The organism is Pseudomonas sp. CC11G (assembly GCF_056174845.1).
Window position 1 is genome coordinate 714,531 of the sequence record NZ_JBWBZC010000001.1, and the last position, 115,343, is coordinate 829,873.

Below are 115,343 nucleotides of genomic sequence, written 5' to 3' on the forward strand. Positions count from 1 at the left end.
CCCAGAAAAAGCTTGTTGCCACGCTTCCATAAAGGCAGCACACGGTGTTGGCGCACTAGTTTTTCGGCAACCAGATCCTTAGGCTGACTTTCTTTGTCCAGGCTACCGAGGTCGAGAAAGGCGATACCAAACTGTTCTGCCGCGACTTCAGCAAGCTGGCGGCTTTTAACCAGTTTGTTCTGGACCAGATAAGTGACGAGCGAAGTCTTATTGCGCTGGGCCTGGGTCTGAGCCAGTTTGGCGCTTTTCTCGTCCAGCAGCTCTGCCACAACGAGTTGTTTGGCCAGGCCGGTCAGGTTCACGATGTCATTCATGGTGTGTGCGGCTCACGGAAATCATCCTGCCTTATAGCCTAGTCGCCCGCTTGTGCCAAATGGTGGAATATGAAGTGCCAAAAAGCGTCACTTTTGAGTTTTTTAGGCTATTTGAAAACTTTAAGTCCGCGCAGGGCGAGGCAGTCAGAGCCTGTAATCGGCTGCTGCGATGGGAACTTGAAAAGCTGGCACGCAATCTGCTTTTACTCCTGGCAGACGTAGGACGTTAACCAATTTCGTCGTAGGTCACTTCAACTACCCAGGGGATACACATGAAAGCTCAAATGCAGAAGGGTTTTACCCTTATCGAATTGATGATCGTGGTTGCGATCATCGGTATTCTGGCCGCCATCGCTCTGCCGGCTTACCAGGACTACATGGGCCGTTCGCAAATGACCGAAGCCATGACTCTGGCTAGCGGTGCTAAGACTTCGATCGCTGAATTCTACTCCACCAATGGCAGATTCCCGTCTTCCGAGCAGTCCGCTGGTATGGCATCTTCCATTACTGGTAAGTATGTTGCCTCGGTTACCCAAACAACTGGCAAGATCATCGCAACTATGAAGGCCTCCGGCGTTGCTGCTGGCGTCGGCTCGTTGACTCTGACCCTGAGCCCGACCACTTCTTCTGGTTCGTTGAACTGGAAATGTTCCGGTAGCGGTGCCACTAACGCAGCTTCTGCTAAGTACTACCCAAGCTCCTGCCGCGGCTAAGCTCGGTTGTTTTGTAAATTGCCCGCTTCGGCGGGCAATTTTTATTTCACGGATAAAATTAGGGTTCGCATGTTCAAGGCTTCGTCGCTAAACCCTGTCATTTTTTTTTGGTCTGCGCTGTTGCTGTGCTTTCTGATTTATGTGCCGGGCCTGCAAGGCGGATTTTTATTTGACGACTTTCCTAACCTTCAAGAGTTGGGCACATACGGCGGCGTCGTAGATATCAATTCGTTGAAGGCATTTGTATTCAGTGGTTTCTCCGGCCCGACAGGCCGTCCTCTCTCTCTACTGAGTTTCCTGCTTAACGACAACACGTGGCCTAGCCAACCCTTCAGTTTCAAACTAACTAATCTCTGGATTCATTTACTGGTTGGCACGTTGTTGTGCTGGAGCACACTGTTGCTGCTGCGCTTTTATCGGGTTGCTGAAAAACAGGCTGTCTGGGCGGCTCTGTTAAGCGCCGCTATTTGGCTTTTACATCCCTATTTCGTTTCGACCACTTTGTATGTCGTGCAACGCATGACGGAATTGGCGGCGCTCTTCATGTTTGCGGGCCTTGCCGGCTATCTCCAAGGACGAATGCTCTTGCTGTCAAAGCCTAGAGCAAGTTACGCGTGGATGACGCTATCAGTAGGTTTAGGAACGTTGTTGGCTGTTCTTAGCAAGGAAAATGGCGCGCTCCTGCCGTTGTTAATTGTTGTGGTCGAGTTTTGTCGGCCAGCAGTATCGCCTGTGGACCGTCCTGTCAGGTGGTGGAGCTTCTTTATTTTATGGTTGCCATCCCTGATTTTAGTTGGCGCGCTGGCGAAAATGATCGACTTTTCCCCAGACGTTTGGCCGATTCGCACATTTGATCAGCCCGAGCGATTGCTTAGCGAAGGGCGAATTATCTGGGAATACCTTTTTCATCTCTATATTCCACGTATTGAGGGGCGAGGGCTTTTTCAAGATGGATATGAAGTGTCTCGTGGTTTGTTTTCCCCAATAACCACATTTTATTCATTGATTGGCCTTCTTATGTTGGGCATCGCCAGCCTGCTCCTGCGAAAGCGTTTCCCGTTTTTCTCGCTGGCAATATTGTTCTTTTTTGTTGGTCAACTGATGGAGTCCACGGTCGTTGGCCTGGAACTCTACTTTGAGCACCGAAATTACGCAGCCGCCGCATTTTTGTTTTTGCCCATTGCCATTGGGATAGTTCGTTTAAGCGAAAAATTTCAACCAAAAGTAGCCATTTCAGTCGCTTGCGCCGTGCTTGGTGTGGTCACGCTAATGACAGCTCAACGCGTAGGCCTCTGGAAAAATACAGATAACCTGCAGATGTACTGGGCTGTCTCGACCCCTGAGTCCCCTCGTGCGCAAAACGCGATCGCTAATTTCTTGATAAACAATGGCCGGGGTAGCGAAGTTAATGCATATGTCGAGAAAGCGATAGAAAGGCTTCCGGATAGCGCATTACTCACCCTTCGCTTGTTGTTGCAAAAAGTTTACGCCGGTGACGCAGTAACAATAGACTTTTCCACGGCTGCCAATAAACTTGCAGTGCAGCCCTTTGACACTCAAGGCGTCCAGGGCTTGCGCTCGTTGGTGGATAAAGTCGTAGAGCCTGGCGGCAACCCTGCTTATCTTGAGTACACCCAAGATCTAATTGACGTTATGAGTACTAACATAAAGTACCAGCGCCTCAGTGTGTTCCAGCGTTTGGCGCCGTATTTGAAGGCCAGGCTTTATACGGTTCAAGGCAAACCAGATTCTGCATTTGAGGAATATTCGCTGTCGATGACACGCTACGCGGACACCGAAGCTGCGCTTATGATGGTTGCCGATTTGGCTCGCGGTGGCTACCAGGAGCACGCCTTGAAATTGCTACCCCAAGCGAAAGAAATTTACCGTGAACAGCCTCGGAGGAATCTACGGCGTACGGCAGAAGAATATGACGATGAGTTCTCACGTCTCGAATCAGATCTACACGCGGACATCGCCGCGAAAGTCTCGGTTACTACTCAGCATGAATAGATCACCTTTAGCCGATAAGACGGAGACCGACTCTATGCCGTTGGGCGATGTAAACACTGACGTTACAGTCTCACTTAGCATCGTACTGCCCGCAAAGAATGAAGCGTTGGCGCTGAGCCCGGTTGTTGCCGGCTTACGAAAGGCGTTCCCGCTCGCCGAAATCATTGTCGTGGATGATGGCTCTGCTGACGGTACCGGTGACATCGCGAAGTCTGCGGGGGCGCTTGTGGTTACCCACCCCTACAGCAAAGGCAACGGCGCCGCCATCAAGTCTGGCGCGCGCGCTGCTACCGGCGAGTTCATCGTGTTCATGGACGCCGACGGCCAGCACGATCCAAGTGATATCGCCCGTTTGCTCGCCCGCCTTGAAACCGGTTATGACATGGTTGTCGGTGCCCGCCAGCGTGGCTCCCAAGCCAGCATGGGCCGCGGCCTGGCCAATAAGTTCTACAACCGTCTGGCTACTTTTATGACTGGCCAGGTGGTCGAAGACCTTACTTCGGGCTTTCGCATTGTGCGGGCCAGCAAGTTTCGTGAATTCCTCTATCTGTTGCCCAACGGATTTTCATATCCAACCACCAGCACCATGGCCTTTTTCCGTGCAGGCTATTCGGTTGCGTATGAGCCAATTCATGCTGCCAAGCGTATTGGCAACAGCCATCTGAAACCGTTGAAGGACGGTCTGCGTTTTCTGCTGATTATCTTCAAGATCGGTACGTTGTATTCGCCGTTGAAGCTTTTCGCGCCGGTGGCGGGCTTGCTGTTTTTGGCTGCGTCCATCTGGTACGGGTACACGCTTTCGACCGCTGGCCGGTTCACCAATATGAGCGCTCTGCTCTACACCGGGTCGGTAATGGTGTTTTTGATGGGGCTTATTTCCGAGCAGATTACCGCCTTGATGTATAAGGACGACGGTGGCAAATAGTCTGCCGGCGCCTGGCGAGCTCGCCGGGCTGGCGATCATCACCGTCACCTTTCACCCAGACCTGACGGTGCTCGAGCGGCAGATGGCGGCATTGCCGGCACAGTCGCTATGGGTGGTCGTCGACAACGCCTCGCGGCCGGAAGAAGTGAAGGCGCTGAAAGCGCTGCTTGCCACTCGAGGCAATACTCAACTACTGGAGTGCGCGAGCAATATTGGGTTGTCCGCCGCTCTGAACGCCGGTGCGGCCATCGCCAGTGATGCTGAGTTCTATCTGCTGATGGACCAGGACAGTGAGCCGCAGGGCGCTGCCATCGAGCTGTTACTCCAAGGTTTTCGGCGCTTGGAGCAGCAGGGTGTTGCTGTCGGCTGCGTGGGGCCGCGTTTACTTGACGATACAACCGGACTTCAGCATGGCTTTCATTGCATTGATGGCTGGCGCTGGGTGCGGCGCTATCCCCAGGCCGGTGATCCGCCGGTTGCCTGCGCCAATGTGAATGGGAGCGGCACCTTGCTGCGCCGCACTCTGTACGAGGCGCTTGGCGGCTTGGATGCAGGATTTTTTATCGACCATATCGATACCGACTGGGCCTTTCGCGTCACTGACGCAGGGTTGGGCCTTTTCGGCATTGCCGATGCTGTTTTCACTCATCGGATGGGCGACAGCAGCCTGAGATTCTGGCTGTTTGGTTGGAAGGTTTGGCCGCAACGGTCGCCGCTTCGTCACTATTATCTGTTTCGCAACGCCCTGCGTTTGCTTCGTCGTCCCTATGTGCCTGTCGTTTGGAAGGGGTGGGCGGTGGTCAAGTTACTGCTGACGTTTGGTGTGCACCTGATCGCCGATCCGCAGCGTTTTGCCCAGGCCCGAGCGATGCTCCGGGGTCTGAAAGACGGGCTCACTACCGACTCCAAGCGTTAAGGCCCACCTGATGCCTGCACCTATCGGATTGTTGCTCAACTACCGCGATGCTACGCGCAGCATCAGCTGCATCAACTCGTTGCTCGCGCAGGGAGTTGAGGCGGTATTGGTGGTGGATAACTCGGCGGACAATGGTGTCGCTGCGGCTGAGATTGAGCGGCACTTTTCACAGGAGCCGAAGGTGATAGTGGACGTCAGTCCGCACAACCTTGGTTTCGCCGCAGGGGTTAACCGTGGCATCGCCCGCTGCCGAGAGCTGGTTGCCGACTGCCGAGTTCTGCTCATCAACAACGATGCCGTATTACTGGGCGGCGGCCTGCAAAAGCTCGTCACTTCGTTGGATCGCTCGCCCTTGAGTGTTCTGGCGTTTGCCAATATCGACCAGCATGGCCGCGTGAGCGGCCCCGCCTATTATCAGCGGCTGACTGGCTTGCTGACGCTCAAGCCTACCCCCGGTAGTTTTATGCATGCCAGCGGCTGTTGTCTGCTGATCGATTGTTCTCGCGTAGAGGGACCTCTTTTCGATGAGGACTTCTTTATGTACGGCGAAGACTGCGAGCTCGGCTGGCGGCTGAGTGCGCAGCCGCAGTCGGTGGTGTATGTCGAGCAAACTCTGGTTTATCACGAAGGCACTGCCAGCAGCGGTTTGGGCTCGGAGTTCTATGAGCAGCGCATGGTCGCTGCGCATTGGATCCTGGCCAGTAAGTTAGCAACCAGCCGTCTGGACAAGGCGCTGCTGTATGGCTGTCGTGCCGGGATGCTGAGTGCGCGGGCTTTGCTGCGAGCCTCGCGCTTTCGCTCGATGGTGCCGATCAAGGCGCTGTGGGCAGGTTGGCGGCTCGCGTTTATCGACGACCCGATGTTGGGTCGAGCGGCGGTGCGGGCTTAGTCCATCGCCGCCACATGATGCTCAGCGTTGGCCCTTCAGGTTCTGGTTAACAGCCTTGCCGAAATTGCTCCAGCAAAAGTCCGCCGCAAATTTGATGCTCGAGGCCCTGTGGTCGGAGGGCTGCGCGATTTGCTCGAGGGTGGCCTGGGCAAAGGCGTCATAGTCATTGATCGTTACCAGTTGTCCCGAGCGCCCGGGAGCCACCGCATCAACTACTCCGCCATTAGCAAAGGCCACTGTCGGCAGACCATGGGCAGCGGCCTCGATTGCCACCATGCCAAAGCCTTCGGGATCGCCGACGATTTTGCGGATGGGAAAGACGTGGACCGTCGATGATCGATAGGCGTCGGCCAACGGCTCGCCATCGGGCAATAGGCCAAGAAATCGGATATTGCCACCCAGCCCCAAGGTATCGGCTGCTTGTTGCAGGCTTGCTTTGCTTTGAACGGTGGCATGCAGGGAGTCGCTGGGCGCATCTCCAACCACCGCCAGGACCACATCTGGATGTCTTGTCGCAATTGCGGGTAGGGCATCGCGCACGAATTCGAGCAAGCCTTTGCGAGTGGTAAGGCGGCCTACGGAAAGAAGGATAGGTCCGTTTCCCAGATCGTACTTCTGGCGGAAACTGCTCGGCTGTTGTGGCTCTGCGGGAAGGCTAACGCCGGGGTAGACAATGCCGATACGCTCGCTTTTCACCCCAGCCTCCAACGCCAACTCCCGCGTCGGATTGCTATTGGCAATCACCCGATCCAACCGCCGAATCGCTGGCAGCCACAGCCAGCGATACACGGGATGATTCACCGAAATATCCAACCCATGCACATACGCCACCGCCTTAGCGCCGCACAACCGCGCGGCGATCAGGGCGATGGGGGCGGTCAGTCCGCTGCCAGCCAGAATCACGTCAGGCCTCCACTTCCTGGCCTGGCGAATGGTTTCCCAACCAGCCTGTAGTAAAAAGCGCCAAAGCGGGCGCAGCGAAGCGGAGGAAAAGCCTACGTTGGCGGGCTTCTGTGATTCGGATTCGGCGGGGCCAACCACGTGCACATCGGCATAGCGCGACAGCTCGTCGGCCATATGCCAGTTCAGTCGCTCCATGCCGCCCACCAGAGGCGGCAGGTTGCGGGTGACGATCAGGATGCGCTGGCGGGCGGCCTCAGGCTGCGACAATGTTTGCCCCCTCCGGCAAACGTCCGCGGGTGTCCACGAGCAGTTTCGCGGCGCGGGTCAGGAGCGGGTAGTCGAACAGGTCGTGGTCGGTGGTCAGCACAATGCAGTCGTATTGGCTGATGCTGTTCTCGGTCAGTTCCACCGACTTCAAATCAAAACTGTACTCCCGCATCTTCGGAAAGCTCGGCACATGCGGGTCGGAGTAGGCGATGTCGGCGCCTTTGTCTTGTAGCAGTTTCATGATTTCTACCGCCGGGGATTCGCGGCTGTCGTCGATGTTCTTTTTATAGGCCAGCCCCAGTACCAGAATGCGGCTGCCTTTGATGGCTTTGCTGCGGTCGTTCAGGGCGTCGGCCACTTTCTGTACGACCCACTGTGGCATGTAGTGGTTGATCTCGCCGGCCAGCTCAATGAAACGGGTGTTGATGCCGTACTCCTTGGCTTTCCAGGTGAGGTAGAAGGGGTCGATGGGGATGCAGTGGCCGCCCAGGCCTGGGCCGGGGGTGTAGGCCACGAAACCGAAGGGTTTGGTGGCGGCGGCGCGGATGACTTCGTGGATGTTGATGCCCATTTTGTCGGCGACGATTTTCATCTCGTTCACCAAGCCGATGTTTACGGCGCGGTGGATGTTTTCCAGCAGTTTGCTCATCTCGGCTACTTTCGGGCTGCTGACCGGCACCATGGTTTTGATGGCGCGTTGGTACAGCGCTACGCCCAGGTTCAGGCAGGTGGGGGTCATGCCGCCAATGACTTTGGGGATGTCCTGGGTGCCGTAAATCGGGTTGCCGGGGTCTTCGCGTTCGGGCGAAAACACCAACGCGCAGTTGCTGCCGGGGGTAAAGCCCCGGGCTTCGAGGCGCGGCGCCAGTTGTTCGTCGGTGGTGCCGGGCCAGGTGGTGCTTTCCAGGCTTAGCAGCTGGCCGGCGCGGAAGTAGGGCAGCAGGCTTTCGACGGTATTGATGACGAAGCTCAGGTCTGGTTCGCGGTGGGCGTTCAGCGGGGTGGGCACGCAAATGATCAGCGCATCGGCTTCGCCGGTGCGCGAGAAGTCGCTGGTGGCTTCCAGGCCTTGCTGCGCTGCCGTTTGAATCTGCTCGGGTTGGATGCGCTCGATGTAGCTGCGGCCGCTGTTGAGGCTGTCGACTTTGTGTTGGTCGATATCAAAGCCGATGACCTTGACGCCCACCTCGGCAAAACGCAGTGCCAGCGGCAGGCCGACGTAGCCCAGGCCGTAGATGCCGACCACGGCCTTGCCCGCTGCAATTTTTTCCCCAAGCAGTTCCAACTCGTTCATTTACTAGGCTCTTTTTTGCCGCGGCGGATGACGCGGCAGCATGCCAGATCGGATCGGCCTTCTACCACTCAAGGTCGCGGTTTTGTGCGGTATGTGGCGCTTGCCGGAGCGGCGCGGTTCAGAGGCTCAGGCGCATGGACAAATCCACGGCTTTTACGTCCTTGGTCAGGGTGCCGATGGAGATGTAGTCCACGCCCGTTTCGGCAATCACCCGCAGGGTGCTGTCGTTGATGCCGCCGGAGGCTTCGAGTTTGGCTTTTCCGGCGGTCATCGCCACCGCTGTACGCATTTCATCCAGGCTCAATTCATCAAGCATGATGATGTCTGCGCCTGAATCCAGCGCTTCCTGCAGCTCGTCCAGGCTCTCTACTTCAACCTCTACCGGCTTGCCGGGCGCGATGCCGTGGGCGGCCTGAATCGCCTGGGCGATGCCGCCGCATGCAGCGATATGGTTTTCTTTGATCAAGAAAGCGTCGTACAGGCCGATGCGATGGTTATGGCAGCCACCTTGGGTAACGGCGTACTTCTGCGCCAGACGCAGCCCGGGCAGGGTTTTGCGTGTGTCGAGCAGTTTTACCTGGGTGCCGGCCACGATGTCGGCGTAGTGGCGGCAGCGGGTGGCGACGGCGGAGAGGGTTTGCAGGAAGTTAAGGGCGGTGCGTTCGCCGCTCAACAGCGCGCGGGCCGGGCCTTCTAGATGAAACAAAGCCTGGTTAGGCTGCACGCGGTCGCCGTCTTGTACTTGCCAGTGCACAGCGACGCGGGGATCTATTTGGGTGAATACGTTGTCAACCCATGCGCTGCCGGCTATGACGGCGGCGTCGCGGGTAATGATGGTGGCGTGGGCCAGGCGTTCGCCGGGGATCAGTTGGGCGGTGATATCGCCGTTGCCGACGTCTTCTCGCAGGGCACGGCGTACGTTGGCTTGAATTTCGGCGCCAAGGTCGGCGAGCAACAGGTTCGGCATTGGGAACTCCCCATTTTCGGATGGGGGCAATTATAAAGAGGAGCAAGCCGCTGTGCAGTGCCCATTTTTGTAGGGTGCAACTGTGCGGTATTGCTCGCGTTGGTCGTCCGTTAGTAGCCGTTTGGAATCAGATGCGGTACATGTGTGATGTAGGTCATATCTGGGCAAGAAGTAGGGTTTCATCTTGCGCGGCCTCTCTATAATCGCTTTTACTGCTTATTATTGACGCCATGCCATTGACGTAACGGATGACGCTCAGTTGATCGTTATGCAGATGTGAGAGCCAGAAGGCCGGTCTGCGGGAGAGTTGCAATGACTGATGCGAAAGTGGTGCACCTGACCAAGGTTGCTCCCGAGCACTCGCCAACATCACCGGCGGGGAGGCTGCCCGTGGCACTCATTCACGTGCGCGACAAAGCTGCCCAGCAGCTGAAACAAGCCTTGCAGGCGTTGTTCGACAACGCGGACGACACTCTCTTCGAGATGGCTGACCGCGCGACCAGCAACTCCGAGCAAAACGCCTTTTTCGAGGCCATGCGTGACCTGCGTCTGAAGCGCAAGGGCATCGAACGCGGCTTCCTGCAAAAAGTCTTCGAAACCTTCGCCAATCTCAACCAGTACGAAATAGGCCGCGCGCCGGTGTTGGATGCTGTGTCGTTCGACACCCTGGCGCTGATTCAGAACGATGAGTTGGAAGAAACCGTAGCGCTGGATTCCATGGTCGCCAAGGTAATGAGCCGCGACGCGGTCTCCCTCGGCCACTTGACCACTCGCATCAACGCGATGGTCAGCAAGAAAATCGACGACAAGACCAACCCTCTGGGCCCGACCGTGCTCTGCGAGTTTTTCCTGGAGGCGTGCAGCCGTCTGGGCGTTGAAATCAAGGTCAAGCTGATCATCCTCAAGCTGTTCGAGAAATACGTACTTAGCGACCTCGACCAGCTGTATGCCGACACCAACCAGCAACTGATTCAGGAAGGCGTACTGCCGGAACTGAAAACCGCGCCCCTGCGCCGCAAAGCCGGCCCGAGTGCCAGCGGTGCTCGTACGGCGGGCACCAGCGGCGCGCCTGGCGTGCAACTGGAAGGCGGGCAGGGCGGTGGTTACGCCAATGAAGATGTGCAGGAAGTGTTTGGCGTGTTGCAGGAGCTGCTGTCGCAGGTCCGTGGCAGCGGTGTGCCGCGCCGCGAAATGCCGGCCGATGCGCTGCCGATTTCCAGCAATGACCTGATGCGCCTGCTCTCTCATATGCAGCAGCGCCCGGTGTACACCAACGCCGCGCAAGACGATTTCGACCTGCGCAACCAGCTCGAGCAACTGCTCGTGCGTGCCAGCGCCAAAAGCGGCAAGTCGCGCGTGGTGGGCGAGGTTGATGAAGACGTCATCAATCTGGTGTCGATGCTGTTCGAATTTATTCTCGACGACCGAACCCTGTCGGACTCGCTCAAGGCCCTGATCGGCCGCTTGCAGATTCCAATGCTGAAAGTGGCGGTGCTCGACAAAACCTTCTTTAGCCGCGGCAGCCACCCGGCGCGCCGTCTGCTGAACGAAATTGCCGCCGCCGCTCTGGGCTGGGCAGAGCAGGATGACGCCCAACGCGACAGCCTGTACCAGAAAATCGAAAGCATCGTGCAGCGCCTGCTGAACGATTTTGTTGACGACCCGGCGATCTTTTCCGAGCTGTTGGCCGACTTCCTCGCCTTTACCGGTGACGAGCGCCGCCGCAGCGAGCTGCTGGAACAACGCACCCGCGATGCCGAAGAAGGCAGCGCCAAGGCCGAACTGGCCCGCCGCGAAGTGGAACACGCGCTGAACGAGCGCCTGCTGGGCAAAACCCTGCCAGAAGTGGTGGTGCGTTTGCTGCAGGAGGCGTGGAGCAAGGTGATGATGCTCACCTGCCTCAAGCACGGCGTGAACTCCTCCGAGTGGGAAGCGGCACTTAGCACCATGGATGATCTGGTGTGGAGCGTGGCGCCGCACGAAGACCCGGAAGCGCGTCTGCGTCTGCTGGAACTGGTGCCTGGTTTGCTCAAGGCCCTGCGCGAAGGGATGGCCAGCGCCGCGTTCGACCCGTTCTCCACCAGCGAATTTTTCAGCCAGCTGGAAAACCTGCATGTGCAGGCATTCCAGCGCTTCAAGCGTCCACTGCCGGAAGCGGTTGAAGAAACCCACGCCGAAGTCGTTCCAAGCCTGGATGGCGAAGCCCCGTTGCTGGAGCTGCCGCCGGAAGAGGAAATCGAAGCCGTTTCCGTGCCGACGATGATCGAAGTGGTTGAGGAAATCGTGCTGCTGGCGCCGGGCGAAAACCACGCGCAGGAGCCCGAAGTTTCGCTGCCAGATGACGACGAGTCGTTGGCTCGCGTGGATAGCCTGGTAGTGGGCAGCTGGGTTGAGTTCCAGGAAGACGAAGAACACAAACTGCGTTGCAAGTTGGCGGCGGTGATCAACCGACCGGCAAGTACATTTTCGTTAACCGCACCGGCATGAAAGTGCTGGAAAAAACCCGGATGGGCCTGGCCGTTGAATTCCGTCGCAATGCGATTCGGTTGCTGGACGATGCGCTGTTGTTCGACCGCGCGCTGGAGTCGGTAATCGGCAACCTGCGTCGCTTGAAAAACGCCTGACCGTTCTATGTGTTACCCACAACGCCCGGCCTCAAGCCGGGCGTTGTCGTTTCTGGGTCTGGACCGGTAGAGTGGTCGGCACCTCAAGGAGCACTTATGCAGCTGGACCCCCTCACTGGCTGGTGCGAAGGCATCCGCCACTGCCCATCACCCAATTTCAACGCCCGCCCCAATGGCGAGATTTCCCTGTTGGTGGTCCACAACATCAGCCTGCCGCCAGGGCAGTTTGGTACGGGTAAGGTGGTGGAGCTGTTTCAGAATGAGCTGCAGGCCGAGGAGCACCCCTATTTCGCCGAGATTTGTCATCTGCGGGTGTCGGCGCATTTTCTGATCGAGCGCGATGGGGCGGTGACGCAGTTTGTGTCCTGCCTGGAGCGGGCCTGGCATGCCGGGGTGTCGCTGTTCGAGGGGCGCGACAACTGTAATGATTTTTCCCTGGGTATCGAGCTGGAAGGGACGGACGATCAGCCTTTTACCGACGCGCAGTACGCCGTGCTGGCGCAGTTGAGTGGCCAGCTGTGCCGGGCGTATTCAGCGATTACTACCGGACGAATTTGCGGACACAGCGACGTTGCTCCGGGGCGCAAGACCGACCCTGGTGATTTTTTCGAATGGCCACGCTTTTTGGCGGGGTTGGCAGAAGAAGGAGTGACGGGCCCACGCTCGTCATCAAAGGGAGAGATGCAATGAGTTTTCTAGTGCTGCTCCTGGTGTTGTGGGTCGAGAAGTTCTCGTCCTGGCGCGCCAGAATCCAGCAAGACGGCGCCTGGCTACGGCTGCTGGCCTGGGCCGAGCGTCAGAGCGCGTTTCGCCATAACCCCTGGTTGCAACTGGCGGTGCTGGTGCTGCTGCCGTTGGCGGCGCTGGCGTTGCTGCTGGCGGTAATCGGGGTGCCGCTGCATGGCTGGTTGGCTTTGCCGGTGCACTTGTGGGTGCTGGTGTACAGCCTGGGCCGTGGCGATCCGCTGGTGGCGCTCGGGCCGTTCCGTGATGCGTGGCGGCGCGAAGACGTTGAGGCGGCGTACTTGGTCGCGCAGCGCGACCTGGGTGTGGAGGCCGCCGATAGCGACAGCCTGCTGCACCAAGCGCAGGGCTTCTTGCTGTGGCAGGGCTATCAAAGCTTCTTCGCGGTGATCTTCTGGTATGCCTTGCTGGGCCCGCTGGCCGCCTTGGCGTATCGGCTGCTGGCGTTGACCGATGAACATGCCCAAGACCCTGCCTTGCGCAGCCGTGCCGCACAGTGGCGACATGCCTTCGACTGGCTGCCGGTGCGTCTGTTGGCCGGTAGTTTTGCCCTGGTGGGCAGCTTTGTGGCGGTTAGCCGGGTACTGCTCCACGAGCTGCTCAACTGGAATATTTCCGCCGCGCAGCTGATCGCCAACAGTGGACGCGCTGCAGAAGATTTCGGTAACCCCACGCTCGGCGAGAGTGGCGTTTCGAGCCTCGATGATTTGTGGCAGTTGCTGGTGCGTGCCGGGGTGTTCTGGTACGCCGGTTTTGCTGTCTGGACGCTTTTGTTTTAACGGATTGTGGTGGCCGTTGGTCGGGCTGAGAGGCCCGATTTAGCAGGGCCCGCGGGGCTTTGGGTGTGAAGTGCCATCACTCAGGTAAATGTCCCCGTCAACTTATAGACGTCACTTTAACCTTAAGTTACAAAGGTGCTGGCCGATATCGGGTATACAGAATGCCGCGCCCGGCAGTCTGTGACTCGCGTCACGTTCGAACTGCCCGTTGACGTCGCCAACGACGCACAAGGGCCGGCAGGGATAAAGCGACTGACCTCCGCTGTCTCCACCGCTCTACCCTGTGACGATCCATAACAATAATGTGAACAGGAGACGTCTTGTGAAGACCGTGCTGTATCCGGCCATCGCGCTGATGAATCGCCTTAGTTTTGGTATGAAATTCAGCTTAATCAGCATCCTGTTTTTCCTGCCGATGCTGGTTACCAACTACTACCTGGTGCAAGACTCTTACAACGAGTTCGTGGGCACCCGGGCCGAGCTGCAAAGCCTCGACCTGATGGGCGCCAGCCTCAAGCTGCGTGGCGACCTGGAAAACCTCAATGACATGGTCGAGATCAACGCTGCCGTCGGTCAATCCGGCAAGGCGGGCGATCTTGAGGCGCGTATTGGCGCGCTGACCAAACGTATCGAAGCCGATTTGCTCAAGCTTGAGCCGGTGGTGACTGATGCCGACCAGATCGAGCTGTTCACCAGCAAGCGCGACGAACTGGAAAAAGCCCTGAAAGCTGCGGATGCCGAGACCTCGCTGCAAAGCAAGGCGCCGATGATCGAGAAGCTGCAGGGCAATATGCAGGTACTGATCAAGATCATCGCCAACCAGGCTGGTCTCAGCCAGGACAGTCAAACCACCGTGCGGCAGATGATCGAACTGGTCACCAACGGCACTACCTCGGTGACGGCGGCATTGAGCACCGGGCGTTCGCTGGGTTCGGCATCCCTGGCGCAGGGTTTCCTCAATTCCTCGGCCAGCGGCAAGTTCGATGAACTGTTGCTGCTTCTGGAAAAACTGCACGCTGAGTACGGCCTGACCATCAACGACGCCCTCGACGGCAGCCCGGCTGCGCAAGAAGCGCTCAAAAGCCTGGCCGAGGCCAGCCGCGCCACCCTGAAAGAGAGCAGCACGCTATTCGAAGACCAGGTGGTAATGGCCGACGCCCTAGACGCACCTTGGCAAGATTTCTACGCCCAAGTGTCAGTGGCGATGGACAAGACTTACCAGCTGAATGACGCGGCGCTGGTTTTCCTCAAGCAGCAATTGCAGAAGCGTCTGGAGCGTAAACAAACCCAGATGGTGCTGCTGGTGGTGGCGCTGTTGGTGGTGTTTATCCTGATTGGCTACCTGTACGGCGGCTTCTACGTCTCGACCCGCACCACGCTGAAAAGCCTGGGCAAGGTGATGGACCAGGTGGCGGCCGGCGATATGACCGTCAGCTTCCATGCACAAAGCCGCGACGAATTGGGCGAGCTCGGTGAAGTGTTCAACGGCACCGTGCAGAAGATTCACCACCTCATCGAGCGCGTTGGCCATACCGTCAGCGCGGTGGGTGTGCAGGCTGATCGCGTGGAAAACGTGTCGGCGCAGAGCAACCTGGCGGTCGCCGGTCAGCGCAGTCAAATCGAGCAAGTGGCTACGGCCATGAACGAGATGTCCGCCACGGCCCAGGAAGTGGCCCGCAGCGCGGCTGCCGCGGTGGACAGCGCGCAGAGCGTCAACCACGAAACCGTCAGCGGCCGTGCCCTGGTGGAATTGCAGGTGGGCAGCATCCAGCGCCTCGCCGATGAAATCGACCAGTCGGTAAGTGTGATCAACCAACTGGCCAGCGACAGCGCGTCCATCAGCCAGGTGCTTGATGTGATCAAGGGCATTGCTGAGCAGACCAACCTGTTGGCGCTTAACGCCGCTATCGAAGCGGCACGTGCCGGTGAGCAGGGTCGCGGGTTTGCCGTGGTGGCCGACGAGGTGCGTAACCTCGCCAAGCGTACGCAGCAGTCCACCGAAGAAATCGAGAAGATGATCGCCAAGCTGCAAGGCGGTGTGGGTGCGGCGGTGAAAACTATGCACAGCAGCCACACCATGGCCGACAACACGGTGAACGAGTCCGGCAAGGTGCAAGTTGCCCTGGAGAATATCCTTGGCGCGGTGGGCATGATCGTCGATCAGAACCAGCAGATTGCCGCGGCGGCTGAGCAGCAGACTGCGGTGGCGCACGATATTGATCAGAACATTGTCGAGATCAATCTGGCCGGCGAGCGCACAGCTGAGGGCGCGAGTCAGACGGAGCAGGCGAGCCGTGAGCTGTCTGGGGAAGTGGCGCATCTGAAGCAGTTGATCAGTGCGTTCCGTGTTTGATGGTTAGTGGGTAAGTGACAAGGCCGCCTTTGGGCGGCCTTGTTGTTTTAGCGGGGTATCACCAGCCAAACACTGCCTTCGCATTATCCGAACTAACCCGCGCCAACACCTCGCCGTCCACACCGCGAAGCTCTGCCAGCGCCACACAAATCTCCGGCAAATGCTCCGGGCTATTTCGCTGCTCGGGAAACATCGCCGGCGCCATATCCGGCGAATCGGTCTCCAGCACAATCGCCTCCAGTGGCAACTGCGCCACCACCTTGCGCAGGCGCAACGCCTGCGGCCAGGTGGCCGCGCCGCCCAGGCCGAGCTTGAAGCCCAACTTGATGTACTCCCTGGCTTCCTCATAACTGCCGCCAAAGGCGTGAATGATGCCGGCGCGTTTGAGCTTGAAACGCTTGAGGGTAGCGATCACCTGCGCGTGGCTGCGGCGCACGTGCAGCAGCGGCGGCAGTTCGAACTCGGCGGCGAGCTGCAGTTGGGCTTCGAAGAGCGCCTGTTGCCGGTCGCGGTCCAGCTCCGGCAGGTAGTAATCCAGTCCGAACTCACCGAGCGCGCAGAGTTTGTCGTGGCCGGCGAGGCGCTCCAGCCACGTGCGCAGTGCTTGCAGGTGCTCAGGCTGGTGCTGCTCCAGATAGACCGGGTGCAGGCCGAGGGCGGCGTAGAGGCTGTCTTCTTGCTGGGCCAGGTCCCATACCCGTTGCCAGTTGGTCTGATAGACGCCGAGCACTACCAGGCGCTCAACTCCTTTTTGCCGGGCGTTGGCCAGGAGCTGGCTGCGATCGGAATCGAAGTCGGGGAAGTCGAGGTGGGTGTGGGTGTCTATCAGGCGCATGGAGGACAGGGTAAATGGATTTGCGTGGGTGTGCCAAAGGGTTGCGTAACGGGGCGACTGAGGCGGAGCGGGCGATGTGGTATCAGTTGCGCGCCAAGCGTTTTATGGGGCTGAAATTCAAGCGCCAGAAACCGATGGGCCATTACATCGTGGACTTTGTTTGTATGGAGCTGGGTTTGATCGTGGAGCTGGACGGCGGTCAGCACGCTGAGCAGGTTGCTTATGACCGGCGCCGTGACGCTTGGTTGGAAGCGCAGGGGTTTACGGTTTTGCGCTTCTGGAATAACCAAGTGTTAGGGGAAATGGAGGCAGTGTTGGAGAGTTTGCGGTTGTGGGTCGAAGGGCAAAAGCGACCCTCTCCCCCGGCCCCTCTCCCGCAGGCGGGCGAGGGGAGACAAGCAAATCGCGGTCGTTCCTGATACCGCGATTGGAACCCCTCTCCCGTTTACGGGAGAGGGGCAGGGGAGAGGGGCTTTTAAGATTAGTGATGCTCACGAGTAGCCCGGAATTTAATCTCCGGCCACCGCTCCTCCATCAAACTCAAATTCACCCGAGTCGGCGCCAAGTAGGTCAAATGCCCGCCACCATCAATGGCCAGGTTTTCCACCGCCTTCACCTTGAATTCCTCAAGCTTCTTCTTATCGCTGCTATCGATCCAACGCGCCGACCACACGGTAATCGGCTCGTACTGGCACTCCACCTTGTATTCGCCCTTCAAACGGCTGGCGACCACATCGAACTGCAGCACACCCACGGCGCCGAGAATGATGTCGTTGCTGCGCTCGGGGAAGAACACCTGGGTGGCGCCTTCTTCGGCCAGCTCTTGCAGGCCTTGGCGCAGTTGCTTGGACTTCAGCGGGTCTTTCAGGCGTACGCGGCGGAACAGTTCCGGGGCGAAATGCGGAATACCGGTAAAACCGAGGTTTTCGCTTTCGGTGAACGTGTCGCCGATCTGAATGGTGCCGTGGTTGTGCAAACCAATAATGTCGCCGGCAAACGCTTCTTCCAACTGCTCACGCTCGGAGGAGAAGAAGGTCAGCGCATCGCCGATCCGCACTTCCTTGCCCAAGCGTACGTGGCGCATTTTCATGCCCTTCTCGTACTTGCCCGAGCAGATGCGCATAAAGGCAATACGGTCGCGGTGCTTGGGGTCCATGTTCGCTTGAATCTTGAACACGAAGCCGGTGAATTTCTCTTCTTCCGGCTCCACGGTGCGCTCGTTGGCAACCCGGGCCAGCGGCTGGGGAGCCCAGTTGACGACCGCGTCCAGCACATGGTCGACGCCGAAGTTGCCGAGCGCGGTCCCGAAGAACACCGGGGTCAGTTTGCCGTCGAGGAATTCCTGCTGGTCGAACTCGTGGCAGGCGCCCTGCACCAGTTCCAGCTGATCGACAAAGCGTTGGTATTCGTCACCCAGGTGGGCGCGGGCTTCATCGGAGTCGAGCTTCTCGATGATTTTTACGTCGGTGCGTTCATGCCCGTGGCCGGCGGTGTACACGATGATGTAGTCGTCGGCCAGGTGATAAACACCCTTGAAATCGCGGTAGCAGCCAATCGGCCAGGTGATCGGCGCGGCTTTGATTTTCAGAACAGCTTCGATCTCGTCGAGCAGTTCAATCGGGTCACGAATGTCGCGGTCGAGCTTGTTGATAAAGCTCACGATGGGGGTGTCGCGCAGGCGGCACACGTCCATCAGGGCGATGGTGCGTGGCTCAACGCCTTTACCGCCGTCGAGCACCATCAGCGCCGAGTCCACCGCGGTCAGGGTGCGGTAGGTGTCTTCGGAGAAGTCTTCGTGGCCGGGGGTGTCGAGCAGGTTGATCATATGCTCGCGGTAGGGGAACTGCATCACCGAGGTGGTGATGGAAATACCGCGTTGCTTCTCCATTTCCATCCAGTCGGACGTCGCATGCCGGTCGGATTTACGCGACTTCACCGTACCAGCCACAGCAATGGCTTTACCCATCAGCAAGAGCTTTTCGGTAATGGTGGTTTTACCGGCGTCGGGGTGGGAGATGATGGCGAACGTGCGGCGTTTCGCGACTTCGGCGGCCTGAGTGGTCATGCGGGAACCTGGTCGTGGAGCTGGAAATTGGCCGCGAAGTATACACAGATGCCCGCCGCGTTTGGTGGCGGCGAGCCCAATGGCTTAGCCCGCTTGGGCTTTCAAGGCCGCCTCGATGCTGAAGCACACCATCAACGACCACGGGGTTTGCGCCACGCCCGTATTCACCGGGCAGAACACTCGCACCAGGTCGCCGCTCTGCACATAGCGCAAGGCTTTGCCGCTCTTGATGGCCTGGCGGGCTTCGGCGCTCAGGTCGCTGGCCGGTTTGCCCATCCAGGCCGGGTCCGGGTGAGTGACGTAGTTGCCCGCCGTGGAGATCAACGCCAGGTAACCGACGCCCAACGGTTTACGTTCCGACAGCTCTTTTTGCATCGCATCCACGGCAAAGTCGGCGCCGAGAATGCCGGCGAACCGCTCGTTGAATTTCACCAGCACCATTAGGGAAGTCATACGGATGTTGCGGCCATTCACCGGGTAGTCGTAGGGCTCCATCATCACGTCGTGGTTGCTACGGCGGGGGATTTCGTACCAGTCGTTGAGGCCGGGTTTGTCGTGGTCAGCCAGTGGCTCCATGGCGACGTTGCCCTGGCCACGGTTCCAGTACGGAATAAACCGGCCATCCGGCGCATGGCCGGGGGCGCCGCGAAACTCGCTGTTGCGACCATCCAGCAAGTCGCCTTCCAGGCAGCAGGAGTAGGCCAGCACATCTTTATCAGCCTTGAGGTTGGCGGCCATCACGGCGCTGATCGCATCGCGCCCGGGGCCGAGCTTGGCGTGCCACAGGCCTTCAATAAAGCGTTTCACCCCATGCAGGCTGGCCGCCAGTTTGGCAAAGCGGGTTTCCAGGCGCGCCGCTTCCTGCGATGCCAATAGATGGGCAGTTTCCTGCAACGCATCGCGTTCGGCCGCCTCCACGCCTTTTACGGCATTGCGGGTGTCGACGCCGATGCTCGCTACCTTTTGGGCGATGTCGCTGGTGGCCGTGGCGGTGCGTTGTGCCAGGGCGCGCACCTCATCCGCTACCACGGCAAACCCACGACCCACTTCACCGGCGCGGGCCGCTTCAATGGCGGCGTTCAGCGCCAGCAAATTGGTGTGCTTGGCCACGTCGCGGATGACGTTGACGATGCCGTTGATCTCGTTGGCGTTGTGTTCCAGATCGCTGACCAGCTTCTTGATCTGGCCCATGGTGTTGTCGAGTGCATCCTGCTTGGCGACGGGTTTTGCGGCGGTGCTGGTTGGGCGTGCGGACAGGGTTTGCACGGTGCGCTCTCTTAGGCAAAGGCCTGGACTGCGATGGGAGCGTGGGGCTGTGCAGTGAGCATGCCAGGACGGGATAGCCGCGTGGATTAGCAGTTTTACGGGCCTGGGTTGGCTATGGGCAACGAGACGTGGTGCGTGAAGGTGCATCAGAGCGCCGCAGGGTGTGCTGCGCGCACCAAGGCGTACCGCCGATTACGGTCTTGTGTGGGCTTGGCAGAAACGACAAAGTAGCGATTTTCCATCGGCATCCAACGAGGCAGTACCGCCATGATTCGTTTGGCAGTGGTAGAGGACGACCCGCGGTTTCGTGACTCGGTGCAGGCCGCTGTTGCGCTTGCCGACGATGTAACCCTGAGCGCTGTGGCCATGACTCGTCGCGAAGGTTTGGCGTTGTTGGACGGCCCGGCCGCCGATGTGTTGTTGGTGGATTTGGGCCTGCCCGATGGTTCGGGTATCGATGTGATTGCGGCGGCTCAGCACGCCTGGCCCGACTGCGCCGTGATGGTCGCGACCCTGTTTGGCGACGAGGAACGGGTACTGGCCAGTATCAGCGCCGGGGCGGCCGGGTATCTGCTCAAGGATGAATTGGCGCCCGGCATCGTCGAGGCCATTCGCACCCTGCATGCCGGCGGCAGCCCCATCAGCCCCATCATTGCCCGGCGCTTGCTGCGTCAGTTTCGCCCCGTCGCTGTCGCCAGCAACCCGACACTCCCACCTGAGTCGGTACAGGAACCGCTGGCGGAATTGTCTGAGCGTGAGCGAGCGGTGCTCGATCAGATTGCCCAAGGGTTCGTCAGCAATGAAATCGCCGAAACGCTCGGTGTTTCGCCCTGGACCGTGCAGACCTATATCCGCCGTATCTACCGCAAGCTGGGCGTGCGTTCGCGCGCAGCGGTGGTGGTGGAAGCCCATCGCCGTGGCCTGCTCAATGACGAGGGCCGTACGTGAGGGCAGGGTTGCTGGCGCTTTGGCTGGGCCTGCTGGCGATCCTGCCGGTAGATGCCAGCGAGCCACCGCCCGCCGTGCATTTCACGGCCGTGCAAGCGCTGACGTTACCGCCCACCACCGAAGCATTTGCGCCACCGCCTGGCCGGCTCCTGCGCCCGCTGCCAGACAGCGGTTGGCAAACGGTGCAATTGCCCCATGTGAGCATGCCGCGCACCTTGGGTAGCGCGCGTGAAGGCCAGGTGCAAACCACCTGGTACAGCGTGCATCTGGCTAAACCGTTGCTGGCCAGCAAGGCGCCGCTATATCTGTATCTCCCGCGCTGGCAAACCGTGGGGCAAGTGGCGCTGTACGGCGATGGCCGTTTGCTCTGGCGCTCCGAGGGCGACCCGGTGTGGAACGGTTTCAACCAGCCGCTATGGGTGGCCCTGGATGCGTTGGATGAACGCACGCGGCCCAGCGAACTGTTGCTGCGTATGGACAGCACCGTGGGTCAGGGCGCCGGCATTTCCAGTTTATGGGTGGGCCCGCAAGCCGAGTTGCAGGGGCGTTATCGCTGGCGTCAGGCCTTGCAGGTGTACTTGCCGCCGGCCATCGGCGTGGCGTTTTTGGCCCTGGGGGTGTTTGCCGTGGCGGTGTGGTATGCGCGTCGCGAGCCCTTGTATGGGTTGTTTGCCGTGGCGTCGCTGCTGTTTGCGCTGCGCTGCCTGCATTACGTCGGGCCCCTGGATACGCAGCTGTTTCCCTCCGCCTGGTTCGGTTGGCTGACCGTCAACGCGATGAACCTGATGGGCATGATCTGCCTGATTTTCAACTTCCACCTCAGCGGCACGCGGCGGCCGTGGCTGGAGCGCAGCTTGCTGGCGGCTGCGTTGCTGGCGGGTGTGTTGACCCTGCCCTGGTTGGTGTCCTCGCAACATATCGCCGCATTGGCCGCCGTGGGCCACGGCGTGTTGTTGGTGCTGGTGCTGGCGGCGACGGTGGTGCTGGTGCGGCAAACCTGGCGGCGGCCCGGTGTGGCGCAGTGGTTGGCGTGGCTCAACGTCATTTCTCTGCCGGTAGCCACCCACGACCTGTTGTTGCAGAACTACCTGCTCAGCCTCGAGCAGCCGTACCTGATGCCCTATTGGGAAATCGGGTTCTGCCTGCTGTTTTCCTATGTATTGCTGCGCCGCTACCTGGACAGCATTCATGGCCTGGAGCGCAGCCAGGAGTTGCTGGCCTCCACCCTGGTGCAGCGTGAAGCCGAGCTGGCGGCCAGTTATCAACAGCTGCACGCCATCGAGCAGCGGCAAACCCTGGCCCGCGAACGGCAGCGGCTGATGCAGGACATGCACGACGGCCTGGGCTCCTCGCTCACCGGCGCGCTGCGCATGGCCGAGCACGGCAGCGCGGTGGCCGATATCGAGCAGGTGCTGCGCGAATGCATGGATGAGCTGAAGCTGACCATCGACTCGCTCGAACCCATGGAAGCCGACCTCACCCTGCTGCTGGCGACCCTGCGGTATCGCCTGCAACCGCGTTTGCTGGCCGCCGGCGTGCAATTGCAGTGGCAGGTGCAGGCCTTGCCTAGCCTGGACTGGCTGACGCCGGGCAACGCCTTGCATGTGCTGCGCATTGTTCAGGAGGTGGTGAGCAATATCCTCAAGCACGCCGGAGCCCAGCGCATCACCTTTAGTACCGAGGCCAGCGAGGCGGGCGTGGCGGTGCGCGTGGCGGACGATGGCAACGGGTTTGTGCCGCCTGAGCAGGTGGCCGGCAGCGGGCGCGGGGTGGGTAATATTCGTAGTCGGGCGGCAGCGTTGAGTAGTGAGGTGCAGTGGCGGGTGAGTGAGCAGGGGAGAGGTACGGTGTTTACGTTGTGGTTGCCGGTGGCGGGGCCGAATGGGGGCTGAGCGGCCTGTCTCGGTCAGCTCCCTCTGCCCGCTTGCGGGAGAGGGCGGGGGAGAGGGCTTTGCTCTTAAGCGTCAGCTGATCAAACCTCACAATCAAAACCCTCTCCCTAGCCCTCTCCCGCAAGCGGGCAGAGGGGACCGATGGGTGGTGGGGCGGGAAGAATAATTACCTGCCCCAACGGTCAGCCCAACTGAACCCTCACCCCGATAGTCGGTCTGTCAAAAAAGACCCGGACACTTACCTAGGCACCTACGCTGCAACCCTTGATTGGCAACGGTTTGTGCAGCATTTCGGACGTTTTGTTTGTTATCCAAAACGAGGCGGCAAATAGGTGCAAAACAGCGGCATTTTTTGATTGATTCTGCCCCCACATGCTCCTAAAGTTCGCGCCCGAACGTCCATGCTGGAAACGATCCATGCGGCTCAAGTACTGACGACGAGAGATCGAATTCGATACTCGGCGACAAGCCTTGGGAAGTAGGCGAACCAAAGTGGGGAAACGGATTAGACGTTCGCGGCTTTGTCACAAAGCCACCCCTAACTACCTTTGTTTGTTTTGCCCATGGAGTCCCGAGTATGTCGATCAAGGTCGAAGACTATTACGCGCGTGAAACCTTCCAGAAGATGAAGGCGTTCGCCGACGAGAAAGAAACCCCATTCGTGGTGATCGATACCCAGATCATCAGCCAGGCCTACGACGACCTGCGCGCCGGTTTTGAATTTGCCAAGGTGTACTACGCCGTCAAGGCCAACCCGGCCATCGAGATCATCGAGCTGTTGCGCGACAAGGGCTCGAACTTCGACATCGCCTCGATCTATGAACTGGACAAGGTGCTGTCCGCCGGTGTCGGCCCGGAGCGCATGAGCTACGGCAACACCATCAAAAAATCCAAAGACATTCGTTACTTCTACGAAAAAGGCGTGCGCCTGTACGCCACCGACTCCGAGGCCGACCTGCGCAATATCGCCAAGGCCGCGCCGGGTTCGAAAGTCTACGTACGCATTCTCACCGAAGGCTCGACCACCGCTGACTGGCCACTGTCGCGCAAATTCGGCTGCCAGACCGACATGGCCATGGACCTGCTGATTCTAGCCCGTGACCTGGGCCTGGTGCCGTACGGCCTGTCATTCCACGTGGGTTCGCAGCAGCGCGATATCTCGGTATGGGATGCGGCGATTGCCAAAGTGAAAGTGATTTTCGAGCGCCTGAAAGAAGAAGACGGCATCGAGCTGAAACTGATCAACATGGGTGGCGGCTTCCCGGCCAACTACATCACCCGCACCAACAGCCTGGAAACCTACGCCGAAGAAATCATCCGTTTCCTCAAGGAAGACTTCGGTGACGACCTGCCGGAAATCATTCTGGAGCCAGGCCGCTCGCTGATCGCCAACGCCGGCATTCTAGTCAGCGAAGTGGTGCTGGTGGCGCGTAAATCGCGTACCGCGGTGGAGCGCTGGGTGTATGTGGACGTGGGCAAGTTCTCCGGCCTGATCGAAACCATGGACGAGTCCATCAAGTTCCCGATCTGGACCGAGAAGAAAGGCGAAGTGGAAGAAGTGGTGATCGCGGGCCCAACCTGCGACAGCGCCGACATCATGTACGAGAACTACAAGTACGGCCTGCCGCTGAACCTGGCCATTGGTGACCGCCTGTACTGGCTGTCCACCGGTGCCTACACCACCAGCTACAGCGCAGTGGAATTCAACGGCTTCCCGCCGCTGAAGGCGTTCTACCTGTAAGGCTTGTGGAATGAAAAAGCCCCGCCATGTGCGGGGCTTTTTTGTGTCTTTCTTTCCTAGGATGGGTAGAGCTGTTTCGTAGGATGGGTGGGGCCGCCCAGGCGAGCGCAGCGAAACCCATCGATTCGCGTAACGATGGGTTTCGCTGCGCTCTACCCATCCTACGAAGATCAAGTGCGTAGCGCGGCGTACGCCTGGCGGTCGGCGTCGTCGCCAAGCTCGGCGGCGCGGCGGAAGTAGTCGGTGGCGACGGCGCGAATTTCGGGCTGCTCGGCTTGCTGTAGAGAGTGACGGGCCACGCGCAGGAAGTTGAGGTTGCCGTGCTGCAGCGCTGTCCGCAGCCAGCCTATTGCCGCCTCGATCTCACCTTGTTCAACCAGCACCGCCGCGTGGCTGAACTGCCCACGAAAATCTCCAGCTTCGGCAGAGCGGCGATACCACTGATGAGCCAGCGTGGTATCGCGCAACACCGCCTGACCCTCTTCGTAGAACCGCCCGACCAAGTTCATCGACTTGGCATGTCCCTGCGCGGCCGCACGCAGGTACAACGCGAAGGCTTGCGGCGGGTCACGCAGTACGCCGCGTCCGGTGGCGAGCAGGTTGGCCAGGTTGTATTGGCCCCAGTCCAGCCCTGCGTCAGCGGCGTATTGATAATGCTCGGCGGCGGCCGGCAGGTTGGCTTCCGAGCCCCAGCCGTGTTCCAGGCAACGCCCGAGCATGTTGTGCGCCATGGCGTGGCCCTGGCGGGCGGCGATGCGGAACCAGGTGACGGCCAAGGCTGGGTCGCGCTCGATACCGCGCCCGTCGAGCAGCAGTTGGCCGAGCATGGTTTGCGCGTCCAGCAGGCCTTGCTTGGCGGCAGCCAGAATGGCTTTGGCGGCGCGGCCGGGGTCCACCGACAGCAGCGCAACCAGCTCTTCGGCGTTCAGGTGTTCTTCGCGGCGCAGGCTGGCGTTGGGCACGTTAAACGTCCGCCCAGCGGCGCAGCAGGTTGTGGTAATTGCCGGTCAGTTGCAGCAGGGCAGGGTGGTCGGGTACGTCGCGGGTCAGGTGCTGAATGGCCTGGTCCATCTCGAACAGCAGCGCGCGCTGGCTGTCTTCACGCACCAGGCTCTGGGTCCAGAAAAACGAGGCAAAGCGCGCGCCGCGGGTGACGGCTTCCACCTTGTGCAAGCTGGTGCCGGGGTACAGCACCATATCGCCGGCCGGCAGTTTTACCCGCTGGTTGCCGTAGGTGTCCTGAATCACCAATTCGCCGCCGTCGTACTCTTCCGGATCGCTGAAAAACACGGTGGCGGACAGGTCGGTGCGCACCCGCTCCACGCTGTTTTTCACCTGGCGAATGGCGTTGTCGATATGGAAGCCGAATTCGCCGCCGCCGGTGTAGCAATTGATCAGTGGCGGAAAGACTTTATGCGGCAACGCGGCCGACATGAATAACGGGTTTTGCCACAAGCGCGTGAGCATTTGCGTGCTGATTTCGCGCACCAGCGGATGGTCTTCCGGCAGCTGCAAATTGTGTTTGGCTTTGGCCGACTGGTGGCCCGCCGTCACTTTGCCGTCGGCCCATTCGGCCTGTTCCAGCGCGACGCGAATCTGCTTGATTTCATCGCGGGTGAAAACGCCGGGAATGTGCAACAGCATGGCGAAACCGTGTGTAGTTGAAAGTAAGTCTCAAATGATAATTCATTGCTTAGCACGCTTACAACCTCTGAAGCTCAAGTAGTACGCGGGTTTCGGCCGTTTTAAAGAGTGTAAGCAATTTGTAAATATTTCTACATGCGAATTAATTTCAATTGATAACACTTAGCTGTTGCTCTAAATTCCGCGGCCTTTGTCATTCCTCGGGAGGGAAACCGCATGTCCGCCACGCCGTCAGAATCGACTGTTTTTTCGCCACGTTTGCTCGCCACTGCGGTGGGTGTTGCCATGTCTGCTACCCCGTTGGCGCACGCCGCTGAGCCGGTGGCTCTGGACGCTTCCAGCGTGGTCGGTGAACAAGACCAGGTCGATAACTACAAGGTCGATCAGTCCGCCTCCAGCAAGTACACCGCGCCGCTGCGCGAGACGCCGAAAAGCGTCACCGTCATCAGCGACCAAGTGATCAAGGACACCGGTTCCCTGTCCCTGGCCGACGCCCTGCGCACCACCTCGGGCATCACCTTTGGTGCTGGTGAAGGCGGCAACCCGGCTGGCGATCGCCCGATCATTCGTGGCTTCAACGCCGAGAGCGACGTGTTTGTCGACGGCCTGCGCGACGTGGCCTCGCAAACCCGTGAAGTGTTCAACATCGAGCAAGTGGAAGTGAGCAAAGGCCCAGGCTCGGCCTTCACTGGCGCCGGCTCCACCGGTGGCAGCCTCAACCTGATCAGCAAAACCGCCAAGCAGCAGGATTTTGCCGACGCCGGCTTCACCTACGGCTCCGACCAGACCCGCCGCTACACCCTGGACGTGAACCGCGTGCTCACCGACACCATCGCCGCGCGTATCAACCTGATGCAGCACGACGCCAATGTCGCCGGCCGTGCTGGTGTGGACGTTAGCCGTTGGGGCGTGGCACCGACCGTGACCTTTGGCTTCAACACGCCAACCCGCGCCACGGTTTCGTACTACCACGTGGAAGGCGAAGATACGCCAGACCTGGGCAACCCGCTGCAAAGCACCGTCGGCGCCGATGGTGTGCGCACGCCCGCTGGCGACAAAGACAAGTTCTACGGCTTCAGCTCGCGTGACTACCGCGACAGCACCACCGACACCGGCACCATCAAGCTCGAACACGATTTGAACGACAACATCACCGTCTCCAACTCGGCACGCGTGGTGCGCACCACCCTGGATTACATCGCCACCAACCCGGATGACTCGCGTGGCAACGTTGCCAACGGCTATGTGTCGCGCTCGGCCAAAAGCCGTAACTCGACTTCCGAGGGCCTGATCAACCAGACCGACCTCAGCGCGCGTTTCAGCACCGGCTTTATCGAGCACGCGGTGAATACTGGCGTCGAGTTCAGCAACGAAGGTGTGCATAACCGTGGCTACTTCGTCACCCAGGGCGCCGGCGGCAACGCTTGCAACGCCACCACCCTGGCGTCGAACGATTGCACCACGCTGGCTAACCCGAGCTACAACGACACCTTCCACGGCACCATTGCCGACAGCAACGCCTACACCGACACCGACACCAAAACTCTGTCGGCCTACGTGTTCGACACGCTGAAGTTCAACGAGCAGTGGTCGTTGAACGCCGGCCTGCGCTATGACGACTATGAAACCGAGTCGCAAGGCCTGAGCGTTACCCGCGGCACCAACAACGTCAGCGGCGCGTTCGACTACGAAAACAAATCGCATTTCTGGAACTACCAGTTGGGCCTGGTCTTCAATCCGCTGCCCAACGGCAGTGTGTATGTGGCCTGGTCGACCTCCAGCAACCCGGTCGGCGAAACCAGCGGCGAAGGTTCCGACGGTATTGCCGTGGGTACCCAAGCGCTTGAGCCAGAGCGCAACCGCAACTACGAAGTGGGCACCAAGTGGGACTTCTTCGACGAGCGCCTGGGCCTGAACGCCGCCGTGTTCCGCACCGAGAAAACCAATGCCCGGGTGACCGATGAAGATGGCCTGACGCAGAACATCGGCGAAACCCGCGTGGACGGTTTCGAGTTGGGTGCCAGCGGCAAAATCACCAACAAATGGCAGGTGTTCGCCAACTACACCTACCTGCACGGTGAGCTGACCAAGAGCGGTACTGTGAACGTTGCGGCGAGTGGCGCTCCGGCTCGTTATGTCGATGGCGTTTACGACGGCAACGACATCCCGAGCGTGCCGGAAAACAGCGCCAGCTTCTGGACCACCTATCAGGTGCTGCCAGCGTTGACCGTGGGCGCCGGTGCGTACTACGTCGACTCGCGTTTCGGCAACGCCGCCAACACCGTGGAAGTGCCGGACTACTGGCGCTACGACGCCATGGCCAAGTACGTGGTGAGCAAAAACCTCGACCTGCAATTGAACGTGCAGAACCTGACCGACGAGCGTTATTACGATCAGGTTTACTCGACGCATATGGCTCACGTGGCGGCAGGCCGCACAGCGCTGCTCAGCACCAACTTCCATTTCTAGTGTTTGGCGGCCGGTCTTCTGGCCGTCGGCCAGAAGACCTGTATCAGAAACAGCAAAAGAACTATCCGAGCAAAAAAACAGCGGCGTTGCATCCGCCGCTGCGCAAGCCCTGAGCGATTCATCGCTCGGGGCTTTTTTGTCAGGTGAGGTAAGGGCGCGCGGCACACGTGTTAGTAAACGATACGTAAAGGTTGCTCGGTTGGTAGCTATTCTCAAATAGAATTCGCCGCTATTAACGATTTGCAGCGCTCCAGGGCGCCGGTTCAGATGAGGTTGTTGTGTTCAAGAACGTGTTATTTCAACTGCATTGGTTCTTCGGCATCACCGGCGGGCTGGTGCTGTCCCTGATGGGTATTACCGGCGCGCTGTATTCGTTTCAGGACGAAATCTCCATCGCGCTGAACCCCGACATCCTCCAGGTGCAAATCCGCGAAAGCGGCGTGCTGCCGCCAGCGCAATTGGTTGAAAAAGCCCAGACCGCCGCCGGCATGGGCGTCGCGGGCTTGCGGGTATTCACCCACGAGAACAAAGCCTCGCAAGTGTTCTTTATGCCCAAACCGGGCGAGCGCCGTGGGCCGATGCGTTACCTGGACCCCTACACCGGCGAGCTGCTGGGTGAGCCGTCCGGCAAAGCGTTCTTCGACCTGATGTTCCAACTGCACCGCTTTCTGGCCATGGGCGAATTCGGTAAAAACATCACCGGTGCCTGCACCCTGATGTTGCTGTTTTTCTGCCTGTCGGGCCTGTACCTGCGCTGGCCGCGCAAGGCGCTGAACTGGCGCGCCTGGCTGACGTTGGACTGGGCCAAGAAAGGCCGCGCGTTCAACTGGGATCTGCACGCCGTGGCCGGCACCTGGTGCCTGGTGTTTTACCTCATGGCATCGCTCACCGGCCTGACCTGGTCGTACCAATGGTTTAACCAGGGCGCCTATGCGCTGCTGGGCAGCGCGCCGGCCGGCGAGCGCGGCGGCAAGCCAGGCGGTGGTCGTGGTGAAGGCGGCCGTGGCGACCGCAAAGGCCCGCCACCACAAGCCGCCGCGCCGGTGCCGATCAACTACGAAGCGCTGTGGGCCAGCGTTACCCAAACCGCCGGCCCAGCGCTTGCGATGTACAACATCCGTTCGCCGCAGGACGCCAAGCAACCGGTGCAGGTGGTTTATCTGCTCGATGACGCGGCCCACGAACGGGCGATGAACGAAATCCAGATCGACGCGCAAACCGGCAAGGTGCGGCGCCACACGCTGTACACCGAACAACCCTTCGGCCAGCAATTGCTGACCAGCATCTATGCGCTGCACGTCGGCAGTTACTTCGGCATTGTCGGGCGGATTCTGATCACCGCCGCCGCGCTGACCATGCCGCTGTTCTTTATCACCGGCTGGCTGCTCTACCTCGACCGCCGCCGCAAAAAACGCCAGGTGCGCGCAGCCCGTGGTGGGGTGAATGCGGCTTCGGCCGGCGGTGACAGCTGGCTGATCGGCTTCGCCAGCCAAAGTGGTTTTGCCGAACAAATGGCTTGGCAGAGCGCCGGCCAATTGCAGGCCGCAGGCTTTGCCGTCAACGTGCAGCCGCTGGCCAGCCTGAGCCCGCAGCAACTGCGCGAAACCCGTAACGCATTGTTCGTGGTCAGCACTTTCGGCGACGGCGAAGCGCCGGACAGCGCCCGTGGTTTTGAACGCAAACTGCTCGGCCAGAACCTGGGCCTCAGCGAACTTAAATACGCCGTGCTCGCGTTGGGCGACCGCCAGTACCAACACTTCTGCGGCTTTGCCCATCGCTTGCAAGGCTGGCTGAGCCAGGAAGGCGGCAATCACCTGTTCGCCACCGTGGAAGTCGACAACGGCGACAGCGCCGCCCTGCAGCAGTGGCAACAGCAACTGGCCCAGGTATCCGGCAGCGCCGCGCCCACCACCTGGCAGGCACCGACTTACGGCAACTGGACCCTCAGCGCCCGTGAGCTGCTTAACCCCGGCAGCGCCGGTTCGCCGACCTACCTGCTCGACCTCACGCCGCCTGAAGTCAGCTACAGCTGGCAAGCCGGTGATTTGGTGGAAGTGCTGCCGCGCAACAGCAGCGCCGCTGTGGATAACTTCCTCGCCGGGCTGGGCATTGCCGCGAGCACTCCAGTGCAGGTTGCGGGTTTGCAGGAAACCCTGGCGCAAGCCCTGGCCAACCGTCAGTTGCCGGCCAGCCGCGAGCATCTGGTGGGCCTGCATGCGCAAGCCCTGGTGGATGCGCTGGTGCCGATCAACGCCCGCGAATATTCGATTGCGTCGGTGCAGGAAGACGGTGTGCTGCAACTGCTGGTGCGGGTCGAAACCCATGCCGACCGCAGTTTTGGCCTCGGCTCCGGCTGGTTGTGTGTGCATGCGAACGTGGGCGAGGGCATCAGCCTGCGTCTGCGCCGCAACAGTGGTTTCCATCTGCCGAGCGAGCCACGGCCGCTGATTCTGCTGGGCAACGGCACAGGGCTGGCGGGATTGCGCAGCTTGTTGAAGGCACAGATCAACCAGGGCTTGAACCGCAATTGGCTGTTGTTCGGAGAGCGCAATGCGGCCCATGACTTCTTCTGCCAGAACGAGTTGTTGGGCTGGTTGGACGGCGGCCAGTTGGCGCGTCTGGACCTGGCGTTTTCCCGTGATCAGGCCGAGAAAGTCTACGTGCAGCATCGCTTGCTGGCGGCAGATGAGCTCAAGGCTTGGGTGAACGATGGCGCGGCGATTTATGTCTGCGGCAGTTTGCTTGGCATGGCCGACGGCGTGGACCAGGCGTTGCGCCAGGTGCTGGGGGATGAGGTGGTTACGCAGCTCACCGAAGAGGGGCGGTATCGCAGGGATGTGTATTGAGGTGTTGATGCGTTCGGGCTGCAATTCTGGATCCCGAATCGTCGGACCGCCGCCTGCGCGGGAATGACGGAGATCTTCCGAATTACACCGTCATCCCCGCGAAGGCGGGGATCCAGAATCTGTCAGGTATCACAACCCGTTAATCACCTCCGCGTGGTGACACGCCACCTGCCGCGCATCAAGCAACCGCAGCTGCGGCTCCTCGCTGCTGCACCGCTCCGTCGCATGCGGGCAGCGCTTGTGGAAGGCGCAACCGCTCGGCGGGTTCAGCGGGTTGGGCAGCTCACCGACGATCTTGATTTTCGGCTTGTCCGGGTCCGGGTGAATAGTCGGGGTCGCCGACAATAGCGCCTGGGTGTAAGGGTGCAGCGGCTTGGCGTAGATCTTCTCTTTGGGCCCCATCTCCGCCGGCCGGCCGAGGTACATCACCAGCACGTCATCGGCCACATGCTGCACCACCGCCAGGTTGTGGCTGATAAACACATAGGCGGTGTTGAACTCGGCCTGCAGGTCCATAAACAGGTTGAGCACCTGGGCCTGAATCGACACATCCAGCGCCGAGGTCGGCTCGTCCGCCACCAGCACTTTGGGGTTCAACATCATGGCGCGCGCCAGGGCGATACGCTGGCGCTGGCCGCCGGAAAACATATGCGGGTAGCGCTGGTAATGCTCGGGGCGCAGGCCCACTTGCTGCATCATCGCCTGTACTTTTTCGCGGCGTTCGCTGCGCGACAGGTTGGTGTTGATCACCAGTGGCTCAGCCAGTTGATCGCCGATTTTCTGCCGTGGGTTCAGCGAGGCATACGGGCTCTGAAACACCATCTGCACGTCGCGGCGCAGTTGTTTGCGTTCGGCCTTGCTGGCGCCGGTCACTTCCTGGCCGCCAATCTGCAGCGAGCCGGAGGAGGGTTCTTCAATCAGGGTCAGGGCGCGGGCCAGGGTCGATTACCGCACCCCGATTCACCCACCACCGCCAGGGTTTTGCCGGCTTCCAGGTCAAACGAAACACCGTTCAACGCGCGCACCGTAGCGTGCGGTTTGAACAGGCCACGGGAGACCTCGTAGTGGCGCGTAAGGTCGCGAGCCGTCAGTACTACGCTCATCGTGCGGGCTCCTGGTTGGCGTGGCTGGGCTGGTTCAGCGGGAAGAAGCAGCGCACTTCACCCAGGGCGCTGGGGTCCAGACTCGGCCGCACATCGCGGCATTTCTGCTGCACGTACGGGCAGCGCGGCGACAGCAGGCAACCCTGCGGCCGGTCGTAACGGCCGGGCACGATACCGGGCAAGGTGGCCAGGCGTTTGGCGCCCTGGCTGTGCTCGGGAATCGCCGCCAGCAGCGCTTCGGTATAGGGGTGCGCCGGGGCGTCGAACAGCGCCGGCACCTGGCCCACTTCCACGGCCTGGCCGGCATACATCACACACACGCGGTTGGCGGTTTCGGCTACCACGGCGAGGTCGTGGGTGATCAGCACCAGGGCCATGTCGCGGTCGCGTTGCAGGTCCAGCAGCAGGTCCATGATCTGCGCCTGAATGGTTACATCCAGCGCGGTGGTTGGCTCGTCGGCGATCAACAGCTTCGGCTCGCCGGCAATAGCCATGGCAATCGCCACCCGTTGGCTCATGCCACCGGACAGCTGATGCGGGTAGGCATTCAGGCGGCTGGCCGCGCCGGGGATTTCCACCCGTTCCAGCAATTCCAGCGCCCGTTGGCGGGCGGCTTTGCCGGACAGGCCGAGGTGCTGGCGAATCACTTCTTCAATTTGAAAGCCCACGGTGTAGCTGGGGTTCAGGGCGGTCATCGGGTCTTGGAAGACCATGGCCAGGTCTTTGCCGACGATCTTGCGTCGCGCGCGGCCCTTGAGGGTCAGCATGTCGCTGCCATCGAAGGTCAGGGCGTCGGCCTTGATGATGCCGGGGGCGTCGATCAGGCCCATCAGCGCCATCATGGTCACCGACTTGCCCGAGCCAGACTCGCCGACAATCGCCAGCACCTCGCCCTTGTTCACGCTCAGGTCGAGGCCATCGACCACGGGTACTGCATTGGCGTCGCCGAAGCGCACGCTCAGGTTCTTGATATTCAACAGACTCATGGCGGGCTCCTCAGACGGCATTCTTGAGTTTCGGGTCGAGCGCATCGCGCAACCCATCGCCCATCAGGTTGATTGCCAGCACGCTGAGCAAAATGGTCAGCCCCGGCAGGCTCACCACCCACCAGGCGCGCTCGATGTAATCGCGCGCCGAGGCCAGCATGGTGCCCCACTCGGGTGTAGGCGGTTGCACGCCCAAACCGAGGAAGCCCAAGGCCGCCGCGTCGAGAATGGCCGAGGAAAAACTCAAGGTCGCCTGCACAATCAGCGGCGCCATGCAGTTGGGCAGCACGGTGACAAACATCAGGCGGAACAGCCCGGCACCGGCCAGGCGTGCGGCCGTCACGTAGTCACGGTTGAGCTCGCCCATCACCGCCGCACGGGTCAGGCGCACATAGGAAGGCAGCGACACCACGGCAATCGCGATCACCGTATTGATCAGGCCTGGGCCGAGGATGGCGACAATCGCCACGGCCAGCAGCAAGGAGGGCAGGGCGAGCATCACGTCCATCACACGCATGATGGTCGGGCCCAGCAGGCGCGGGAAAAAGCCGCCCAGCAGGCCCAGGAAGATGCCCGGAATCAGCGACATCACCACCGAGGCCAAACCGATCAGCAAGGAGAGCCGCGCGCCATGAATCAGGCGCGAGAGCAGGTCACGGCCCAGCTCATCGGTGCCCAGCAGAAACTGGCTTTGGCCACCTGCCAGCCAGGCCGGCGGAGTGAGGAGAAAATCGCGGAATTGTTCGCTCGGGTGATGCGGTGCCACCCAGGGGGCGAACAGCGCGCAGAACACAATCACGATCATAAACAGCAGGCCGGCAACGGCGCCCTTGTTGCGGGCGAAGTGTTGCCAGAATTCTTTGAGTGGCGACGGGTAGAGCGTGCTCGGGTCGGCCACTGGCGTTGTAGTAGTCATGGTCAGGCCTCCCTTAACGTTGATGGCGAATGCGTGGGTTGGCCAGGCCGTAGAGGATATCCACCACGAAGTTGACCAGAATCACCAGGCAGGCAATCAGCAGAATGCCGTTCTGCACCACCGGGTAGTCACGCGCGCCAATCGACTCGATCAGCCACTTGCCGATACCCGGCCAGGAAAAGATGGTTTCAGTCAGCACGGCACCGGCCAGCAGCGCGCCGATTTGCAGGCCGAACACGGTGAGCACGGGAATCATGGCGTTGCGCAGGCCATGCACAAAAATTACCCGTGCCGGCGACAGGCCCTTGGCCCTGGCGGTGCGCACATAGTCTTCGCGCAGCACTTCGAGCATGGCCGAGCGGGTCATACGGGCGATAACCGCCAGCGGAATGGTGCCGAGCACAATGGCCGGCAGAATCAGGTGACGCAGGGCGTCGACGAACGCGCCTTCTTCGTCGCTGAGCAGGGTGTCGATCAGCATAAAGCCGGTTTTCGGTTCGATGTCGTAGAGCAGATCGATGCGCCCGGACACCGGCGTCCAGCCCAGCCCCACGGAGAAGAACATGATCAGCAGCAGGCCCCACCAGAAAATCGGCATGGAATAGCCCGCCAGCGATATGCCCATTACGCCGTGGTCGAATAACGAGCCGCGCTTGAGCGCCGCAATCACCCCGGCCAGCAGCCCCAGCGTGCCGGCGAACAGCAGGGCCGCCAGCGACAGTTCCAGGGTGGCGGGGAACAGGGTGAGGAATTCATGCCACACGCTTTCGCGGGTGCGCAGCGACTCGCCGAGGTTGCCCTGGGCCAGATCGCCGATGTAGTTGAGGTATTGCTCATAGAGCGGCTTGTTGAGGCCCAGGCGCTCCAGGGCTTCGGCGTGCATCTGCGGGTCGACGCGGCGCTCGCCCATCATCACTTCCACCGGGTCACCGGGGATCAGGCGAATCAGCGAGAAGGTCAGCAAGGTGATGCCGAAGAACGTCGGGATCAGTAGCCCCAGACGTCGGGCAATAAAAGTGAACATCGTGGAAGGTAACTCCTCATCAGCCGGTTAGGCGTACCTGGCGCTGCACAGAGTCAGCGGCGCCGGGCGTTTCTTATGGCTTCGCGTGGGTGTGCGCGAGCCTGTTATGAGTCGACGGGTGAAGGGTGGTGCCCGCGACGATGGTGCTTTGTTGCACTTATTACTTCGTTGGGGCTGATAGCCAACCCCCTCTCCCCAGCCCTCTCCCCGCTGGGGCGAGGGGGCCGAATGGTGGTGTTGCGTACTACTCGGTCGGTCCCCTCTCCCGCGTGCGGGAGAGGGTTAGGGAGAGGGCAAGTTGCCGCCATCTCCAATTATTGACGTTTGAATCCAGCCAAGCGCAGCGGTTCAAGTCCGTTGCCTCGACTAAAAGGGCGCGCATTTTTCGCGTATTCGCCAGCCCATGCAACACAGCATAGGCGTTGCCTGACGGCCGGCCCCAATGACCATCCTGCAATTTTTGTAGGCTAATCCTGCGGCGCCACGCGCTGCACCTTGGCGAAATTGTTCGACCCCATGGGGCTCAGCACAAAGCCCTGCACATCGTTACGAATCACGCTGAACTGCTTGGGATGGGCCAGTGGAATCCACGGCGCCTGCTCATGAAAAATGCCCAGGGCGCGGCGATACAGCTCGGCGCGCTGGTTCTGATCGCTGATGCCACGGGCCTGGGTAATCAGCCCATCGAACTCGCTATTGCACCAACCGGCCTGGTTTTCCCCGGAGCGCGCGGCGGCGCAGGACAGGTTGGGCGTCAGGAAATTATCCGGGTCACCGTTGTCACCGGCCCAGCCCATAAAGATCAGATCGTGCTCGCCATTCTTGGCGCGCTTGAGCAGCTCGCCCCATTCGTACACACGAATGGTCGCCTTGATGCCCAGCTTGCCCAGGTCGTCCTGCAGCAGTTGCGCGCCGATGCCGGGATTGGGGTTGGTCGGGCCGCCGCCGGGGCGGGTCCAAATGGTCAGCTCAAAGCCCTTGTCCTGGCCGGCGTCTTTAAGCAGTTGCCGGCACGGTCCAGATCATGGGGCCAGTCGGCAAGGCTTGGGTCGCTGCCCCACAAGGTCGGCGGGTAGGGCGCCACGGCCGGGCTGGCACCGCCTTCACCAAACTGCGCACGCACATACACGGCCTTGTCGAACGCCATATTGATCGCCTGGCGCACGCGCACATCGTCCAACGGGGGGTGGCGGGTGTTGATGCCAAGGTAGGCGATCAGCAGCGAATCCAGTTCCAGCACCTTCAGGTTCGGCTCGTTGCGCAGCTCTGGAATATCGGTGGGGCGCGGGTACACCGCCACCTGGCAGTCATTGGCCTTCAGGCGTTGCAGGCGCACGTTCGGGTCGGGCGTGATGGCGAAAATCAGCTGTTTGAGTGTGGGGGCGCCGTCCCAGTACTCTGAATTGCCGCGAAAGCGCACCTGGGCGTCCTTGCTGTAGCGCTCGAACACAAACGGCCCGGTGCCAATCGGCTGTTGATTGAGCTGATCGGTTTTGCCGCTGGCCAGCAATTGGCCGGCGTATTCGGCGCTGTAGATCGAGGTAAAACCCATGGCCAGGTCGGCCAGAAACGGCGCTTCCGGGTGGGTGAGCGTAAACACCACCGTGTGCGCGTCCGGCGTTTCGATTCGGGCGATCAGCGAGGCGATGCCCATCGATTCGGCATAGGGGAAGCCGGCTCTGGCCAGGGCGTGCCACGGGTGTTTGGGGTCGAGCTGGCGCTGGAAACTCCAGATCACATCTTCGGCATTGAATTCTCGGCTCGGCGTAAACGCTTTGCTGTGGTGAAACTTCACCCCGTGGCGCAGGTGAAAGGTGTAGGTCAGCCCGTCTTCGGAAATTTCCCAGCTTTCAGCCAGCCCCGGAATCAGCTCAGTGCTGCCGGGGGCGAAATTTACCAAGCGATCAAACACCGTTTCCGACGATGCATCGGCGGTGGTGGCAGCGGTGTACTGCACGATATCGAAGCCTTCAGGGCTGGCTTCGGTGCAGACCACCAGAGATTGTTCGGGGGCGGCGGCAAACGCCGTGAAGGGGCAAAAGCTGAGGGACAGCAGAACAGCGCGAAGCACACAGCGCGTTTTCCTAGCCGGCATACCGTCTCCCTAAAAAAGAAAACCGCCTGGTGTGAACCAGGCGGTTGTCGGTTACTTACTTATCGACGCTCACGCCGTAGAACGAGTTGAGCGCGAAGGGGCTGATCTTGAAGTCTTTAACCGACTTGCGCATCGGCTGATAAACAGTCGAGTGAGCAATCGGCGTGATCGGCACCTGAGCCTTGAGAATCTGTTGCGCCTGTTTGTACAGCTCGGTGCGTTTGGCTTGGTCGGTGGTGCGTTTGGCAGCCTGAATCAGCTTGTCGTAGTCCTTGTCGCACCACTTCGAGAAGTTGTTGCCGTCTACCGCATCGCAGCCGTACAGAGTGCCCAGCCAGTTGTCCGGGTCACCGTTGTCGCCGCTCCAGCCAATCAACATGATGTCGTGCTCGCCACCTTTGGCGCGCTTCATGTACTCGCCCCATTCGTAGCTGACGATCTTGGCTTTGATGCCGATCTTGGCCCAGTCCGACTGCAACATCTCAGCCATCAGCTTGGCATTGGGGTTGTACGGGCGCTGTACCGGCATGGCCCACAGGGTGAACTCGGTGCCTTCAGCGACGCCGGCTTCCTTGAGCAGAGCCTTGGCTTTTTCCGGGTCGAAGGCCGGGTCTTTGATGGTGTCGTCGTAAGACCATTGGGTCGGCGGCATGCCGTTAACGGCCAACTGACCGGCGCTCTGGTACACCGCGTCGATAATGGCTTTCTTGTTCACCGCCATATCCAGCGCCTGGCGCACTTTCAGCTGTTCCAGCGGCTTGTGCGTGACGTTGTAGGCGATGTAGCCATCGTTGAAACCAGCCTGCTCAGGCAGCAGCAGATTCGGGTCTTTTTTCAGCGACTCGAGGTCAGCCGGGCGCGGGTTGAGGGTGATCTGGCATTCGTTGGCCTTGAGCTTCTGCATACGTACCGACGCGTCGGTGACGATGGAGAAGATCAGGTTGTCGATCTTCACGTCCTCAGGCTTCCAGTAATCCTTGTTGCCGATGTAACGGATCTGCGCGTCTTTCTGATAGCGCTTGAACACGAACGGGCCAGTGCCGATCGGTTTCTGATTGATGTCGGCAGCTTTGCCTTCCTTCAACAACTTGTCGGCGTACTCGGCGGACTGAATGTCGGCAAAGCTCATCGCCAGGTTCTGGATAAACGCGGCATCGACGGCGGCCAGGGTGAACTTGACGGTCTTGTCGTCGACCTTCTCCACCTTGGTGATGTTGGTGTCCATGCCCATATCGGTGAAATAGGGGAACTCGGTCGGGTAGGCCTTACGGAACGGGTGGTCCTTGTTGAGCATGCGCTCGAAGGTGAACAACACGTCGTCGGCGTTGAAATTACGCGTTGGCTTGAAGTACTCGGTGGTGTGGAACTTCACCCCTTCGCGCAGGTGGAAGGTGTAGGTGAGGCCGTCTTCGGACACGTCCCAGCTGGTGGCCAGGCCCGGTACTACAGCGGTACCGCCACGCTCGAACTGCGAGAGGCGGTTGAACATGGTTTCGGCAGCGGCATCGAACTCGGTGCCGGTGGTGTACTGCGCGGCGTCGAAGCCGGCGGGGCTGCCTTCAGAACAAAACACCAGGGTGCTGGCGGCGTGGGCGAATGGAGCGCTGACGAGCAATCCGCTTGCTAATACAAAGGGAAGGGCAACTTTCTTATGCATGGTGGCCTCAAGTTGTTGTCGTTGTTTGCATTCGGCCTTTTAAGCCGAGACGGACGGAAACTATGCAGGGCGTGTGCCCACTACAAGGTGCATAAGTCAAAGAGTGTAGAAGCTGTGACGGGATCGTCCGAGGATGTCGCGTTTTTGTAAGTGTGGGCGGGGTGACTAGTTAGTCGGGGAAAAGACCGGGAGACGTGTGCGGGGAAAGTGCTTCCGATCGGAGCACTGTAGGAGCGAGCTTGCTCGCGAACGGCGTTGCGCGGTAACCCTGGAGAACTGCGTTCCAGGGTTCGCCAGCAAGCTGGCTCCTACAGAGGGTTAAGCCGTTACGGCATCTGCACTTCAATCACACCATCAGCCGCCACGGTCACTTCACTGGTACCTGCTTCGACTTCCTGTGGCGCCGCCGATTTGCTCATCGACATCGACGCCATGGCATCCATGCGCATCGGGCGAATCGGTTGGAAGCCGGCGCTGTTGAGGTTCAGGCTCACCAACTTGTAGCTCTTGCCACCCACAGCAGCGGTGGCGATATCGGCGCGGGCCTTGAAGGCGGCGACCGCTTCTTTAAGCAGTTCATCTTCAGCTTTCTTGCGCGTCGGGTTGGCGATGGCGAAGTCCATGCTGCCCATTTTCAGGTCTTTCAACAGGTCGGCAGTGAGCTTGGACAGGGTGGCGAAGTCAGCGCTTTCCAGGCGGATTTCGCCGCGCTCGCGCCAGCCGGTGATCTGCTGGCCGTTGTTGTCGTAGATCGGGTAGCTGTTACGGCTGCCAAGCTTCACGGTAACGCCCTTGGTCTGGCGAGCGCGCTCGACGGCGATATTCAGGGTTTCAGTGGTATCGGCGGCGAGCTTGGCCGGGTCGTTGTTCTGTGCCTCGGTGTAGAGGGTGACATTCATCAGGTCGTGGGCCACGTCCTGGCTCACTTCGGCGCGCAGCGCCACCTGGTTGTAGCGGGCCTCATCGGCATGGCTGGGCAGGGCGGCCAGGGTGGCGGCACTGAGGGCGATGGCAGCGGTAAGACGGCTGAGGGAAGACATGCAAACTCCTTGTTGGCGCGAGGCAGGATTACGCGCATCAGACTGTAGCGGTGGGGGCGGGTTCCGTCACGGGCGGATCAAGATCAACGGCCCCTCTCCCCAGCCCTCTCCCGCAAGCGGGAGAGGGGGCTGAAGTGGCCTAATGATTCTGGACACCTCGATAGGGCGTTAAGATTCGCCCACAGCAGAGGTGGATATGAACAGAAGAGTGTTTAGTTCGGAATTCAAACTGGAAGCAGCGGGTCTGGTTGTGGACCAGGGCTACTCAGTACCGGCAGCCTGCAAGGCGATGGGTGTGGGAGAAACGGCCATGCGCCGTTGGGTCGAACAATTAACGCTTGAGCGCAACGGCCGAACACCTGAGCGCAGCAAGGCTCTGACGCCTGAGCAGCGGCGCATTCAGGATCTGGAAAAGCAGGTTCGCCGCTTGGAGCAGGAGAAAGAGATTCTAAAAAAGGCTACCGCTCTCTTGATGTCGGGCGCGCTCGACTAGTTCACCTGGTCGAGGCATTGGGCGAGCAATACCCTTGTGCACTGCTTTGTCGCTTGTTCGAAGTGAACCGCAGCAGCCTCTATGCTGAGCGTCAGAGCCGCAAAAAGGAGTCGTTGCAGCGTGATCTTTTGCGCCAGCGTGCAATGACATTGCATGCTCAAAGCCGGCGATCTGCGGGCGCGAGGAGTCTTTCGGCGGCCTTGCGCAAAGAGGGATTTAAGGTTGGGCGTTTTCTCGCTGGGCGTTTGATGCAGGAAGCCGGTTTGTTCAGTACTCAACATCGCCGCCATAAGTACCGTCAAGCAGACGGTGAAAGCGTTATTGCCACCAATGAACTGAATCGCCAGTTCACCACCAGCAAGCCAAACCAAGTGTGGTGCGGCGACGTGACTTACCTCTGGGCTGGCGCGCGCTGGATCTATCTGGCGGTTGTAATGGATCTACATGCACGACGAATTGTCGGCTGGGCCATCTCTGATCGGGCGGACTCGCAGCTTACGAAACGCGCTTTGCGCGTCGCCTTTGAGGCTCGCGGATGCCCTCAAGGACTGCTTTTTCACTCTGACCAGGGCAGCCATTACAGCAGCCTGGCGTTTCGCCAATTGCTTTGGAGTTATCAGATTCGCCAGAGCATGAGTCGGCGGGGTAACTGCTGGGATAACGCACCTATGGAGCGTTTCTTCAGGAGCCTCAAGTCAGAATGGATCCCTTCGTTGGGGTATACAACGCAGGAGTTGGCCGAGCGCGATGTTCTGCGTTACATCACCGAGTACTACAACCATCAACGCCCACACAGCTACAACGAATACCAAACACCAGCAGCGCGCGAAGCGCTGGCTGGTTAAACCTAAACCGGTGTCTAGTTTTAGTTGACCACTTCAGGCTTGACCGAGATCTAGCGGCAAATGGCGATTGGCTCCCTCGCCCGCTCGCGGGAGAGGGGCTGGGGGAGAGGGCAGGGGTCAACGCGATAGGCCGGGATCAAACGCTGCGGCTGGTTGCCGCACTTGGCACTGTTTGTCGCACCGGTGGTTATACTCGCCCGTCATTTGAAGCTCTCATCAGGAGCGCTCATGCTCGCCCCCGTGCTACTGCTTTCCGCCAGCCGCCAGAACCTGTGGCGCCTGAGCCTGATCCGCGTGCTGGTGCTGGCCGCCCAGGCAAGTTCCGTGGGCGTCGCCTACTTGCTCGACTTGCTACCGCTGCCCTGGCTGCCGCTGTGCCTGACCCTGATCTGCTCCGCCGTCCTCTGCGCCCTCACCGCCCTGCGCCTGCGCGGCCCGTGGCCGGTCACCGAGCTGGAATACGCCGCCCAACTGGCCTGCGACCTGCTTATCCACAGCGTGTTGCTTTACTACTCCGGCGGCTCCACCAACCCCTTTGTGTCGTACTACCTGGTGCCGCTGACTATCGCCGCCGCCACCTTGCCGTGGTTGTATTCCATGGTGCTCAGCGGCCTGGCGCTCACCGGCTACACCGCGCTGCTCATCTGGTACCACCCTCTGCACCTGCACGGTGTGCAGCACGAAGCCATGCTCATCAGCCTGCACCTGTTCGGCATGTGGCTGAACTTTGCGTTGTCGGCGGCCTTTATTACCTTCTTCGTGGTGAAGATGGCCGGCGCCGTGCGCCGCCAGGTGCAACTGCAAGCCGAGCGCCGCGAAGAAAGCATGCGCGATCAGCAACTGCTCGCCGTCGCCACCCAGGCCGCTGGCGCCGCGCACGAACTGGGTACGCCGCTTGCCACCATGAGCGTGCTGATCAAAGAACTGCGCCGCGAACACCCAGACCCGCTGCTGCAGGAAGACCTGGCCGTGCTGCAGGAGCAAGTGAAGCTCTGCAAGGAAACCCTGCAGCAACTGGTGCGCGCCGCCGAGGCCGACCGCCGTCTGACTGTGGAAGAACAATCGGTCGCCGCCTGGCTGGAAACCACCCTCAACCGCTGGCACTTGATGCGCCCGGAAGCCACGTACCGTTATCAGATTCTCGGTATCGGCTCGATCCCGCGCCTGGCCCCGCCGCCGGATCTTACTCAGGCCCTGCTCAACCTGCTGAACAACGCCGCCGACGCCTGCGCCGACAAGCTCGACATTCGCGTGGACTGGAACGTGCTGGAAATGTGCATCAGCATCCGCGACCACGGTGCCGGTGTGCCGCTGGCCATTGCCGAGCAACTGGGCAAACCCTTTATCACCACCAAAGGCAAAGGCTTCGGCCTGGGCCTGTTTTTGAGCCAGGCCAGCGTTACCCGCGCGGGTGGTTCGGTGAAACTCTACAATCATGAAGAGGGCGGCACGCTTACCGAGCTGCGCCTGCCTCGTCAGCCAAGCTGAACCGGAGAAGCCAATGAGCGAAGAAACCCCCATCGAAGGCGAAGAGCAACCGCACCTGTTGCTGGTGGATGACGACGAAACCTTCACCCGCGTCATGGCCCGTGCCATGAGCCGCCGTGGGTTGCGCGTGTCTATCGCCGGTTCCGCCGAAGAAGGCCTGACCCTGGCCGAACAGGACATCCCCGACTACGCCGTGCTCGACCTGAAAATGGAAGGCGACTCGGGCCTGGTACTGCTGCCCAAGCTGCTGGCACTGGATGCGGAAATGCGCGTGGTGATTCTCACCGGCTACTCCAGCATCGCAACCGCTGTTGAAGCGATCAAACGCGGCGCCTGCAACTACCTGTGCAAACCGGCTGACGCCGATGACGTGCTGACCGCTCTGGTGTCCGAACACGCCGACCTGTCGACGCTGGTGCCGGAAAACCCGATGTCGGTCGACCGCCTGCAGTGGGAGCATATCCAGCGCGTACTGGGCGAACACGACGGCAATATTTCCGCCACCGCACGGGCCTTGGGCATGCACCGGCGCACCCTGCAGCGCAAATTGCAAAAACGCCCGGTACGGCGCTGAACTCCCCGTTCGGCGGGCTATCCAAGGTGGCTGGAAACTGTCTTAATCGACCACCGTCTTTAACCCATTAAAGCGCCCTCAGAGGCGCTTTTTTAATAACCGTACCGAGTGCCCCTCATGAGCAAGAACGCCGAATATTCAGCGGTCAATGATGCGCTGCCCAGTCACTTCTTTTCCCGCGTGTGGCAGCTCGCCAGCGCGTATTGGCGCAGCGAAGAGAAGGGCATGGCCTGGTTGCTGCTGATTGTGGTGATTGCCATGTCGCTGGTGGGGGTGGCGATTTCGGTGTGGTTCAACAGCTGGTACCGCGACTTCTACAATGCGCTGCAGAACAAAGATCTCGAAGCGTTTACCCGATTGATTGGGTACTTCTGCGGCATTGCCGCCGTGGCAATTGCCATCGCCGTGTACAAGCTCTATCTCACCCAGATGCTCACCATCCGCTGGCGGCGCTGGCTTACCGAACAACACTTTTCGGCCTGGCTCGCGCACAAGAACTACTACCGCCTGGAACAAGCCGGCTACACCGATAACCCGGACCAACGTCTGGCCGAAGACCTCAACAGCTTCACCGACAGCACCCTGAGTCTGGGCCTGGGGCTGATTCGCAACGTGGTGAGCCTGGTGTCGTTCTCGGTGATTCTCTGGGGCGTGTCCGGCAGCATGGAAATTTTTGGCGTCGAGGTGCCCGGCTATATGTTCTGGGCCGCGCTGCTCTATGCCCTGGTCGGCAGTTGGTTGGTGCACCTGGTGGCGCGGCGTTTGATCGTGCTCAACAACAACCAGCAGCGCTACGAAGCCGACCTGCGTTTTGGTCTGGTGCGTATTCGTGAAAACGCCGAGAGCATTGCCCTCTACAACGGCGAGAACAACGAACAACAACGCCTGATGGGCCGCTTTAACAAGGTGTGGGGCAACTTCTGGGAACTGATGAAGGTGCAAAAACGCCTGACCTTCTTCAGCTCCGGTTACGGCCAGATCGCCATTATCTTCCCCATGATCGTCGCGGCTCCGCGCTACTTCGCCGGCAAGATTCAGCTGGGCGACCTTATGCAAATCAACTCGGCGTTCGGCAACGTGCAGGAGAGCATGAGCTGGTTTATCGACGCTTACGCGAGCCTCGCGGCGTGGCGCGCGACCTGTGACCGGATTCTGAGTTTTCGTCAGGCGTTGGCCGAAGGGGATCATCTGGATGCCAACCCGGCCATCAGCCGTACTCGCGATGCCGGGCAGGTGAACTTGAACCAGGTGCAGTTGAGCCTGGCCGATGGCCGGGTGTTGTTGAACCCTTCTGATCTGACCATCGCACCCGGTGAGCATGTGTTGCTTAGCGGCGCGTCGGGCAGCGGCAAGAGCACCTTGTTGCGGGCGTTGAGTGGGTTGTGGCCGTTTGGCAGTGGCGCGTTGAATTTGCCGGACAGCAGTCTGTTTTTGCCGCAAAAACCCTATCTGCCGATTGGCAGTTTGCGGGCGGCGTTGAGTTATCCGCAGGCGGTGGATGCTTACTCTTCAGAGCGGTTGGAGGAGGTGTTGCAGGCTTGCAACCTCGGTCACTTGTCGGCGCGGTTGGATGATGAGGATCACTGGGAGCGGGTTTTGTCGCCGGGTGAGCAGCAGCGGGTGGCGATTGCTCGTGCGCTGTTGGTGGAGCCGCGGTGGTTGTTTCTGGATGAGGCTACATCCGCTATGGATGAGGTGAATGAGACGGCGGTTTATCGGTTGCTTACCGAGAAGTTGCCGGGGAGTAGTCTCGTCAGCATTGGGCATCGGTCGAGTTTGCAGCAGTTTCATTCGCGGCAATTGCGGTTGGTGGATCAGGGGCTTGTGGAGGCCTGATTCGTTGGCTTTTGGGGCGGTGGTGGTTTTCGTTACCGCGCTTGCGGGACGTTTTGTTTCGCGCCTTACGCGCGAGTTTCTTTTGTCAGTCGACACAAAAGAAACCAAAAAGTCTCGCCCCCACCTTGGTCCTCCGCTGCGCTCCGGATTCCCTCGCTCCGTCGCCGCTCCAGGGGCCGGCAAAACGCGGCCATCCATGGCCCGTCTTTGCCTTTCGCGGCTCCTGCCGCTCAACCCCTTCCACAGCGACTCCGCTCGGCCTGCGCTAAAGGGGCGGGCAGATCAAAATCAAAAGCAAAATCAACGGCCCCTCACCCCAACCCTCTCCCGCAAACGGGAGAGGGGGCCGTTTTTCGTAGGAGCGACCTTGGTCGCGAACCCTGGAAAAGGTGTTCGCGAATTGTGTTTGCAAGGTTCGCCAGCAAGCTGGCTCCTACGAAAAGCAAAACCAAACGTCACCCCTCGCCCGCTTGCGGGAGAGGAGCTTTTGATCTGGCTTGTGATTTGCCCGCCCCTTTAGCGCCAGGCCGAGCGGAGTCGTTGCGTAAGGGGTCGTAGCGGCCGGGAGCCGCGGAGAGGGATGGGGCCATGGATGGCCCTCAGCCCGGCCCCTGGAGCGACGACGGAGCGAGGGAAGTTTTCACGCAGTGAAAACCCCAGGTGGGGGCTAGACCTTTTGCTTACTTTTAGGTGGTCCGGCAATCCGGCAATGCTAAAAGTAAGTCGCGCGTAAGGCGCGAAACAAAAACGCCCAGCACACGCGGTAATGGAAGAAGAACAACGACCGTCAAACAATCGCTAAAAGCATCGAGGCTAAAGCCTCGATGCTTTCAGACCTCACCGCACCACAGTCTTCACCTGCACCCCATGCTCTTCATTACGCCCATAAATATCCTCATACCGCTCAATATCGTCTTCACCCAAGTAACTCCCCGACTGCACTTCAATAATCTCCAGCGGAATCTTCCCCGGGTTAGCCAAGCGGTGCACGGACGCAATCGGGATATATGTCGACTGGTTCTCCGTCAGCAAAAACACGTTCTCATCACAGGTCACTTCAGCAGTGCCCGACACCACAATCCAGTGCTCAGCCCGGTGATGGTGCATCTGTAGCGACAACTGCGCCCCCGGCTTCACGGAGATGTGTTTCACCTGAAAACGCCCGCCCATATCGACGGAGTCATACGACCCCCAAGGCCGGTATACCTCACAGTGGTTCTGGGTTTCGCTACGCCCCGCTTCGTTCAGCGTATTAACCAGTTGCTTCACCTCCTGCACCCGGTCTTTGTGGGCGATCATCATGGCGTCTTTGGTTTCCACCACCACAATGTTCTCCAGACCAATCACCGACACCAGCTTGCCGTTGCCGTGCACCAGGCAGTTGTGGCTGTCGCGCACCACCACGTCGCCCTTGGTCACGTTGCCATCGTCGTCTTTCTCGTGCACGTCCCACAGCGAACTCCAGCAACCCACGTCGCTCCAGCCGGCGCTCAGTGGCACCACGCAGGCGCGGGTGGTTTTTTCCATTACGGCGTAGTCGATGGAATTGTCTGGGCAGCATTCGAACGTGGCAGCGTCGATGTCGATGGTTTCGCCATCGACGGTGCTGCGCTCAAGCGCCAGCAGGCAGGTGTCGTAGATGTCCGGGTCGTGGCGTTTCAGCTCGTCGAGGAAGCGGCTGGCGCGGAACAGGAACATGCCGCTGTTCCAGAAGTAGTTGCCGGATTTGACGAATTCGGCGGCGCGTTGCGCGTCTGGTTTTTCCACAAATTGGTCGACGCGGCTGACGCCTTCGGGCAGTTCGCCGTCCTGGCTGGATTTGATATAGCCGTAACCAGTTTCCGGCTTGGTGGCCGGCACGCCGAACAGCACCAGGTCACCGCCTTCTGCGGCGATGGTGGCAATGGCCAGGGCGCGTTGGAAGGCTTTCTGGTCGTCGATCACGTGGTCGGCGGGCATCACCAGCAGCAGCTCGTCGCGGCCTTCGTTGAGCAGTTTCATGGCGGCAATCGCCACGGCGGGTGCGGTGTTGCGGCCGAAGGGTTCCATCAGCACGGCCTGGCTGGCCAGGTTCAGGGCGGTGAGTTGTTCTTGCACGATAAAGCGGTGGTCTTTGTTGCACACGATCACCGGCGGCTGCATGCCCTCGAACACCAGGCGCTCCAGGGTTTGCTGGAACATGGTGTGCTCACCGGTCAGGGCGAGGAACTGTTTGGGAAACTGTTTGCGCGACAAAGGCCACAGGCGCGAGCCGCTGCCACCAGACAAGATAATTGGAATCATGGGTATCTCCTTACATGTGGGGTCCGTGCGGTCTGCTGCGCGTCGGCCTGCCGGCGTTAAAACCAGACCAGGACTGCTCATTGGCTACAGCCAACTGCGCTTCCTGGTCTGGTTTTGCCTTGGCAGGCTCTAGCTCGCAAGACCGATATTCACGAAGAGCAAAAACAGCAAGAGCGCTTGGGTTTATTCGGTGGCGGCCGGGCGTTTCACCCAAACCGGAGAGAGCTTGCTACCGCTGCCTGTCACGTAGAGAGCAACCGCTTCACCACGCGCCAGGGTCACCGGCTTCACATCGCTGATTTTCTGGGTGCCGTTGAACAGCGCGAGCTTGACCGGCACCGGGTTGATTTCGCGGTCGCCACGGGCGGCCGGGGCCACGTCTTCCACCACTGCGGTTTTGCCGTCGGCGGTTTTCAGGGTGACCTTGGTGTCACTCAGGTTCTGCACGCGCACCAGGGCTTTCTGTTTGTTTTTGAACGGTGGCTCTTCCACCAGTTTTGGCTGTGCACCGGGCAGGGCGACGATGGTGTAGTAGTGGTCGGCGGCCAGTTTTACCGGCACGGTTTGCGAGCCGACCTGAGCGCTGTAGTCGCCGCCGGGCAGAAAGCCGAAGTCGCTGCTGCCCAATGGGCCTACTTCGCTGAGTTTGGCCGTGCCGACCGTGGCGTTGATTTCCTGGCTGCCGGCGTTGTACACCCGCACGAAGGCCGAGCCTTTGGGCGCGGTCGGCCCGTAAAGGGCGGCTTCGTCGGCGTGAACCTGGGCGGCGAGCAGGCCAACTACCACGAACGCGCAGGCTTTACCGAGGCGGTTGTTAACGATTGCATGGGTGATGGATGGCTTCATTGTGTTGTTCTCCATGATTGGGTGCTTCGAGCAGCACCGGGTCTAGCGGTTTGCCTGAATTGGCAACGGTGAGTTTCTGGCTGCCGAAGTAGCCAGGTTGGTGTTGGCCGCACCGGCGGCCTTGAGTTGAGCGATCCAGTCGGGGTCGAAGTCGCTCAGGTTGGTTTTCATCGGCAGGTAGCGTTCGGGGAATTCCCAGATCACCAACTGCGGTGCCGAGTCTTTGAAGGCGTCGCTTTGCAGGTACTTGAGCATCGGCTCGATCGGGCCATGGCCGTTCTCGGCGTAGCTCACCACGTCACTTTTCAACGCCTGCTGCAGCGCGCCGACGAAGTTCCAATGCGGGTTGGCGCTGTAGCTGGTGCCCACCAGCGCGACCGGTACTTCACTGTCGGCAAACAGCGCGTCATCACCGCCCTCCGTGCTGCCTGCATCGGCCGCGCGGGTGGTGCGTTGTTGCAGTTGGTCGGGCTTGGGCAGCAGGTTGCTGAACAGTGGGTCCAGCGGCAGGAAGGTGGTCAGGTCGCCCTTGTAGGGTTCCGGCTGTTTGGCTTCGGTGATGAACTGCTGTGGCGCGGCATCCAGCGGCAGTTGCTGCGCTACTGTGGCGCCGAGGTTCTGCGCGACCACGTCGGCGCCCATTGGCGTCCAGTGGGTGTCGGTGCGCAGGAATACCTGGCCTTGCAGCTTGGCGTGTTGCAGCGGGGTGAGCAGATCGGGGGCGAGGATGCCGGCCTGTTCGGCGCTGGCGTGGAAGCGCTCGTACAGGTCTTCGTGCAGCTTCGCCGGCTCTTCGTCGCCGATGTGTTCGGGGTACAGACGCGCCTTGGCCGGCACGATGGCCAGCACCAGCTTCACGCCTTTCTTGTCGAGTTGGTCGCGCACGCCTTTGATCAGTGCCAGGTTTTCATCCTGGTACTGGGTGCCGTTGGCGATGGGGTTGAATTCTTCATCGCTGAACAGCCACTGGTCCTGGCCCAGCACCACGCCGGGGCGGCCTTCGTTGAACAGCTTGAAGTCCAGCGCGGCCCAGAGGTTGGTGCCCAGGCGTTTGAGCGGAAATTCCTTGTCGTATTGGGTTTCGGTGGCCTTGGCCCATTTGCCGTTGAGCACGGTGTCTTGCGGCGTAGTGTTAAAGCCCATAAAGCCGCGCAACGACCACAGGCCCAGGCCCAGCAGCAGGCCGAGGAACACGGCGATATAGAGAATGCGTAAGGATCGGGTCATGGTCGGCTCGCTCAGAACTGGAAGTAGAGGAAGGGCGAGTAGCTCTGCGCCGAGAGCTTGAGAATCGAGGCGACAAACAGCAGCAGCACCAGGGCGCGCATGGCGTAACGCGGCCAGTCGGCAGTCCAGTAGGCCGCTTGCACATTCGCCTCGGTGCCGACGGTGTAGCCAGGCACATGAATAGTCGGCTGTTCACCGGGCACGGCTTTCACGGTGCCGGGTTGGGCAGTCGCCGGGCCATCGGCCTCGGTGCTCACTTCTGGTTTGCGCTTCTCAGGCGGCGGGTTCATGTAGAAGTCGCGCAGGCCGAAGAAGGCGAGGGTGGCGTAGGCCACCACCAGGGTGGCCACTTGCAGGCCGGTGAGGCTGGCGCGGTTGAGTTCCGACAGCTGCCAGTCGCCGAAGCCGAACATGGCGCCGTACATGCGACCGGCCACGTGCAGGTTTTCCGCGCGGAAAATCACCCAGCCCATGATCACCAGCAAGAACGTGAAGGCCCAACGCACCACGTTGAAACTGCGTGGCGCGGTGTTGATGCCGATGGCTTTTTCAACCGCCAGCCACAGGCCGTGCCAGGCGCCCCAGACGATGTAGGTAATGTTCGCGCCGTGCCACAAACCGCCGAGCAGCATGGTCAGGAACAGGTTGCGGTAGGTGGCGAATTTGCCGCCACGGTTGCCGCCCAGCGTGATGTACAGGTAATCACGCAGCCAGGTGGACAGGCTGATATGCCAGCGCCGCCAGAACTCGGTGATCGACTGGCTGATATAGGGCTGCTTGAAGTTCTCCATAAAGCGAAAGCCCATCATCAGGCCCAGGCCGATGGCCATGTCGCTATAGCCGGAGAAGTCGAAATACAGCTGCGCGGTGTACGCCAGCGCGCCCAGCCAGGCATCGCCCGTGGTGGGGTTTTGCAAAGCGAAGCAATGGTCGGCGACCACTGCCAGGGTATCGGCGATAAACACCTTCTTGATAAACCCCTGCATAAAGCGCGTGGCGCCTTCGGAGAATTTATCCAGGGTGTGGGTGCGGTTGTTGAACTGGTCGGCCAGGTCGCGAAAGCGCAGTACAGGGCCGGCAATCAGGTGCGGGAAGATGGCCACGAAGGCGGCGAAGTCGATCAGGTTGCGGGTGGCCGGGGTGTCGCCGCGGTACACGTCGATGATGTAGCTGATGGACTCGAAGATATAGAACGAGATACCGATCGGCAGGATCACGTGGGTGAGGATAAAGGGCTCAAGGCCGAACGAAGTGATGATGGCGTTCAGGCTGTCGACGCCGAAGTTGGCGTATTTGAAGTAGCCCAGAATGCACAGGTCCACGCCCACGCCAAGCAGCAGCCAGCGTTGCGCCGGCTTGCTGCGCACGCCGGCGGCGCCCACCTTGAGGCCGATCCAGTAGTTCCACAGCGTGACGCCGGCGAACAGGGCAAGGAAGTCCACCCGCCACCAGGCGTAGAACACGTAGCTGGCAATCAGCAGCAGCAAGTTGCGATAGCGTTGCCCGCTCAAGTAGTACAAGCCGAGGAATATCGGCAGGAACAAGAACAGGAACACATTGGATGAAAAAACCATCCGCCTCTCTCCATCTTCACCTTCGGTTCAGAGGACGTGGCTAGCGCCACATCCCCCCCAAACCCCCCCGGAGAAAAAGCCGGGTGGATTGTGTTTTATCTGTGCCTCACTCGATCAGTTCCCTCTCCCGCTTGCGGGAGAGGGTTAGGGAGAGGGGCTGTTTTGGCGAAGATTTCCGCTGGCCCCGACCCTCTCCCCCAGCCCCTCTCCCACAAGTGGGCGAGGGGAGCCAAGCGGTTACGAGTTCTTCTTGCTGTCCTTACTCTCGGCCTTCGGGTCATACACCCGAGTCAAATCCCCCCCAAGGCGGAAGGTCTTGAACGGCTGCATCGACTGCTTCCACTTCAGCGTGTCGCCGCCGCACTGGTACAGGGTGCAGTAGGGTTCCAGCCAGGCGTATTTGCTGTCGATTTTCAGGTCCTCCATGTCCTGCTTCACGCCGGCCTTGGCGGCGAATTCGTCCGGGTCGTTCACTCCTTCCATTACGCGTTTGGCCAGGCGGCTCAGGGCGTCGCGGTTTTCGGTGCGCAGGTCTACGTGGTTGGCGTCGGCGAAGCTGGCGATCATCGCCAGCGGTGGCAGCGCGTAGTTGTGGTACGACAGGGCGCGCTGTTTACGCTTGAGCTCGTTGGGCAGATAGCCGTCGCTGTCGACCTGGTTGGCGCCAACGCGGAACTGCTCAACGGACCAATCGAACAGGTCCTGGCGATCGGTCGCCACGGCGGTGGCCATCACCGACCACGCGGCCCAGTACGAGTGGTTGTTCACTTGCTTGAGCGGCAGGTAGCTCCAGTCTTTCACCACCTGATCGCCGAGCTTGCTGAACCAGGCTTCGATCACCTTGGATTGCGGCCCGTAGTTGGCCAGCGGTTTGGACTCGGAGAACTTCAGGCGCAGGTACGCCGAGGCCACGCTGCCCAGTGCCCATTTACGCATCGACTTGCCGGTGTGGTTGAAGTCGGTGGAGAGCAGGGCGTCGGCCTGGGCCCAGGTGGTGAGCCAGCTCAGGGTGCAGTCCAGCTGTTCCTGGCGGCCGTCGCGCATATAGCCCATCACCTGTTTGCTCACCCCGCGTTCCAGCGTGGTGATGCTCGCGGTAGCGTCGCGAAAGGCTTTTTCCGAGTCTTTGTTCAGCGTGGCGCGGGCCGAGTCCGAGCCTTCGTATTTGCTGCGAAACACCAGCTTGTCGGTGTAGGGCTTGGGCGGCGCGCCGCATTGTTCTTCCGGCGGTTTGGTTTTGTGGCTTTCAATCGGCGCGTAGTAGCCCTGTGGGGGAACCAGTGCCGCACTGGCCGTACCGGCTACCAGCAAGGTGCTTAGCGCGGCGCCGCGAAAAAAGGCGTGGGATGCGTTCATGAGTCTGTGCCTCCTGCGGCTTTCGCCGTAAGGGTGCCTGCACCGATGGAGGGCCGTTTGCACAGCGTGGCTTTCACGCTGAGGTTGGCCGGCATTTCATCGGGGCTGTGAATTTCCATGGCGAGCATATTAAGGTCTGCCCAGCCAGGGTCGTTACGCAGTTGGAAGACATAGCGGCCACCGGTATCGGCAGCGGCGCTCTGTTCCAGTTTCAAGTTTTCCCGGCGGCCGTTGAGGTACCAGATGGTGGCCTTGAGGGTTTTTACCGAGGGGTCGCTGAAGGTCAGGTCAACCTGATATTGGTTGCCCTGCAGGTTGAGCAATTGGTTCTTGCCGTTGACCAGAATCTCGGTGGCGCCGTTGTGCAACTTCACATCGTTTTGCAGTACTGCTTTTGTCCTTCGCAGCCGTTGTCCACCAGGGGCATGGCTTGGCGGTAGAAGCTTTTTTGCGCCAGGTCGTAGTGGGTGGCGAATTCCCAGACGATGACTTTCGGCGGGTGGTCGTGGAATTCCTTGCTGCTCAGGTATTGCAGCAGGGAGCTGTCGAAGCCGCCGCCGGAGATGGCGTTGTTGAGAATTTCGGCGCCGCTGTATTGCTCCAGAAAACCGGCAAAGTTGTACGCCGGGCCACTGTTACTGGTGCCCACCAGCGCCACTTGTGGCTGGCTTTCATCGCCGAACAGATCGCCACCGCCGCCTTCATCACCGCCGCCGCTGCCGGCCACGGTGGTTTCAAAACGGTCCACGTATTGGGTGGCGTAGCTGTTGCCGCACAGCTGCGCAGCGGCCTTGTGGAAGGTGCCGAGTTTGCTCAGCAGGCCGACGCGTTTGCTCTCGTATTGCTGCTTGGGAATGTCGGCAAAACCGGGCACGTCTTTCAGGGTGTCGGCGGTGATTTTCGCGGTGCGTTCAGCCCCGTATGGCGTCCAGTGGTGGTCGCCTTTGAAGTAGTAAGCGTGTTCCTGGTTTTCGTCGAACAGCGGGCTGTAGTCAGGCACATACATGCCGGTCTCGCGCAGCTTGGCGATAGTTGCCAGGTAGTTCTTTTTTGCCAGGTCGTAGTTGAACGAGGCCTTCTCGGCCGGGGTGAGTTTTTCCCGGTTTACCAGGCCGCGCGTGGGCTGATACACCACCACCAGCTCGATGCCTTTTTTGTGCAGGGCATCGCGCAGCGCTTTGAGTTTGGCGTAGCCCTCGGGCGTGGTGCCGAAGTCGGTGCGCAGGTCGTAGGTGGTACGGAACAGCCAGTCGTCCTGGGCCTGCACCAGGTGGGTAAAGAAGCCCAGGTACTTGGTGTTGTACAGGCCGTTATTGGCGGCGGCCGGGCACAGCGGCGCGTTACCTTTCACTTGGTATTGCGGCACGCCGGTGTCGGCGGCCTGGCTCAGGTTGCTGGCGGCCAGCAGGGCCATGGCCAATGCAGACGGGGCGAGCCAATGGCGGGTTGTGGTGGTAGTCGTCATGGAATGCATGCTCCTCAGTCCTGAAGTTCGGCCTGGCTTTCAACGGGGTCGATCAGCACTGCCTTATCCTGGCGGACCATCAGGTCCAGAATTTCGTTTTGCTTGTCGCCGAGAATTCCCGAAAAGCTGATGCCCGACGATTTGGTCGGCGCCAGCATGGCCACCCGGTACAGCTCCACCGACAACGGCGAGTCGATGGAGAGCGGCCCGGAGCCGTTACTGATCAGCTCGCCGCCGACCACGATCATCGACACCTTGGTGTCGAACGGGTCGAGGTCGATGTCGCGGTCGGTGTCGCTCAAATCTTTGATGTGGCCGTAGACGCCCACCAGGCGGTTATCCACAGCCAGGTTTTCGTACAGGCGAATGTTGGTGCTGTTGCGCAAGCGAATGCCGTGGCGTTCGTTGCTCAACACCTTGTTGCCCCACAGCAGGTTGTTGGAGCTTTCGTACAGCGTGATGCCGTCGGATTGGTTGTGGTAAACCTCGTTGTAGGCCACCAGGTTGTTGACGCTGTTACGGTCGATAACGATGCCCGAGAGTTTGTTCTCGTAGACCTTGTTATTGATGATCCAGCTGTCATCCACTTCGCGGGAAATGATGATCCCGTGCTTCTTGTGGGTGCCGTACACGGTGTTGCCGGCAATCACCAGACGGCGCGAGCGGTCGTGGGGGTCGATGCCGTAGATGATGTTGTCGCGGTAGGTATTGTCCTTCACCACGAAGTCTTGGGTTTCGTAGCAGTAGAAGCCGTACCACAGGTCCGAGAACTCCGAGCCGATGATCCAGCCGGTGGGCATGCCACGCCCCATCTGCTTGCTCATGTTCGGCGTGTACTGGGAAATACTTAGGCCGTAGGACTTGCTGGTGTTGTAACCGAAGCTCGCGATCTTGCTGTTGACGATATAGGTCTCGGTGCCGCCCCAGGAGAGCAGAAACGGACGGAATTCTTCCGGCTTTTTAAACGTGGCCGGGGCCTTTTTCGCTTCGTTCCAACCGGTGAGGTTGGTGCCGGTGATAAACAGTTTGCCGTCGTTGACGATAAAGGCGCCGCGGTCTTGCGACAGGTGCAGTTCTTTTACGTCTTTGTCGATTTGCAGGCTGGCGTTGTGCGCCACCACCAGCGGCAGGCGCAGGGTGTAGGTGCCGTCGGCGTCCGCGCTCAGGTACTGCTTGGGTACTTTTTTGGTCAGCTCGCTCAGGCTCATATAGCCGCCTTCGACGAAGATGGCCTGGGGCATGCCGCGCTGGCGGGTCACCCATTCGGCCATGCGGTTGTTGCCGCCGATAAATTCCTTCAGGGCGTCTTGCTGCACCATGCGCCGCACGGTGACGCTGCCTTTTTTTCGGCGGTCGATCTTGGCGTTTACCGCCTCAGCGGTGTAGCCGCTGAGGTCGGGCAACTTCGGTGCGGCCAGCTCCAGCGCTTTGGTGGGCGCGGTGGTCACGGTGTAGCTTTTGGCTTGCTTGAGCTCTTTGGTCGCCTGGGTTTTATCTTCGCTACCGGGCAGCGGCGCGTCACTGGCACGCGCTACATCCTGCTGGCTTTGCGGAGCCTCGACAGCCATGGCCGGGCCACTGAGCAGCAGCACGCCAGCCATCAGCAGCGGTAGCAAAGGCGGAGTGTGATCAGTCATGTCAGGGGTTCTCCATGGCCGCGTCATCATCAGAAGCGCCAGATCACGTCGACAAAAGCACGGTGCATATACGAGTCGGCATCGGGGCCGTAGGCATCGCCGGGTTTGAACACGCCGCCGCGAAAGCGCACCAGGGCCGACGGTTCGTCGATGGCCTGGCTGAGCGAGGCGGGCAGCAGGCCCTGTTTGAAGTACTTGGTGACCACCAGATCGACTTCCTGGCCAACGTCTTTTTCGCCGTCCTGCATCGCGGCATTGATGCCGCTGGTGCCGATTGGTTGCTGGTCATCGACACGCCAGAACTTGTGGTAAACCAGGCTTGCGTCGTAGTCCTCGCGCAGCTGCCAGGAGCCAAACAGCGTGGCCGCCTGCAGGTTGCTCAGCTCACCGCGAAACGCCTCACCAAAGCGATGTACCCGCGAGCGCGTGCCGGTGTAGGTGGAGCGGTTACTTTCCAGGCCTGTCTGCTCGTAGTTGTCGCCGCCGTCATCACCGCCACCGCCGCTACCACGGGCGTAGGCGCCGCCGAGCTGCCAGTTTTCATCGAGCTTCCAGCGCAGGCCCAGGTCGGTGGCCCAGGCGCTGACGTCGCCGCTCTGCTTGCCGGTGGCAATCTCATCGCCGCCCACGGTCTGGGTGGTCAAACGATCACGGTCGCCGGTCAGGCTGGTGACGCTGGCCCAGTAGTTCAGGCGGTTTTCATTGCGCGGGTTGTAAGCGTCGCTGTTGGCTTGCACGCCAACCCAGGTGAGGTCGCCGGTGCTGGTTTTATCCAGCTCGTCGACGGTTTCGCCGGCGTGGTTGAGCTTGCCGTCGTCGCTAGCGTGGTGCACGTTCAGGCCCACCCAGTGGCCGGGCGTCCATTGCGCGGCGATGTCGCCGTAAATGTGCAGGCGATCTTTGTCTTTTGGCGCGAGGTCGTCGATGTCGGTGCGGTAGTCGCTGAAGCGTTCGGCTACACCCAGATCGGCTTTGAGCAGGGTGGTGTCGAAGGTCCAGTTCAACGCTTCGATATTGGTGTCGCGCCACATGCCGTCGTCGTTGCGCAGCCGTTGGCGACCCAGGCGCAGTTCTTCGCCGGGGTAGGGCGTGAGGCCCGAATAACCGATCCAGAATTCACGCAGCGCCAGGTAGCTTTTGTCGGGCTGGCGGCTGTCGTTGCTGCTGCCGCTGCCACTGGTGTTATCGCCGTCTTCGGGTTGTTGCAGGGTGTCGGTCTCGATGATGTCTGTCGCACTAACAGCCTGCCCCATCGCATAGCCGCTCCAGTTGCCGCGCTTGCCGTACACCCAGGGGCGCAGGTCGATACCGATACCGTTTACATCGCCGCCACTGCGGGTGCCGAGGTCGCGGTCATCTTCGGATTGGGCGGTGATCTTCACGTCCATGCCGTAGCTGCTGCTGTCGGTCATCTGCACGGCCCAGGCGGAATGGGCGCTCAGCAAGGTGGCGCTGAGGCAAAAACCAGCGCGCGTCCATGGGTTGGTGGTTTTACGTGGTGTGCGTTTCATAGTGGCTCCTGCCCGTCCTGACTTTGCATGGCTTGCATCTGCGTAACGGTTTGTAGAGTTGCGCCACGCAGCGCTTGTTCCTCACGCAGCAAGCGTTCCGCTTGGGGGCGCGAGCCAGGGGGTAATTGCTGTTCGATCTGCGCCGCCAGGTCGGGCGCTTGCGGTGTGCCTTTCTGCACGGCGATCTGGCTGAACACATAGGCGTTCACCGGATCGGGAGCGATGCCACGGCCTTGGGAGAACATCTGCGCCAGGGCGAAGTCGGCGCTGTTCTGCCCGGCACGGGCGGCGGCCAGCAGGCGGTCTAGCGCTTGCTGTGGCTGGACCTGGCCGAGGTAACCACGGCGGTACATCTGGCCCAGGTAGTAGTTGGCGCTGGTCTCGCTTTGCGCCGCTTTAAGCAGGTGCTGTTCGGCTTTTTCAGGGTCAGCCGGCAGCAGTTTGCCTTCGTAGTAGAGCTTGCCGAGCAGCAGTTCGGCGCGCGGTTGCGCGGCCTCGCGGCCCTTTTTCAGGTACTCGAGCATCTTGTCGATATCGCCCTGCTCGGGGTAGTCGTAGAGCAATTGCGCGAGGCTCACCCAGGCAGCGGGGTAGGTCGGGGCTATCTGTTCCAGCATCTGTTGCGCGGTGGCCGGATCGGTTTTGCCGCCACCCTGAACTACCAGTTCCGGGTCGGCCAATACCTGCGCCACACCTTCCATGCGCGCCGCCGGTACTACGCCACGGCCATAGGCACCACGCAGTTGTTCGACCAGGGCTTTCTGCTTATCGGCTTCGCCACGTTTCTGGTACACGGTCGCCAGTTCCACGTAGCAAACATCGGCGGTGTTAAGCGCGGCTGTGCAGATCTTTTCCACGTCGGCCAGGTGCGCGTCGTAGGTGCCCTGGGTGCGATAGAGCAGCACCTGAGCCAGCTCCGCCTGCGGGTGACCTTGCTCGCGCCACTGGCTGATTTTTTCCTGGGCGTTCACGTTGGGGAACGTTTGCGGGTATTGCAGGTAGAGCATGGCCAGCGGCAGCACGGCGCCTTCTTCGCCATTGGCGAAGGCTTGCTTCAGGCGTTTTTCCGCTTCCTGGTGCTCGGCCTCGGTGGCGTTCGGCTTGGTGGCCAGCAGTCGGCCGAGACGCGAGGCGGCGCGCGGCGAGGTATCCGCCGCCTGGCGGTAGGTTTGTTCGGCGGCCGCCAACTGCGCCGGGTCGCCGCTTTCCAGCTGGATATCGGCCAGGCCCACGGAGGCATCGGCATAGCCCATATCGGCCAGGGCCTTGTAGTTGGCCTGGGCGGTGGCGGTGTCGCCGTTTCTCAGCGCCTCGTTGGCCAGGCGCTGGTCGGGCAGACCGGCGCAGCCAGCCATACTCAACGCTACGGCCAAGAGTAGCGGTTTGTAGAGGAAGAGGTGCGGCTGTGCGTTATCCATAGCTTAGAGTCCTGCTGCCATGGCTTTGTCCATCAGCCAGCCAAAGGAAGGGCCGTTGTCGCTGCTCACTTCCACCGGGCGACCGCCCAGGGCGTTCTCCAGCGGCTCGTCAGGCTGGATCACCACGCGGATATCCGAAGACAGATTGCCGGTGTCATTCAGGCTGCTGCTGATCACCTTGCCGCCGCGCACTTCATCAAGGCCGGCGACCTGGAAGTTCACCCGCGCGCCCGGTTTGATCTCGTTGAATTTGCTGTACGGGAAGCGTGCTTCCACCTGGGCTTTGGCTTCACGCGACACCAGGTCGAAGATCACATCGCCCTTGCTCGCGTATTGGCCGTCGGCCACGTATTGCTTGGCCAGCACGCAGTCGCATGGGCTGGTCAGGGTGCCTTTCATTTGCTTGTTGAACAGGTTGGCGACGTTGGACGGACTCAGGTCTTTGTCGTCCAGGTGGCCCTTGAGCATCTCCAGCATCGAGGCACTGAAGGTGGCAATCGGCGCGCCTTTTTTAACCACACCATCGGCGCCGATCAGGCTTTGCACGGTGCCCTCACGGGGCATGGTCACTTGCATGCCCGGCACCTGTACCAGTGCCGATTGCGCGTGGGTGACGAAGTACAGGCTGTAGATGGATTTGAACAGGAAACCGAAGGCCAGCAGGCCCACCAGGAAGATGCCAACGCTAAAACTCACGGCGCGCATCCGCGCAAACGCGCTCATGCCGCCAACCGCTTTTTGCTTGCGGGTTTTGGTGAAGTTTTCGCGCTGCAAGGTGGTGAGTAATTCACCGACGCTGACCAGCTCGCCGCTCAAGTGCGCGGTGATCAGGTGGCGCAAGGTGGAAATTTCCCGAGGGCGCATATTGCTGAATTGGCAGCCCACGCGGTTGGTGTCGAAGTCCACCGAGCGCACTTGAAATTCGGTGTCGATGGCCAAGGTGATGTTGTCGATCACAAAGAGCATTTTGCCTTTGTGGAAGTCGCCAACTTTCACGGTGCTGTTGGTGGCGCCGTAGCTGAAGCCACCGGCGGAAATGTCGGTGACGGTCTGCTCGACCACTTCGCGGTTCTTGCCGCTGAAGCGGATTTTGGCCGGCAGACGAACCCGGGCGTACTGACGCTGGGCTTCGGATTCGTGCACCACATTGACGTTGACGGCTGTATTCATGGCGTTATTCCTACTCAAAGGTTTTAGTCCGTTGATGGCGGCGACTCACACCACCAGCAGCAACGTGGCGACAAACACGCTGGCGGCGGAGAAGGTCATGGTTCGGGACGACCAGGTGTTGAACCAGTGCTGAAAGCTGGCCAGGTCGCGGTTGAGTTTGGTGGGCTGGCGCGTCCAGGATTGTTGGTCGAGGCGGAAGAACACGTAGATCTTCACCAGGGCGCCGACGATCTGGTTGTAATAGAGAATGACCGGGTAGGCCGGGCCGATGTGGTGGCCGCTCACGGCCAGCAGCAGGGTCAGCACCAGGCGGGTAAAGCCAATCCACAAGAGGTACACGAGCAGGAAGGCGATGCTGTATTTGAGGCTGGCGATGATCGCCACGGTGAGGCCCAGCAGGCAGGTCCACATCGATACGCGCTGGTCGAACAGCACCAGGCTGGTGAAGAGGCCCAGGCGACCTTTACCCAGCTTCATGGCCCGCGAGTTTTGCCGCAGGTTGTTGCCGTACCAGCGGAACATCAGCTTGCGGCTGGCCTTGATAAAGCTCTTTTCCGGCGGGTGCTCGACGGTGTTGATGGCCGCGTCGGGCACGTAGAAGGTGTCGTAGCCCAGGCGCATCAGGCTGTACCAGCTGGACTTGTCGTCACCGGTCAAAAACTTGAAGCGGCCCAGGCGCCAGTGGTCGAGCGAATCGCTTTCCACGTCGGCGATAAATTCGGGGTTGCTGATGACGGGAGCGCGGAACATCGACATGCGCCCGGTCAGCGTCAGCACGCGCTTGGACAGGCCCATGGAGCACATGTTGATGTGCCGCTGAGCGAAGCGCAGCTTGTGCCACTCGCTCATGATGTAGCTGCCGCGCACTTCGCAGAATTCGTTGGTGGTCAGGCCACCGACATTGGGGAACAGCTTGAAATACGGCACGGTGCGGCGCACCACCCCAGGCTCCAGCACGCTGTCGCCGTCGATCACCGCCACCACCGCATCGCGGTCGGGCATATGCCGGGAAATGGCGCGAAAGCCGTGGGCCAGACCGTCGCGTTTGCCGGTGCCGGCAATACGCACGAAGTCGAGGGTGACGTTCTCCGGTGGGTTGTATTTCTCCCACAAGCTTTTGACCAGAAACTCATCGGAGAGCTCGACGATGGAGCACACCACGGTGGTGGGGTAGCCACATTCCATCGCTTCGCGAATTACCGATTGGTACACCTGCGCGGTGGTCAGCGCGTCGATACGAAAACTGGTCACCATCAAAAATACGTGGGAAGGGTCGGCCGCTGTACCCAGCTTGGCCGCCTTGCGCCGGTAGTGGGGAAACACCACGTACAGAAACAGCACGCCGCGCAGAAAATGCATGGCGCCCATGGAGTAGCGCCAGATGCCGACCGCACCGATCAGAAAGATAAAGTCTTTCGACTCGGGGTCGAACACCGTGCGGGGTAGTGCGAGGGCGAGTCCGCACAAAAGGGCGAGGTAGAACAACCACCCGGCGCCTTCTGCCAGAACCTGCTTGAGCCTATCCATTTATGTGTCCTGTGCGTTTATAGACTAGCCGTCACCCCAGCGAAGGCTGGGGTCCAGGGGCGGCAAATGCGATTGCCTGAGGAAGTCTGGATTCCCGCCTGCGCGGGAATGACGGTTATTTCGGCCTTACGGCTACCAGCAGATGCCTTCGGTAGTGCCGTTGGTGGTGTGCTTCATGAAACCCACCAGATCGACCACTTGCTTGCCCTCGGGGGCATGCTGCGCCAGTGCTCGGAAACGCTCGTCGCGGTTGCCCAACACGATGATGTCGGAGCCCGCCACCACTTGGTTGAAGTCGCTGTTGAGCAAGGATGAAACGTGGGGGATCTTGGACTCGATATAGTCCTTGTTGGCCCCGTGAACGCGGGCGTATTCGACGTTGCTGTCGTAGATGGAAAGGTCGAACCCTTTGCCGATCAGCATCTCGGCCAGCTCCACCAGCGGGCTTTCACGCAGGTCATCGGTGCCGGCTTTGAAGCTCAGGCCGAGTAGGGCGACTTTGCGTTTGTCGTGACTGGCGATGATGTCGAACGCGTTCTGCACCTGGGCCACGTTGCTGCGCATGATGGCGCCAAGCATCGGGTGTTCCACGTCCAGCTGACCGGCGCGGTAGGTGAGGGCACGTACATCCTTGGGCAGGCACGAGCCGCCGAAGGCAAAGCCGGGGCGCATGTAGTACTGGGAGAGGTTGAGGGTTTTGTCCTGGCAGACCACGTCCATCACTTCGCGGCCATCTACGCCGACGGCCTTGGCGATGTTGCCGATCTCGTTGGCGAAGGTGACCTTGGCGGCGTGCCACACGTTACAGGTGTACTTGATCATCTCGGCGACTTCGATGTCTTTGCGGATGATCGGTGCGTCGAGTTCGCTGTACAGCGACTCCAGGGCGTCGCCCGATTGTTTGTCCAGTTCACCGATAACGGTCATCGGCGGGTGGTCGTAGTCTTTGATGGCGGTGCTTTCACGCAGGAACTCGGGGTTCACGGCGACACCAAAATCCACCCCGGCTTTTTTTCCGGAGCAGTCTTCAAGAATAGGGATCACCACATTTTTTACCGTGCCGGGTAACACAGTGCTTCTAACGACAACAGTGTGCCGGGTGGTTTTATCGCGCAGCACATAGCCGATTTCACGGCACACCGACTCGATGTAATCGAGCTCCAGATCGCCGTTCTTTTTACTCGGGGTGCCGACGCACAGCATCGACAGTTCGGTGTCGCGGATGGCACCGGCTACATCGGTGGTGCCGCGTAGGCGTCCGGTTTCAATGCCCTGTTGCAGCAAGGCCTCAAGGCCAGGTTCGACAATCGGCGATTTGCCGTTGTTGATGAGATCAATCTTGGCGGTGGAAACATCCACGCCGACAACTTCATGGCCGCGTGCAGACAGGCAACCGGCACATACTGCGCCGACATAACCTAAACCAAAAATGCTAATACGCATTGTATTCACCTATTACTTTGAGTTACGCCGTTAAACAGTGGATGGTTGGATTAACCATCACCCTTGTAATGCACTTCGTAAGTTGTAATTACGAAAGCGCAGGCATAATAAGTTCGTCACATTCAACTTAATGAATGCGTGAGTGGGCATGTTGTAAAAGGGATGCGCCCGGATATCAGGCCTACGCTCCAACACTGGTCGTAGAGCCTTGGTGAGGCTGTTGCAGTAGGTCTGCTTCTACCTGCTTCTCCATCATTTTTAAAACGTTCCGTGTGCCGACTTATAGCGAATAAACAACCACGGCTTATTCAGCAAGTTAGGGTTTGGCCAGTGCTGGGCAGCACTAAGAAAGCCAACCTGTAAAAAGTCGTTACGGGGTTATGAGCCCGCAGAATTAATGATAGTTCCTACCGTTCGTCAGACTTTCGCAACACTTGGACATATGCCGGGATATAGCAGTGATTGCAATATACTGGCAGTTGCGCTGTATCCCCCTTGATAGCGGGCGTAGGGCGCTGCAATAACTTTTTGCCAGTACTAAAGATTGGTTAAAGTGCCACCAGTTAAACGGAGGACAGTCTAGGGGTAGATACCCAATTAAAGTTGGGTAGAGGCTGGGGAACTTTGAGTAGATGGGGGTGTATGGCAGGGAAGTGCGCAGAGAGTGGCGCCGAAATAACAGCGCTAATTTGAGGGGATGTTTCCAGGAATCGAGGCTGAATTGGATGGCCATCACCTCTCCCACAAGAGATCGAAATACCTTGTGGGAGAGGCTTGAGCCTCGATGCGTTAGCTTTTAATCCTGCGCCTCGTCGCGCAGGAAAATCAGGTGATCGGGCTTGGACTGCGCCGCATCGAAGCGGTAGCCCTGGTAGTTAAAATCCTTGAGGCCGGCCGGGTCGTTCAAGCGTTCCTTGATCACGTAGCGGGCCATCATGCCGCGCGCCTTTTTGGCGTAGAAACTGATGATCTTGTACTGGCCGTTCTTCATGTCCTTGAAGTCGGTATTGATGATCCGCCCCTTCAACGCTTGGCGTTTTACCGCGCCGAAGTATTCGTTGGAGGCCAGGTTCAGCAGCACATCATCGCCCTGGGCTTTGAGCGCCTGGTTCAGCCAGGTGCTGATGTTGTCGCCCCAGAACGCATACAGGTCTTTGCCGCGCGCGTTGGCGAGCTTGGTGCCCATTTCCAGGCGGTAGGGTTGCATAAGGTCCAGTGGGCGCAGCACGCCATAGAGACCGGAAAGCATGCGCAGGTGTTTTTGCGCGAAGTCGAAATCGTCTTCGCTGAAATCTTCGGCGTGCATGCCGGTGTACACATCACCTTTAAACGCCAGCAGGGCCTGCTTGGCATTCTTGGCGGTGAACTTGGGCGACCAACTGCCAAAGCGCGCGGCGTTCAAGCCGGCGAGTTTGTCGGACAGGTGCATCAACTCGGCGATTTGCGCCGGGCTGAAGTCGCGCAGCTGGGTGATCAGTTCTTGCGCGTGGTCCAGGTGTTGCGGTTGGGTGTGGCGGGAGGTGACCGGCGGGGTGTCGTAGTCCAGGGTCTTGGCGGGTGAAATCACCATCAGCATGGGGGCGTCTCCTAAAGGCAGCGGCGATTCTAAGCGGTGCCGGCGTATTTGTCTTAGCCGCGTAGACGCTGTCGATAGGCGCCCGGGGTTTCGCCGCAGAGCTGCTTGAACAGCTTGGCAAAGGCCGCACGGTCGCCGAAACCCACTTGCTCCGCCACCTGCTCCAATGAGCGTGACGGCTGACGCAATGCCGCCTGGGCGGCGCTGATGCGCAGGCGTTGCAGGTATTCATTGGGTGTTAGCCCCGTGCTGGCGCGAAAGCGTCGCAGCAAGGTGCGCGGGGAGCAATTGGCCTGCGCGGCGAGGCGCTGTAAATCCATGGGTTCGGCCTGGTGCTGGTGCATCCATTTCAGGAGCGGCTGCAGCGGGTCGTTGCGCTTTGTGTCCGGCAGCAACGGTTCAAAGCGCGTCTGCTGGCCACGGTTGTGTTCAAACACCAACGCCGCGGCCACCTTTTGCGCCAGTTCGGCGCCGGCATGCCAGGCAATCAGGTACAGGCACAAGTCCAGCCCCGCTTGGGCGCCGCCGGAGCAGAACACCGGGCCATCGTGGGTCAGCAACTGCTCCACCTGCAACTTCGCCAAGGGAAAACGTTGGCGAAACGCCGGCGCCAGGCTCCAGTGGGTGGTGGCCACACGATCGTCCAGCACGCCAGCGGCACCCAACAGAAACGCGCTGCTGCACAGGCTGGCCAGGTAACGCTGTGACACCTGCGCCGCCAGCCACGGCAACAGCGCGGCATTGCTGGAAAGGGTGGTATCAATAGCGCTGCCGGTGGCGGGCAGCAGCACCAGGTCCGCCGTTTCGGCCAAGCGCAGTGCACCGTTGACGTTGATGCGCGCGAACTGCAAATCCACCCCATGGCCATCCAGGCTGAAACGCTGCAGCTGAAACACCCGCTCGCCCGCCAACTGGTTGGCCAACTGAAACGCATCCATCGCCATGCTCAGGCTCGAACACACGGTTTGCGGGCAGACATACAGGGCAATACGCAGCATGAGTCGACTATTCAGTGGTGAATATTGGCTATATTTGACACAAAGTTGTCGATATAGCCAGTCGCCGGCGGGCGGCTGCGCCACGACAATGGGCCATCATTTAATAGAGCCGGAGCTGCCATGAGCCACCCCAACGCCGAACTGATCACCCGTTTCTACCAAGCCTTTCAGCGCCAGGACGCCGAAGCGATGGCCGCTTGTTACGCCGATGATGTGCAATTCAGTGACCCGGTATTTCCTAACCTGAAAGGAGCAGAAGCCGGCGATATGTGGCGCATGCTCACCAGCCGCGCGCAGAACTTCTCCCTGGAATTCTCCAACGTGCAGGCCGACGACCACACCGGCAGTGCGCACTGGGTGGCGACCTACCTGTTCAGCGGCACGGGGCGCATGGTGGTTAACCGCATTCAGGCCAGCTTCGTGTTTCGTGACGGCAAGATCGTTGAGCACCATGACCGCTTTGATCTGTGGAAATGGTCGGCGCAGGCATTGGGGGTTAAAGGTGCGTTGCTTGGCTGGACGCCGCTGGTGCAGGGCGCGATTCGCAAGCAGGCGGCGAAGGGGTTGGCGGGGTTTCGCGCGGGGCGGTGAGGTGGTGACGGAATGCGTCGGTTACCATAGCCGCCCCAACTCCGGGGGTAACCTCGACTCACTGGCAGGTTTATCTCGTTGCAATTGCCCGAATCTCTCCCGACGCCTGCCGTCGAAATTGCAGGCAAACCCTGGTTCGTCTACCTCGTACGCGCCGCCAACGGCTCGTTGTATTGCGGCATCAGCGACGACGCGCAGCGGCGGTTTGCTGTGCACCAGAGTGGCAAGGGCGCGCGGTTTTTCTATTCCAGTCCGGCGGTGGCGTTGGTGTATGTGGAGCGCTGCACAGGCAAGGGCGATGCGTTGCGCCGCGAGCGCACCATCAAGCGGCTGAGCAAAAAGGCGAAGGAAAATCTGGTGCTGGGCTGGGCGGCAATTCAATCCGGTTATGACGTGCCATCAGCCTGATTGGGTAGGCCGAAGCGAAGGAGCCGGGTAAGCTCCAGCGTTCATAAAGCGCCCCGGAGCCTGCTATGCACGAGTTGATCCTGCACCATTACCCCACTTCGCCGTTCGCCGAAAAAGCCCGCCTGATGCTGGGCTTCAAGCAGCTGTCCTGGCGCTCGGTAATGATCTCGCCGGTGATGCCCAAGCCGGATCTGGTCGCCCTCACCGGCGGCTACCGCAAGACCCCGGTGCTGCAAGTCGGCGCCGATATCTATTGCGACACCGCACTGATTGCCCGCCGTTTGGAAGCTGAAAAAGCCACTCCCGCGTTGTTCCCGGCCGAGCAGTTGTTCGCCATCACCGGCTTTACCAACTGGATCGATTCAGTGCTGTTTCAGCACTCGGTGGCGCTGGTGTTCCAGCCGGATTCGGTCGCCATCCGTTTTGGCAAACTGCCGCCCGAAGCGGTGAAAGCGTTTATCGCCGACCGTGCTGGCCTGTTTAGTGGTGGCACCGCGGCGCGTGTGCCGTTGGCGCAAGCACAGCATCAGTGGCCGCAATTGATGGCGCGTCTGGAACAGCAGCTCAGTGCCAGCGGCAGCGATTTCCTGTTTGGTGAAGCCAGCCATGCCGACTTCGCCCTGGCCCACCAGTTGTGGTTCCTCAAGGCCACGCCGGTGACCTCGCCGCTTGTGGATAACTACCCGCTGGTTTCTGCCTGGTTCGCTCGCGTACTTGGCTTCGGCCATGGTTCGTCGACGCCAATGACGGCCGAAGAAGCGCTGGAAGTGGCTCGCACCGCAACGCCGGCGCCGCTGCCGGATGAGGTGTTTGAAGACCCGAACGGTTTCAAGGCGGGGCAGCAGGTGATTATTGCCGCGACCGATTACGGCGTAGACCCGGTAGCCGGTGAGCTGCTGTATGCCGGGCGTGAGGAGTTGATTCTGCGTCGCGAAGATCCGCGTGGCGGTGTGGTGCATGTGCACTTTCCGCGGTATGGCTTCAAGATCGAAGCGCAATGATTCCTGGGAAATAGCCTTTTCCAGGAATCGAGGCTGAAGCCTCTCCCACAGGGGCGCGATCCATTGTGTGGGCTTTAGCCTCAATGCTCTTAAATGAAAACGCCCGGCAATGACCGGGCGTTTTTGTGTGCGCTTTTAATTCAGATCCCTGACTTGATCGAACTCCAACTGCGGGTAATCACGCGCATCGCCGCTTGCGACGGCGGCAGGCTGACGAACAGCTTGTCGATCAGTCTTTCATCCGGGTAGATCGCTGGGTTTTCTCGCACGGCCGCGTCCTGCAATTCCTGCGACGCCGTGTTGGGGTTGGCGTAATGCAGGTAGTTGCTGACTTTGGCAATCACGTCCGGGCGCAGCAGGTAGTTGATAAACGCGTGGGCGCCGGCGGCGTTTTTGGCGGTTTTCGGGATGGCCAGGTTGTCGAACCAGATATTGCTGCCACCGTTCGGCAGGCTGTAGGCGACGGTGTTTTTGTTGCCGGCATCAATCGCGCTTTGCCGTGCTTGCAGCACGTCGCCGGAGAAGCCGATGGCTACGCAGATGTCACCGTTGGCCAGGTCCGCGATGTATTTGGTGGAGTTGAAGTAGGTGATCGACGGCGTGAGGGTTTTCAGCAGCTTGGTGGCGGCGGCGATGTCCTCGGTTTTTTCGCTGTTGGGGTCCAGGCCCAGGTAGAGCATGGCCAGCGGAATGATCTTGGTGGGCTCATCGAGCATCGCCACGCCGCAGCCTTTGAGCTTGGCCAGGTTCTCGGGTTTGAACACTAGGTCCCAGCTATTGACCGGCGCGTTGTCGCCGAACGCTGCTTTGACTTTTTCCGCGTTGTAGCCGATGCCCACGGTGCCCCACAGGTACGGCACGGCAAATTTATTGCCCGGGTCGGAGGATTCCAGGCGCTTCAACAACGAGGGATTGAGGTTTTTGCTGTTCGACAGCTGCGCCATGTCCAGCGGGAGATAAATGCCGGTTTTTACCTGGCGGGCGAGAAAGTCGGCCGGGGTGACCACTACGTCATAACCGGAGTTGCCGGTGAGCAGCTTGGTTTCCAGGATGGCGTTGGAGTCGAAGGGTTCCAGCACCACTTTGATGCCGGTTTCTTTTTCAAAATCGGCGAAGGTGGTTGGCCCAACGTAGTCGGCCCAGTTGGCGAAGTGAATTTCCTGCTGGGCTGCACTGGCTTGCAGTGTGAACCCCAATAACAGCCCCATTGCACAGCTAAGCGTGGTTTTGCCGAACGAGCCTTTCATATGCGTACTCCAGTGAACCGCGCAGGTGAGTTGGAATTAGGCCGGCGTCGATTCGGTGAGGGTTTGCCAAGCCACGGGAGTGGTTGGCGCGCAAACAGGTAAAGCGGGCAGTGGCTCGAATCTAGGGGCTGCCCGGTACGCTGTCGTTCGCGCGTGCACGCATGGAAAATCGCTGGATGTGAGGGGCGGGGTCGTTGGCAGCGTCAGTGCGCTGCCCGGCAATTACTCGCCGATATCTTCATTCCACAGCTGCGGCTGGTCGGCGATAAAGTGCTCCATCATTGCCACGCAGGTGTGGTTCTGCAGCACGTCGACGTTCACCCCGCGTGAACGCAGCAGTTCTTCATCACCCATAAAGGTCTGGTTCTCGCCCACGATCACCTTGCGAATGCCGTACAGCAGAATGGCGCCGCTGCACATGGGGCAGGGCGAGAGGGTGGTGTAGAGCACCGCCTCGCGGTACAGGCTGGCGGGTTGCCGGCCGGCGTTTTCCAGAGCGTCCATTTCACCGTGCTTGATCACGCTGCCTTCCTGCACCCGGCGGTTATGGCCGCGGCCAATGATGCGGCCGTCGTGCACCAGCACCGAACCAATGGGAATGCCGCCTTCGGCCAGCCCCAACTGCGCTTCCTCGATTGCCGCTTGCATAAAAGCGTCCATGGTTTCTCCTGGTTTTGCGCGGGAAATGGCTGTGAGCCTTACCCTAGAGCACTCTTTTGCCGGATGCCAGCGCCCGCTAACTGACTGAACATAGGCGTTTTTTCTATACGTATCGAATTAGTAGATTGATAAAGCCGGATATTTGCGCTTTTTACTCATAATAAATCGATCAATACTCGCTCCACACCCAAGCAAAACAAACTCAAAACAAACTTCTGGAGCGAACATCATGAAAACCAACAAACTGATCCTCAGCCTCACCCTCTCCGTATTGGCCGCTAGCGCAGTAACCGTTCACGCCACCGACCTGTACCAACAACTGAATTCCCCGGTAGTCGCCGAAAGTGGCGCTGACCGTACCGGCGCAAACCGTGTAGCCGAAGGTGGTGCCGACCGCTCTGCTGTTAACCGTGTAGCCGAAGGCGGTGCTGATCGCAGCGGTGCAAACCGTGTAGCTGAAGATGGTGCTGATCACGTAGGTGCCAACCGCGTAGCCGAAGACGGTGCAGATCACGTAGGTGCCAACCGCGTAGCCGAAGATGGTGCTGATCACGTAGGTGCCAACCGTGTAGCCGAAGATGGTGCTGATCACGTAGGTGCAAACCGTGTAGCTGAAGATGGTGCTGATCACGTAGGTGCTAACCGCGTAGCCGAAGGTGGTGCAGACCACGTAGGCGCCAGCCGTATCAGCTAAGCGCTGACGCTGTAAAAAACAAAGCCCGGCGGATGCCGGGCTTTTTGCTGTTTGAACATCAACTGCATCGAGGCGTAGGTTGGGTTGAGCAAAGCGAAGCCCAACGATACAAAGAAACCAGCCCCGCCACCGCTGCCAAGCAGAACACTTCAAAACTCCCACCATCACGTCCAAAACAGTGTGGTGGCCAAACCCTCCTTATCGTTGGGCTTCGCCTTTGGCTCAACCCAACCTACGACTTTTACACCCGGAACTGATTGATCAACCGCCGCTGCTGCTCGGCCAACTTGGTCAACTCCGCACTGGCCTGACTGGCTTCATCTGCACCGCCGGCCACCTCGGCGGCAACCTGGCCAATATTGGTGACGTTACGGTTGATGTCTTCGGCCACCGCACTCTGCTCTTCGGCCGCGCTGGCGATCTGGGTGTTCATGTCGTTGATCACCGACACAGCCTGGGTAATGGCATCCAGCGCGCCGGCCGCATCGGCGGCATGGCGCACGCTGTCGTCGGTTTTGCCCTGGCTGTCTTCCATTACCTTCACCACTTCCCGCGTGCCTTGCTGAAGCTGCTGGATCATGGCCTGGATTTCTTCCGTGGCTTGCTGGGTTTTCTGCGCCAGGTTGCGCACTTCATCGGCCACCACGGCAAAGCCGCGGCCTTGTTCGCCGGCCCGCGCCGCTTCGATAGCGGCGTTAAGGGCCAACAGGTTGGTTTGTTCGGCAATGCCGCGAATGGCGGTGAGGATGGCGTTGATGTTTTCGCTGTCCTTGGCCAGGTTCTGCACTACCGCCACGGCCCGGCCGATTTCGGTGGCCAGCGAGGCGATGGCTTGCGAGGTGTTGTTGACGATGCGCTTGCCTTCGTTGGCCGAGCGGTCGGCGGCGTTGGCAGACTCGGCGGCCAGCGTGGCGTTGCGCGCTACGTCTTGCGCGGTGGCGGTCATCTCGTGCACGGCGGTGGCCACCTGATCAATCTCGACCATTTGCCGTTGCACGCCTTCGTTGGTGCGGATGGCGATATCGGCGGTGTTTTCCGAAGAGTCGCTGACCTTCTGCACCGAGCCCACCACGTCGCGAATCATGTTCTGCAACTTGTTGAGGAAGGTGTTGAAGCCATTGGCGATCTGCCCAAGCTCGTCGGCACGGTCCACCTGCAGCCGCTTGGTCAGGTCGCCGTCGCCTTTGGCGATGTCGTCGAGCATCGCCACCATCTGCTTCAGCGGCCGCGCAATGCCGTAGCCGACGAACCAGATCACCAGCAGGCCGACGCCGGCAATCAACAGGCCCACCACCAGCATGCCGAGGGTGTCGGTCTGGCGTTGGTCGTTGAGTTCTTTGTGCAGGTTGCGCAGCTCGGCATACACGGCTTTTTCCGGCAGCTGCAGCACCAGGGTCCAGCGCGCGCCGGTGTCACCTATGGTGAACGGCATCAGCAGCTGCAGCACGCCGGTGTCTTTGTTGGTGCTGAAGGTGGGTTGGTTGAGCGGCAGGGACTTCAGGTCGCCCATGCCCGGCAGCACTTCGGCGCTGGGCGTGCCGCGTTTGCTCGGGTCTTTGGTGTAGGCCACGATGCGGCCGTTGTCGGAAATCAGCCCCAGTTCGCCGGCGCCGTCATACAGCTTGCTGTCGGCGGCATTGAGCAGTTCCTGGATAAAGTCGACGGTAAGGTCGGCGCCGACGATGCCCTGGAACTTGCCTTTGACCAGAATCGGCACGTTGAACGAGGCGAGCATCACCATCTTGCCGCCCATTTCGTAGGGCGCCGGGTCGATCAGGCAGGTGACTTTTTTATCCCGTGGGCACAGGTAGTACTCGCCAGCGCGCACGCCGGTCGGCAGGAGCTTGTCGCTTTCGATGTCCGGGCCGAGGGTGTCCAGGGTCAGGCTGCCGTCATCTTTGCGATAGGCCCAGGGAATAAAACGCCCGGTGTCGTTGGCGCCCTTGGCGGTCTGGCCGGCGTAGGCGGCGTCCTGCGCATCGAAGGCGTTCACTTCCCAGCCGATATAGGCGTCCACTAGTTTCGGATTTTTCTGTAGCGCGTTTTGCAGCAGGTTGAGCAGCCCTTCGCGGGTTTGCGTCAGCGCCGGTGCGCCACTGGCATCGGTTTCACCGCCCAGCGCGTTGGTCTGCGCCAGGCTGGTGGCGATCACCAATGGGTATTCAAGCTCTTTGAGCACCTGGCTCACCTGGGCTTGGGCCAGGGAGGTGAGGCGCTGGTGAATCATGTCTTCGAGCAGCGACTGGGTACTGGTTTTTACCAGCTCCTGGGTGCGCGCACCGGCAAACAGCGAATACAGCACCAATGCCACGACGACGGCCAAGACGCTGGCACCGGCCAACAGGGCCACGGAGAACTGGATGGATTTAAAACGCATAGGAACCCCCACGTCGGACTTGTTAACAGCCGGTCCCTGGCGTATCGGCACACTACTGCGAAAGCATTAATGCCCGGTCTCGTGTAGCAAAGATGGCCGAATGCCAGAGCGCAAGTGAGGTTGTTCTGCAAAGGTGGGCGAACTAGCATGTGGGCCCTGTAATGGAGGACCGGTATGAAGCATTCCTTTCGTTTGACCGCACTGGCAGGTTGCCTGCTCTTGAGCGCGTGTCAGGCTGTAAACACCACCAGCGGCGATTCCGTGGGTGTTGAGCGCAAGCAGTACATGTTCAGCATGCTGTCGACCCAAGAGGTCAACCAGATGTATGCGCAGTCGTACCAGCAAACGCTGAGTGAAGCCAAAGGCAAAGGTCAGTTGGACAAGACCAGCGCCAACGCCAAGCGCGTCGATGCGGTGGCCAAGCGCCTGATCGCTCAAGCACCAAAGCTGCGCCCGGATTCGGCGCAGTGGGCGTGGGAAGTGAACCTGGTGGACAGCGATGAGCTGAACGCCAACTGCGGCCCGGGCGGCAAGATCATCGTGTACAGCGGCCTGATCGATAAGCTGAAACTCACCGACGATGAGCTGGCGGCGGTGATGGGCCATGAGATCGCTCATGCCTTGCGCGAGCATGGCCGTGAAGCGATGTCCAAAGCCTACGGCATCGAAATCGCCAAGCAAGGCGCAGGTGCGCTGCTCGGTCTAGGCCAGGACACCATGGCCCTGGCCGATACGGTTGCTCAATACGGCATGACCCTGCCAAACAGCCGCGCTAACGAAGACGAAGCCGACCTGCTCGGCCTCGAACTCGCCGCCCGCGCCGGCTACAACCCGAATGCTGCCATCACCCTGTGGGAGAAAATGGGCAAAGCCAGCGAAGGTGCGCCGCCGGAATTCATGAGCACGCACCCGGCCAACAGCAGCCGGATTGCGTCGCTTCAGGCGGCGATTCCCAAGGTTGAGCCGTTGTATCAGCAGGCTAAACCGAAATAAGCGGGAAGTAGTTCGGCTTCTGTGGGAGAGGCTTTAGCCTCGATGTTTTTGAGCGTGGCATTGGCCTGCAGGTATCTGTTGCAGGCCAGACCAATCGAGGCTGAAGCCTCTCCCACAAAGAGCAGAGCTGAAGTCAGGGCAACGCCACTTCCGCGTACGGTCGGGTCACCAGGCCCAACTGGGCGCGGAAGCTTTCCATATCGAAGATGGTGCACAGCTCTTCAATTTCGCCTGAGCAGGTCAGGGTCCAATAGGCCATGGCAGAAATGCTCAGCACTTTGTCGCTGGCGGGATAACCCAGGGCGGGTTTTTCCAAAGTGCCGATCAGGGTGCACCAGGTGAAGGCCTTGTTGCCTTCGGCAATCGTTTCCTCGACCACCACGACCAGATCGGGCATGGCGCTGCGGATCTCCTGCACCATCAGGCCGAAATCGGCGCTGTTGAGCGGGCGACCTACAAACGAACTCTTGTAGAGAAAACTCTTGCTGTGCAGTTGTTCAGCGAGGGCGGTTCGACCTTTGTTCCACGACAGGTCGATGTGGTGGCGTACCAGCCTTTTCATATCATCCAATGACATAGCGGCGCTCTGCGGTTTGCTGAAGGAAAAAACGCAGCAAACTGTGCATCGCGCCGCCGTCATTCGGCATTGGCCGAAACGCCAGGGGAGTGGCGTCAGATAAACGGCTTCTCGGTATGTGCGTTACGTCCGAAATTCTGGATTCCGGCCTGCGATGCAATGACGGTGATTTGTGCGGCGTCCATCGTCACCCCAGCGAATGCTGGGGCCCAGAATTTCGCAGGCTTACACCATTCCGCTAGCCTGCATCGCCTTGTAGATAGCGATACCGGCGAGCACGAAGAATGCCGTCGCAGCCAGGCGGCGAATCAAGGTCAGCGGCAACTTGTCCGCCGCAAAATTACCCGCCAATACCACCGGCACGTTGGCAATCAGCATGCCCAGCGTGGTGCCGATAATTACCAGCCACAGCTCCGGATATTGCGCGGCCAGCATCACGGTGGCGATCTGGGTCTTGTCGCCAATCTCGGCGAGGAAGAACGCAATCAGCGTGGTGAGGAAGGGGCCGAACTTGCGGGCGGTGGTGGTTTCTTCGTCATCGATTTTGTCGGGCACCAGGGTCCACAGCGCGGTCGCGGCAAAGCTCACGGCCAGAATCCAGTGCAAGACAGCGTTGGAGAACAGACTACCGAACCAGGCGCCGACGGCACCGGCAGCGGCATGGTTAGCCAGGGTGGCGGCGATGATACCGGCGATGATGGGCCAGGGTTTGCGAAAGCGTGCTGCCAGAATCAAGGCGAGCAGCTGGGTTTTATCGCCAATTTCAGCCAAGGCGACAATACCGGTTGGAACGAGAAGGGAATCAAGCATCAGGCTTCCTCAGGGGCGGGTAGACACGGCTATGACACGAACTACTTCCCGCCCCGGGTAAGGAGTTACGTGTCATAGGTCTTGTCAAACCCCTGGGTCCGTCTGAGCGGACCTTGGGTCGCACGCGCCATGCTCTGAGGAGCAAGTATGTTGACGCGTGCCGGGCGAAGTAACGCGTGAAAGCGTTGCTTGCGGGAGACTACTCCCCTAGGACGGAGCGGATTCTGCCCGAGGAATCTGTAAGCGGCAAGCCAAAGTTAATGCCGTTTTGCCCGATAGATCCGAAAGCCCTGACCTTCCCCAAGCACCGCACACGGCCCCAGGTGCTCTTCGATGATCGGCGCGTATTTGAGGAAACTGTTGGCCACCAGGCGCAGCTCGCCCTTGTGCTCCAGGTGTTTTTTCGCCTGGCGCAATAGGTGCTCGGTGGCCTGGTAATGGGTGTGCACACCTTCGTGAAACGGCGGGTTGGTGAGAATGCCCATCAGGTTTTTCGGCGCGGCGTCGATGCCGTCACCGGTAATTACCTCAGCCTCAAGATTATTCGCGGCCAGGGTCAGACGACTGCTCGCGGCGGCAAACGCATCCACATCCAGCATCGTCACCTGGCTCTGCGGGTAGCGGCGTTTAAGCACCGCCCCGAGCACGCCGGCGCCGCAGCCAAAGTCCAGTAAGTGGCCTGTGGGTAACTTGTCCAGATGCTGGAGAAACAGCGCCGTACCACGGTCCAGACGACCATGGCTGAACACGCCGGGCAGGCTGATAACCGTGAGTGCGCCGTCGTCCAGCGGCAGCTCGTAGCGTTGCGCGAGCGCATTGAGATCGGGCGTGGCCGGGGCGGTTTCCACGGTCACTTGCCACAGCTGGCAATGCCGCGCGCTATCGAGTTTGCGCGGCTTGCCGAAGGGTTGCAGCTGCTTGGCAGCGCGCTCGATGCCGGCGCGTTTTTCGCCGACCAGAAACAACTCGCGACCGGCCAGGCGCGCGGCCAGGGCGTGTAGTAGGTAGTCCGTCAGCTCACGGGATTTTGGCAGAAACACCACGGCAGCGTCGAAGCTGCTGTCGCCCGGTTCCACGCCAAAGTGGCAGCGCCCCGCAAAGCGCGCGTCAAGATTGCCCTGGTCGCCGGCGTGCCAGCTCCAGCCATGGGCGTTGGGCAATTGGCCGAGCAGGTCGTCGGCGGGTAGGCCGGCCAACAGCAGGTTGCCGGTGAACAGCTCCTGCTGGCGTAGCAATACTTCGCTTCGCGGGTCCATGGGCTTCTCCTTGAATAGGCGCTCGAGCAAAAAGCCGGGCAGCTTAGCCGACCTGTCGTCGCGGCGCACCGGTGAAGAACGCCGCGGCATTCTCGGTCATCTGCGTCACGATGCGTTGCCGTGCTTCACGGGCGCCCCAGGCGCTGTGCGGGGTGATGATCAGGCGTGGAATGTCGTCGGCCAGCAGCGGATTACCGTCAACCGGCGGTTCCTGAATCAGCACATCGGTGGCCGCGCCACCCAGATGACCACGGCGCAGGGTATCGGCCAGGGCCTGCTCATTGACCAGCCCACCGCGCGCGGTATTGATCAGGTAGGCCGTGGGCTTCATCAGGTTCAGCTGCGGCGTGTCGATCAGGTTTTTGGTGTGCTCGTTCAGCGGGCAGTGCAGGGTCAGGGCGTCCACTTGCGGCAGCAGTTCTTCCAGCGGCAAACGGTCCGGGCGAGCAGGCCGTCCCGGCAACTGGCCGAGCAGCACGCGCATGCCGAACGCTTCGGCCAGCTTGGCGACCGCGCTGCCCAATTCACCGGCACCGAGCAAGCCGAGGGTTTTGCCTTCCAGCTCCACGATGGGGAAATCCAGCAAGCAGAACTGCTTGGACTGCTGCCATTTACCCGCACGAACATCCCGTTGGTAATCCGGCAAACGGGTGGCCAGGGCCAGCAGCAACATCAGCGTGTGTTGCGCCACCGAGGGCGTGCCGTAACCCTGGCAATTGCTCACCACCACACCGTGTTCGCGGGCGGCGACGAGGTCGACGTTGTTGGTGCCGGTCGCGGCCACCAACACCAGTTTCAGCTGTGGGTTGGCGGCCAGGGTGGCGGCGGTAATGGGGGTTTTGTTGGTGATCACCACGTCGGCATTGTGCAGGCGCTCTGTCACTTGGTCCGGGGTGCTGAAACCATGCAGCGTCAGCTCGCCGAAGGCGGCGTGCAGCGGCGCGAGGTCGAGGTCGCCGAGGTCGAGGGAGTCGTGATCCAGGAACACGGCGCGGCTGGGGTTGGTCATCAGCTGTACCTTTTTTGCAGGCGGGGGAGGGCGTATCGTTGCCAGCCTACCTTACTTCGGAGCGTGACCATGTACTGGACGGAGTTTCTGACCGTTGCCCTGATTCACCTGCTGGCGGTGGCCAGCCCCGGCCCGGATTTCGCCGTGGTGGTGCGCGAAAGCGTGGCCAATGGGCGGCGCGCCGGAACCTGGACCGCACTGGGCGTGGGTTGCGCGATTTTCCTGCACGTCACCTATTCGCTGCTGGGCATCGGCCTGATCGTGTCGCAGTCGATCGTGCTGTTCAGTGCATTGAAGTGGTTGGCGGCGGCGTACCTGGTGTACATCGGCATCAAGGCGTTGCGCGCGCAGCCGGCCGCTCCGGGTAATGAAGAACAACTGGTGGCTGAGCCGGTGCAACGCACGGCGCGCGGCGCGTTTGTCAGCGGCTTTATTACCAACGGCCTCAACCCCAAGGCCACGCTGTTTTTCCTTTCGCTGTTTACCGTGGTGATCAATCCGCATACGCCGTTGCTGGTGCAGGCCGGTTATGGCGTGTACCTGGCGGCGGCGACGGCCATCTGGTTCTGCATGGTGGCGTGGTTGTTCAGCCAGGAACGCGTGCGTGCCGGGTTTTCGCGCATGGGGCATTGGTTTGATCGGGCGATGGGGGTGGTGTTGGTGGGGTTGGGCATCAAGGTGGCGTTGGCGCGGATGCCCTAAGATCAAGAACTCGAGGCTGAAGCCTCTCCCACAAAAGACGGTCGAACCCTGTGGGAGAGGCTTCAGCCTCGATGGATTTTGAAAGGCATAAAAAAGCCCGGCATTTACGCCGGGCTTTTTCATTTCGGGCTAACGCTTACAGCAGCTCGATCGCCACCGCAGTCGCCTCACCCCCACCGATGCACAACGACGCCACACCGCGTTTGCCGCCGGTGTTTTTCAGCGCGTTGATCAGCGTGATGATGATCCGCGAACCGGTCGAACCCACCGGGTGACCCTGGGCGCACGCGCCGCCGTAGACGTTCACTTTGGCGTGGTCCAGGCCGTGCTCACGCATGGCCAGCATGGTGACCATGGCGAAAGCTTCGTTGATTTCGAACAGATCAACGTCGTTCTTGCTCCAGCCGGTTTTGGCGAACAGGTTGCTCATGGCGCCGATGGGCGCAATGGTGAACTCGCTCGGGTCTTGGCTTTGGGTCGCGTGGGCGACGATTTTGGCCAGTGGCTTGAGGCCGCGACGGGCTGCTTCGTCGGCAGTCATCAGCACCAGAGCGCTGGCGCCGTCGGAGATCGAACTGGCGTTGGCTGCGGTGATGGTGCCGTCTTTGCGGAAGGCCGGTTTCAGGCCAGGAATTTTATCCAGGTTGGCGTTCAGTGGCTGCTCGTCGTCCTTCACAACCACTTCGCCTTTGCGGCTGGTGACGGTAACCGGCACGATTTCAGCGGCCAGCGAGCCGTCGGCAATCGCCTTCTGCGCGCGCTTGAGCGACTCGATGGCGTAGGCATCCATCTCTTCGCGGCTGATGCCGTATTTGTCGGCGGTTTCCTGGGCAAACGAGCCCATCAGGCGACCGGTGCGGGCGTCTTCCAGGCCGTCGAGGAACATGTGGTCTTTGATCTCGCCATGGCCCATACGGAAGCCACCGCGGGCTTTTTCCAGAATGTACGGTGCGTTGGACATGCTCTCCATACCGCCTGCCACCATCACGCTGTTGGTGCCGGCTTTCAGCGCGTCGTGGGCGAGCATCACGGCTTTCATGCCGGAACCGCAGAGCTTGTTGATGGTGGTGCAACCGGTGGCGCTGGGCAGGCCGGCGTTCAGTGAGGCCTGGCGGGCCGGACCTTGTTTGAGGCCGGCGGGCAGTACGCAGCCCATGATCACTTCCTGCACATCGGCGGCGTCGATGCCGGCGCGTTGCACGGCTTCACGGATCGCCAGGGCGCCGAGGTCGACGGCTGGAACGCTGGAAAGGCTGCCCTGGAAACCACCCATGGGGGTGCGGGCGCCGCTGACGATAACGATGTCGTTCATTTCGCTGTCCTCTTGTTCTTCTGGTACATGTGGTGCGGCCGCTGAATACCGGCCGATGGAGCCGATTCTACCTCGTGACCAAAAGTGGCCAAAGAGTCACGTTGAAATCATTCTTTTGGTTGATTTATGGGTAAGCCCAGCGCTCTAGAGTGGGCATAACAAGAATTCTTATAGCCGTGTGCACAGGTGAACAGATGCTGCAAACCCGAGTAATCAAACCCGCTGACAACGCGTATCAAGCGCCGCTGTTGATCAAACGCTTGCTGCTGTCAGGCAGTCGCTACGAGAAAACCCGGGAAATCGTGTACCGCGACCTGGTGCGTTACAACTACCTGACCTTCAACGAACGCGTCGCCCGTCTCGCCAACGTACTGACCAGCGCCGGGGTGAAAGCCGGCGACACCGTGGCCGTGATGGATTGGGACAGCCACCGCTACCTGGAATGCATGTTCGCCGTGCCAATGATCGGCGCCGTGCTGCACACCATCAATATCCGCCTGTCCCCGGAGCAGATTCTCTACACCATGAACCACGCCGATGACCGCTTTGTGCTGGTCAACAGTGAGTTCCTGCCGATTTACCAGGGCATTCAAGGTGCGCTGACCACCGTCGAGAAAACCATTCTGCTCACCGACGGCGCCGACAAAACTGCCGACCTGCCTGGCTTGGTAGGCGAGTACGAGCAACTGCTGGCGGCTGCCAGCCCGCAGTACGACTTCCCCGACTTCGATGAGAACTCGGTCGCCACCACCTTCTACACCACCGGCACCACCGGTAACCCGAAAGGCGTGTACTTCACCCACCGCCAGCTGGTGCTGCACACCATGGGCATGGCCAGCATGATGGGCGCGGTGCATACGCCGCGACTGATGGCCAATGACGATGTGTATATGCCCATCACGCCGATGTTCCATGTGCATGCCTGGGGCGTGCCGTATGTGGCGACCATGCTCGGCATCAAGCAGGTGTACCCGGGCCGTTACGATCCTGAATTGCTCGTCGGTTTGTGGAAGAAAGAGAAGGTCACCTTCTCCCACTGCGTACCGACCATTCTACAAATGGTGATGAACGCCAAGGCCGCGCAGGACGTGAACTTCAACGGCTGGAAAATCATCATCGGCGGCAGTTCGCTCAACCGCTCGTTGTACGAAGCGGCCAAGGCGCGCGGCATTCACCTGACGGCCGCGTATGGCATGTCGGAAACCTGCCCGATGATTTCCTGCGCCCATATGAATGACGAGCTGCTGGCCGGCAGCGAAGACGAGCGCACCACCTACAAGATCAAGGCCGGCGTGCCGGTACCGTTGGTGGAAGCGGCGATTGTCGATGCCGACGGCAACTTCCTGCCCGCCGATGGCGAGGCGCAGGGCGAGTTGGTACTGCGCGCGCCGTGGCTGACCCAGGGCTATTTCGAGGAGCCGCAGAAGAGTGAAGAGCTGTGGGAAGGCGGCTGGTTGCACACCGGCGACGTGGCCACGCTCGACAACATGGGCTTTATCGATATTCGCGACCGTATCAAGGACGTAATCAAAACCGGCGGCGAGTGGATCTCGTCCTTGGAGCTTGAAGATTTGGTCAGCCGCCACCCTGGCGTACGTGAAGTGGCGGTGGTGGGTATTCCCGACCCGCAGTGGGGCGAGCGCCCGTTTGCCTTGCTGGTCGCTCGCGACGGTCACAGCCTGGATGCGAAAAGTCTGAAGGAACACCTCAAGCCATTTGTGGAGCAAGGGCTGCTGAGCAAGTGGGCGATTCCGTCGCAGATTGCCCTTGTTACCGAAATTCCCAAGACCAGTGTCGGCAAGCTGGATAAGAAACGTATTCGTCTGGATATCGCCCAATGGCAGGAGGCCGGCAGCGCCTTTTTGTCCACTCTTTGAATGTAACGGGCCGTAAACACCTCCTACGGCCCGCCTCCCGAGCAAGCGCTTGGCCCCTCAAGCGCTGGCCTTGCGCCACTTCCAGCCTCTTGTACCCATTCTGAAGCCGCCGAAACCTGCATTCCAGAGTGGTTGGCGCCTTCAAATCACACTTTAGATGGATCATTTCGTACGACCTTGTACCTATAGTCGCTGCCATCCATAACAAAAAAAGAAACATGGAGTAGCGTCGATGAAAACAACAAGAACGTTCTGGCGCCGGGCAAAACTGCCACTGGCCGTCAGCCTCGCCACCACCCTCGCCACACCCGCATTTGCAGTTTCTTTTAACGTCGGTGAAATCGAAGGCTCGTTTGACTCGTCGCTGTCTGTGGGCGCGAGCTGGTCGACTACCGGTGCCGACAAAGATCTGATTGGGGTTAACAACGGCGGCAACGGTCTGTCCCAGACCTCCGACGATTCGCACCTGAACTTCAAGAGCGGCGAAACCTTCTCGAAGATTTTCAAAGGTATCCATGATCTCGAACTGAAATACGGCGACACCGGCGTATTCGTTCGTGGCAAGTACTGGTACGACTTTGAACTGAAGGACGAAAGCCGCGAGTTCAAAGACATTTCTGATAGCAACCGCAAAGAGGGCGCGCAGTCGTCCGGCGGCCAGATTCTCGACGCCTTCGTTTACCACAACTATGCCATTGCCAATCAGCCGGGCAGCGTCCGTCTGGGTAAGCAGGTACTGAGCTGGGGCGAAAGTACGTTTATCCAGAACGGCATCAACTCGGTGAACCCGGTTGACGTGTCTGCCTTCCGCCGCCCAGGCGCGGAAATCAAGGAAGGTCTGATTCCGGTGAACATGTTCTCGGTGCAGCAAAGCCTCACCGAAAACCTCTCCATGGAAGCGTTCTACCAGTTGGAGTGGGACCAGACCGTAACCGATAACTGCGGCACCTTTTTTGCTCAGCCGGATATCGTGGCTGATGGTTGCGACGGCAATCTGGCCGTGCTGCGCACTGAGCAAAGCACGTATAACGCCCTTTACGCCACGCTGACCGGCCTGGGCTTGCCGCCTGCGAACGCCGCGGCAGGTTCGGCTGCGCGTATTGCAGCACTGAAGGCAGCTGGTGTGACCTGGAACAGCCCGGACGAAGGGGTTGTTGTTCGTCGTGCTGGGGACCGTGACGCTCGCGATAGTGGCCAATGGGGCACCGCCTTCCGCTACTTCGCTGACGAGTTGAATACTGAGTTCGGCGCGTACTTCATGAACTATCACAGCCGTACGCCAATCTTCAGCGCTTCTTCGCCTAGCCAAGCGGTTTATAACACCGCAAATGCGCTGGGTTCTCTGGGCCCATTGGTAGTAGCCGGTAACTCCTCCTACTTCATGGAATACCCGGAAGATATCCGCCTGTATGGCTTGAGCTTCTCCACTACCCTGCCCGAAGGTACCGCCTGGAGCGGCGAGCTGAGTTATCGTCCGAACGCTCCGGTGCAAATCAACTCCACTGACATTCTGTACGCAGGCGTGAAATATCTCGGCGGCACCTATGCCGGCGCGTCCGTTCTGGACGGCGGCCCGAATGCGGAGTTGAACGGTTACAACCGTAAGGAAATCACCCAGTTCCAGACCACCTTTACCCACTTCTTCGACCAGGTCATGGGCGCTGAGCGCTTCACGCTGGTGGGCGAGGTTGGCGTGGTTCATGTCGGCGGCCTGGAGGACACCAACGATGTGCGCTACGGCCGCGACCCGATCTACGGTCCTGGTCCTCTGCCAGGCAATAGCTGCGTGGGCCTCAACGCTGCAACCTTGGGTACCAATACCAAGAACGTCAGCAAGTATTGCGAAAACGATGGCTTCACTACCGCTACTTCCTGGGGCTACCGCGCTCGCGCTATCTGGGACTACAACAGCGTATTCGCCGGTATCAACCTGAAGCCAAACGTGGCCTGGTCGCATGACGTGCACGGTTATGGCCCGAACAGTTCCTTTAACGAAGGCAACAAAGCCATCAGCCTGGGTCTGGACGCCGACTACCAAAACACTTACACCGCCAGCCTGTCCTACACCAACTTTTTCGGTGGTGACTACAACACCCTGGTGGACCGCGACTTCGCCGCTCTCAGCTTCGGCGTGAACTTCTAAGCAGACAGGAACTTTGAGGAAGGTATGACGATGAAAATAACAAAGAGTCTGCTGAACACTGGCGCTGCCCTGGCACTGTCGCTGTTGGCTACTAGCGTGATGGCGGCCGTTTCGGCCGAAGAAGCTGCCAAGCTTGGTACCACCCTGACGCCGGTTGGCGCCGAGATGGCCGGTAACGCCGATGGCAGCATTCCGGCCTGGACCGGTGGCCTGCCAAAGAACGCCGGCACCGTGGACAGCAAGGGCTTTCTGAGCGATCCGTTCGCCAGTGAAAAACCGCTGTTCGTGATCACCGCGCAGAACGTCGACAAGTACAAAGACAAGCTCACCCCTGGCCAGTACGCGATGTTCAAACGCTACCCGGAAACCTACAAGATTCCGGTATTCACCACACACCGTACCGCTACCGTGCCCCCTGAAGTGCAAGCGGCCGTGAAGAAGAACGCGGTGAACACCAAGCTGGTGCAAGGTGGTAACGGCCTGGAGAACTTCGAGACGGCCTATCCGTTCCCGATTCCTAAGGACGGCGTAGAAGCGATCTGGAACCAGATCACCCGCTATCGCGGCGGCAGTCTGATGCGCACCATTACTCAGGCGACCCCTCAGGCCAACGGTTCGTACTCGCTGGTTTACTTCCAGGACCAGTTTACGTTCCGCAGCAACCTGACCGACTACGACGCGAGCAAGCCAAGCAACATCCTGTTCTACTTCAAGCAGCAAGTAACCGCACCAGCGCGTCTGGCCGGTAACGTACTGCTGGTGCACGAGACCCTCGACCAGGTTAAAGAGCCGCGCCTGGCGTGGATCTACAACGCCGGTCAGCGCCGTGTACGTCGTGCCCCGCAAGTGTCGTATGACGGCCCGGGTACCGCGTCCGATGGTCTGCGTACTTCGGATAACTTCGACATGTACAACGGTGCACCGGATCGTTACGACTGGAAGCTCGAAGGCAAGAAAGAGATCTACATTCCGTACAACAACTACCGCCTCGATTCGCCGAACCTCAAGTACGACGACATCATCAAGGCCGGTCACATCAACCAGGACCTGACCCGTTACGAGCTGCACCGGGTATGGCATGTAGTGGGCACGCTGAAAGAAGGCGAGCGTCATATCTACGCCAAGCGTGACTTCTATCTGGACGAAGATACCTGGCAGGTTTCCGAAGGCGACCACTACGACGGTCGTGGCACCCTGTGGCGTGTGGCCGAGGCCCAGGCTGAGTACTACTACGACAAGCAAGTGCCGTGGTACACCCTGGAAACCTTGTATGACCTGCTCTCGGGCCGTTACATCGCTCTGGGCATGAAGAACGAAGAGAAACAGGCTTACGACTTCAACTACAAAGCGTCCGAGTCTGACTACACACCAGCTGCCCTCCGCCAATCCGGCGTTCGGTAAGTTGGGTTAGCAACAAAAGACCGGCCTTAGGGCCGGTTTTTTTTGTTGCTTAGCGAGCGGCTGCGCGTCGGCGATGCTGCGTTGCGTCCTCGCTTTTAATGCTCACGTACTGGAGTACGCTGCGCTTAAAAGCTGCGGGGCGCCTTGCCTCGCTCTAGCTCGCTCGCTCTCGAGTTGTGGGAGGCTGGAATCGCTAGATCGAAAGCATTGCGGTTGATTGGTCCGATTTTTATGCAAAAAGGCGGGCTGTTGCGAGGTATTCGCTTCAAATGCTTGCTTCAAGGGGCTAGGCTGCAAAGCGTTCGCGCATTGGCTGCCCGCTTTGTTGCGCGGAGCCTGCCCATGGAGTGAACCGCGATGGATGTTTGCTACGCGACGTCAACAGGCCCAAAAACAAGAATCTGCCGATGACCGATCTTTCCAGTTCGCAAGGTTTGGCTTTCCCCACTATTCCCGCTGCCGAGGGGCGTTTTTTCCGCCCGCCGCTGCCGGCTGGCTATATAACCCGCCCGCGCTTGTGTGAGCGCCTGGTCGCCGGGTTGTCTGGCCGCCTTCTGTTGTTCACCGCCCCCGCCGGTTTTGGCAAAAGCTCCCTGGCCATCGAGTTCTGCGAGCGTTTGCCTAATCATTGGCAAAGCCTGTGGCTGGGCCTCAGCCAGATGGACAGCGACCCCGGGCGCTTTCTCGAACGCCTGGTCATGGGCCTGCAACGCTGTTTCCCCGGTCTGGGCGAAGAAGCCCTCGGCCTGCTCAAACTGCGTCAGCGCCATCAGCCCTTCGCCTTTGAGGAGTGGCTCGACGGCTTGCTCGATGACTTGACCCACCGCCTGGACCCGGCCTCGCCGCTGTTGCTGGTGCTGGACGATTACCACCTGGCCCAAGGCCCGGTGCTGGACCGTTGCTTACAGTTTTTCCTCAACCATTTGCCGGCCGGCTTGCTGTTGCTGGTCACCAGCCGGCAACGCCCGAATTGGCACCTGGCGCGTTTGCGTCTGTCGCGGCAGTTGCTGGAGTTGCAGGAACAGGACCTGCGCCTGACCGACGTCGAGTCCAGCCAGTTGTTGGAAAGCCAGGGCGTGAATTTGCAGGGCGAGGCGCTGGATAACCTGCTGCAACGCAGCGAAGGCTGGGTGGCCGGTTTACGCCTGTGGATGCTCGCGGCCAGCGAAGGCGGCGATGCGCAGAACTGGGGGCATTCGCTGGACGGCGCCGATGGCCTGATCCGCGATTACCTGTTGGAAGAAGTAATCGAAAGCCAGAGCGCCGAGGTGCAGGAGTTTCTCTACGAAACGGCCTTCCTCGAACGCTTCTGCGTGGAACTGTGCGACGCCGTGCGCGACAGCCATGACAGCGCGACCATCCTTCAGCATTTGCAGGCGCACCAAGTATTTCTGGTGCCGCTGGATGAGCACGGGCGCTGGTTCCGTTATCACCATCTGTTCTCTGATTTGCTGCGGGCGCGCTTGCCGGTTTCCTTGAGCCAGCCAGCCGCCAAGCTGCATTTGCGTGCGTGCCGTTGGTTCAGCGGCCAGGGCCTGCTCGACGAAGCCATCGAACAGGCGCTGCGTGCCGGCCAGCCGGATGTGGCGGCGAGCCTGGTGCAGAACCTGTCGGAAGAGCAACTGCTCGGCGAGCAGAACGTGGCCATGTTGCTGCGCTGGAAAATGGACTTGCCGGAAAGCCTGCTGAGCAGCTCGCCGCGTTTGATCGTGTTGTATGCCTGGGCGTTGGCCCTGGCCTGTCAGCTGGATGCCGCCGAAGAGTTGGCCAGCCAATTGGCGCGTTTTCTCCCGGCGCCCAATGCCCGTGCGCAGCGCTCGATGATTGGCCAATGGCTGGCGTTGAGCGGGGTGATTGCCCGGGGCCGCGGCGACAGTGCGTTGGCCGAGCGCTATTGCAGCGAAGCCTTGTCGGCCTTGCCGCAGGAACGCTGCGGGCAGCGCCTGATGTGCCTCTCGACCCTGGCTAACCTGGCCATCGTGCGCAACGACCTGTGGCGTGCGCGCGGGCTCAATCGCGATGCGCTTGAGTTGGCGCAGCGTTACGGCAATCCCTTGTTTGAAGCGCTCGCTTACTACGACCGCGCGCGGGTGTTGCAGGCCCGTGGCGAGGTGCTGCGTGCCCAGGAAGAAGTGCGTCATGGCCTGGAGTGCATGCGCGGGTTGTCGCCGCAACGCCTCTACGCGGTGCGTGCGCGGCTGACGCTGTACGACGGTTATTTGCTGACCCTGCGCCTGCAACCGGAAGCCGGTCGTGCGCGGTTGTTGGCCGGTATCAGCGAGGCGCGTGCGTGCCGCGATACCAGCGTGTTGATCGGTCATTGCGTGCTCGCCACCATCGAGGGCCGCAGCGGGCGCTTTAACGAAGCGTTCGCCCAACTTGCCGAAGCCGAACGGCTGATGCATATCTGGGACGTGCCGGCGATTTACTACCTGGCGATGATCACCCTGGTGAAATGCGAGCTGTGGCTGATGCGCGGGCAAACCGAGTTGGCTGGCGACTGGCTTTATCGTTTGGCCAGCACGTACAGCGGTGAGCAGGCGGCCGCCGCACCGGAGTACAACCCGCAACTGCCGCTGCATATCGAAATGCAGCAGGCGGTGCTAGAGCGCTTGCTCGGCAAACCCGCCGATGCAGAGCGTCGTTTGCGGTCACTTACCGCGCGGGCACAAAGCGTAGGCGGGCAGTTGATGGGTGGTTTTGCCCAGGTGCACCTGACCTTGCTGTTGCTCGACCAGGGCCGTGACCGTGAGGCGCAGCATCAGTTGTTCAGCAGCCTGGAGTCGGCCATTGGCGGTGGGTTGTTGCCGTTCAACGAGCTGGTGCAAAAGCGCCCGCAATGGCTGCGTGAACAACTGCAACCGCGCCCGGCGTGCCCGTTGCGTGAACGGTTGTTGAGCCTGTTGCCGGAGTTGGATGACGACGACGAGGAGGCGGGTGAGGTGATAGACACCAGCATCCACACCGAAGCGCTGAGTAGCCGCGAATTGGCGGTGCTTAAACTGATCGCTCAGGGGTGCTCCAATCAGGAGATCAGCGAGCAGCTGTTTATCTCGCTGCACACGGTTAAAACCCATGCACGGCATATCAACAGCAAGCTGGGGGTTGAGCGTCGGACTCAGGCGGTGGCTAGGGCCAAGGCGTTGGGGGTGTTGAGATAGCTTCCCCGTCGATCACGTTTCTCCTGCACCAGCCTGGATCCCCGCCTGCGCGGGGATGACGGTGATTGGGTTAAAACCCGCGTCGTCCTCGCGAAGGCGGGGACCCAGACTTTTCCGCCGAGCACTTTTCTCTGGTAGCAGCCTGGATTCCGAATCGTGGGACCGCCGCCTGCGCGGGGATGACGGTGCAAAGGGTTACGGAGCGGTCAGATCCAGTTTCTTGGCTGCAGGCTTTTCCGCCACCGGCAGCGCCAATTGTTTTTCCACATCCGCCTGAATCACCAATAGCACCGGCAGCAGTTCATTCATGCTGGCGCGCACTTCGCTGTACGGGTGTTTCTGCGCTAGCTCGTCAATACGTGCCAACACTTGCGGGCGCACCTGGGCGTTCAGGTGCACGAACAGTTCGGGCAGTTGCTTGCTCAATTCAGCGGCGTACAGCGCCAGGTCTTCGCGGCCGAATTGTTTGGTCAGGCCCAGGTAATCCAGCGCGCTGGAGGTGAGCATGGCGGCCGCTTCCTTGGTGTCTTGCAGGCCTTGCAGGCGCACTGGGTTGCTTTGCTCGGGCTGCGAGAGGGTCATCCAGAATTCGGTGGTGAGGGTGAACAACACCGCTTGCTGGCGCAGCGAGTAGGTCATCAGGCCCAGCGCTTCGGCGCCGTAAGGTTGCTGCGCGGCGTGGAAGTCGAAGTACAGGCGCATCAGCTCCTTGAGTTGAAATAACAACTCGCGGGCTTCGTTTTGCCGCAACTCCAGCGGCGCATAGATATTAAGCTGCGGGCGAAAGTTTTCTTCGCTGACCATGCGCTGGTAAATGGGCCCGGTGAACTCGCCGCTGCGCCGGGGCAGGGCGTTGGCCTGGGTGCTGTCGACCTTCTGCAGCGCCTCCACCAATTGATGGTAATCGCGGCTGCTCCAGGGTTTCTGGATGTCGGGAATTTTCTGCCCCAGGTAGAACAGGTCGGCAGCTGGCGCTGTGCGCGCAACAACCAACAAAAGGATGGCCAGCGGCCAGAGCAGGCGGCGTGTTAGCTTCATCGACAGGGCGTTCCGGCAGGTTTTCTTATTGGAATGGGTGCAAGAGTACCCAGCGCCACCGGCCCCGTCACCCAGCAGAGGTTGGGTCGTTCAAGGAGCGTGCAATGGAAGCGGAAAAGGCCGTGCAAGGCGCCGTATTGGCGGTGTTCGAAGACCTCGGCGGTTACGGCGCCGCCCTTCGCCAGCAGGGCGACGTGGCAGATGGGCCGTTGGTGGGCCATCTGCAGCGCATCAATATTCAGCTCACGGCCATCCCGGTATTTGCCCGTAAAGGCTTGGCCGACACCACGGTCAACGACTTGTTGGCGGCGGCTACTGTGTCGCGCCGTACCTTCTACAAATACTTCGATAACAAGATGGATGTGCTCGAAGGCATTTACCAGACTGCCGTGATTCTGCTGCTGGCGCGCTTTCGCGATATGCAGCACGGCGCCGGCAGCCCGCAGGAGTGGCTGCGCAATATGGTGGGGTGTTTCTTCGACTATCACTCGGCGGTCGGGCCGATCATTCGTCTGATGCAAGAAGAGGCGCTGCGCGTTGATTCGCCCCTGGCCCGGCATCGCCAGCGCGCCCATGTGGAGATGACGGCGCTGTTGGTGGAGCGACTGGAACACGACGGCAACCGCCGCGACCCGCTGACTTATCGCGCGCTGATCTGGGCGTTGGAAACCACCTCGCTGGAGTTACTCGGGCGCAACGCCGCGCGGGTAGAAATCGAACACGCCAAGGCGGTACTCAGCGACTTGCTGATCGCTGCGCTGTGCCCCGTCACAACCTAGGTTGGGCGCAGGCGGTCGGCCTGCATGTTTTGATGCGTGGACCTATAACAAGATTGTCGAGGTTCCCGCATGACTGCTTTCAGCCTGACGCTGACGCCCCCTCTGGCGGTCGGCCTTGCCCGTTTGGGTTTCGGCGCTTTGCCCCTCGAACGGCTTAAAACCCGTTACGCCAATGCCGATGCCGGCTCGCGGTTTATCGAGCTGGACGGCTTCAACGTGCATTACCGCGACGAAGGCACGCGGGACAAACCAGCGCTGGTTCTGATTCACGGCGTGGTGGCTTCGTTGCATACCTGGGACGGCTGGATCAGCGCGTTTGCCGATCAGTACCGCATCATTCGCTTCGACGTACCGGGCTTTGGCCTGACCGGCCCCGCGCGTGACGGCGAGTACAGCGCCGAGCGCATGGTGAAAATCTTCAGCCTGTTGCTCGACCATTTGGGCGTGAACAAGGCGGTGGTCGCGGGTAATTCCCTGGGCGGTTACATCGCCTGGAACTTCGCCCTGGCGCAGCCGCAGCGGGTGGAGAAATTGATACTGATCGACCCAGCCGGTTACCACATGCAGAAAGTGCCGCTGATGATCGCCGCTGCCGCGTTGCCGGGCGCGACCTGGGCCATGCCGATGTGGATGCCGCGTGCACTGATCGCGCAGGGCATCAAGGAAGTGTATGGCGAGCCGGGGAGGATCAAGCCCGGCGTGGTGGACCGCTATTACGACTTGAGCCGCCGCCCCGGCAACCGTCGGGCGATGATGGATATCTTCCGTGTGCTGCTGAAAGTGAATCGCGAAGAACTGCACGGCACACCGACGCGCGTGGCGCAGCTCACCACGCCCACGCTGCTGATGTGGGGCGACCGCGACCGCTGGATTTCGCCCAAGCATGTACCGCTGTGGCAGCGTGATGTACCGGGGATTCAGGTGAAGACGTACCCCGGGGTTGGGCATATTCCGATGGAGGAAATTCCGGAGCAGAGTGCGGCGGATGCGTTGCGCTTTCTACAAGGTTGAATGCCTTTTCCAGGTTGCCCTCTCCCCAGCCCTCTCCCGTAAACGGGAGAGGGGGCTTGAATGGTGTAAGACGCCGGTTCGCGAATTAGCTCCCCTCGCCCGCTGGCGGGAGAGGGGCTGGGGGAGAGGGCAGCAGGCGCCGCCAATCTAAACCCTAAGGCTCAATCGCCACCGGCACCGACTTCACCCACCCACGCAAACTCAAATACAGACTGCGATCCGGCCCGCTGTCGACCAACTTGCCGCGCTCAACATAACGGTTGTCGCCCAGTTGATAACGCAAGGTGCGTTCAGGGTTGGGGTTGCTGGCGAAGTGTTGGGTTTGCCAGTCCAGCAACAGCACCCGTACGGTTTCCTGCACCCCGGCCAGCACGGCGGCTTGATAGGGTTTGCCTTGTTCAGCAGCCCAGTCGCTCAGGCATTCATCACAGTTCAGCGGCGCGCTGTGCACCTCGATACGGCCTTGGTAAAGCTGGCTGCGGCCGAGCATCAGCTGCACTTCACTGATCACCTTCACGCTGTGCATATCCTGGCTCAGCATGGCCTGGGGGGCGATGTTGAGCATCAGTGCGGCAGCCGAGGTACTCGGGCGACCGGCTTTGGCGAAGGCTTCTTCAAACGCCTTGCTGTACCAGCCATCGAGATTCTGCCCGGCGATGGCCTCACGCAGCGGCGCCACGCGTTTTTCTGCCTCGGCTTTGGCGCGGGTCTGGGTAGCGTTCTGGTTAATCTGCGCCACGATGAGGCTGCCCAGCACCATGCCCGCAGCAACGCCAGCGGCATTGCCACCGGGTGTGCTGTTGGCGGCGTTCTGCGTGGCCATGTTCAGGTTGGCAGACGTCCCCAGACCGTTTTGCACCATCGCGCTGCCGTCCAGCAGTTGTTCGCCGCTGATCAGGCGTTCACTGCCAGGCGCTACCTGCACATAGAAGGGCTGGTTGACGTTGGCCTGCAAATCTACCGCCATCGCTGGCTTCAGCGTCTTGGTGGGGGTGCAGGCGCTGAGCACCGTCAGCGCGAGCAACAGTGCGCCGCGTGTCATGGCTGAACGGCAGAAATTTGCTGGGCGCGGAACGGCGAGATGAGGTTTTGCTGGGTCTGGTCCAGCGCCTGGTAATAGGCGTTGGTCAGGTTGGGGTATTCCGGGCCTTCGTCCCACTCACCTTCGGCAGCGCGGTTGGTAACGAAGGGCTGGTAATACAGCAGACGGTTATCGTCGAGGTCGATCACGTAGGCCGACACCACCACCTGAGTTACCGGCGCGCTGGTGGGAATAACGCTGTAGTAGGTGCGCAAGACGCCGGTGCTGGTGACAACAAAGACCACCAGCTTGTCGATTTTCTGTTCGGCTTTGAGCGCGGTGTAGTCGATTTCGGAGTAGCCGAGCTTGGCGCTTTTAACCTTTTTCATCGTCTGCAGATTGAGCGGTTGCTCCAGCACCTGGGCCTGATAGCCGCGTTCGTTCAGCACGTTAACCACGTCTTTGGGAAAGGCCTTCAGGCTGCTGGTGTCCCACTTTTCCACCTTGCTGCGCATGCCCGAAGTCGCGGCCATATTGATGGCGTACTCGAGCAGGCCCTGGTTTCCGGCGAGCAGGGTTTGCGGTGGAGGTACATCGGTGATGGCGACGCCGATATGTTCCTGCTGCTCAGCCCAGAAGGATTGGTCCAGCGGCACCGGGCCTTGAGGCGTGGCGCAGCCGGTAAGGGCGAGCAGGAAAAAGACGGGTACAGCGAAGAGGGCGCGGCGAATCCGGTCCATTGGACGGTCCTTGTATCGATCCTTGATAAGCGCGTTGGCGCTGACGTTGGCGGCTACTGGCACAGTAGTGGCCGCCGCCGCGGATCATACAACGAGCCGCTGGGGTTTTAGCCAGCGATTTTTGCGGTTGAGAACGACGTCTCGTCGGACGGCGTCAGGCGGTCTGCGCCAGGGGTTGTGCGCGTGCTGAGGCGTCAAACTCATCGCGCGTGCTGTACAGCAGATCGATGTTGTTGTGCTGCCACGGGTGGAAACCATCCTTGAAAAAATCCAGGTAGGTTTTGATCAGCGGCCTGAACACGCCGTTCTTGCCCCACATCCAGGTGATGCCATCACGCCACACGCGCCAGTTCCACAGCAGGCCGTCCTGTTTGAGCATATGGGTCATGCCGCGGAAGGTGTCGAACACGAAGAAGAACGTGCCCATCATCATGGCCCGGCGCAGCAGTTTGCGGCTGCCGCACACCTGGTTGTACACGTCGAACGCCACCGCTTTGTGTTCGGTTTCTTCCAGGGCATGCCAGCGCCATAGGCGGATCAATTCCGGGTGCGCGCCCTCAAGGTGACGAGGCTCACGCAGCAGGCCGTCGGCCATGATCGCGGTGATATGTTCCAGTGCCGCCGTGGCCGCCAACTGGCGCTGCGGCGAGAATTTTTTCTGCGTATAGCGGATGCGTGCCTGGGCGCGTTTTTCGATGCGGGTGATGTTGTAGCCCAGCTCGCGCAAGCGGTTGCTGTATTCCAGGTGCTCGCGGCTGTGGTGGCCTTCCTGGCCGATAAAGCCACGGATCTGTTCCTTTAGCGCCGGGTCGGTGATCTGGTCGCGGAAGTGACGCACCGAGTCGATAAAAAAGCGCTCGCCATCGGGGAAGAGCACCGACATGGCGTCGAACAAGTGAGTCTTGAAGGCATCGCCGCTGTGCCAATGCCGCGGCAGTGGATTGGGCAGATCGAAATCCAGATGGCGGGGGCGAATCTGCAGTCCTTCGGGTGTGGTGCTGACCATGCTGACTCCCTGAGTCGTTGCTTAACCATGGTTGTCACTATGGGTGGGACAGGCAAGGCGGCAAAGGTTGATAGCTGCCAATGTGGCAGTCATATCCGGCCATCGCAGCTATCCAACGCGTAATTCCAAACCTTTAGGAGTGGTACGGCGGCTAGGCACGCCTGACTATCCATGGGTCGCACGTCATTTGTGGCCATGCGGCACCCAAAACAACAACAACGATGAAGTCTAGTCACGATGAAGCAGTCCATGAATTTCGCTGCCGAGCTGGTGCCCATCGCCTACGCCAGCGCCCTGATCGACCTCGCTGCCGAGCTGGGCGTTCCGCGCGACGAGCTGCTGCAGGCCGCGCGGGTAAAACCTCAGGTGCTGGAAAGCCCCAATGGGCGGCTGTCGTTTATCGACTTCAACCTGCTGGCCAGCGCCGCGCTCACCCTGTGCAATGAACCGGCCCTGGGCCTGCTGCTGGGCCAGCGCCTGAACGTATCCACCCACGGCATTCTCGGCTACGCCGTGCTCTCCAGTGCCACCCTCGACAAGGCCATCCAATTCGCCCTCAAGTACTACCGCGTGCTGGGCCTGGCGTATGAACTGGAGCGCCGTGAAGACGGTGACCGCTCGGAGTTGCGCGCCAGTGAAGCCATGCCCCTGGGCGCCCTCGGCCGCTTTGCCGCAGAAGGGTTGATGTGCAGCCTGCACAGCATTGCGCAGTTTCTGCTCGGGGAAAAAATGCACGGCATCGAAGTGGCGTTTGCGTACCCGGCGCCGCTGTACGCTGAGCGCTACAAAGAAGTGTTCGGCCCGCGCGTACTATTCGACCAGCCCTACCACCGCATCAGTATTCCCCAACACTACCTGCAACGCCCGATGGCCCTGGCCAATCCGGCGACTGTGCAGATGTGCGAGCAACAATGTGAAGCGCTGCTGGCCAGCCTCGACGTGCAAGACGCGTTGCTCACCCGCGTACGCCGCCTGCTACTGGCCCGCCCCGGCGATTTCCCCGACCTGGGCAGCGCAGCCAAGGCGTTACACACCAGCGGCCGAAGTTTGCGCCGGCATTTATCGGCGATGGGCACGAGTTATCAACAGGTGCTGGATGACGTGCGCAAACGCCTGGCGCTGCAATACCTGAGCACCACGCAGCTACCGTTGTATGAGATTGCGTATTTGCTGGGGTTTAGCGATGCGTCGAATTTTCGTCGGGCGTTCAAGAAGTGGACGGGGAAGTTGCCGAGTGATTATCGGGAGGAGGGGTAGAAGTGGTTCAACGTCCATGGTCTATGGAACGTGGACGTCGAACACGGGCTTGAAAAAACCATTACTGCGCTGTCGGCGTGGCACTGATTTCGCTGAGTAGTTCGGGGTGGCGATCCAGCAATTGCAGCAGCTTGATCAATGCTATCGGTGGTTTGGTTTTGCCGGTTTCGTAACGGGAAAACGCATTGACGCCCCCGCCGAATATTTCAGCTGCTTCGCGTTGGTCGAGGGCGAGCTTCTTACGGACGCTCGCGATAAAGCTGGGGTCCACCAACGATGCATTTACTTGCTGGGAAAACGCCCGCATGGCAGTCATGACCCGGTGCGACTCTGCAAGCGTAGTGAGCGATTCCTCGCAGGCCGGGCAGTAGTCGCCGGTGACGGCCGGGATGGTGGTTGTTTCGCCTTTGTAGGTGTAGGTCTGGTCGCGGGTGTCGTGAACCAGTTCAGCGGCACCGCATACAGGACATTTCATGGTCATTGCTCCTTGAAGGACACGATGAGTAAGTCATCCACAACTGTCAGCTTCAGATACACCGCACCCATGCAGGTGCTGGGTCGGTAAACGTCTTGCCACACCGTGTGGTCGGCATAGGTGGTCATGCTTTTGTGGAAGTCCGCCGGCGTAAGGGCCAGCACTACTGCCACGATGTCGAATGTGTCGAGGCCCAACTCGCTGGCTCCAACCTTCGCACTGTTAGTAATTCGAACTTCGCCTCGCCTGAGTAATGCTTTGACTTGGGTGAGCGAGGAATGGGGCGTTCTCTTTTCCATGAGAAAGTAACCTTCTTGGTTAAATTTGGCAAGTAGGTTAATTGAGTGTTTACCTACTTCTAAGCGGCATTGCGTGCTCGATTGAGCGGCCGAATAGTTAACCCTTGAAGCCCCCATGGCAGGAACGGAGAATGCTCCGGATTACTTGAAGGAGATTTCATGAACGCCCCCCTTATCCGCGAAACCTTCCCCGTCGGCCCGTTGCAGTGCAACTGCACGATCATTGGCGACCCGGTGACCAAGAAGGCCATCGTCGTGGACCCGGGCGGCAATCCGGATCTGATCATGGCGCGCCTTGAGGCCCATGGGCTGAAGGTGGTCAGCATCATCCACACCCATGCGCATTTGGATCATTTCCTCGCTTCCGGGCAAATGAAGGAAAAGACTGGCGCCACGCTGCATCTGCATGAGGAAGATGCCTTTCTCTGGGATAACCTCGAAATGCAGTGCCGCATGTTTGGCGTGCCCTATACGCCGGTGCCGGCGCCGGATCAGTGGCTGCGCGATGACGAGGAATTGGCCTGCGGCTGCGGGGTGGCGTTGCACACGCCGGGGCATACGCCGGGCTCGATGAGTTTCTGGTTCCCGGAAGCCAAGCTGCTGATTGCCGGCGATACGTTGTTTCGCCGTGGCATTGGTCGCACGGACTTGTGGGGCGGCGATTACCCGACCATTGAGCGTTCGATCAAGCAGCGGTTGTACAGCCTCGATGAGGACGCCACGGTAGTGACGGGCCACGGCCCTGACACCCGCCTGGGTGATGAAATGCGCGAAAACCCCTATATCCGCGCTTAGCCCTCTGCTGCTCTGAAAAAGCCCGCGCCTTCGAGTGCGGGTTTTGCCGTTGGTCCCTAAACCCAAAAACGTTACTTGCATGATGCTAGTGACAAGTTATATGTTGACTGTAATGTAAGTCGAAACGCCCGCAGGTGAAACGATGAAACGCACCAGTTTGCACAGTCGACAATGCCCTGTAGCCCGTAGCCTTGAGCGCGTTGGTGATCAATGGAGCATCTTGCTGCTGCGTGATGCTTTTTACGGGCTTACCCGTTTCGACGAGTTTCAGAAAAGCTTGGGAATCGCGCCCAATATGCTCACCCGGCGCCTCGGCCAGATGGTGGAAGACGGCCTCTTCGAACGCCGCCAGTACAACGAAAAACCGCCGCGTTTCGAGTATGTGCTTACGCCGCGCGGTTGGGATTTCCGCCCGGTGATGCTCACCTTGATGAACTGGGGCAACCGCCATTTCGCCCCCGAAGGCACCAGCGTTTTTCTCGCCGAAAAAACCAGCGGCGCCGCCGTGCAGTTGCAGTTGATTGATGCCAACAGCGGCCAGCCCATCAGCAGCCAACACGCCATCACCGCCGGCCCCGCCGCCAACGACCGTATGCGTCAACGACTGGAAGCCGGCCGTTTGCGCCGCGCCCAAAACCTTCGCCAACTTCCCCCACAGGACATCCAGCCATGAACAGCGTGACCACCGCCGAACTGCCCAGCGCCACGCTGCAACCGGTCAAACCCAAACGCAGCCTGGCCAAGCGTTTGCTGCTTCCCGCCATCGCAATCGGCGCACTCGTGGGCTTGGGTTTTTATGGCAACCATTGGTGGACGGCGGGGCGTTTTATCGAGGAAACCGACGATGCCTATGTGGGCGGTGATGTGACGGTGATCGGGCCCAAGGTCGGCGGCTATATCGCCGAGCTGCTGGTGACTGACAACCAGTTGGTCCACGCCGGCGATTTGCTGGCCCGTATCGATGACCGCGACTACCGCGTGGCCCTGCTGAAAACCGAAGGCGCGGTCGCTGCCGAAAACGCCTTGCTGGCCAATCTGGATGCCACCGCGCAACTGCAACAGGCGCTCATTGCCCAGGCCCGCGCCAGCATCGACGCCACCCAGGCAGAGATGACCCGCGCCCAGGCCGATTACGTGCGGTACCAGCGTTTGGTGAAAACCTCGGCAGTGTCGGTGGAAAGCGCGCAGCGCGCCGAAGCCACGTTCAGAACGGCGCTGGCCGAACATGCCCGCGCTCAGGCCACGCTATTGGCCACCCAGCGTCAGCTCGACGTGATCGCTACCCAGAAACAACAGGCCCGCGCCGCGCTCACTCAAGCCGAGGCGGACCATCAAACCGCCCAACTCAACCTCAGCTACACCGAACTGCGCGCACCGGTGGACGGCGTGATCGGCAACCGTAAAGCGCGGGTTGGCGCCTACGCCTCAGCAGGCGCGCAATTGCTGGTGGTAGTGCCGGCCCGCGGCTTGTGGGTCGACGCCAATTTCAAGGAAGACCAGCTCGCCGAAATGCTCCCCGGCCAGGCCGTGAGCATCCGTGCCGACGTGCTGCCCGGCCGCGAATTTCACGGGCACCTGGGCAGCCTGGCCCCTGCCACCGGCGCGCAGTTCAGCGTACTGCCGGCGGAAAACGCCACCGGCAACTTCACCAAGATCGTGCAGCGAGTGCCGGTGCGTATTCATCTGGATGACGTCGACGGCGTGCTCGGCCACTTGCGCCCCGGTTTGTCGGTCATCGTCGAGGTCGATACCCACAGTAAAACCCTCGACCCCGTTGCCCAGGCGAATGCGCTGTGAGCACCGCCGCCGTGCCGTTCAATCCGGCCTCGATGACCACCGTGCAGAAGACCTTGGCGTTCGCCAGCATGTGCGTCGGCATGTTTATCGCGCTGCTGGATATCCAGATCGTATCGGCCTCGCTGCGTGATATTGGTGGCGGATTGTCGGCCGGCGCGGATGAAACGGCCTGGGTGCAAACCAGTTACCTGATCGCCGAAATCATCGTGATTCCGTTGTCCGGCTGGCTATCGCGGGTGATGTCCACGCGCTGGTTGTTCTGCGCCTCGGCGGTGGGCTTTACCCTGGCCAGCCTGCTGTGCGGCGCGGCCTGGAATATCCAGAGCATGATCGTCTTTCGCGCCCTGCAAGGTTTCCTTGGCGGCTCGATGATTCCGTTGGTGTTTACCAGCGTGTTTCTGTTTTTCGACGGCAAGCAGCGGGTGCTGGCGGCGTCCACCATTGGCGCGCTGGCCTCGTTGGCACCGACGTTGGGCCCTACCATCGGCGGCTGGATTACCGACAACTACTCCTGGCATTGGCTGTTCTTTATCAACCTGGTGCCGGGCATTTTTGTCGCCGTGGTGGTGCCGATGCTGGTGCGCATCGACGAACACGATTTCTCCTTGCTGCGCGGCGCCGACTACCTGGGCATCGCCCTGATGACCCTGTTTCTCGGTTGCCTGCAATACACGCTCGAAGAAGGGCCGCGCTGGAACTGGTTTAGCGACACGACCATTCTCACCACCGCCTGGATCTGCGGCCTGAGCGGCGTGGCCTTTCTCTGGCGCAGCCTGACGTTTGCCAATCCGGTGGTGGACCTGCGCGCGTTGAAAGAACGCAACTTTGCCCTCGGTTGCTTCTTTTCATTCGTTACCGGTATCGGCCTGTTCGCCACTATTTACCTGACGCCGCTGTTCCTCGGCCATGTGCGCGGCTACAGCGCCTTGCAGATTGGCCTGGCGGTGTTCTCCACCGGGGTGTTTCAGATTTTGGCGATTCCGCTCTACGCCATTCTGGCGGCGCGCCTGGATATGCGCTGGATCATGATGATCGGCCTGTCGCTATTCGCCTTCTCGATGTGGGATTTCAGCGCCATCACCCATGACTGGGGCGCCGCCGAACTGATGTTGCCCCAGGCCCTGCGCGGCATGGCCCAGCAACTGACGGTGCCGCCGACCGTCACCCTGGCCCTCGGCAGCCTGGCGCCGGCACGGCTTAAACATGCGTCCGGACTGTTCAACCTGATGCGTAACCTGGGCGGTGCCATGGGCATTGCCGCCTGCGCCACGATTCTCAACGACCGCACCAACCTGCATTTTCAGCGCCTGGCCGAGCACCTCAATGCCAGCAATGAAGCGCTTAATCAGTGGTTGGCACAGGTCGGCGGTAATCTCCAGCAACTGGGCATGGGCGCCGATGAAGCGGTGACTGGCAGCCTGCAGCAATTGGCCCGTTTGACCCTGCGCGAGGCGCAGACGCAAACCTACGCGGATGCGTTTCTGAGCATCATGGTCTGCTTTGTGATTGCCACCGCCATGGTGCCGCTGATGCGCAAAATGGTCATGCCGGGGGCGCCATCGCCGGATGCGCACTAAGGCCGGGCAGCAGGGAATTTTCAGCTAACTTTAAGCTCCAATAGCGGTCCGCCCAGCGGGGCGGACCACGCTTTGGGAGTACCTCGTTCATGTTTACCTTCAGTCGCCTGATGATTGCCGCTACCGCCGTTGCGCTGTTGGCTGGCTGTGCCTCGCAAAACCCTTATGACAACCAACCGCCAAGCTCGAACAAAACCGCCAAGTACGGCGGTATCGGCGCACTGGCCGGCGCCGCCGCTGGCGCCCTGATCAGCCATGACAACCGCGGCAAGGGCGCGCTGATCGGCGCCGCTGTCGCCGGTGCGGCGGGTGCCGGTTATGGCTACTACGCCGACAAACAGGAAGCCGAGCTGCGCCGCAGCATGCAAGGCACCGGCGTGCAGGTGCAGCGCGATGGCGACCAGATCAAGCTGGTCATGCCCGGCAATATCACCTTTGCCACCGACTCGTCCGATATCGTCAGCAACTTCTATACGCCGCTCAATAACCTGGCCAGCTCGTTCAAGCAGTACAACCAGAACACCATTGAAATTGTCGGCTACACCGACAGCACCGGCAGCCGCCAGCACAACATGGACCTGTCCCAGCGTCGCGCCCAGAGCGTGGCCAACTACCTGAGTTCCCAAGGTGTGGATGGCACCCGGTTGTCCACCCGCGGCAACGGCCCGGACCAACCGATTGCCACCAACGCCACGGCAGATGGCCGCGCGCAGAACCGCCGTGTAGAGGTCAACCTCAAACCGCTGCCTGAAGCGCAACAGCAGCAGGCGCCGCAGCAGCAATACCAGCAGTAACTTAGTGCGATTCGAAATGAGGCCTCCCACTGCGGAGGCCTTTTTGTTTGGTCCGCAAAAAGCAAAAGCATCGAGGCTGAAGCCTCTCCTACAGGCATTCGGCGGGCTGGGTGGGAGAGGCTTTAGCCTCGAGCTTTTGACTTTCCTACACGCCGACACTTAACCGCTCGGTCATCTTTTGATGGCAAAGCGCCCATCGGCAAATTCCTGTCTAGACTTCAGCGCAATGGCCCGGGCGGGTCATTGCTGGCCGGGTTCCATTGCCCAAGGGTAGGGGCGCCGGCGGAGGATCAGGAGCTTACATGGACGAAAACCCCGGATTTCACTCGCGCCGGCCCTGGCTACCGTATCTGGTGGCAGTGGGGCTGATGGCGGGGCTGGGCGCGCTGGTGGTGTGGCAGTGGCAGGAGCTCAATGCCAACAACCGGCGCGAACAGGAACAGCGCTTCAGCATCGCCGTGGATGATGTGCAACAGAGCATCACCGAGCGCATGCGTGCCTACGAGATGGTGTTGCGCGGCATGGCCGGGTTGCTGGCCGGCAGTGATGAGGTGAGCGCCGAAGAGTGGATGCGCGCCACCGACCAGTTACAACTTCAGGATCGTTATCCCGGCATTCAGGCAGTGTCCTGGGTGCGTTATCTGCGCGCGGCGGAATTGGCCGCGTTTGTGGAAAACGAGCGGAGCGAGGGGCGCAAGGATTTCCGCATCTTTCCCGCCGGCGAACGCGAGGACTACCTGATCGTCGATTACACCAGCCCACTCGACTGGCGTAACCGCCGTGGCCTGGGCTTCGATGTGCTGTCTGAAGCGTTGCGGCGCAAGGCGATTTACCAGGCGCGCAACAGCGGCGAAGCGGTGTTGTCGGCGCCGCTGAAACTCAAATCGGAAACCGATCAGGACGTTCAGGTCGGCGCCGTGCTCTATATGCCGGTGTACGCCAAGACGGCGCCGGTCACCAGCGAGCCGGAGCGCCAACAGGGGTTTCTCGGCGCGGTGTCCGGTTCCTTCCGTATGCAGGATTTACTCGCCGGCATTCTTGGCAGCCGCAGTGAGCTTTACCAGATCGAACTGGTGGATAACTCCGACGACGGCGGCGCCTTGCTCAGCGGCGGTTATCGCGGCAACTCGGCGTTTCAGCTCACGCGCAATATCACCGTGTTCGGCCGCGAATGGCAGCTGACCGTCAGCAGCACCCAGCAATACGAGCGGCGCCTGGAAAACCCCCGCCTGCAATTCAATCTGTGGGTGGGCCTGCTGGCCTCGGCGTTGCTCGGCTTGATGGTCGGCGGCTACCTCTTGCTGCGCGAGCGCGCCCTGGCCAATAGCGAAATACTGAGTGCCGGACTGCGTGAGCGCGAGGAGCGGTTTCGCCTGGTGGTCGAGGCCTCGCCCAATGCCATCGTGCTGGTCGACAGCAGCGGGCGCATCGCCATGGTCAACCAGCAGGCCGAACTGATGTTCGGCTACCCGCGCGATGAGTTGGTGGGCGCGGCGGTGGAAAAACTGCTGCCCGAATCCCTGCGCCACGCCCATGTGGGCATGCGCAAGGAATTCCAGAAAGCCCCTGAGCCCCGGCAAATGGGTGGCAACCGCGAGCTGTTCGCCCAGCACAAGGACGGCCATTCCATTCCCGTGGAAGTCGGCCTGTCGCCGCTGCGCAGCGGGCCGGATGTACTGGTGCAGGCGGTGGTCATCGATATCAGCGCGCGCAAGGCCGCCGAGGAGCGTTTTCGCTTGGTGGTCGAGGCCTCGCCCAATGCCATCGTGCTGGTGGACAGCCAAGGCCGCATCGCCATGGCCAACCGCCAGACCGAGCAATTGTTTGGCTACCCGCGCGCCGAGTTGCTGGGCAAGACCGTGGAAAAACTGCTGCCCGAGTCGCTGCAGGATCTGCACGTGGGACTGCGCAAAAGCTTTCTGCGCTCGCCCGAACCGCGACAGATGGGCAATAACCGTGAGCTGTTCGGCCGCCACCACGATGGCCGGCTGATCCCCCTGGAAGTCGGCCTGTCGCCGCTGCGCAGTGGCGAAGATGTGCTGGTGCAGGCGGTGATCATCGACATCAGCGAGCGCAAGGCCGCCGAAACCCGCCTGCGCGAACAGGCCGAACAACTGGCCTTGGCCAACCGCTACAAATCGGAATTTCTCGCCAATATGTCCCACGAGCTGCGCACGCCGCTCAACAGCATCCTGATCCTCAGCGAGCAGCTCAAACAGAACAGCGTCGGCAACCTCAACGACAAGCAGGTCAAGCACTCCGACATCATTCACCGCGCCGGCCGCGACCTGCTGCAACTGATCAACGACGTGCTCGACCTGGCGCGCATCGAAGCCGGCCGTGTGCAATTGAAAATGGAGCAGATGAATGTCCACGACCTTATTCAGGAGCTGGACGCTAGCCTGCGACCCATGGCCGAACTCAAGGGCCTGCGCCTGATCAGCACCCTGGAGTCGCAGGTGCCACGGGTGATTTTCAGTGACCGTGGGCGCTTGCAGCAGATTCTGCGCAACCTGCTTTCCAATGCGCTGAAATTTACCGAGCGCGGCGAAGTGGAACTATCCGTCAGCTGTGCCGCGGTGGCCCAGGAAGACGGGCGCGTAATGTTGAAAATCGGCGTGCGCGACACCGGTATCGGCATCGCACCGGAACAGCATCAGCGGGTATTTCAGGCCTTTCAGCAAATTGATGGCTCGACCAGCCGCGCCTTTGGCGGCACTGGCCTGGGCCTGGCGATTACCCGGCAATTGGTCGAAGTACTCGAAGGCACCGTGCGCCTGGACAGCGCGCCGGGGCAGGGCTCGTTGTTTACCGTGCTGTTGCCGGTGACCGTGGTGCAGAACACCCAGGTCGCGACGCCCTCTACGGCTGTCGCACCGACCCGTACCGGTCAGGGCCCGGTGTTGTTGGTGGTCGAAGACGATATGAATTTTGCCGGCCTGATCGCCGAAGAGGCTCAGGCCCATGGCTTTGCCTGCGTGCATTGCCGCAGCGGCAGCCAGGCCATCGAGCTGCTGCAACGCGAGCAGTTCGCGGCGGTGATTCTCGACATTCTGCTGCCCGATATCAGCGGCTGGCAGATCTACCGCAGTCTGCGCGGCCAGCCGCAACACAATGGCATGCCGGTGCATATCATCTCCTGCGTGCCGCAGCCGGATGACTGGAATGACACCGGCACCCGCTACCTGGTCAAGCCGATTGCCCGCGCCGATCTGGAGCAGGTGTTTACCGACCTGGCCCGTCACGAGCACGAAGAACACAACCGCCTGCTGCTGGTGGAAGACATCGACCCCGAGCGCGAGTACTACCGCGAACACCTCAGCCAATTGGGCTTTAGCGTGACGGCCGTGGCCACCGCCGAACAGGCGCGCAACGCGTACCAGAACGACGAATTTGCCGCCCTCGTCGTGGACCTCGATCTGCCCGATCAGGATGGCTTCGATTTGATTGAACTCATGTCGCGCCAGCGTCCTCTGAGCAATACACGGGTGGTCGTGAATACCGGCGTGGATGTCACCCAGCAGAGCCTGCAACGTTTGCGTCGTTACTCGGCGGTGGTGGTGCAGAAGAACGGTCAGGACCTGCAAGCCCTGAGCCTGGCCGTACAAGGATTTCTTTCCAGCGTGCGCGAACCGCAGCCCGAGGCCGTTGTGGAACGGGTCAATCCGTTGCTGGGCCGGCGGGTGCTGTTGGTGGACGACGACGTACGCAATATCTATGCAATGAGCGCCGTGCTTGATGAGCTTGGCCTTGAGGTCAGCACCGCCAGAGACGGCTTCGAAGCCCTGGCCGCTTTTGCGGAACAAACGTTTGACCTGATCTTGATGGACATGGCGATGCCCAATATGGACGGCTACACCGCCACCCGTTTGCTCAAGCAGGAGAAAGGCTGCACGGTGCCGATCATTGCGTTGACGGCCCATGCGATGAAGGGCGACCGCGAGAAATGTTTAGCCGCGGGCACGGATGACTATTTAGCCAAACCAGTGGCGCGGCAGGACCTGATGGTGCTGCTGGAACGCTGGTTAGCGAAATCGGAGGGAAGAAATGGCTCTAGCGCAGCTTAAACCGCAGTCCGGCGATCAAATATTGCTGGTGGTCGATGACCGCGAGGAGAACCTCGTGGCCATGGAAGCCCTGCTGGGTGATAGCCCCTGGGAGGTTCGCACGGTCAACTCAGGCGAAGCCGCCCTGCAGTGCCTGCTCGATAACGATGTCGGCCTGGTGCTGCTCGATGTGCAGATGCCGCACATGGATGGCTTCGAGGTGGCGCGCCTGATGCGCGGCAACCCGGCCACCCGCTATACGCCGATCATCTTTTTGTCGGCCATTGCCCATACCGAAGACTCGGTGCTGCGTGGCTACGCCACCGGGGCGGTGGACTTTATTCTCAAGCCGTTCGACCCGCAGGTGCTGCGGCACAAGATCAATGTGCTGCTCGAACACGAACGCAATCGCCACGAATTGCAGCTGCTGTCCAAGCAACTGGACAGCGCCCGCGCGTTCAATGCCTCGGTGCTGGAAAACGCCGCCGAAGGCATTGTGGTGGTGAGCGAAGAGGGCACCATCAACTTCGTGAACCCGGCCATGGCGCGCATGCTCAATGGCACGGTGGCGGGGATTGAAGGCACGCCGATTCTGGATTACCTGGAAACCTCGGGCATCCCGACCGCGTGGAAAGACTCCGAATTTTACAAGCACTGGCTGCGCGGCGAGGCGTACCGCCTGCACGACGCCAGCTTGCGCGCCGTCAGCGGCCAGGTGCTGCCGGTGGCGTTGTCCAGTTCGCCTTTGCCGCGCTTGCAGCGCTCAATGGTGATTCTGGCGCTGGATATGTCGGTGGTGCGTAACCTGTATGCCCAGCTGGAATCTCAGGCTTCTACCGATGCGCTGACCGGGCTGCTGAACCGCCGCGGTTTTCACCAGGCGCTGGAAGCCAACTTGGCGCGGCTCGATCGCAGCGGCAAGCGCATGGCCATTCTGTATGTCGATCTCGACGGCTTTAAACGCATCAACGACTCCCTCGGCCATGCGGCCGGCGACCAGGTATTGCGCCAGGTTGGCGATTTGCTGCGTTCCAGCTTGCGCCCGTACGACGTGCTGGCGCGCATGGGCGGCGATGAATTCACTGCCTTGCTCGACGGCCTGGAACACCCCGAAGACGCCGCGCGTATTGCTGAAAAACTCATTGAGCTGGTGTCGGTGCGCCACCGCGTCGACGGCATGGACGTGACCCTGGGCGCCAGTATCGGCATCGCCAGCTACCCCGAATGCGGGCGCAGCGTCGACGGGCTGATGCGCGCGGCCGATATGGCCATGTACGAAGCCAAACGCGCCGGTCGCCAGCAATACCGCTTCTTCTCCCCGGAAATGAACGGCCGCGCCCGCTCGCGTTTGATGCTCGAAGAAAGTCTGCGCAACGCCATTGAGCAGGACGATTTCGTGCTGGTGTACCAGCCGCAGATCTACCTGGAAACCGGCAAGCTGCGTGGCTTTGAAGCGCTGCTGCGTTGGGAACATCCGGTGTCCGGCACCATTGCGCCGAACGTGTTTATTCCGCTGCTGGAAGAAACGCGGTTGATTAACCGGCTGGGGGACTGGATCTTCCGCCACGGCGTGCAGCAATGCTGCGATTGGCGGCCGGCCTTTGGCGATCAGGTGGTGGTGAGTCTGAACGTCAGCCCCGTGCAATTCGCCATGCCGCAATTGGTGGAGGACTTGCGCCGCGTATTGCTGGAGTTGGGGTTGAGGCCGGCGCAGTTGGAAGTGGAAGTGACCGAGAGCGCGCTGATGCAAGACCTCGACATGACCCGCGAACAGCTCAGCCAGTTGCGTGCGCTGGGGGTAAAAATCGCCATCGACGACTTTGGCACCGGCTACTCATCGCTGGCCTACCTGCGCCACTTCGAGCTCGACACGCTGAAGATCGACCGGCTGTTTATCTCCAACATGCTCAGCTCGCCCAAAGACGCGGCGGTGGTCAGCACCATCATCGACCTGGGGCACAACCTGGGGCTGGAAGTGATTGCCGAAGGGGTGGAAACCATCGAGCAGCGCGACTGGCTGCTGGAACACCGCTGCCACATCATGCAGGGCTTTCTGGTGGCTAAAGGGCTGCCGGTGGCAGAGACGGCGCACTTTCCGGCGCAGATTGATTGGGATGTTTATCGGAAGCCGTAATGGAGCTGGCTGCGTAGAACGCCGATCTCCCGTCATTCCGGCGCAGGCCGGAATCCAGAGTTGTTCAGGAGAGCGGTGATTGGTCCTGAATTCTGGGTCCCAGCCTGCGCTGGGACGACGGTGTTTTATGAAGGGGGCGTGGTTACTTCGAAGGCGGAAACTCTTCGTGCAACCGCCCTAACTCCGCATCCTTCTCTTCCCACAATTTGTTCACCCACTGCTGGAACCCCAGGCGGTAGGTTTCATCGCTGTTGTAGTCCTTGCCGAGAAACTCCCGTGGAATTTCCAGGGTGTGGTAACGCACCACCACCTTCGGTACTTCGCCACACAGAAACGACCAGAAACTCGGGTTGCCTTCGGGGTAGTGGATGGTGATGTTGACCATCGACTTCAACCGCGCGCCCATGGCATCCAGCACGAAGGCAATACCACCGGCCTTGGGCTTGAGCAGGTAACGGAACGGTGAACCCTGCTGGTCATGCTTGGCCGGAGTAAAGCGGGTGCCTTCGAGGAAGTTGAATACGGCCACCGGCACATCACTGAATTTCTCGCAGGCGCGGCGGGTGGCGGCGGTGTCCTGACCTTTCTTTTCCGGGTGTTTCTCCAGATAGGCCTTGGTGTAGCGCTTCATAAATGGGAAATCCAACGCCCACCAGCACAGGCCAATCACCGGCACCCAGATCAGTTCCTGCTTGAGGAAGAATTTGAAGAACGGCAGACGGCGGTTCAGCGTGTGTTGCAGCACCAGAATGTCGACCCAACTCTGGTGGTTGCTGGTGACCAGATACCAGCCGTCGTACTTGAACTGCTCGCGGCCCTTGAGATCCCACTCGGTTTTTTGCACCAGCCACATCCAACCGCTATTGCAGGCGATCCAGGCTTCGGCGGCCCAGTTCAGCACCAGGTTGCACACCGTGCGCACCGGTTTGAACGGCAGCAGCAACTTCACCAGCGCGGCGATAAACAGAAACCAGCACCAGATCAGGGTATTGGCGAACAGCAAAATGGTGGCGAGTACACCGCGTAGCGGCGCAGGCAGAAAGGACAACATAGGGGCGTCGAGCCTCTGAGAAGATTATTGTTAGCCGCTCTTTTCCAGGAAGTTGGCGGTTGTTAGGCGCAGAGATTAACGATTGCGAGAAGAACTGCAAACCCGAAATAAGATCGGTCGACCTTGTGGGAGAGGCTTCAGCCTCGATGCTTTTAAATCAAGAGCATCGAGGCTGAAGCCTCTCCCACAAAGAGCCAAAAAAACAGGTCGGTGTTACGGCAGGTTAGCCGCCTGAATCGCCGTCAGCGCAATCGTGTAAATGATGTCGTCCACCATCGCCCCGCGCGACAGGTCGTTCACCGGCTTGCGCAAGCCCTGCAACATCGGTCCCACGCTCACGCAATTGGCGCTGCGCTGCACGGCCTTGTAGGTGGTGTTGCCGGTGTTCAAGTCGGGGAACACAAACACCGTGGCATGCCCGGCCACAGCGCTGTTCGGCGCCTTTTGCAGCGCCACGCTGTCGATGGCGGCGGCGTCGTATTGCAGCGGGCCGTCCAGTAGCAGGTCGGGCCGCGCCTGTTTGGCCAGGCGCGTGGCTTCGCGCACTTTATCCACATCCACGCCGGTGCCCGATTCGCCGGTGGAATAGCTGATCATCGCCACCCGTGGCTCGATGCCAAAGGCGGTCGCCGAGTCGGCGCTCTGCACGGCAATTTCGGCCAGCTCGCTGGCGGTCGGGTCGGGGTTTACTGCGCAGTCGCCGTACACCACCACCTGGTCCGGCAGCAGCATAAAAAATACCGACGACACCAGCTTGTAGCCCGGGGCGGTCTTGATCAGCTGCAGGGCCGGGCGAATCGTGTTGGCGGTGGTGTGGATGGCGCCAGATACCAGCCCGTCAACCTCATCCAGGGCCAGCATCATGGTGCCGAGCATCACCGGGTCTTCCAGTTGCTGGGTGGCCATCGGCGCGTTCAGGCCTTTGCCTTTGCGCAGCTCCACCATCGGCGCCACGTAGCGGCTGCGGATCAGGTCTGGGTCGAGAATTTCCAGCCCCGGCGGCAATTCAATGCCGTGCGCCTGGGCCACCAATTGCACCTCTTCCGGCTTGGCCAGCAGCACGCACTGGGCAATGCCGCGTGCCTGACAGATGGCGGCGGCCTGCACGGTGCGCGGCTCGCTGCCTTCGGGCAACACGATGCGTTTGTTGGCCGCTTGCGCACGTTGCACCAGTTGGAAACGAAAGGCCGGCGGCGACATGCGCTGCTCATGCGGTTCGCCGCAGCGCTTGCTGAGGAACTCGTGATCGATATGGCTGGCGACAAAGTCGGTAACCCGCTCGGCGCGCTCACGGTCATCGATGGGGATTTCTTTGTTCAGGCGATTGAGATTGTTCGCGGTGTCGTAAGAACTGGTGGTGACCGACAGCACCGGCAAGCCGCTTTGCAGGGCGCCGCGGCACAGCTCCATGATGCGTGGGTCCGGCGGAAAATCGCTGCACAGCAGCAAGCCGGCCAGCGGCATGCCATTGGTGGCGGCCAGGCAGGCGGCGAGGATGATGTCGTCGCGATCGCCCGGCGTTACCACCAGCACGCCCGGTTTGAGCAGTTGCACGGTGTTGGCCACGGCGCGGGCGCACAGCACGATGCGCTGCATACGCCGTTGCTCGTAGTCGCCGGCGTTGATCACCCGTGCGCCGAGCAGGTCGGCGATATCGCGGGTGCGCGGCGCGTTCAATTGGTCGAGCCAGGGAATGCTGCCGAGCAGGCGGAAGTCGTTGCGGCGCAGCAGCGGCGAGTGGTCGTGCAGGCGGGTGGCGATGGTGTCGTCGCGCACTTTGTTGAGGATGACGCCGAGCACCGCGTTGTCCTGCGGGCCGCCGAACATTTGCGCCTGAATTTCCAGGCGGTCGGACAGCTCGCTGATGCTTTCATCGTCTGGTGCGCTCACCAGAATCACTTCGGCATCCAGGCTTTTCGCCAGGTGCAGGTTGATACGCGCGGCGTAGCTGGTGTGTGCCGTGGGCACCATGCCTTCGACGATCACCACGTCTTTGTCACGGGCGGCGTCCTGGTACAGGCGAATAAATTCTTCCAGCAAATCGTTGAGCTGGCCTTCGCCGAGCATGCGTTCCACATGGCCGAGGCTGACCGGGGCAGGGGAGTGCAGGCCGTGGGTGCGGGCGATCAACTCGCTGGAGCGCTCCGGGCCGAGGTCGCCGGGCTGCGGTTGCGCCACCGGTTTGAAAAAACCGACGCGCAGGCCAACGCGTTCGAGCGCGCCGACCATGCCGAGGCTGATGGAGGTAAGGCCAACTCCAAAACCGCTGGGGGCAAGGAAGAAGTTTGCATTCAGGTTCCTGAGCAGCGCGTGGTTCACGCTTTTTATAAGAGACCCGCCGGTGGGGCGGGTTCTGCTGATTTGCTTTCCTACATGGATCGTGCGGCGCTGTTAGTGCAGTAGCTGCAAGGTATCGAGGGCGATCTGCCGCTCTTCGTTGGTGGGAATCACCAGCACCCGTGGGTGGCCGTAGGCGTGGATCGTACCGGAAAGGCCGCGGCTATAGCGCTCGTTGGCTTCGTCATCGAGCAGCAGATTGAGCAGGCGTAAATGGGCCACGGTTTTGCCGCGAATCAGCGGTGAATTCTCGCCGATGCCGCCAGTGAAGATCAGCCCATCGAGGCGCGGCAAGGCGCAGCTCATGGCGGCTAACGATTTGGCCAGGCGGTAGCAGAACACTTCGATGGCCAGAGTCGCGCCTTCGTGACCGTCGTGGTGCGCCTGCTCCAGGGTGCGCATGTCGTTGGACAGGCCCGACAAGCCCAGCAGACCAGAGTCGTGGTTGAGCATGTAGTCGATTTTTTCGATATCCCAGCCCAGGGCCATGGCCAGGTGGCTGTGCAGGTTGGGGTCAACGTCGCCGCTGCGGGTGCCCATCACCACGCCTTCCAGTGGGGTCAGGCCCATGCTGGTGTCGCGGCTTTCACCGTTGACCACAGCACAGGTGGAGCAGCCATTGCCCAAGTGCGCCGAGAGCCAGCAGCTGTCGTCGACCGGCAGGTTGCTCATCTCGGCTGCGCGGGCCGTGACGTAGCGGTGGCTGGTGCCGTGAAAGCCATAGCGGCGAATGCCATGGTCGCGGTACAGGTTTTCCGGCACGGCATAGCGAAAGGCGTATTCGGGCAGGCTGTGGTGGAACGCGGTATCGAACACCGCCACCTGCGGCAAGTTAGGGAATTGTTTAAGGGTGGTTTCGATGCCCAGCAGGTTGGCCGGGTTGTGCAGCGGCGCCAGGTGGGCGGTGGCTTTGATTTCGGCCAGCACCTGTTGGTCGATACGCCGCGCGGCGCTGAAGTGTTCACCGCCATGCACCACGCGATGGCCGATGCCGTGCAACTTGCCGCCACAGGCGCTTTGCACAATCGGCAGCAACTGCGACAGGGCGGCGCGGTGGTCGGCGTTGGGAATCATCAGGCTGTCGTGTTCGGGGCCCCGGCGCCAATGCAGTTCGGCATCGTAGGTGCCGAGGTTCTGCGCTTCACCGCTTAAAAACGTCTGAGAATGGGCCTCGTGGATAAGGGCGAACTTGATGGATGAACTGCCGCAATTAATCACCAGAATATGCCGTGCTTGCATCACTGCTCCTCGACGTGCTGATCGCTTTCAACCGGGGGCTCCTGCCCCTGGGCGCACCAACCACAGGTAAAGGGTTGGCCGATTTTTTCTTGCCGTTGCACGGGGTCTTGCACCCACTCGCGGTTCTGCCAGGGCGGTTGGTGGCGCAGGTGCTGAGTATGCCCGCAGGAAAGCACTGCCACCCAGTGGCCTTCTTCGTCCTGGGCAAAGCCTGAAATATGCACTGGGGGCTGCGTCCGTCCGTCTGCGCTCGGGTCGCTTTCGGTCGAACCCTTGGTTAAACTTGCCCGTTCTCCACTCTTACGCAAAGGTCCCGCCCCATGCTGATCGCTGCCAATACGGCTGTCTCCATCGACTATACCCTGACCAACGATGCTGGTGAGGTGATCGACAGCTCTGCCGGCGGCGCCCCGCTGGTCTACCTGCAAGGCGCAGGCAACATTATCGTCGGTCTGGAAAAAGCCCTGGTTGGCAAACAAGCTGGCGACGAACTGAACGTGGCTGTTGAACCTGAAGAAGCCTACGGCGAATACAGTGCTGAACTGGTCAGCACCCTGAGCCGCAGCATGTTCGAAGGCGTCGACGAATTGGAAGTAGGCATGCAGTTCCACGCCTCCGCTCCGGACGGCAGCATGCAGATCGTCACCATCCGCGATCTGGACGGCGACGACGTTACCGTCGACGGCAACCACCCGCTGGCTGGCCAACGTTTGAACTTCCAGATCAAAGTCGTTGCCGTACGTGCGGCTAGCGAAGAAGAAATCGCCCATGGTCATATCCATGGCGAAGGTGGTCACCACCATTGATTCAGCTACGCTGCATTAGCGGCTAACTGGATTACCAAAAAGGCGCTCAACGGGCGCCTTTTTTGTTCGTAATGACTGATTGGGAGTTCGTCATGAGTGCTTTTCACGACATCAATTTACGCGCCTTGGATGGCCAGGAATTGCCGCTCGCGCCCTTCAAGGGCAAGGTTGTACTGGTGGTCAATGTCGCTTCGAAATGCGGCCTGACGCCCCAGTACGCGGGTTTGGAAAGTCTGTACCAGCAATACAAAGACCAGGGTTTCGCGGTGCTCGGCTTGCCGTGCAACCAGTTCGCCGGCCAGGAGCCTGGCAGCGAAGACGAGATCAAGGAATTCTGCAGCCTCAACTACGGCGTGAGCTTTCCGTTGAGCAGCAAGCTGGAAGTGAATGGCCCCGGCCGTCACTCGCTTTACCGCTTGCTGGCGGGCGAGGGCGCGGAGTTTCCTGGGGATATCACCTGGAATTTCGAGAAGTTCCTGGTGGGGCAGGATGGCCGAGTGTTGGCGCGGTTTTCGCCGCGGACGGCGCCGGATGATCCCGCCATCATTCAAGCCATCGAGAAAGCCCTGGCCTAGTTACGAACTCCTGGGCGTCGGCCATGCTGCGTTGCGTCCTCGCTTTTATGCTCACGTACTACAGTACGCTGCGCTTAAAAGCTCCGGGGCGCCTTGCTTGGCTCTAGCCCAGTAGCCCGGAAGAAGCCTAAAAGCCTCGTTAACCCTGATGCGCTTCGCGGTTGCCGTTGCTACGGCCCGCATTCAGCTCATCCTGCCCATCAAAGTCGAAATCACGCACTGGCTGGCCCTGCAATTGGGCGCGTTTAAGCTGGTATTCGTCGAACGACAGACCCTGACGGCTCAAGTCTTCCAACGCTTTCTGGCGAACTTCCAGGGCGGTGTAGGGGTGCAGTTCCAACATCGAGTGGCCTTGGCCAGCACAGCCGGTCAGAACGGTAGCAATCAGTAGCAGGGCGATAGTTGCGAAGCGGTTCATTGGAGCCTCCTATCGGCCCGGTGAGTGAGAGTGAGGCCAGACTATTCCTCGCTCCGCTTCGGTTGAAATCGACCCGTTTGATACCTGCTATTGATGAAACCGGGCTATCGCGATATCGCGATAAACCGATCCGTCTGTAGTGCTTTATCACTGCCATCAATGATGCTGGGCGGGGCGAGACGACCGGTCATATGATCACCGCCATGACGAACGCTACCTCCACCATCCGCCTCGACAAACGCGACCTGATCCTTACCAAGGGCTCGGAAGTGATGCTGCGTCGCGGCTACCACGGCACCGGCGTGCAGGAGATTGTGCAGGCCGCCGGCATTCCCAAAGGCTCGTTCTATCACTACTTCGCCAGCAAGGAAGACTTCGCCGTACACGCGCTGGAGTTCCTCTACGCGCCGCGTTTGCAGCGTTATGCGCAGGCCTTGAGTGACCAGAACCTGAGCCCGTGCCAGCGCATCCTGAGCTTCTACGGCGAGCTGCTGAACCACTTCCGCCGCCAGGAACGCCCGCAATATCACTGCTTTATCGGCAGCCTGAGTTTTGAAATGGCCGAGCCGTCGCAGCCGATTGGCTTGCAGGTGGAAAGCATTCTGCAGCGCTCGGTCGGCATCCTCGCCCAGTGCCTCACCGAAGCACGCGAAGCCGGCGAACTGAATGCCGCCACCGATTGCGTGGAGCTGGCTGAATTTATCGCCAATGCCTGGGAAGGCACTTTGATGCGTATGAAAGCGGGCGCCAATGCGGCGCCGCTGAGCGTTTTTCTGCACCAACTGGAACGTCTGCTGACGCCCACTAATTGATGACCCAATGGCCACTGATGCCCGTTAGGAGATTTGCATGACCGCCCCTGTAAAAGCCCTGTTCGAACCCTTCCGCCTCGGCGAACTGGAATTGCCAACCCGCGTGGTAATGGCGCCCATGACCCGTTCGTTCTCCCCGGGCGGCGTGCCTAATGCCGGCGTGATTGAGTACTACCGTCGCCGCGCTGCTGCCGGTGTCGGCCTGATCGTCACCGAAGGCACCACCGTTGGCCACAAGGCTTCTAACGGCTACCCGCACGTACCGCGATTCTTCGGCGAAGACGCCCTGGCTGGCTGGAAAGAAGTGGTTGATGCCGTGCACGCCGAAGGCGGCAAGATCGCTCCGCAGCTGTGGCATGTGGGCAGCGTGCGCCGCATCGGCACCGAGCCAGACGCCAGCGTTCCAGGCTATGGCCCAACCGGCAAAACCAAGGACGGCGTTGAAGTCGTTCACGGCATGACCCAGCAAGACATCGACGAGGTGATCGCCGCGTTCGCCCAGGCCGCCAAAGACGCCCAGGCCATCGGCATGGACGGCGTGGAAATCCACGGCGCCCATGGCTACCTGATCGACCAGTTCTTCTGGGAAGGCACCAACCAGCGCGACGACGAATACGGCGGCAGCCTGGCCAACCGTTCGCGTTTCGCCATCGAGCTGATCAAGGCCGTACGCGCTGCCACCAGCCCGACGTTCCCGATCATCTTCCGCTTCTCGCAGTGGAAGCAGCAGGACTACACCGCGCGCCTGGTGACCACACCAGAAGCCCTGGGCGAATTTCTGCAGCCGCTGGCCGATGCCGGCGTGGATATTTTCCACTGCTCCACCCGCCGTTTCTGGGAGCCGGAGTTCGACGGTTCCGACCTCAACTTGGCTGGCTGGACCCGCAAGCTCACCGGCAAACCGACCATCACCGTCGGCAGCGTCGGCCTGGACGGCGAGTTCATGCAGTTCATGGTCAAGACTGACAAGGTCGCGCAGCCAGAGAAGCTGGACGCGCTGCTGGATCGCCTGAACAAGCAGGAATTCGATTTGGTGGCCGTGGGCCGTGCGCTGTTGGTTGACCCGGACTGGGCAGTGAAAGTACGTGATGGCCGTGAAGACGAGATTCTCGCCTTTAGCCGCGAAGCGCTGACCACCCTGGTTTAAGTAACGCTTTTCCCTTGTTGCGCTGTAACAGGCGCAGCACTTTCAGGCCTCACTTCGGTGGGGCTTTTTTTCGTCTGGAGGAATTCCGTTTCCAGGGTTCGCGAGCAAGCTCGCTCCTACGGGGGACCAATTGTAGGAGCGAGCTTGCTCGCCAAGCTTTTTGGGGCATAAAAAAACGGCGCACCAGGCGCCGTTTTTTCACTCATCTTCCATCACACGGTAGCAGCAGTCTCTACCTGGCGAGCCGTCAGACCCAGCAGCTCATTGCTGCGGGCGTTGACTTCACGGTACAGCGCCGCATCGCTTTCCAGCACCTTTTCCCGCGCAGGGAAAATAGTCTTCAGCTTCTCGGCCCAGGCCGCGTTCACTTGCTCAGGGAAGCAGCGCTCGATCAGTTCCAGCATGATCGACACCGTTACCGAAGCGCCTGGCGAGGCACCCAGCAGGGCGGCGATGGTGCCGTCGTTTGCCGCAA

Annotated in this window: 85 protein-coding genes, 10 pseudogenes and 1 riboswitch (2 of these 96 cut by a window edge); of the genes and pseudogenes, 43 read left to right on the forward strand and 52 right to left on the reverse strand. The window is 60.4% G+C overall.

From position 1 onward, the window contains the following. Positions 1–314, reverse strand: a pseudogene (gene pilB, locus AC0V2S_RS03405) (type IV-A pilus assembly ATPase PilB); it reaches 1,380 nt to the left of the window's first position. A gap of 272 nt (positions 315–586) precedes the next feature. Between pilB and AC0V2S_RS03410 the strand changes: the two are divergent. The 5 genes from AC0V2S_RS03410 (at position 587) to AC0V2S_RS03430 (ending at position 5,770) form a co-directional block, all read left to right on the forward strand. Continuing rightward, positions 587–1,027 (forward strand): pilin, encoded by a 441-nt coding sequence (locus tag AC0V2S_RS03410; protein WP_475508497.1) that lies wholly within the window; start codon positions 587–589, stop codon positions 1,025–1,027. A gap of 69 nt (positions 1,028–1,096) precedes the next feature. Beyond that, the gene (locus tag AC0V2S_RS03415) at positions 1,097–3,040 is read left to right on the forward strand and encodes a tetratricopeptide repeat protein (RefSeq protein ID WP_475508498.1); all 1,944 of its coding nucleotides are present in this window, start codon (positions 1,097–1,099) and stop codon (positions 3,038–3,040) included. 34 nt (positions 3,041–3,074) lie between these two features. Continuing rightward, positions 3,075–3,965 carry a glycosyltransferase family 2 protein gene (locus tag AC0V2S_RS03420; protein ID WP_475508499.1) on the forward strand — a complete coding sequence of 297 codons (891 nt, stop codon included), beginning with the start codon at positions 3,075–3,077 and terminating at the stop codon, positions 3,963–3,965. Next, on the forward strand, positions 3,955–4,881 hold the full coding sequence (locus AC0V2S_RS03425) for a glycosyltransferase (RefSeq protein WP_475508500.1): 927 nt from the start codon (positions 3,955–3,957) through the stop codon (positions 4,879–4,881). Before AC0V2S_RS03420 ends, AC0V2S_RS03425 begins: the two co-directional genes overlap by 11 nt. A gap of 10 nt (positions 4,882–4,891) precedes the next feature. Continuing rightward, the gene (locus AC0V2S_RS03430) at positions 4,892–5,770 is read left to right on the forward strand and encodes a glycosyltransferase (RefSeq protein ID WP_475508501.1); all 879 of its coding nucleotides are present in this window, start codon (positions 4,892–4,894) and stop codon (positions 5,768–5,770) included. A gap of 21 nt (positions 5,771–5,791) precedes the next feature. Here AC0V2S_RS03430 and AC0V2S_RS03435 read toward each other — a convergent pair whose 3' ends face one another. From AC0V2S_RS03435 to nadC, 3 genes are all read right to left on the reverse strand, one after another. Continuing rightward, positions 5,792–6,940: a glycosyltransferase family 4 protein gene (locus AC0V2S_RS03435; protein WP_475508502.1), complete on the reverse strand. Its 1,149-nt coding sequence runs from the start codon at positions 6,938–6,940 to the stop codon at positions 5,792–5,794. Continuing rightward, positions 6,927–8,234, reverse strand: a complete 1,308-nt coding sequence (locus tag AC0V2S_RS03440) for a nucleotide sugar dehydrogenase (RefSeq protein ID WP_475508503.1) — start codon at positions 8,232–8,234, stop codon at positions 6,927–6,929. The genes AC0V2S_RS03435 and AC0V2S_RS03440 overlap by 14 nt, the downstream gene beginning before the upstream one ends. Before the next feature lie 118 nt (positions 8,235–8,352). Beyond that, positions 8,353–9,201: a carboxylating nicotinate-nucleotide diphosphorylase gene (gene nadC / locus AC0V2S_RS03445; RefSeq protein WP_475508504.1), complete on the reverse strand. Its 849-nt coding sequence runs from the start codon at positions 9,199–9,201 to the stop codon at positions 8,353–8,355. 312 nt (positions 9,202–9,513) lie between these two features. Between nadC and AC0V2S_RS03450 the strand changes: the two are divergent. From AC0V2S_RS03450 to AC0V2S_RS03470, 5 genes and pseudogenes are all read left to right on the forward strand, one after another. After that, positions 9,514–11,825, forward strand: a pseudogene (locus tag AC0V2S_RS03450) (DUF1631 domain-containing protein). A gap of 96 nt (positions 11,826–11,921) precedes the next feature. Continuing rightward, positions 11,922–12,515, forward strand: coding sequence for a 1,6-anhydro-N-acetylmuramyl-L-alanine amidase AmpD (gene ampD, locus AC0V2S_RS03455; RefSeq protein ID WP_475508505.1), 594 nt, complete (start codon positions 11,922–11,924; stop codon positions 12,513–12,515). Further along, positions 12,512–13,348: a regulatory signaling modulator protein AmpE gene (gene ampE, locus AC0V2S_RS03460; RefSeq protein WP_475508506.1), complete on the forward strand. Its 837-nt coding sequence runs from the start codon at positions 12,512–12,514 to the stop codon at positions 13,346–13,348. Before ampD ends, ampE begins: the two co-directional genes overlap by 4 nt. Positions 13,349–14,639: 1,291 nt before the next feature. Beyond that, positions 14,640–14,843 (forward strand): annotated as a pseudogene (locus tag AC0V2S_RS03465) (HAMP domain-containing protein); the annotation flags it as partial. A 153-nt stretch (positions 14,844–14,996) separates the two neighbouring features. Further along, positions 14,997–15,701, forward strand: coding sequence for a methyl-accepting chemotaxis protein (locus tag AC0V2S_RS03470; RefSeq protein WP_475508697.1), 705 nt, complete (start codon positions 14,997–14,999; stop codon positions 15,699–15,701). A 58-nt stretch (positions 15,702–15,759) separates the two neighbouring features. Here the strand turns inward: AC0V2S_RS03470 and AC0V2S_RS03475 are convergent, their stop codons facing one another. Then, positions 15,760–16,536, reverse strand: coding sequence for a TatD family hydrolase (locus AC0V2S_RS03475; RefSeq protein ID WP_475508507.1), 777 nt, complete (start codon positions 16,534–16,536; stop codon positions 15,760–15,762). A gap of 14 nt (positions 16,537–16,550) precedes the next feature. On the opposite strand from AC0V2S_RS03475, the gene AC0V2S_RS03480 reads away from it, so the two are divergent. Then, positions 16,551–16,955, forward strand: a complete 405-nt coding sequence (locus AC0V2S_RS03480) for an endonuclease domain-containing protein (RefSeq protein ID WP_475508508.1) — start codon at positions 16,551–16,553, stop codon at positions 16,953–16,955. Between the two features lie 62 nt (positions 16,956–17,017). On the opposite strand, the gene AC0V2S_RS03485 is transcribed toward AC0V2S_RS03480, so the two are convergent. Both AC0V2S_RS03485 and AC0V2S_RS03490 read right to left on the reverse strand, forming a co-directional pair. Further along, entirely contained in the window at positions 17,018–18,601 is a 1,584-nt protein-coding gene (locus AC0V2S_RS03485) for a peptide chain release factor 3 (protein ID WP_475508509.1), read from the reverse strand. Positions 18,602–19,513: 912 nt separating this feature from the next. Further along, positions 19,514–20,014: pseudogene (locus AC0V2S_RS03490) on the reverse strand (methyl-accepting chemotaxis protein); the annotation flags it as partial. 120 nt (positions 20,015–20,134) lie between these two features. Between AC0V2S_RS03490 and AC0V2S_RS03495 the strand changes: the two are divergent. The 3 genes from AC0V2S_RS03495 (at position 20,135) to AC0V2S_RS03505 (ending at position 24,448) form a co-directional block, all read left to right on the forward strand. After that, positions 20,135–20,815 (forward strand): LuxR C-terminal-related transcriptional regulator, encoded by a 681-nt coding sequence (locus AC0V2S_RS03495; RefSeq protein ID WP_475508510.1) that lies wholly within the window; start codon positions 20,135–20,137, stop codon positions 20,813–20,815. Then, positions 20,812–22,707 (forward strand): sensor histidine kinase, encoded by a 1,896-nt coding sequence (locus AC0V2S_RS03500; RefSeq protein WP_475508511.1) that lies wholly within the window; start codon positions 20,812–20,814, stop codon positions 22,705–22,707. Before AC0V2S_RS03495 ends, AC0V2S_RS03500 begins: the two co-directional genes overlap by 4 nt. A gap of 577 nt (positions 22,708–23,284) precedes the next feature. Beyond that, a complete protein-coding gene (locus AC0V2S_RS03505) occupies positions 23,285–24,448 on the forward strand; it encodes a type III PLP-dependent enzyme (RefSeq protein WP_475508512.1) in 1,164 nt (387 codons plus the stop codon). 170 nt (positions 24,449–24,618) lie between these two features. Here the strand turns inward: AC0V2S_RS03505 and AC0V2S_RS03510 are convergent, their stop codons facing one another. Continuing rightward, positions 24,619–25,410, reverse strand: coding sequence for a tetratricopeptide repeat protein (locus AC0V2S_RS03510; protein WP_475508513.1), 792 nt, complete (start codon positions 25,408–25,410; stop codon positions 24,619–24,621). A gap of 1 nt (position 25,411) precedes the next feature. Continuing rightward, on the reverse strand, positions 25,412–26,092 hold the full coding sequence (locus AC0V2S_RS03515; protein WP_475508514.1) for a Fe2+-dependent dioxygenase: 681 nt from the start codon (positions 26,090–26,092) through the stop codon (positions 25,412–25,414). Positions 26,093–26,308: 216 nt separating this feature from the next. On the opposite strand from AC0V2S_RS03515, the gene AC0V2S_RS03520 reads away from it, so the two are divergent. Together AC0V2S_RS03520 and AC0V2S_RS03525 are read left to right on the forward strand one after the other, a co-directional pair. Then, the gene (locus tag AC0V2S_RS03520; protein ID WP_475508515.1) at positions 26,309–28,561 is read left to right on the forward strand and encodes a TonB-dependent receptor; all 2,253 of its coding nucleotides are present in this window, start codon (positions 26,309–26,311) and stop codon (positions 28,559–28,561) included. 278 nt (positions 28,562–28,839) lie between these two features. Continuing rightward, a complete protein-coding gene (locus AC0V2S_RS03525; protein WP_475508516.1) occupies positions 28,840–31,407 on the forward strand; it encodes a PepSY domain-containing protein in 2,568 nt (855 codons plus the stop codon). A gap of 129 nt (positions 31,408–31,536) precedes the next feature. On the opposite strand, the pseudogene AC0V2S_RS03530 reads toward AC0V2S_RS03525, so the two are convergent. The 7 genes and pseudogenes from AC0V2S_RS03530 to AC0V2S_RS03560 all read right to left on the reverse strand — a co-directional run bounded on the left by AC0V2S_RS03530 (position 31,537) and on the right by AC0V2S_RS03560 (position 40,228). Then, a pseudogene (locus tag AC0V2S_RS03530) lies at positions 31,537–32,510 on the reverse strand (peptide ABC transporter ATP-binding protein). Next, positions 32,507–33,496 carry an ABC transporter ATP-binding protein gene (locus AC0V2S_RS03535; protein ID WP_475508517.1) on the reverse strand — a complete coding sequence of 330 codons (990 nt, stop codon included), beginning with the start codon at positions 33,494–33,496 and terminating at the stop codon, positions 32,507–32,509. Before AC0V2S_RS03535 ends, AC0V2S_RS03530 begins: the two are co-directional and overlap by 4 nt. Positions 33,497–33,506: 10 nt before the next feature. Next, positions 33,507–34,412 carry an ABC transporter permease subunit gene (locus AC0V2S_RS03540; RefSeq protein ID WP_475508518.1) on the reverse strand — a complete coding sequence of 302 codons (906 nt, stop codon included), beginning with the start codon at positions 34,410–34,412 and terminating at the stop codon, positions 33,507–33,509. Positions 34,413–34,425: 13 nt separating this feature from the next. Further along, positions 34,426–35,436 (reverse strand): ABC transporter permease subunit, encoded by a 1,011-nt coding sequence (locus AC0V2S_RS03545; protein ID WP_271196867.1) that lies wholly within the window; start codon positions 35,434–35,436, stop codon positions 34,426–34,428. A 467-nt stretch (positions 35,437–35,903) separates the two neighbouring features. Further along, positions 35,904–37,531 (reverse strand): annotated as a pseudogene (locus AC0V2S_RS03550) (ABC transporter substrate-binding protein). A 55-nt stretch (positions 37,532–37,586) separates the two neighbouring features. Then, the gene (locus tag AC0V2S_RS03555; protein ID WP_475508519.1) at positions 37,587–39,188 is read right to left on the reverse strand and encodes an ABC transporter substrate-binding protein; all 1,602 of its coding nucleotides are present in this window, start codon (positions 39,186–39,188) and stop codon (positions 37,587–37,589) included. A gap of 326 nt (positions 39,189–39,514) precedes the next feature. Continuing rightward, positions 39,515–40,228 carry an SIMPL domain-containing protein gene (locus AC0V2S_RS03560; protein WP_475508520.1) on the reverse strand — a complete coding sequence of 238 codons (714 nt, stop codon included), beginning with the start codon at positions 40,226–40,228 and terminating at the stop codon, positions 39,515–39,517. Between the two features lie 196 nt (positions 40,229–40,424). Here AC0V2S_RS03560 and AC0V2S_RS03565 point away from each other — a divergent pair. The 4 genes and pseudogenes from AC0V2S_RS03565 to AC0V2S_RS03580 all read left to right on the forward strand — a co-directional run. Continuing rightward, positions 40,425–41,591 (forward strand): annotated as a pseudogene (locus AC0V2S_RS03565) (IS3 family transposase); the annotation flags it as partial. 203 nt (positions 41,592–41,794) lie between these two features. Next, positions 41,795–43,054, forward strand: coding sequence for an ATP-binding protein (locus tag AC0V2S_RS03570; protein WP_475508521.1), 1,260 nt, complete (start codon positions 41,795–41,797; stop codon positions 43,052–43,054). Between the two features lie 13 nt (positions 43,055–43,067). Then, positions 43,068–43,628, forward strand: a complete 561-nt coding sequence (locus AC0V2S_RS03575) for a response regulator transcription factor (protein ID WP_271196862.1) — start codon at positions 43,068–43,070, stop codon at positions 43,626–43,628. A gap of 117 nt (positions 43,629–43,745) precedes the next feature. After that, positions 43,746–45,464: an ABC transporter ATP-binding protein/permease gene (locus tag AC0V2S_RS03580; protein ID WP_475508522.1), complete on the forward strand. Its 1,719-nt coding sequence runs from the start codon at positions 43,746–43,748 to the stop codon at positions 45,462–45,464. An 837-nt stretch (positions 45,465–46,301) separates the two neighbouring features. On the opposite strand, the gene AC0V2S_RS03585 is transcribed toward AC0V2S_RS03580, so the two are convergent. The 14 genes and pseudogenes from AC0V2S_RS03585 to AC0V2S_RS03650 form a co-directional block, all read right to left on the reverse strand. After that, the gene (locus AC0V2S_RS03585; RefSeq protein ID WP_475508523.1) at positions 46,302–47,747 is read right to left on the reverse strand and encodes a mannose-1-phosphate guanylyltransferase/mannose-6-phosphate isomerase; all 1,446 of its coding nucleotides are present in this window, start codon (positions 47,745–47,747) and stop codon (positions 46,302–46,304) included. Positions 47,748–47,930: 183 nt separating this feature from the next. Then, positions 47,931–48,593 (reverse strand): alginate O-acetyltransferase AlgF, encoded by a 663-nt coding sequence (locus AC0V2S_RS03590; protein WP_108096131.1) that lies wholly within the window; start codon positions 48,591–48,593, stop codon positions 47,931–47,933. Positions 48,594–48,635: 42 nt separating this feature from the next. Beyond that, a complete protein-coding gene (locus AC0V2S_RS03595) occupies positions 48,636–49,820 on the reverse strand; it encodes an alginate O-acetyltransferase (RefSeq protein WP_475508524.1) in 1,185 nt (394 codons plus the stop codon). 11 nt (positions 49,821–49,831) lie between these two features. Further along, on the reverse strand, positions 49,832–51,394 hold the full coding sequence (locus AC0V2S_RS03600) for an MBOAT family O-acyltransferase (RefSeq protein ID WP_475508525.1): 1,563 nt from the start codon (positions 51,392–51,394) through the stop codon (positions 49,832–49,834). A 237-nt stretch (positions 51,395–51,631) separates the two neighbouring features. Next, positions 51,632–52,750: a mannuronate-specific alginate lyase gene (locus tag AC0V2S_RS03605; RefSeq protein ID WP_475508526.1), complete on the reverse strand. Its 1,119-nt coding sequence runs from the start codon at positions 52,748–52,750 to the stop codon at positions 51,632–51,634. Next, a pseudogene (locus AC0V2S_RS03610) lies at positions 52,747–54,215 on the reverse strand (alginate O-acetyltransferase). Before AC0V2S_RS03610 ends, AC0V2S_RS03605 begins: the two are co-directional and overlap by 4 nt. 14 nt (positions 54,216–54,229) lie before the next feature. Next, positions 54,230–55,852: a mannuronan 5-epimerase AlgG gene (algG, locus tag AC0V2S_RS03615; protein WP_475508527.1), complete on the reverse strand. Its 1,623-nt coding sequence runs from the start codon at positions 55,850–55,852 to the stop codon at positions 54,230–54,232. A gap of 29 nt (positions 55,853–55,881) precedes the next feature. Then, positions 55,882–57,363, reverse strand: coding sequence for an alginate export family protein (locus AC0V2S_RS03620; protein WP_475508528.1), 1,482 nt, complete (start codon positions 57,361–57,363; stop codon positions 55,882–55,884). Continuing rightward, complete coding sequence (gene algK, locus AC0V2S_RS03625; RefSeq protein WP_475508529.1) at positions 57,360–58,781, reverse strand: alginate biosynthesis TPR repeat lipoprotein AlgK; 1,422 nt, start codon at positions 58,779–58,781, stop codon at positions 57,360–57,362. The genes AC0V2S_RS03620 and algK overlap by 4 nt, the downstream gene beginning before the upstream one ends. A gap of 3 nt (positions 58,782–58,784) precedes the next feature. Next, positions 58,785–59,951, reverse strand: a complete 1,167-nt coding sequence (locus tag AC0V2S_RS03630) for a PilZ domain-containing protein (RefSeq protein WP_475508530.1) — start codon at positions 59,949–59,951, stop codon at positions 58,785–58,787. Positions 59,952–59,996: 45 nt separating this feature from the next. Next, positions 59,997–61,478 carry a mannuronan synthase gene (alg8, locus tag AC0V2S_RS03635; RefSeq protein ID WP_475508531.1) on the reverse strand — a complete coding sequence of 494 codons (1,482 nt, stop codon included), beginning with the start codon at positions 61,476–61,478 and terminating at the stop codon, positions 59,997–59,999. Positions 61,479–61,610: 132 nt separating this feature from the next. Further along, on the reverse strand, positions 61,611–62,921 hold the full coding sequence (gene algD / locus AC0V2S_RS03640; RefSeq protein ID WP_475508532.1) for a GDP-mannose 6-dehydrogenase: 1,311 nt from the start codon (positions 62,919–62,921) through the stop codon (positions 61,611–61,613). Between the two features lie 796 nt (positions 62,922–63,717). Further along, positions 63,718–64,497 (reverse strand): peroxide stress protein YaaA, encoded by a 780-nt coding sequence (gene yaaA, locus AC0V2S_RS03645; protein WP_475508533.1) that lies wholly within the window; start codon positions 64,495–64,497, stop codon positions 63,718–63,720. A gap of 53 nt (positions 64,498–64,550) precedes the next feature. After that, the gene (locus AC0V2S_RS03650) at positions 64,551–65,495 is read right to left on the reverse strand and encodes a GlxA family transcriptional regulator (protein ID WP_475508534.1); all 945 of its coding nucleotides are present in this window, start codon (positions 65,493–65,495) and stop codon (positions 64,551–64,553) included. Between the two features lie 120 nt (positions 65,496–65,615). On the opposite strand from AC0V2S_RS03650, the gene AC0V2S_RS03655 reads away from it, so the two are divergent. From AC0V2S_RS03655 to AC0V2S_RS03665, 3 genes are all read left to right on the forward strand, one after another. After that, entirely contained in the window at positions 65,616–66,086 is a 471-nt protein-coding gene (locus AC0V2S_RS03655) for a nuclear transport factor 2 family protein (RefSeq protein ID WP_475508535.1), read from the forward strand. A 78-nt stretch (positions 66,087–66,164) separates the two neighbouring features. Beyond that, entirely contained in the window at positions 66,165–66,494 is a 330-nt protein-coding gene (locus tag AC0V2S_RS03660; RefSeq protein WP_475508536.1) for a GIY-YIG nuclease family protein, read from the forward strand. Positions 66,495–66,559: 65 nt separating this feature from the next. Continuing rightward, complete coding sequence (locus AC0V2S_RS03665; RefSeq protein ID WP_475508537.1) at positions 66,560–67,495, forward strand: glutathione S-transferase family protein; 936 nt, start codon at positions 66,560–66,562, stop codon at positions 67,493–67,495. Between the two features lie 140 nt (positions 67,496–67,635). On the opposite strand, the gene AC0V2S_RS03670 is transcribed toward AC0V2S_RS03665, so the two are convergent. From AC0V2S_RS03670 to AC0V2S_RS03690, 5 genes and pseudogenes are all read right to left on the reverse strand, one after another. Then, positions 67,636–68,742 carry a polyamine ABC transporter substrate-binding protein gene (locus AC0V2S_RS03670; protein ID WP_475508538.1) on the reverse strand — a complete coding sequence of 369 codons (1,107 nt, stop codon included), beginning with the start codon at positions 68,740–68,742 and terminating at the stop codon, positions 67,636–67,638. Between the two features lie 222 nt (positions 68,743–68,964). After that, the gene (locus tag AC0V2S_RS03675; RefSeq protein WP_475508539.1) at positions 68,965–69,402 is read right to left on the reverse strand and encodes a nucleoside deaminase; all 438 of its coding nucleotides are present in this window, start codon (positions 69,400–69,402) and stop codon (positions 68,965–68,967) included. 202 nt (positions 69,403–69,604) lie between these two features. Beyond that, positions 69,605–70,249, reverse strand: coding sequence for a hypothetical protein (locus AC0V2S_RS03680; RefSeq protein ID WP_475508540.1), 645 nt, complete (start codon positions 70,247–70,249; stop codon positions 69,605–69,607). 88 nt (positions 70,250–70,337) lie between these two features. After that, complete coding sequence (locus AC0V2S_RS03685; RefSeq protein ID WP_475508698.1) at positions 70,338–71,180, reverse strand: methyl-accepting chemotaxis protein; 843 nt, start codon at positions 71,178–71,180, stop codon at positions 70,338–70,340. Positions 71,181–71,195: 15 nt separating this feature from the next. Continuing rightward, a pseudogene (locus AC0V2S_RS03690) lies at positions 71,196–72,473 on the reverse strand (cache domain-containing protein); the annotation flags it as partial. A gap of 174 nt (positions 72,474–72,647) precedes the next feature. Between AC0V2S_RS03690 and AC0V2S_RS03695 the strand changes: the two are divergent. Next, complete coding sequence (locus AC0V2S_RS03695) at positions 72,648–73,466, forward strand: M48 family metallopeptidase (RefSeq protein ID WP_475508541.1); 819 nt, start codon at positions 72,648–72,650, stop codon at positions 73,464–73,466. Positions 73,467–73,599: 133 nt separating this feature from the next. Here AC0V2S_RS03695 and AC0V2S_RS03700 read toward each other — a convergent pair whose 3' ends face one another. From AC0V2S_RS03700 to AC0V2S_RS03715, 4 genes are all read right to left on the reverse strand, one after another. Continuing rightward, on the reverse strand, positions 73,600–74,043 hold the full coding sequence (locus AC0V2S_RS03700) for a ketosteroid isomerase-related protein (RefSeq protein WP_475508542.1): 444 nt from the start codon (positions 74,041–74,043) through the stop codon (positions 73,600–73,602). A gap of 225 nt (positions 74,044–74,268) precedes the next feature. Next, positions 74,269–74,853, reverse strand: a complete 585-nt coding sequence (locus AC0V2S_RS03705; protein ID WP_475508543.1) for a TMEM165/GDT1 family protein — start codon at positions 74,851–74,853, stop codon at positions 74,269–74,271. An 86-nt stretch (positions 74,854–74,939) separates the two neighbouring features. Beyond that, a riboswitch (yybP-ykoY riboswitch) is annotated at positions 74,940–75,074 on the reverse strand. A gap of 36 nt (positions 75,075–75,110) precedes the next feature. Then, on the reverse strand, positions 75,111–76,109 hold the full coding sequence (locus AC0V2S_RS03710; protein WP_475508544.1) for a methyltransferase: 999 nt from the start codon (positions 76,107–76,109) through the stop codon (positions 75,111–75,113). Between the two features lie 43 nt (positions 76,110–76,152). Continuing rightward, positions 76,153–77,118 (reverse strand): 2-hydroxyacid dehydrogenase, encoded by a 966-nt coding sequence (locus tag AC0V2S_RS03715; protein WP_475508545.1) that lies wholly within the window; start codon positions 77,116–77,118, stop codon positions 76,153–76,155. Between the two features lie 69 nt (positions 77,119–77,187). Between AC0V2S_RS03715 and AC0V2S_RS03720 the strand changes: the two genes are divergently transcribed. Beyond that, a complete protein-coding gene (locus AC0V2S_RS03720; RefSeq protein ID WP_475508546.1) occupies positions 77,188–77,820 on the forward strand; it encodes a LysE family translocator in 633 nt (210 codons plus the stop codon). Positions 77,821–77,956: 136 nt separating this feature from the next. Here AC0V2S_RS03720 and AC0V2S_RS03725 read toward each other — a convergent pair whose 3' ends face one another. Further along, positions 77,957–79,132, reverse strand: coding sequence for a thiolase family protein (locus tag AC0V2S_RS03725; protein WP_475508547.1), 1,176 nt, complete (start codon positions 79,130–79,132; stop codon positions 77,957–77,959). Positions 79,133–79,326: 194 nt separating this feature from the next. Between AC0V2S_RS03725 and AC0V2S_RS03730 the strand changes: the two genes are divergently transcribed. From AC0V2S_RS03730 to AC0V2S_RS03745, 4 genes are all read left to right on the forward strand, one after another. After that, entirely contained in the window at positions 79,327–81,009 is a 1,683-nt protein-coding gene (locus AC0V2S_RS03730) for a fatty acid--CoA ligase (protein WP_475508548.1), read from the forward strand. Between the two features lie 232 nt (positions 81,010–81,241). Beyond that, positions 81,242–83,152, forward strand: a complete 1,911-nt coding sequence (locus tag AC0V2S_RS03735) for a DUF1302 domain-containing protein (RefSeq protein ID WP_475508549.1) — start codon at positions 81,242–81,244, stop codon at positions 83,150–83,152. 30 nt (positions 83,153–83,182) lie between these two features. Beyond that, a complete protein-coding gene (locus AC0V2S_RS03740) occupies positions 83,183–84,553 on the forward strand; it encodes a DUF1329 domain-containing protein (protein ID WP_475508550.1) in 1,371 nt (456 codons plus the stop codon). 407 nt (positions 84,554–84,960) lie between these two features. Continuing rightward, positions 84,961–87,714, forward strand: a complete 2,754-nt coding sequence (locus AC0V2S_RS03745) for a winged helix-turn-helix domain-containing protein (protein WP_475508551.1) — start codon at positions 84,961–84,963, stop codon at positions 87,712–87,714. A gap of 195 nt (positions 87,715–87,909) precedes the next feature. On the opposite strand, the gene AC0V2S_RS03750 is transcribed toward AC0V2S_RS03745, so the two are convergent. Continuing rightward, positions 87,910–88,752, reverse strand: a complete 843-nt coding sequence (locus tag AC0V2S_RS03750) for a hypothetical protein (RefSeq protein WP_475508552.1) — start codon at positions 88,750–88,752, stop codon at positions 87,910–87,912. 104 nt (positions 88,753–88,856) lie between these two features. On the opposite strand from AC0V2S_RS03750, the gene AC0V2S_RS03755 reads away from it, so the two are divergent. Together AC0V2S_RS03755 and AC0V2S_RS03760 are read left to right on the forward strand one after the other, a co-directional pair. After that, entirely contained in the window at positions 88,857–89,531 is a 675-nt protein-coding gene (locus AC0V2S_RS03755; protein WP_475508553.1) for a TetR/AcrR family transcriptional regulator, read from the forward strand. Between the two features lie 69 nt (positions 89,532–89,600). Further along, on the forward strand, positions 89,601–90,542 hold the full coding sequence (locus AC0V2S_RS03760; protein WP_475508554.1) for an alpha/beta fold hydrolase: 942 nt from the start codon (positions 89,601–89,603) through the stop codon (positions 90,540–90,542). A 154-nt stretch (positions 90,543–90,696) separates the two neighbouring features. Here AC0V2S_RS03760 and AC0V2S_RS03765 read toward each other — a convergent pair whose 3' ends face one another. From AC0V2S_RS03765 to AC0V2S_RS03775, 3 genes are all read right to left on the reverse strand, one after another. Beyond that, complete coding sequence (locus AC0V2S_RS03765) at positions 90,697–91,584, reverse strand: hypothetical protein (RefSeq protein ID WP_475508555.1); 888 nt, start codon at positions 91,582–91,584, stop codon at positions 90,697–90,699. Then, positions 91,581–92,303: a hypothetical protein gene (locus AC0V2S_RS03770; protein ID WP_475508556.1), complete on the reverse strand. Its 723-nt coding sequence runs from the start codon at positions 92,301–92,303 to the stop codon at positions 91,581–91,583. Before AC0V2S_RS03770 ends, AC0V2S_RS03765 begins: the two co-directional genes overlap by 4 nt. A 154-nt stretch (positions 92,304–92,457) precedes the next feature. Beyond that, a complete protein-coding gene (locus tag AC0V2S_RS03775) occupies positions 92,458–93,309 on the reverse strand; it encodes a metal-dependent hydrolase (RefSeq protein ID WP_475508557.1) in 852 nt (283 codons plus the stop codon). Positions 93,310–93,546: 237 nt separating this feature from the next. Between AC0V2S_RS03775 and AC0V2S_RS03780 the strand changes: the two genes are divergently transcribed. Beyond that, entirely contained in the window at positions 93,547–94,566 is a 1,020-nt protein-coding gene (locus tag AC0V2S_RS03780; RefSeq protein WP_475508558.1) for an AraC family transcriptional regulator, read from the forward strand. A gap of 61 nt (positions 94,567–94,627) precedes the next feature. On the opposite strand, the gene AC0V2S_RS03785 is transcribed toward AC0V2S_RS03780, so the two are convergent. Together AC0V2S_RS03785 and AC0V2S_RS03790 are read right to left on the reverse strand one after the other, a co-directional pair. Next, positions 94,628–95,041 (reverse strand): type II toxin-antitoxin system MqsA family antitoxin, encoded by a 414-nt coding sequence (locus AC0V2S_RS03785; protein ID WP_475508559.1) that lies wholly within the window; start codon positions 95,039–95,041, stop codon positions 94,628–94,630. Between the two features lie 2 nt (positions 95,042–95,043). Next, positions 95,044–95,340, reverse strand: a complete 297-nt coding sequence (locus AC0V2S_RS03790) for a type II toxin-antitoxin system MqsR family toxin (protein WP_475508560.1) — start codon at positions 95,338–95,340, stop codon at positions 95,044–95,046. 159 nt (positions 95,341–95,499) lie between these two features. Here AC0V2S_RS03790 and AC0V2S_RS03795 point away from each other — a divergent pair, with 159 nt between their 5' ends. The 7 genes from AC0V2S_RS03795 to AC0V2S_RS03825 all read left to right on the forward strand — a co-directional run bounded on the left by AC0V2S_RS03795 (position 95,500) and on the right by AC0V2S_RS03825 (position 106,483). After that, positions 95,500–96,135, forward strand: coding sequence for an MBL fold metallo-hydrolase (locus AC0V2S_RS03795; protein WP_475508561.1), 636 nt, complete (start codon positions 95,500–95,502; stop codon positions 96,133–96,135). A 142-nt stretch (positions 96,136–96,277) separates the two neighbouring features. Further along, complete coding sequence (locus tag AC0V2S_RS03800; RefSeq protein ID WP_475508562.1) at positions 96,278–96,808, forward strand: winged helix-turn-helix transcriptional regulator; 531 nt, start codon at positions 96,278–96,280, stop codon at positions 96,806–96,808. After that, the gene (locus tag AC0V2S_RS03805) at positions 96,805–97,932 is read left to right on the forward strand and encodes an HlyD family secretion protein (RefSeq protein WP_475508563.1); all 1,128 of its coding nucleotides are present in this window, start codon (positions 96,805–96,807) and stop codon (positions 97,930–97,932) included. Before AC0V2S_RS03800 ends, AC0V2S_RS03805 begins: the two co-directional genes overlap by 4 nt. Before the next feature lie 32 nt (positions 97,933–97,964). Beyond that, the gene (locus AC0V2S_RS03810) at positions 97,965–99,509 is read left to right on the forward strand and encodes a DHA2 family efflux MFS transporter permease subunit (protein WP_475508699.1); all 1,545 of its coding nucleotides are present in this window, start codon (positions 97,965–97,967) and stop codon (positions 99,507–99,509) included. A gap of 89 nt (positions 99,510–99,598) precedes the next feature. Further along, on the forward strand, positions 99,599–100,303 hold the full coding sequence (locus AC0V2S_RS03815) for a YiaD family glycine zipper/OmpA-like lipoprotein (protein WP_475508564.1): 705 nt from the start codon (positions 99,599–99,601) through the stop codon (positions 100,301–100,303). A gap of 302 nt (positions 100,304–100,605) precedes the next feature. Further along, positions 100,606–104,370 (forward strand): PAS domain S-box protein, encoded by a 3,765-nt coding sequence (locus AC0V2S_RS03820; RefSeq protein WP_475508565.1) that lies wholly within the window; start codon positions 100,606–100,608, stop codon positions 104,368–104,370. Then, complete coding sequence (locus AC0V2S_RS03825) at positions 104,351–106,483, forward strand: putative bifunctional diguanylate cyclase/phosphodiesterase (RefSeq protein ID WP_475508566.1); 2,133 nt, start codon at positions 104,351–104,353, stop codon at positions 106,481–106,483. Before AC0V2S_RS03820 ends, AC0V2S_RS03825 begins: the two co-directional genes overlap by 20 nt. A 142-nt stretch (positions 106,484–106,625) precedes the next feature. Here the strand turns inward: AC0V2S_RS03825 and AC0V2S_RS03830 are convergent, their stop codons facing one another. From AC0V2S_RS03830 to AC0V2S_RS03845, 4 genes and pseudogenes are all read right to left on the reverse strand, one after another. Beyond that, positions 106,626–107,534 (reverse strand): acyltransferase, encoded by a 909-nt coding sequence (locus tag AC0V2S_RS03830; RefSeq protein WP_475508567.1) that lies wholly within the window; start codon positions 107,532–107,534, stop codon positions 106,626–106,628. A gap of 213 nt (positions 107,535–107,747) precedes the next feature. Then, positions 107,748–109,829 carry a phosphate acetyltransferase gene (gene pta / locus AC0V2S_RS03835; RefSeq protein ID WP_475508700.1) on the reverse strand — a complete coding sequence of 694 codons (2,082 nt, stop codon included), beginning with the start codon at positions 109,827–109,829 and terminating at the stop codon, positions 107,748–107,750. A 96-nt stretch (positions 109,830–109,925) separates the two neighbouring features. Further along, positions 109,926–111,110, reverse strand: coding sequence for an acetate kinase (locus AC0V2S_RS03840; protein WP_475508568.1), 1,185 nt, complete (start codon positions 111,108–111,110; stop codon positions 109,926–109,928). After that, positions 111,110–111,432, reverse strand: a pseudogene (locus AC0V2S_RS03845) (DUF3565 domain-containing protein). The gene AC0V2S_RS03840 and the pseudogene AC0V2S_RS03845 overlap by 1 nt, the downstream one beginning before the upstream one ends. Here AC0V2S_RS03845 and AC0V2S_RS03850 point away from each other — a divergent pair. Next, entirely contained in the window at positions 111,431–111,916 is a 486-nt protein-coding gene (locus AC0V2S_RS03850) for an FKBP-type peptidyl-prolyl cis-trans isomerase (RefSeq protein WP_108096087.1), read from the forward strand. The pseudogene AC0V2S_RS03845 and the gene AC0V2S_RS03850 overlap by 2 nt on opposite strands. Positions 111,917–112,008: 92 nt before the next feature. Next, the gene (locus AC0V2S_RS03855; protein WP_475508569.1) at positions 112,009–112,491 is read left to right on the forward strand and encodes a glutathione peroxidase; all 483 of its coding nucleotides are present in this window, start codon (positions 112,009–112,011) and stop codon (positions 112,489–112,491) included. A 139-nt stretch (positions 112,492–112,630) separates the two neighbouring features. Here the strand turns inward: AC0V2S_RS03855 and AC0V2S_RS03860 are convergent, their stop codons facing one another. Continuing rightward, the gene (locus AC0V2S_RS03860) at positions 112,631–112,909 is read right to left on the reverse strand and encodes a hypothetical protein (RefSeq protein WP_475508570.1); all 279 of its coding nucleotides are present in this window, start codon (positions 112,907–112,909) and stop codon (positions 112,631–112,633) included. A gap of 203 nt (positions 112,910–113,112) precedes the next feature. Here AC0V2S_RS03860 and AC0V2S_RS03865 point away from each other — a divergent pair, with 203 nt between their 5' ends. Together AC0V2S_RS03865 and AC0V2S_RS03870 are read left to right on the forward strand one after the other, a co-directional pair. Then, complete coding sequence (locus AC0V2S_RS03865) at positions 113,113–113,721, forward strand: TetR/AcrR family transcriptional regulator (protein ID WP_475508571.1); 609 nt, start codon at positions 113,113–113,115, stop codon at positions 113,719–113,721. A 37-nt stretch (positions 113,722–113,758) separates the two neighbouring features. Further along, complete coding sequence (locus AC0V2S_RS03870; RefSeq protein WP_475508572.1) at positions 113,759–114,868, forward strand: NADH:flavin oxidoreductase; 1,110 nt, start codon at positions 113,759–113,761, stop codon at positions 114,866–114,868. A 212-nt stretch (positions 114,869–115,080) separates the two neighbouring features. Here the strand turns inward: AC0V2S_RS03870 and mqo are convergent, their stop codons facing one another. Beyond that, on the reverse strand, positions 115,081–115,343 hold the final stretch of the coding sequence (mqo, locus tag AC0V2S_RS03875) for a malate dehydrogenase (quinone) (RefSeq protein WP_475508573.1). Its footprint extends 1,252 nt past the window's final position; the window shows 263 of its 1,515 coding nt (coding positions 1,253–1,515); the start codon falls outside the window, past its right edge — the gene reads right to left on this strand; the stop codon is at positions 115,081–115,083.

Bases quoted from the DNA above. Each gene is read 5' to 3' on its own strand.
- AC0V2S_RS03720 (WP_475508546.1), top strand. From the start codon at position 77,188: ATGTACTGGACGGAGTTTCTGACCGTTGCCCTGATTCACCTGCTGGCG.
- AC0V2S_RS03560 (WP_475508520.1), bottom strand. From the start codon at position 40,228: ATGTCTTCCCTCAGCCGTCTTACCGCTGCCATCGCCCTCAGTGCCGCC.
- AC0V2S_RS03620 (WP_475508528.1), bottom strand. From the start codon at position 57,363: ATGAAACGCACACCACGTAAAACCACCAACCCATGGACGCGCGCTGGT.
- AC0V2S_RS03710 (WP_475508544.1), bottom strand. From the start codon at position 76,109: ATGGACCCGCGAAGCGAAGTATTGCTACGCCAGCAGGAGCTGTTCACC.
- AC0V2S_RS03780 (WP_475508558.1), top strand. From the start codon at position 93,547: ATGAAGCAGTCCATGAATTTCGCTGCCGAGCTGGTGCCCATCGCCTAC.
- AC0V2S_RS03795 (WP_475508561.1), top strand. From the start codon at position 95,500: ATGAACGCCCCCCTTATCCGCGAAACCTTCCCCGTCGGCCCGTTGCAG.
- AC0V2S_RS03540 (WP_475508518.1), bottom strand. From the start codon at position 34,412: ATGACTACTACAACGCCAGTGGCCGACCCGAGCACGCTCTACCCGTCG.
- AC0V2S_RS03420 (WP_475508499.1), top strand. From the start codon at position 3,075: ATGCCGTTGGGCGATGTAAACACTGACGTTACAGTCTCACTTAGCATC.
- AC0V2S_RS03575 (WP_271196862.1), top strand. From the start codon at position 43,068: ATGAGCGAAGAAACCCCCATCGAAGGCGAAGAGCAACCGCACCTGTTG.
- nadC (WP_475508504.1), bottom strand. From the start codon at position 9,201: ATGCCGAACCTGTTGCTCGCCGACCTTGGCGCCGAAATTCAAGCCAAC.
- yaaA (WP_475508533.1), bottom strand. From the start codon at position 64,497: ATGCTGATGGTGATTTCACCCGCCAAGACCCTGGACTACGACACCCCG.
- AC0V2S_RS03745 (WP_475508551.1), top strand. From the start codon at position 84,961: ATGACCGATCTTTCCAGTTCGCAAGGTTTGGCTTTCCCCACTATTCCC.
- AC0V2S_RS03600 (WP_475508525.1), bottom strand. From the start codon at position 51,394: ATGGTTTTTTCATCCAATGTGTTCCTGTTCTTGTTCCTGCCGATATTC.
- AC0V2S_RS03535 (WP_475508517.1), bottom strand. From the start codon at position 33,496: ATGAGTCTGTTGAATATCAAGAACCTGAGCGTGCGCTTCGGCGACGCC.
- AC0V2S_RS03505 (WP_475508512.1), top strand. From the start codon at position 23,285: ATGTCGATCAAGGTCGAAGACTATTACGCGCGTGAAACCTTCCAGAAG.
- AC0V2S_RS03495 (WP_475508510.1), top strand. From the start codon at position 20,135: ATGATTCGTTTGGCAGTGGTAGAGGACGACCCGCGGTTTCGTGACTCG.
- AC0V2S_RS03820 (WP_475508565.1), top strand. From the start codon at position 100,606: ATGGACGAAAACCCCGGATTTCACTCGCGCCGGCCCTGGCTACCGTAT.
- AC0V2S_RS03585 (WP_475508523.1), bottom strand. From the start codon at position 47,747: ATGATTCCAATTATCTTGTCTGGTGGCAGCGGCTCGCGCCTGTGGCCT.
- AC0V2S_RS03760 (WP_475508554.1), top strand. From the start codon at position 89,601: ATGACTGCTTTCAGCCTGACGCTGACGCCCCCTCTGGCGGTCGGCCTT.
- AC0V2S_RS03750 (WP_475508552.1), bottom strand. From the start codon at position 88,752: ATGAAGCTAACACGCCGCCTGCTCTGGCCGCTGGCCATCCTTTTGTTG.
- AC0V2S_RS03595 (WP_475508524.1), bottom strand. From the start codon at position 49,820: ATGACCCGATCCTTACGCATTCTCTATATCGCCGTGTTCCTCGGCCTG.
- AC0V2S_RS03580 (WP_475508522.1), top strand. From the start codon at position 43,746: ATGAGCAAGAACGCCGAATATTCAGCGGTCAATGATGCGCTGCCCAGT.
- AC0V2S_RS03705 (WP_475508543.1), bottom strand. From the start codon at position 74,853: ATGCTTGATTCCCTTCTCGTTCCAACCGGTATTGTCGCCTTGGCTGAA.
- algD (WP_475508532.1), bottom strand. From the start codon at position 62,921: ATGCGTATTAGCATTTTTGGTTTAGGTTATGTCGGCGCAGTATGTGCC.
- AC0V2S_RS03570 (WP_475508521.1), top strand. From the start codon at position 41,795: ATGCTCGCCCCCGTGCTACTGCTTTCCGCCAGCCGCCAGAACCTGTGG.
- AC0V2S_RS03725 (WP_475508547.1), bottom strand. From the start codon at position 79,132: ATGAACGACATCGTTATCGTCAGCGGCGCCCGCACCCCCATGGGTGGT.
- AC0V2S_RS03520 (WP_475508515.1), top strand. From the start codon at position 26,309: ATGTCCGCCACGCCGTCAGAATCGACTGTTTTTTCGCCACGTTTGCTC.
- AC0V2S_RS03410 (WP_475508497.1), top strand. From the start codon at position 587: ATGAAAGCTCAAATGCAGAAGGGTTTTACCCTTATCGAATTGATGATC.
- algG (WP_475508527.1), bottom strand. From the start codon at position 55,852: ATGACTGATCACACTCCGCCTTTGCTACCGCTGCTGATGGCTGGCGTG.
- AC0V2S_RS03675 (WP_475508539.1), bottom strand. From the start codon at position 69,402: ATGGACGCTTTTATGCAAGCGGCAATCGAGGAAGCGCAGTTGGGGCTG.
- AC0V2S_RS03685 (WP_475508698.1), bottom strand. From the start codon at position 71,180: ATGATTCGCGACGTGGTGGGCTCGGTGCAGAAGGTCAGCGACTCTTCG.
- AC0V2S_RS03785 (WP_475508559.1), bottom strand. From the start codon at position 95,041: ATGAAATGTCCTGTATGCGGTGCCGCTGAACTGGTTCACGACACCCGC.
- AC0V2S_RS03815 (WP_475508564.1), top strand. From the start codon at position 99,599: ATGTTTACCTTCAGTCGCCTGATGATTGCCGCTACCGCCGTTGCGCTG.
- alg8 (WP_475508531.1), bottom strand. From the start codon at position 61,478: ATGGATAGGCTCAAGCAGGTTCTGGCAGAAGGCGCCGGGTGGTTGTTC.
- AC0V2S_RS03480 (WP_475508508.1), top strand. From the start codon at position 16,551: ATGGATTTGCGTGGGTGTGCCAAAGGGTTGCGTAACGGGGCGACTGAG.
- AC0V2S_RS03855 (WP_475508569.1), top strand. From the start codon at position 112,009: ATGAGTGCTTTTCACGACATCAATTTACGCGCCTTGGATGGCCAGGAA.
- AC0V2S_RS03415 (WP_475508498.1), top strand. From the start codon at position 1,097: ATGTTCAAGGCTTCGTCGCTAAACCCTGTCATTTTTTTTTGGTCTGCG.
- AC0V2S_RS03730 (WP_475508548.1), top strand. From the start codon at position 79,327: ATGCTGCAAACCCGAGTAATCAAACCCGCTGACAACGCGTATCAAGCG.
- AC0V2S_RS03755 (WP_475508553.1), top strand. From the start codon at position 88,857: ATGGAAGCGGAAAAGGCCGTGCAAGGCGCCGTATTGGCGGTGTTCGAA.
- algK (WP_475508529.1), bottom strand. From the start codon at position 58,781: ATGGATAACGCACAGCCGCACCTCTTCCTCTACAAACCGCTACTCTTG.
- AC0V2S_RS03555 (WP_475508519.1), bottom strand. From the start codon at position 39,188: ATGCATAAGAAAGTTGCCCTTCCCTTTGTATTAGCAAGCGGATTGCTC.
- AC0V2S_RS03485 (WP_475508509.1), bottom strand. From the start codon at position 18,601: ATGACCACTCAGGCCGCCGAAGTCGCGAAACGCCGCACGTTCGCCATC.
- AC0V2S_RS03605 (WP_475508526.1), bottom strand. From the start codon at position 52,750: ATGAACGCATCCCACGCCTTTTTTCGCGGCGCCGCGCTAAGCACCTTG.
- AC0V2S_RS03650 (WP_475508534.1), bottom strand. From the start codon at position 65,495: ATGCTGCGTATTGCCCTGTATGTCTGCCCGCAAACCGTGTGTTCGAGC.
- AC0V2S_RS03825 (WP_475508566.1), top strand. From the start codon at position 104,351: ATGGCTCTAGCGCAGCTTAAACCGCAGTCCGGCGATCAAATATTGCTG.
- AC0V2S_RS03590 (WP_108096131.1), bottom strand. From the start codon at position 48,593: ATGAAGCCATCCATCACCCATGCAATCGTTAACAACCGCCTCGGTAAA.
- AC0V2S_RS03515 (WP_475508514.1), bottom strand. From the start codon at position 26,092: ATGCTGTTGCACATTCCCGGCGTTTTCACCCGCGATGAAATCAAGCAG.
- AC0V2S_RS03790 (WP_475508560.1), bottom strand. From the start codon at position 95,340: ATGGAAAAGAGAACGCCCCATTCCTCGCTCACCCAAGTCAAAGCATTA.
- AC0V2S_RS03850 (WP_108096087.1), top strand. From the start codon at position 111,431: ATGCTGATCGCTGCCAATACGGCTGTCTCCATCGACTATACCCTGACC.
- AC0V2S_RS03545 (WP_271196867.1), bottom strand. From the start codon at position 35,436: ATGTTCACTTTTATTGCCCGACGTCTGGGGCTACTGATCCCGACGTTC.
- AC0V2S_RS03810 (WP_475508699.1), top strand. From the start codon at position 97,965: ATGACCACCGTGCAGAAGACCTTGGCGTTCGCCAGCATGTGCGTCGGC.
- AC0V2S_RS03870 (WP_475508572.1), top strand. From the start codon at position 113,759: ATGACCGCCCCTGTAAAAGCCCTGTTCGAACCCTTCCGCCTCGGCGAA.
- AC0V2S_RS03735 (WP_475508549.1), top strand. From the start codon at position 81,242: ATGAAAACAACAAGAACGTTCTGGCGCCGGGCAAAACTGCCACTGGCC.
- AC0V2S_RS03865 (WP_475508571.1), top strand. From the start codon at position 113,113: ATGACGAACGCTACCTCCACCATCCGCCTCGACAAACGCGACCTGATC.
- AC0V2S_RS03715 (WP_475508545.1), bottom strand. From the start codon at position 77,118: ATGACCAACCCCAGCCGCGCCGTGTTCCTGGATCACGACTCCCTCGAC.
- AC0V2S_RS03700 (WP_475508542.1), bottom strand. From the start codon at position 74,043: ATGTCATTGGATGATATGAAAAGGCTGGTACGCCACCACATCGACCTG.
- AC0V2S_RS03665 (WP_475508537.1), top strand. From the start codon at position 66,560: ATGCACGAGTTGATCCTGCACCATTACCCCACTTCGCCGTTCGCCGAA.
- AC0V2S_RS03430 (WP_475508501.1), top strand. From the start codon at position 4,892: ATGCCTGCACCTATCGGATTGTTGCTCAACTACCGCGATGCTACGCGC.
- AC0V2S_RS03765 (WP_475508555.1), bottom strand. From the start codon at position 91,584: ATGACACGCGGCGCACTGTTGCTCGCGCTGACGGTGCTCAGCGCCTGC.
- AC0V2S_RS03860 (WP_475508570.1), bottom strand. From the start codon at position 112,909: ATGAACCGCTTCGCAACTATCGCCCTGCTACTGATTGCTACCGTTCTG.
- AC0V2S_RS03840 (WP_475508568.1), bottom strand. From the start codon at position 111,110: ATGCAAGCACGGCATATTCTGGTGATTAATTGCGGCAGTTCATCCATC.
- AC0V2S_RS03440 (WP_475508503.1), bottom strand. From the start codon at position 8,234: ATGAACGAGTTGGAACTGCTTGGGGAAAAAATTGCAGCGGGCAAGGCC.
- AC0V2S_RS03475 (WP_475508507.1), bottom strand. From the start codon at position 16,536: ATGCGCCTGATAGACACCCACACCCACCTCGACTTCCCCGACTTCGAT.
- AC0V2S_RS03470 (WP_475508697.1), top strand. From the start codon at position 14,997: ATGTCCGCCACGGCCCAGGAAGTGGCCCGCAGCGCGGCTGCCGCGGTG.
- AC0V2S_RS03740 (WP_475508550.1), top strand. From the start codon at position 83,183: ATGAAAATAACAAAGAGTCTGCTGAACACTGGCGCTGCCCTGGCACTG.
- AC0V2S_RS03655 (WP_475508535.1), top strand. From the start codon at position 65,616: ATGAGCCACCCCAACGCCGAACTGATCACCCGTTTCTACCAAGCCTTT.
- AC0V2S_RS03770 (WP_475508556.1), bottom strand. From the start codon at position 92,303: ATGGACCGGATTCGCCGCGCCCTCTTCGCTGTACCCGTCTTTTTCCTG.
- AC0V2S_RS03775 (WP_475508557.1), bottom strand. From the start codon at position 93,309: ATGGTCAGCACCACACCCGAAGGACTGCAGATTCGCCCCCGCCATCTG.
- AC0V2S_RS03695 (WP_475508541.1), top strand. From the start codon at position 72,648: ATGAAGCATTCCTTTCGTTTGACCGCACTGGCAGGTTGCCTGCTCTTG.
- AC0V2S_RS03670 (WP_475508538.1), bottom strand. From the start codon at position 68,742: ATGAAAGGCTCGTTCGGCAAAACCACGCTTAGCTGTGCAATGGGGCTG.
- AC0V2S_RS03800 (WP_475508562.1), top strand. From the start codon at position 96,278: ATGAAACGCACCAGTTTGCACAGTCGACAATGCCCTGTAGCCCGTAGC.
- AC0V2S_RS03805 (WP_475508563.1), top strand. From the start codon at position 96,805: ATGAACAGCGTGACCACCGCCGAACTGCCCAGCGCCACGCTGCAACCG.
- AC0V2S_RS03630 (WP_475508530.1), bottom strand. From the start codon at position 59,951: ATGAATACAGCCGTCAACGTCAATGTGGTGCACGAATCCGAAGCCCAG.
- ampE (WP_475508506.1), top strand. From the start codon at position 12,512: ATGAGTTTTCTAGTGCTGCTCCTGGTGTTGTGGGTCGAGAAGTTCTCG.
- ampD (WP_475508505.1), top strand. From the start codon at position 11,922: ATGCAGCTGGACCCCCTCACTGGCTGGTGCGAAGGCATCCGCCACTGC.
- AC0V2S_RS03830 (WP_475508567.1), bottom strand. From the start codon at position 107,534: ATGTTGTCCTTTCTGCCTGCGCCGCTACGCGGTGTACTCGCCACCATT.